Raw genomic sequence first — 115,343 nt, forward strand, 5'->3', positions numbered from 1 at the left:
CAGTGCCAGCGCGACGGAAATTCCTCCTCGCAACCCGCCCCAGGTCAAAACACCCAGAGCACGCCCCCGCTCTCCCGGTTGCAGATGCACCGGCATGGTGGACAGGAACACACTCGCCCCCCGCACCAGAACCGAAAGCGGAATCACCACCAGCATCGTCAGGAACGGCGCCAGATGGGGTTTGATTTCCAGAAGCTCGAACCCGATCAGCAGAAAGAGCAGCGCATTCAGGATTTCATCGATCAGATTCCAGAACACCACCATTTCCTCGCGGGATTTTGGCGTGATGGACCGGTAACCCGCCTTGCCCGCAAGGCTCATCCCGGCCACCACAACCGCGATCGGGCCGGACATGTGCAGTCCGTTTGCAAGGCTGTACGTTCCTGTCGCAAGTGCCAGCGATCCCAGCAGATCAATCTGCGTGTCATCCACACCACGCAGCAGAAGCAGGGTCAGCCAGCCGGTGAACGCACCCAGCAGCCCGCCCCCCACAGCTTCGACCAGAAACCGCAGCACGAAATCCCCGATCGAAACAGAAGCGGTTTCTCCTGTCGCCAGCCCGATCATGGTGCCGAAGATGACGACGCCCACGCCATCATTGAAAAGGCTCTCACCCGCAAACGTCGCCTGAAGGGCGGGAGGCAGTCCAAGCCGCCGCAACATGCCCACGACCGAAACCGGATCGGTGGGCGCGAGCATCGCTCCGAGCAGCACGCACCAGCTAAAGGGCACCGCGAGCCCGAAGACGGGAAAAATGAGCCAGGCCGGAACCGCCAGCAGTCCCACCGCCAGTGAGGTCCCCAGGATCGCCAGCGCCGCAACTGATTTCCCCCGCGACACCAGCAGCCCCAGATCGACCTGCATCGCCCCGGCAAACAGCAGAAAGGACAGCGCCCCGTCCAGCAGCGTCCGGGGCAGGTTGATCGTTCCCAGCAGCGTCTGGGGCACCTGCTGAAGATCATAACCCGGAAAAAGCGGATTCAGGATCATGACGATCAGGGAAATCACCATCGAGATCAGCAGGACCCCGATGGTCAGCGGGAGTTTCAGAGTACGGTAATTGACAATGCCGAGCAGCGTCGCGACGGCCAGCAACAGAGCAAACAGCCCCAGAGAGTTCATTTCCGCATTTCCCTCCCCGGTTCAGTCTCCGACATCCACTTACGCCCGGACGAACCGCCAGCCAGAAGCTCCAGCCTGCTTAACTGCGAACAGTCACATGAAGTTTCTTCTGAAAACCATCATGCCCCATTCCCTGGCATAAGACCCTCAACACAAAGCGGCCCCCTGGGTGTTCAGCATGACGCGGTACAGACTCCCCGCCGCACACATATAAAGCTCATTGCGCTTGAGTCCCCCGAACGTCAGGTTCGACACGCCATGCGGCAGACGGATGCGCCCCAGAAGCTTCCCCTTCGGGCTGTAGCAGAACACGCCGCACAGCCCGTACGGTCCTGACGCGCCGCACCACAGATTGCCGAACACGTCCGCCTTCATGCCATCCGGTACGAGCTGATGCCCTTCCAGCGTCATGTCACAGAACACGCGTCCGTTCTGCGGGCGGCCGTTTACCATATCGAACGCCCGGATCTTGCGGTCACCACCCGGACCGGCCAGACCGGGATCAGGCGCGGTGGAAATAACGTAAAGTGTCTTCAGATCCGGCGAGAGGCACAGCCCGTTCGGACCCGGCACCTGCTCCTCGCTCAACACAGCTTCAAGCCTGCTGCCCTGTGCATCAATGCGGAACGTATGGTCAGCCTGACGTTTTGCACTGCCGAACTGCGTCGTGGCTTCAGTACCGATGTTCCAGCGCAGCCTGCCTTCCCGGTTGGCACGGCCTCCCGGTGCGTCCGGATGACCTTCTGCCAGACAGTCCCCATAGGCGGGATCGGTGAACAGAATACTCCCATCCGCCGGATTGACGATGATGTCGTTCGGCGAGTTCAGACCCTCCCCCTCAAACTTATCCGCCAGCACGGTGCAGGTCCCGTCCTGTTCCCAGCGGATGACCCGGCGCAGACCATGCTCGCAGGTCAGGATACGCCCCTGCAGATCCACGGTATTCCCGTTGCTGTTGAAGCTTTCCTTCCGGTAGGTCGTCATCAGGTTTTCATCCGGCAGGAAGCGGTATTGCGTACTGCGCACCGTATCGGACAGGAGCAGAAAGCGCCCCTCACTGATCCAGGCCGGCCCCTCCAGCCAGCCCCCACCCGTCCACAGACGTTCGATATTGCCATTCTTGAAAACCAGATCGCCGAAAGACGGATCAAGTGAGAGGATGTCCGGGTCCGGAACAAACGCCGGAGGCGCATGAGGGCCGAAATCGCGGACAGGCTGCGTCATGACATCAGCCGGATAGGGGTCACGCGTTGCAGCCCGTGCCATCGTTCCGGTCAGGAAAACAGCAGCGGCCCCACGAAGAACAGAACGGCGATCGGTTAATAACACGTCGGAACTTCCTTTTTGAAAATGACAAGCGGCTTCAGGGCGCCTTGCCGATATCCCGACCCGGTTTGAGATCAGGCAGGCGGCTCGCCAGAAAACCGGTCACTGCCGCTTCCTCCGCCGTCAGACCATAGCCTTCATGATCCAGAACATCCTGTGCCCGGCTCTTGAAAGCCTCGCGCAGACTTCCATCCAGATACCCGTCCAGCACGCAGGGATTGATGTAGCTGCGTTTGCAGACTGCCGGCGTATTGCCAAGCTTGGCCGCCACGGATTTGACGGCAGCAACAAGCTGTTTTTTCGCCCTGGCCTTTGTATCGTACTGGCTGAACGCACAGAGCGTGACGGCGGCAAGCTGCGTTGCAGCCCAGGTCCGGAAATCCTTGGCCGTGATGTCCGCGCCCGTGATCTCCTGAAGATAGGCATTTACGTCCTGTGAATGGATGTCATGGCGGATGCCATCCGCATCGACATACTGAAACAGGCGCTGCCCCGGCAGGTCCTCAAGGCAGGAAACGATACGGGCCAGACGGGGATCATCCAGTTCCAGATGCTGCTCGATCCCGTGTTTGGCCCGAAAATCAAGCGTCAGATGCCTGCCATGCACGGTCGCATGTTTGTGCCGCAGGGTTGTCAGCCCATAGCTGCGGTTCTCTTTCGCGTAGCGATCATTGCCGATGCGGGCCATCGTGCGCTCCATGAGGCGGACGACTGCCGCCAGAACACGTTCCCGCTCCAGCCCGCGCCGACGCAGATCGTGATCCACACGCTCACGCAGAAGCGGCAGTTTCTCGCTGAAAACCAGCATATGTCCGAACTTGCCTTCGTCCCGCACACCCTGCCACAGTGGGTGGTAACGATATTGCAGACGCCCGCGTGCGTCCTCGCCGACGGCCTGAAGATGCCCCCGCGGATCAGGGCAGATCCAGACATTCCGATAGGCCGGGGGAATGGCCAGACGGCGGAGGCGGGCAATGGCATCCGGATCGACGATATGACTGCCATCAGGGCCATAGAACGCAAACCCGCGCCCGGAACGACGGCGCGTGATCCCGGGCATCGACCGGTCCACATAATGCAGTCCCGCCTTGCGCGCCTGCTTCTTCGCATCCGCTTCCCTGCTGTCCGCAGCACCCATTCCGCCAGCCCCATGTCTGTTACGGACATAAAGCGTCACAGAACAGGATCGGTTTCCCGGTCATGACAGGCCGAGGCGTACACAACCCGCTTACGCTTCCTTACGGTTCCTGACATGACAGCTATGCGAACGGGACGCATTCTTTCCGGCGGGGGAACAGAAGGAACCGGACGCCGTGAGAAAGACCAGCGCAATTGCGATTTTCATCCTGCTTTCGGCCTGTGCCTCACGTTCCCCGGCCGACATGGCAGCCACCACAAATGATGACGATTCCGGTTACACTGTCCGGGATCATCAGCGGGGTGGCATGGGCGGCAACAGCAATATCTGGGGCGAAGTCCTCCGCACCGCGTTACAGACCGGCATGAGCTTTGCCCATCACTGAGCGGCCCACTGAGCGTCAGTAAACCAGACGCCACTCTGCCGGTTCGGCGTCCGCCAGTGCGTACCATTCCCGCATCAGCGGATGATCGAGCATCGTCCGCACCCAGGTTTTCACAACCGGATCGACATCCAGTTCGAAAATATGAATCCGGATGGCGATCGGCGCGTACATGCAGTCCGCCACCGTCATCCGATCCCCGAACAGGAACGGTGTCAGTTGGCCCGAGCGCATCAGCGCGCCTTTAAGCGTGCGGCTCAGCAGCGCCACATCGGCAGCCAGTTCCTCGCTGATTTCCAGCAGGGAGGCCGGAACGCGCTCCACGTCCATGGAACAGTTCTGGCGGATGGGACGGAAACCGGCATGCATCTGCGCGCTGATGCTGCGGGCATGGGCCCGCACGATCCGATCTTCCGGCCAGAGCAAGGGTGCGATTTCCGCGCAGTATTCGCAGATGGCCAGACTTTCCCAGACATCCGCACCATCATGTTGCAGATACGGCACCATCCGGTTGGGCGAGCGCGCGTGGATTTCGGTCGTCCTGCCACCGCCCTTGAGTGGGATGACCTCTTCCGTCACGTCCAGCCCGGCCAGACGCACCGCCAGCCAGCCCCGCAGGGACCAGGACGAATACCGGCGCGATCCCAGCAGCAATACACCCGCCATCAGGCGTCCCCCGCAGTAATGAAGCCACCACCCAGCACGCGGCTTCCATCATACAGCACACAGGCCTGACCCGGAGCAGGCATCGCGGCCTCGTTCAGTTCCACCAGCGCGCCACCATTCTCCAGCGGCTTTACGAGCGCCTCGCGCAGCTTTTCCCGCGCCCGGATCTGCACGCCACAGCGCACGCCCTCAGCGGGGGCGTCGATCAGCCAGTTCATGTCCCGCAGGCGCACGGTCCGGCGGCTGTCAGCTTCCGAAAGCTGCACGCGCGGCCCGACCACGATGCGCCGCTTCGGCACATCAATGCGCGTCACCATCTGGCGCTCGCCCGTTGCGGTGTGGATGTCGCCCAGACGCTTGCTCTGCCCAACCGTATAGCGCGCCACGCCCTCGTGACGACCAAGCACGCGGCCGTCTTCGTCCACGATCTCGCCCTCACCCCGCACTTCCGGACGCAGCTTCTCGACCAGTTCGGCATAGGAGCCGGTGGGGACGAAGCAGATGTCCTGACTGTCCGGCTTGGCAGCAATGGACAGCCCCAACTCTTCGGCCAATGCCCGGACATGCGCCTTGTCCGGCATCTCACCCAGCGGAAAGCGCAGATAGTTGAGTTGGTCTTTGGTCGTGGCGAACAGGAACCAGGTCTGGTCCCGCTCGGCATCGACGGGGCGGTGCATTTCCGCCCCTTCCGGCCCTTCGACACGGCGGACGTAATGCCCGGTCGCCATGGCTTCGCAGCCCAGATCCCGCGCCATGCCCAGAAGGTCCGTGAACTTCACACCCTGATTGCAGGCCACGCAGGGCACAGGCGTTTCGCCACGCGCATAGGCATCCGCAAAGCTCTCGACCACACTGTCACGGAAGCGGCTTTCCGCATCAATGACGTAGTGCGGAAAGCCCAGACGGTCCGCCACGGCGCGCGCATCCATGATGTCACGCCCCGCACAGCATGCGCCCGGCTTGGCGGCCTGTCCGTGGTCATAAAGCTGAAGGGTCGCGCCAATCACCTCGTGGCCCTGCCGTTTGAGCAGCGCGGCCACTACGGAACTGTCCACGCCTCCCGACATGGCAACGAGGATCCGCATGGTGTTCAGCCCGCCTTCGGAAGGCGAACGGTCAGGCCATCCAGCGCGTCCGTCATGACGATCTGGCAGCCCAGACGGGACGTCTTTTCCAGACCGAACGCCAGATCGAGCATGTCTTCCTCGTCATCCGTCGGGGAGCTCAGCTTGGCAGCCCATTCCGGATCGACCACCACATGGCACGTCGCGCAGGCCAGCGACCCTTCGCAGGCGCCTTCCAGGTCGATATCGTGCTTGTGGGCGATTTCCAGAACCGACAGTCCGACAGGCGCGTCCACGTCACGACGGGTTCCATCACGCTCGATAAAGGTCATCTTGGGCATAGTTCGTCCGCTTTTTCCGGTTTCAGTTGGGTTGGCACGCCCGGGCGGCTGCGATCAGAAGAGAGGCCGCACGGTCAATATCGGCCTTGCAGGTAAAGCGTCCGACCGACAGGCGCAAGCATTGCGACGCCTTCTGCGCAGAAAGTCCCATCGCCGTCAGGACATAGGACGGCGCAATTTCCGCCGCCGTGCAGGCCGAACCCGTCGAGGCCGCGATATCCGGACAGGCGTCAAGGACATCCAGCGCCCGACATCCGTCCGGAAGACAGACATTCAATGCCCCCGCCAGACGCGGTGCCCCGGCTCCGTTCAGCGCAATTCCCGGCAGGCCTTCGCGAAGCTGCGCCCAAAGATCATCCCGCAGGAAAACCAGCCGTGCGGCCTCATCCCCCATGATCCCAGCCGCCAGATCCGCAGCTACCCCGAACCCAACGACTAGAGGTGTCGGCAGCGTTCCGGACCGAAACCCCCGCTCCTGCCCGCCCCCGGAAAACAGCGGCTCCAGCCGGACACGCGGACGGCGACGGACATAAAGCGCCCCGATCCCTTTCGGCCCGTACATCTTGTGCGCGGACACAGACGCCAGATCGACATTCCGAAGCGACACCGGCATTTTCCCGGCCATCTGCGCCAGATCGACATGCATCAGCGCCCCGGCCTCCTTCACGAGAGCCGCAAGCTGCGGAATATCCTGCACCACACCGGTCTCGTTATTCGCCGCCATGATGCTGACCAGCAGCGTCGGCACCTTCAGTGCCTCCCGCAGAGCCTCGGGATCAAGCCGCCCGTCACCATCCACGCCCAGCACAACCGCCTCAAAGCCCTCATCGGCCAGACTGCGCACCGATTCCAGAACGCATTTATGCTCCGTCGCGACCGTGATGACCCTCCGTCGCGGATCGCCCAGCCGCGCCAGATGTCGCACCGCCCCTTTGATGGCGAGGTTATTGGCTTCCGTCGCGCCCGACGTGAACACGATCTCCCGCGCCTCCACGCCCAGAAGGCGCGCCACACTCTCCCGCGCCCGCTCCACGGCTTCCGCCGCTTTCCGCCCGGGCCCATGCGGACTGTGCGGATTGCCGAAATCATCCCCGAACCAGGGGAGCATGGCCTTCACAACGGCCGGATCACATGGCGTCGTCGAGAAATAATCGAGATAGATCATGCCCGTGCTTCCCGCATCCCCGGTCATTTCCGCAAACGCCGTGCCATTGCTTCATAAGCCTCGCAGAACGCCTCGACCTGCGCCTTCTGTACATTCCACGGCAGCGAAACCCGGATGGCCTGCGAAGCCCCCTCCGTCTCCCCCATCGCCCGCAACACATGCGAGGACGACACTTTCCCCGACGAACAGGCCGACCCCGCGGACACGCAGAACCCCGCCAGATCCAGCGTCATGAGCTGAACCTGCGCGCCCACCCCGTCCAGAATCAGGCAGCTCGTATTCGGCAACCGCGCGACGTTTTCGCCCGCAACCCGTGCACCCACAGTTTTCGCCACGGCTTCGACCCGGTCCCGAAGACGCTGAACCGGCGCCCAGTCCTGCGCACGGGCCGCATCGAACGCCGCCGCCATTCCCAGAATGGCCGGCAGGGCCTGCGTCCCGCCCCTGCGCCCCCGCTCCTGACCGCCACCAGCCACCAGCGCGTCCATGGGCTCGTCTTCCGCCAGCAACAAAGCCCCAGCGCCTTTCGGGCCACCCATCTTGTGCCCGGAGACCGCAACACTGCATCCATCCAGCGCAAACGGCACCCGTCCCGCACTCTGCACGGCATCGACATGCAGATGCGCACCCGAGTCGCGACAGACCGCCATCACATCCTCCAGGGGTGAAAACACCCCCGTCTCGTTATTGGCGGACATCACGCAGACCAGCGCCGGACCACCGTCCTGCAACCGCTGCCGGAGGTGTTCCACATCCACGATCCCGTCCCCGTTCACAGGCAGGATTTCAGCATCCGGCGCGGCCTTGAGAATGGCATCATGTTCCGTAGCCCCAACAAAAATCCGGCGCCCCCGGCCAAAGGCATGAACCGCCATTGCATCCGCCTCTGTCGCCCCGGACGTAAACACGCAAGCGCCGGAAATCCGCCCGAAACCGGCCGCCATGCGACTGCGGGCCTCTTCAAGGAAGCGGCGCGCCTCGCGTCCCTGCGCATGCACTGAAGAGGGATTTCCCGACAGCATCATTCCCTCCACCGCCGCATCTCTTGCGCAGGGGCGCAGGGGCTCGGTCGCATTGGCATCAAGATAGGTCGTCCCGGAGGCGGTCATAGGCGCTGTCATCATGTTTTCCAGATTGGACAAACTGGCGGAAATCGCAACGCCGTGTCGATTTTGGTGGAAATCGGGTTTTGCGAATCGATATACACTGCGTCACCGGACGGCAGAGTTCCAATCCTGCCCGACACAGTGCGAGAGTATTCATGCCTGAAGTGATGTTCGCCGGCCCCGACGGCCGGCTTGAGGGTCGTTACCACCACTCCAGCGAACCCAACGCTCCGCTTGCCCTGGTGCTGCATCCCCATCCGCTCCACGGCGGCACCATGAACAACCGTATCACCTACACGATGTATCGCAGCTTCGAGAAGATGGGCTTCTCGGTCATGCGCTACAATTCGCGTGGCGTGGGCCGGTCCCAGGGCCGTTATGATGGTGGTATCGGCGAGATTTCCGATGCGGCAGCCGCCCTCGACTGGATGCAGATGGTCAATCCGAACTCCACCGAACTGTGGATCTCGGGCTATTCCTTCGGCGCCTTCGTGGGCATGCAGCTCCTGATGCGCCGCCCCGAAATCAGCGGCTGGATCAGCGTGGCCCCACCGGCCAACGACTATGATTTCGGCTTTCTGGCGCCCTGTCCCTGCGGTGGCCTGATGATTGCCGGCGGCAAGGACGAACTGGCTCCCGAGCCGGGCATCCGCAAGCTGGTGGACAAGCTGAACACCCAGAAGAACGTGACCGTCGACTATCGCATTTTCGAAGACGCCGACCACATCTTCGCCAAACAGGCCGACCGGGTCGCCGAAGCCCTCGAAGACCACGTGAACACGATGCGTGGCCGCAAGGCGCTGGCACTGGCTGCCGACTGATCCGGCACCTCCGCCCCGTCAGACACTTCAAAAATGGCTCTCCCCTCCGGAGAGCCTTTTTTGATTCGGGGTGCACAATCCCTTGCTCCGTCCAGACAAATATGTAACCGGATATTTCATGCAAGACCGAAACATTCTGCACCCCGCCGCCCCTGCGTCCCTGCCCGTCGAGGTCTCGCACCTCACCAAGAGCTTCGGCAGTTTCAAGGCGCTGGACGACGTGTCCTTCTCCATTGCACAGGGCGAGACCGTCGCCCTTCTGGGACGCAACGGCGCAGGCAAATCCACGCTGATCGGATGCCTCATGGGCTTTCTGCTCGCGGATGGCGGCAGCATCGACATTTTCGGACACAGCATTGCCTCCCTGCCGCGCGAAATCCGCGCCCGGACAGGGTTCGTGCCCCAGACGATGACCGGTTTCGGCAGTTTCCGCGTTGCCCAGCTCATGGACTACATCGCCGCGTTTTACGGCGAACTTCCCCCTGTCGATCCAGCCCTGATCGCCTGGGCCGATCTCGATCCGAAAAAGCAGGTGCGCTCCCTGTCCGGCGGACAGAAGCAGCGTCTGGCCATCGTGCTCGCCATGCGTCACAGCCCCGAGTTTCTGGTTCTGGACGAACCCGTCGCGAGTCTGGATCCCCATGCCCGGCGCGACTTCATGAACCTGCTCGATACCTATACGCAGCGGACCGGCGCCAGCATCCTGATCTCGTCGCATATCCTGTCCGATCTCGAACGCCTGTGCTCGCGCCTGCTCTTCGTCCGGCAGGGACATGTCGTGCTCGATGTCCCGACCGAGACCTTCCGCGCCACCACCCGCTGGCTCGAACACCCCACGCCCGACCGGCTCCTCGCGGCCTTGCCCGGCGATATCCAGATCCTCGGTCAACGCCCCGATGCGTTGCTGGTGCATGGCTGGACCGGAGACCTGATCCTTCCCGAGGGCACCCTGACGGTCATCCCGGATTTTGAAGACGCCTTTCTGGAAATCACGGCCCCCCGCACGACACCGGCACATGCTGAAACCCCGGATACCGCGGCATGAATGGATTCCTGCCCTCGGGCACTCTGGAACGCAGTGACATGATCCGCGCGCTGCGGCTGTACGGAACGCGCGTTTTTCTCGTCGGCAATCCGATGATCTTCACGGCCGGAATTTTCATCGTTCTTGCCGGTATGACAGCGCATGAACTCCACACGGCCCTCCTGACCCAGAGTCTGGAGAAAGCACTCAAACACACCAATGTCTTCAACGCGGCCATTGCCGCGACCTTCGTGCAGAACTGCCTGCAAACGCATTCCGGCAACCAGATCGGCGCCTCGCAGGCCCCCGCCATCCCCGGCCTGCTTCACGCCGAGGCCCGCGCGGCGGCCCTGATGTCCATGGTAGCCATCATAGCCCTTTCCGGCCTGCTCGCCTGGAGCGGCCTGCCGCTGCATGACACGCTCTTCTACACCCTCCTCAACACGGTTCCGGCGGTTGTGCAGTGGTATGCCCCACCACAGCACACGTCACGCCGTCTCAAGGGCATCACAACGATCATTGGTGTCAGCCTCCTGCTCGGTCTGGTGCTCCTGACCTTCACAACCGATTTTCCGCTCTGGGCCCTCACACGCCCGGCCATCCTGACCATCCCGGCCGATCTCGCCATGATGGGACTGCTGACGGCCGCCATCATGACGTTGCCCAACCGCCTGCACTCTCCGGCCATGCTGGCGCCCACGGATGGTGTCACGGCTTCCGCCCCGGATTTTCCGGTGCCTGAAAGCGCACCGCGCATCGCACCGCAGGATCTCAGCTTCTATCAACTCCGGCAGATGCTCCTCGCACCCGCCTCCCCGACCAGCCAGCGCAACGACCTGCTGATCAGCCTGATCATGCCCGCCAGCATCATCCTGATCATGGGCAGCCTGCCGCTCGGACATGGCAGTTTCGGCACCCGTATCGCACATCTGACACCCGGCATGACGATCCTGATCGCCCTTCAGGACGGCTGGATCAGCAACCGCAAGCACTGGCCCCTGCTCCTGACGACGGGCCGCTTCGGCAGCCGCCTCAATTTCGTCCGCTCGGTATTCGCAGCCAAGGCCAGCAGGATTTTCATGACGGCCCCGCTCCGCACCCTGAGCCTCATGCTGCCAGTCACGCTCTTCAAACCGCTTGCCCCCACACATGCCCTGCTGGACGGCGCAGAACTTCTGGTGGCAATGGTCGGCGTGACATTCTGCTGCCCGCTGCCTTTCCTTGTCATGAAGCAGCCTCCGCAGGCCATTATCGTTGCAGCAAGCATCGCCCCCGCCTTCCTGCTACAGATCTGCAACCCGTTTATTCTGGGTGTGCGTATCTTCGGGCCGATCGCACTGGCCCTCGCAGCCCTTGGAGCGCTCTGCTTTTTCGCCGTCCCCTCCCGAATGGCCCGAACCGACTGGCCTTACGAGACGGAATGAGCCTGTACCCCGATGCGGAAACCGGGGGGCGGAGTTTCCGCTCCCGTGCCGGTCATGCTAGGGTCCGGGTCCCTTCTTTCCAGCAGTAGCGTAGCAAGACCGACCCATGCCAAAGAGTCCGTTCCTCCTCGAAGCCCAGGCCCGCGGCCTGATCTTCCAGTGCACCGACCTCGACGCCCTCGACGAGGCCATGCTGGCCGGACCGATCACCGCCTATGTGGGTTTCGATCCGACAGCGGACTCCCTGCATGTCGGCAATGCGCTCTCCATCATGGCGCTGCGCCTGCTCCAGAAGCACGGCCATCGCCCGATCGCTCTCATGGGCGGCGGCACGGCCAAGATCGGCGACCCGTCTTTCCGCGACGAAGCCCGCTCCCTCATCACGGACGAGACGATCGCACACAACATCGCCGGGATCGAAAAGTCCCTGCGCCAGTTCATCACCTTCAGCGATGAAGACCCGTCCAGCGGCGCTGTCCTCGCCAACAACGCGGACTGGCTGGACAAGCTGTCCTACATCAACCTGCTGCAGGATGTGGGCGCCCATTTCTCCATCAGCCGCATGCTCTCCTTTGACAGCGTGAAGCAGCGCCTTGATCGTGAGCAGGGCCTGACCTTCCTGGAGTTCAACTACTCCATCCTCCAGTCCTACGATTTCCGCGAACTGAACCGCCGCTACGGCGCAGTCCTCCAGATGGGCGGCTCGGACCAGTGGGGCAACATCGTTTCCGGCATCGACCTGGCCCGCCGCACCGACGGCAAGCAGATCTTCGGCCTGACCACGCCGCTCGTCACCACATCATCGGGTGCGAAGATGGGCAAGTCCGCCAACGGCGCCACCTGGGTCCGGGCGGAGCGTCTGCCGACCTTCGAATACTGGCAGTTCTGGCGCAATACCGAAGACGCCGATGTCGGCCGCTTCCTCAAGCTCTTCACGGACCTGCCCGTCGAGGAATGCGAGCGTCTGGGCGCGCTTCAGGGCGCGGACATCAACGAAGCCAAGAAGATCCTCGCAACCGAGGCAACCGCCATCTGCCACGGCCGCGCTGCTGCCGGGGAAGCCGCCGAGACCGCACGCCGCGTCTTTGAACAGGGCTCCGCTCAGGCCGCCCTGCCGGAAATCGACCTGCCTGCCAATCTGATCGCCGAAGGCCTGCCCGCTTTCCGCGTCTTTCAGGAAGCTGGCCTCGCGGCCAGTGGGGGCGAGGCACGACGCCTCATCCGTGGCGGCGGCGGCCGCGTCAATGATGTGGTGATCTCGGACGAGAACCAGACCTTTACCCTCGACGACCTGCGCGAGGGCGTCCTGAAGGTCTCGTCCGGCAAGAAGAAGCACGTCCTGCTCCGTCCGGTCTGAGACCCGGCATGACCGATGTCATCCGCCGCTACTGACACGAGGCTCTGTTCTTCCCGGCAGAAACAGGCATCCTCAACGCGGGATGCCCCAGCGGAGAGGCGGCACGGATGATAATAGAGCAGAAAAACCGGCGCGGCCTGCTGCCTAACGGCACGGGAATGACGCCTCCGGCCTTCCGAGCGGACAGCACGGCAAGACCGGGGCGCTCCGGCCCGGTCTTGCCCCCGCACGACCCAGCCGTCACCCTCCCCTGATGGCCGCAGATTCTCTCTCCCGCCATCTGGCAGACCGCAAGACACCCTGGCCGCATTTCAACCAGTATCTCGTGGCCTATCTGGGCTACCTGCTGTTCTATCCGGTGCCCTGGCTGCTGGGATACCACAAGCCGACGCTGGATGGCGTGCTCTTCTCAGCCGCGGCAATGTGCGTCTTCCTGCTGGTCTATTTCGCCCCTTACCGGAAAGACCGTTATTACGGTTACGGCGAGATCATCCTTACCGATCTGATCGGCTATGCCTGCGCCTGGACGCATGGAGACTGGGAAGTCTACTGCATCTTCGCAGCAGGAATGTGCGCCCGGCTTCCGGAAAAGCGACAGTCCATCACGATGGTCATCCTGCTTCAGGTCGCACTGATCATTTCCGGCCATTTCCGCCACAAAACCACACTGGAAGTCATACCCAGCGCCTTTTTCAGCATCATCACCTATATGGGAATCTGGGTGCAGTGGCAGCTCGGGATCCGTAATTTCGAACTGAGGGAAGCCCAGAACGAAATCCGTACCCTCGCCACCACCGCAGAGCGCGAACGGATCGCACGCGACCTGCATGATCTGCTGGGCCATTCCCTGACGGTCATTTCCGTCAAGGCCGAACTGTCAGACCGCCTGTTCCCGGCCGACCCTTCCCGCGCCCGGCAGGAAGTCCGTGAAATCAGCCAGATTGCCCGCACCTCCCTGCGCGAGGTGCGCGACGCTGTTTCGGGCATGAACGGCGCATCTCTCCAGCGCGAACTGGAACGCGCACGCCGCGCGCTTCAGACTGCGGGGATCGCGCTTGAAATCCAGGGGGCCGAAAACCTCGACACACATTCGGACGAGAGTGTGCTGGCCCTGGCCCTGCGCGAGGCCGTCACGAACGTGATCCGCCATTCCGACGCCCGGAACTGTACCCTGACATTCCTGTACGACACAGCCGGAGAGGTCCGTTCCTTTACACTGGAAGATGACGGCCCCCTTCATGCGCCCTCCGTACCCCCTCTCATGGAGGGCAACGGGCTGCGGGGCATGCGCGCGAGGCTTGCCGCCTCCGGCGGCTCCCTGACAGTATCCTCCCTTCCCACCAGCTTCCGGCTGACTGCCATGACTGCATCATGATCCGCCTCATCCTTGCCGAAGACCAGACCATGCTCCTCGATGCCTTCGAGGCCCTGCTGCGACTCGAAGACGACATCCGGATCGTCGGCAGGGCGACCGATGGCCGGGAGGCGCTGGCCCTGATCCGCGAACACCGCCCCGACGTCGTCCTGACCGACATCGAAATGCCGCACATCACCGGCATCGAACTGGCGGAAAAGATCCTTCAGGAAGGTCTGCGCAGCCGCGTCATGATCGTGACGACCTTTGGCCGCTCCGGTTATCTGCGCCGCGCCCTTCAGGCCGGCGTACGCGGCTACATGCTCAAGGACGCGCCCATCACGCAGCTTGCCGCCGCCATTCGCAAGGTCGCAGCGGGCGGACGCGCCATCGCGCCCGATCTGGCCGAAGCCGTCTGGGACGCCCTGCCCGACCCGCTGTCCGAACGCGAGCGTGCCATGCTCCGCCTCGCCGAAGCCGGACGCACCAACCGCGAAATCGCCGAGGAACTCTCCCTCTCCTCGGGCACGGTCCGCAACTATTTCTCGGAAATCGTGCAGAAACTGGACGCCCGGAACCGCATCGAGGCCGGCCGGATCGCCCGGGCAAACGGGTGGCTGTAACCGAGGGCGGAAAGAGCAGTCCCGCAGACGGAGACCCTCCCGAAAATCTGTCTGGCCGTGCTAGGATGACCTGCAACTACTGGCGGAAGACGTTTGCATGCAGCTTCTCGCGCTCATCGGAGCAGCGTTTCTTGTCTACTGGGTACTGACCCATCTGGGACTTGTGTTCGGGCTCATCTTTGCGTTTGCCAAGTTCATCGTCCTTGGACTGGGAGCCCTGCTTATCCTCGGATTCATTATGCAGATGATCTCCGGAAAGAAGGGAGCAGAAAGCACCGGCTCCAGCCAGAAGACAGCCGACGATCCACCTGCCGACCGAACGTGGTTCGAAGTCCTCGGTGTCAGTGAGTTTGCATCACCCGACGAGATCAAGCAGGCCTATCGAGACCTGATCCGGCAGTACCATCCGGACAAAGTCGGCGCGATGGGCGAGAAAATCCGCGAACTGGCCATGCGGGAGACGCAGATCATCAACGCCGCGTTTCAGGAAGCACGCGCCAGCCGCGGCTTCTGACAGAGGCGTTTTGTATACTCTGATGTCTGACGGGTTTACACTTGCCCGGACATCATCAGGAGTGCCCCATGTCCCAGACGCCCTCGCCCCATGAGATGATCCGCGTCAGAGGGGCGCGGGAACACAATCTGGAAAACGTGGATGTAGACCTGCCGCGTGACCGGCTCGTCGTCGTCACGGGCGTTTCGGGTTCCGGTAAATCCTCGCTGGCCTTCGGGACGATCTATGCCGAGGCGCAAAGACGCTATCTGGACTCCGTCTCCCCCTATGCCAGACGCCTGTTCGACCAGATGCCGGTTCCGGTCGTGGCCTCCATTGACGGACTACCACCCGCCGTCGCCCTTCAGCAGCAGCGCGGCGGAAGCAGTAGCCGATCCAGCGTCGGCAGCCTGACGACACTCTCAAACCTGCTGCGGATGCTCTACTCCCGCGCAGGCACCTATCCGCCCGGCCTGTCACGACTGGAAGCGGAATCCTTTTCACCCAACACCCCCATGGGCGCCTGCCCGAAATGTCACGGGCTCGGGCGCATCTATGATGTCACGGAACAGACCCTCGTTCCCAATGACAGCCTGAGCATCCGCGACCGCGCCGTCGCGGCCTGGCCCACGGCGTGGCAGGGACAGAACCTGCGGGACATTCTCATCACCCGCGGCGTGGACGTGGACTGTCCCTGGCGTAATCTGCCGAAAAAGACCCGGGACTGGATCCTCTACACTGAGGAAACACCAACCGAGCCCGTCTATCCGGGCCGCACCCACGCACAGGTCGTGGACGCCATAAAACGCGGCATCCCGGCTGATTACAACGGCACGTTCAGCGGCGCGCGGCGCTATGTTCTGCACACCTTCACGCAGTCGCAGAGCGAGAAAATGCGCAAGCGGGCGGCGTCCTTTATGGTCTCCGCCCCCTGCCCGGTCTGCCACGGACAGCGCCTGAACCCTGATGCCCTGCGCGTGACATTCGACGGGCTGAACATCGCCGATTTTTCAAACCGCACCCTCGAAGACATCGCCGCCTCGCTCCGCACATCCGCCCAAACCCTTGCGGCCGGAAAGGACGCCACGGCGGTAGCAGCGCGTGGCATGGTAGATGCCATGATCGAGCGCATCGACGTCCTGCTGGATCTGGGGCTGGGCTATCTCCAGCTCGACCGAAGCGTGCAGACCCTTTCGCCCGGCGAATACCAGCGTCTGCGACTTGGAACCCAGATCCGCTCTAACCTGTTCGGCGTGGTCTATGTGCTGGACGAACCCAGCTCCGGCCTGCATCCCGCCGACACGCAGGCGCTTCTGCGGGCGCTGGACGGTCTGCGCGACGCGGGCAACTCGCTGATTGTGGTCGAGCATAATCCGGACGTGATCCGCCGCGCGGAATGGCTGGTGGATGTCGGCCCGGATGCCGGCGAACGGGGCGGCCGCGTCCTCTATAGCGGCCTGCCCGACGGCCTGCGGGACGTAAAGGACTCCCGCACCCGCCCCTATCTGTTCGGCACGGTCCAGCCCCGCACGACACCGGTCCGCAAACCGACCGGCACGCTGGAACTGACCGATATCTGCTGGAACAATCTGGACCATCTAGCCCTGACGCTCCCGCTCGGGGTGCTAGTTTCGGTCACGGGCGTGTCAGGCTCCGGAAAATCCAGCCTCGTCGGGCAGGCCCTCGTCTCCATCATGGCCCGCGCTCTGGGCCAGAAAGTGGACATCGACCCCGACGACGACAGCACAGACGAGGCCCCGGCCCCCGAACATCGCGAGCCCAAGGGGAATGTTGCGGGCGGAACCGGCCCGATCAAACGCATGGTCATGATCGACCAGAAACCGATCGGAAGGACCCCACGCTCCAATCCCGCCACGTATACCGGCCTGTTCGACACGATCCGCCGCCTGTTTGCCGAAACGCCGGACGCGAAGAAACGCCGTTTCGATGCCGGCTGGTTTTCCTTCAACGTCGCCAAAGGGCGGTGCCCACGCTGTGTGGGCGTGGGGACAGTCGATGTGGAGCTTCTGTTCCTGCCGACCGTACAGACGCCCTGCCCCGTCTGCCACGGCAGCCGCTACAAACCAGAAGTTCTGGAAGTTCTGTGGAACGGGCACAGCATCGCGGATGTGTTGGGCCTGAGCATTGACGATGCCTGTGATGTCTTCGCGGATGTGCCCGCTCTGGCACGCGGCTTCGACACCCTGCGACGCGGAGGACTTGGCTATCTCCGGCTTGGACAGCCCGCCACCGAACTGTCAGGCGGCGAGGCGCAGCGGATCAAGCTTGCGACCGAACTTCAGAAACAGCGCAGCGGACATGTGCTCTATGTTCTGGACGAACCCACAACCGGCCTGCATCCCGCCGATGTGGACCGGCTGATGCTTCAGCTTCAGGCGCTGGTCGATCAGGGCAATACGGTCGTTCTGGCCGAGCACGACATGCGCGTGGCAGCGGCCAGTGACTGGATCATCGATCTCGGCCCCGGTGCAGGGCGCAAGGGGGGCCGGATCGTGGCCTCCGGAACACCGGAGACCGTCGCGGCTTCGGAACACAGCGTCACCGCCCCGTTCCTCCGCCGCTACGTTCATCCCGGCACTCAGGACGCGGGGTGAAACAGCAGACTCAGCGAGCGTACACCCTGGGCCCCATGCACGAGAACACCCTCGATATCCGCCGTCGCTGACGGACCGCTCTGGAACACGGCATAGTTCGCCTGCCGCCATTCCGGGCGCTGATAGGCGTTGTGCAGGTTATAGACGATCTGTGCCGGGTCCAGCAGGACAATCAGATGCTGGGGCAGAAAGCCGGTCGTGTTCACGAGAAGCTGCTTTTCCGTAAAACACAGCGACCCCGTCTCCGCCACACCGAATGCCGGGCGCAGCACGGCATACTCGACCGGCGCAATGTCCGTGGGCTTTGTCTGAGGGGTGATTTTCATATCCCCCTCGAATTCCGGCACGCAGGAGAGCACCGGACCCGGCTTGACGATGGCCTGCCGGACAGGCGCCATCGGATCCGCCGCATCGGGAGTTAAAATCTTGCCCCCCATGCGTTCCAGGGATTTCTGGAACATTTCCCTCAGATCGGACGGTGCAGCCTGATCGAACAGGGGCACGATCGGGCGCGGACGATCACCCTGAATATGATTGTTCCGGATTGCTCCCAGAATGGCTTCGCGCGAACCACTCATGACTTCTTCCCTTCGACCTGCTGTTTCCGGTTCCTGCGATACCATTCATTGAACGTCTGCTTGGGCGTCTCGGGAATGTCGCGCTTGCGACCCCAGGTATTGAGCTTGTTGTACAGCATGAAATGCGGAAGATGCCGCAGCGCGCTGCGTCCCAGCGGCAGACTGGCCCGATAGACTACCGGCGATGCCAGAACCTCACCCGCAGCCTTCATCATGACCTTCTTGACCGGTGAGATTTCCCCTTCGCCTGCCAGCGTCTTGCGCCAGTCGGCAATCTGTTCGTGAATATTGATCTTCACCGGACAGACATTGGTGCAGCTGCCATTCATCGTCGAAGAGTAAGGCAGGTTGCGATATTTATGGACGTTGAACGTCGGATCGATAATCAGCCCGATCGGACCGGCATAGGTCGCCCCGTAACTCAGGCCGCCGCTGCGCCGGAAAACCGGACAGGTGTTCATGCACGCGCCGCAGCGGATGCACTTCAGCCCCGGCCAGAATTTTTCCATTCCCAGCCGTTTGGAGCGTCCATTGTCCACGAGCACGACATGCATCTCGCTCCCCTTCCGCGGACCGCGGAAATGCGACGTATACTGCGTAATCGGGGAGCCCAGCGCACTGCGTGACAGCAGCCGGATAAACACCGGCAGTTCGGCCAGACCGGGAATCAGTTTTTCGATGCCGATGGATGCGATATGCAGGGGCGGCGTATTGGCGGAAAGATCCGCATTGCCTTCATTGGTGCAGACAACGAACGTTCCTGTCTCCGCAACCACGAAGTTGCCACCCGTCATACCCGCCTGCGCCGACAGGATCAGCGGACGCGTGGCCTCACGCTGACATTCCGTCAGGTAATGAGCATCCGCATTGTCCGGATCAGACCCGATCGTCTTCGCAAAAACACCCGCCACATCGGTCCGCAGCTTGTGAACGGCAGGCACGACGACATGGCTCGGCGCTTCATCGTCAAGCTGCTGGATCCGTTCGCCAAGGTCCGTCTCGATGACCTCGACGTTGTTCTGGGCCATGAATTCACGGAAGCCACATTCCTCCGTCAGCATCGACTTGCTCTTGATCAGCCGTTCCACGCCCTTGCTGCGCAGAATGTCCAGGACGATGGCGTTATGCTCGGCTCCGTCCTTCGCCCAATGGACCTTGATCCCGTTGGCCGTCGCGTTTTTCTCAAACAGTTCGAGATAGTAATCGAGTTTGGAAAGGGTGTGCTCCTTGATGCCCGAGGCAAGGTTTCTCAGCTCTTCCCATTCCTCGATTCCATGCATTTCCTTGTCGCGCTTCTGGCGCAGGTCCCACAGACGCGCATCATGCATGGCCTCGTGTTCGGTCGCCGCCATGAAACGGTTTGCCGCTTCGGCCTGATCGACCGGCCGGTTCCCATGGATCTTCGCACCACGGGGCTGGGGTTCCGAAATCCGCGATTTCAGCGGTCGGGAAGATGCTGCCCCGTGATCCAGCTGATCGGCATGGGGATCGGTCAGTTCTTCATGCAGTTCGGCGGTCATGCGCGTGCTCCATTCAGGATCTGGGCGATATGGATGTATTTGAGATTGGCTCCCATCCGGCGGGCACAGCCTTCCTGATGCATCATGCAGGAACTGTCGGAAGACGTGACATATTCCGCGCCCGACTTCAGCTGATCCGTAACCTTGTCCTGGCCCATCTTGGCCGAGACACCTTCCTCGAACACCGAGAACGTTCCTCCGAACCCGCAGCATTCATCAGGCCGTGTCAGATCGGCGAATTCGATACCCTTGACCATCTTCAGCAGGGCCTTCGGCTTGGAAAACGGCTCTTCACGGCGCTCGGTCATGCTGGCGATCCGCAGGTTCCGCAGCGTGTTGCAGTTGTTATGAAGCGCAACACGATGCGGAAACTCGGCCCAGGGAAAGGCATCGACTTTCAGGACGTCATGCAGAAACTCGACCAGTTCATAAGTCCGGCTGCGAACGTGTTTGACTGCATCACTCTGCTCGATGGCCGTCATGTTGTTGCGGACCTGATTCGTGCAGCTTCCGGACGGCGTGACAATATAATCATATTTCTCGAAATTACGGACGAACAGCTCTTCCGTCTTGGCCGCTTCACGCTCGCAGCCCGTATTGGTCATGGGCTGGCCACAGCATGTCTGATCAACGGGATATTCAACAGACAGTCCAAAGCGCTCCAGCAATTCCAGAGTCGCAATTCCTGTCTCGGGGTGAAACATGTCCACGTAACATGGGACGAACAGACCGACCTTCATGGGGAATACCTTTGTCTTCAATCATCTCGTACGACGACACTCTCGTAAAAATAGCGCAGAAACAAAAGACAAGTTTACGGGAGAATCGAAGTCATAATAAGGAGAGTATTTTAGTCCTGATAATAATACCAAAAATCGATAGTGAATTAAGAGATTTTTTCCCTGAACTCTGAAATGAAATTATTCCAAGAACTAAAGTATATATTTTGGTTATTAATAAAAATCTGAATAAACAGGAATTACATTCTCAAAAAATTCTCCAGTTCCGACATTTTTGATGCAGATATTCTACGAAAACATTTTCAGGATCAGCATGACATATTTCTTTCCATTAACGAAAAATTATAACGTGCCTGACAGTGTCACAGCACCCCATGCTCGCTGAGAGATGCCCATCCGTGCTTAGTGTGAACAATGCCTCCGTCCTCTCCGGGCTCCAGGTTCTTTCCCAGGCCACTACGACGCTGAACAAGACCGAAATGGCGGTCTCGACGGGCAAAACCATATCCACCGCTTCAGACAACCCGGCAATCTACTCAATCGCCAACACCATGCAGGCCCAGTCTTCTGCGCTGGCAGGCATCTCGCAGGGATTGAATGTTCTCGGGCAGGTCGTTCAGACCGCCAGCGCACAGGGCACACTCATCAACAATGTCCTGACGTCCATCGCAGCAAATATCAGCGAAGGGCAGAATACCGGCATCGACAGCAGCACCGTCAACACCCGGATTTCCATGGCGCTGAACGAGATTGACTCGATGGCCTCATCCGCCACATTCAATGGCGTCAATCTTCTGGCGGGCAGTCTTGGGGAGGGTGTAGCCTCCAGCACCGCGTCGACCTCTCTGGATATCTATGGCGATTCTCTCAAGATTTCCGGCAACAATGCCACCTCGGCAGGGCTTGGCCTCTCGGGGCTCAACGTCGATCAGGCCGGGGTTACGCTGCCCTTCAATCCGGAGTCCCTGGTCATCACAGGGCCTGCCACCACCACCCTGACACTGCACAACATCGCGCAGGCCACAGAAACGGGAACAGCCCAGAACCCGGCCATCCAGTACCAGTTCGTTGCGGAAGAGACCAATACCGGAACCAGTAATCCCGGCAGTTCCACGCTGGCCACCATCAACGCCGCCATCGGGACGGACTCAGACCTGAAATGGGATCCCGGTACCGGCGATCTGACATCTGGCACCAATACCATCATCACGTCCCAGTACACTGATCCGAACGGTGTAAAACTTTATACGCTGAACTCCGGCAAGGCCCTTCAGGTCTCGCAGGGCAGCAATGGCAATCCTGTCTATACCCTGAGTTCGACATTCGATGCGCTGGGCAATCCCACCACCCAGTCCATCATTACGCCTGTGCCTGTTAATGCCACCGGCTCGGGAAAAATGGACGACAAGGTCATTTCCGATACGTTCATGGCCGCCATTTCTGGGCAGGGTTTTCATGTCGAACGCAACAGTACTGACGGCGCGCTGACCATTAGCGGCGGGAATATCTACGCTCCGGCCTCGTCATCAAGCCCGAATGTTTCCGCCCTGACGAACGCCATCAATACCACGCCGCTTTCAGGTTCGATCGTTCCGGTTGCGACCGATACCAAAAGCGTTCTGAGAGGCCAGACCAACGAGGACGGCAGTCTGGTTTACGACAGCGACGGAAACCTCGAGACCACCTCTGTCCCACAGAGTTTTGTCTCAACCTACGGGCAGCAGGTCAGCCTGACGACGGCCCAGGCAAGTCTTGCCGATCCCGTGGCAACCCGGATGGACTTCAACACGAACGGTGCCTCTGCCGGACTGGATGGCTACCAGCTTATCCTGAACCAGACGACCACTGACGGAACGCTCTCCAGTTCGAAAACAATCGCCCGTAGCGTCGAGGCTCTGAGCAACAGCACGTCTGACATAACGGTCGATCCCACCAGCGGGTATATCGCGCCCTCAACGATCGTTTCGCAAAATGATGGAAGAACCGTCTTTCAGATCTCCGCGACTGCCTCCGGTAACCCGATGTATGTCAGTCTCGAGAAAGACGGAACGACCGGAAACCTGACCTATGCCGTTTCAACGTCCTCCGCATTCCCGCAGGGCGCGACAGAAAATATCGTGGCCGTGAACGTCACACCCGACATGACCTCGCAGACCACGTATCAGAACAGCCTGTTCACGCCGATCGTTGACGCGCTGAAGTCACTGGACATCACGACGGACCGCAGCAGCATCGGCACCGATACGATCTCCATCGTCGCCAGTGGTTCCAAAATCGCCGGTTCCATTCCCTCCGGCACGATCACTGCGGATGACGGAACACCGGTCTGGGGCGCGCCCGGAGCGCCTTATGTCGTCCCCAATTCCAAACATCCGTATGACAGCAACCTGTATACCTACCTTCCCGTCTATGGCTCTGTTCCACCGGATTCCTTTCTGCTCACAGCAAACAGCCGGAATTTTTCCGGCAGTACGATCTCCGGTCAGAAGACCAGCGGATACGACGTCGCGATCGGAGCCGTAACGGCCGCCATTTCAAAAATGACCTCCATCAATGCGTCACTGGGAAGCAGCGCGAACCTCATTTCGCAACTGACAAAGAATACCGCCGCCCAGCAGGACGCCATCACAACAGGCATATCCGCCCTGACGGATGCCGATCTGGCGAAGGAAAGCGTTCTGCTTCTCTCGGCTCAGACCAAACAGCAGCTCGCCATACAGTCCCTTTCCATCATGGGCGGCCAGTCATCCATGATCCTCAAACTTTTCCAAGGCTGAGAGACTTCCGGACAGCGGCCTTTTCCATAAGCGCCACGACATGTTTGAGGATATGGCGTTCGTCATAGGCCTCAAGCGCGAGCTGCCGTCCGGCATCGCCCATCTTGTTTGCCGCGGCCGTATCCTGCGTCAGAAAACGCAGAGCCTGCGCAAGAGGCGCGGAAAGGCCTGGCGGGACGAGAAAACCCGTTTCCCCGTTCACCACCTGCTCTCTCGGTCCCCGGACATCCGTCGCCACCACAGGCAAGCCCGTCAGCATCGCTTCGATGACCGACATCGGCAGCCCCTCAAAATGACTGGGCAGCACAAACACATCCGCCGCCCTCAGAAGCTCCGGCACATCTTCACGATAGCCAAGCATCCGCAGGCGCGGCCCCAGACGCTCCCGCGCACGTCCGAACGCTGCCGTCAGATCCGCACCATGATCCGAAGGCAGGCGCTCCCCGACCACCCAGAGCTCCGCGCCCGGAACATCTTCCATAGCCCGCAGCAGTTCAGGATGGCCCTTGTGCCGCACCAGACGCGAGACCACGATGACCACCGGACGGTCCTCGGGCACGCCAAGGTCCCGGCGCAGACGCACCCGTGTCGCGGGATCGGGATGATAACGAGCCGGTTCACGACCGTTACCAATGGCAATCGGATTGCGGTTCAGATGCAGCCGCTTCGCATCCCGCGCTTCCTCGCGGGAGACCGTCATGTACAGATCCGTTATCCGCCCGGCCGCCCATTCCAGAAGCAGTGAGAGCATCCGGCGGCGCCAGGATCCCGGCTGGTTGAACAGGAAGCCGTGGCAGGTATAGGCTACAATTTTCACCCCGCAGAGCCGGGCAGCAAAGCGCGCCAGAATGCCGCTGATGGGCATATGACCATGCACCAGATCGGGCTTTTCCCGCCGGATCAGCTGCACCAGCGCCACGAACGCCCGATACTGTGCCCGTGGCGACAGCGAGCGCGCCATCGGAACACCATGGACGATAAAACCCTCAGCCCGCACGGGCTCCAGATGGGAACCCTCCGCGCAGGCTCCCTGAACCTCGTGTCCGGCCTCGCGCAATTCGCGCATCAGGGGCAGGAGAAACTGCCTGAGCGCGAAGTCCACGTTGGTGATTTCAAGTATCTTCACGACAGCGCCTTCGGCACGAAACAGTCTATTCCGGAATACGTTCGAGAAGCCACGTCACACTCTGATGGGTCCGTCTGACCGCCTTGCGGGCATCGGGTTTTTCTTCATCGGGCCCCTTCTCGCCTTCCGGCAGAACCGCATCCGGAACCGGCAGGGGTGTAATGATGATCTGACGGCAGACTTCGCGTTTCCCGCGCCCCAGATAGACATCATTTTCCAGCCGTACGGCACCATCACGCTGCCTGAAACGCCAGATCGTCCCGCCCACCTGAAGGATGATGTCCTCATCATCCTGCGTCACCTTCACATCCGGGTGGATATGGAAGCGGATGGCAAAGTCGATGTTGCGTTCACCGTCAATGAGTTCCTGCCCGCGCAGGTCCTCGCCCTCCGAACCGAAATACAGGCGCCGGGTCCATCTGGCCCCCAGCGGCGCATGATAGCCATCATGCGCCAGTTCCAGCCAGTGCGCGGCCCCATCCGTCTGATGATCGCACGACACGGTGACCGGCCGGCGCGTCATGCCGCCATCCGGACCGAAATCCGCGGATGACAGACCATCCGCCACGAGAACCGTATGCGCGGCGCTGCTGCGCATGGCATCCCGCCAGGCCCCGATCACGGCACTCCCGCAATTGACGAACAGGCGGTGACGCTGATGCGAAAACTCGAAGGACAGCGTTCCGGCATGGGCCATGCTGTCAAAGCCGGCTGGCGCGGGTGGCCCGCTGTCCACGATCAACAGCGATTTGCCGAGTGCCAGCCGCGTGAACTTCCCCTGTGGCATGGCGGGGGCAATCAGCTTCTGCCGTGATCCCTGTGCCAGAACGTCTTCCACCGCGGCGCTATGCCGCTCGTTCGCCCCGTTGAAGACCGCAAGCCCGCCATCCCCGTGACGCATCGCCCGCAGGACGGGACAGACCCTGTCCAGGGCCCGGTCAATAAAAGGCGGAACGCTGGCATGGGCCGTGCGGAACATGACGGACATCTCCGCCAGTTCGCGGGCCACGAGAAACTGTGCCTCGGGGCTGCGTTCGATGACGGTTCCATCCGCCAGAACCAGCCGTTCCAGCTCACCGGGCAGATAACGCAGGAACCGGGACATGAAACCCGTATGCTCGGGCATTGCCATCGCCGCCGCCAGCAGACCCCGGAACGCCATCAGCCCGCGCGCGCCCTGTGGCGGCAGAGGCAGAAGGGCTGCGATGGTGCGGCCTTCCACCAGCATCCGTTCCATCAGACGCTGCTGAAGACGGGGATCGGCAGAGGCGAGGCAGAACTCATGGTTCGACAGCCAGGACGCCAGACGCGAACCCGTAACGCACGCATCCCGCACCAGCGGATCCGTTGGCGGGTGCGCCAGCCAGTCACTGACGAGTGCCCGGGCCGTCAGACGGGCCCTGTCGCTTCCCAGCGTCCGCAGATCCCGCAGCCAGCTGAAGCCATGCAGCCATTCGCGCACCGGTTCCGGCCAGGGGCCACGCTCCCAGTTACCTTTGGGCAGCGGATAGTCCTGCCGGTCGAAACGGAAATGCCCGCCAATCAGGCGCGCGCCCTGCTCCGGATCGCCTTTCCAGGGATCACGGAATGCATGCTCAGGCCCCTCGGAAGCAGTTCCTCCAAAAGGCAGACGGGCAAGGGAGAGACGAAGACTACGAAGCCAGCCACTGCCTGCCATCAGGTGATCTGTTCCACGAACGGGCCTTCAAGGGCCCTGATCGCAGCATCACGGTCCTCTTTTCCGAATACCGCCGATCCCGCAACCAGCATGGTCGCCCCGGCCTCCACAACCCGCGGGGCGGTGTGCGGATCAATACCGCCATCCACTGCGAGGATGATCTCACGACCACTCTCACGAATCATTTCAGCCAGCGTCCGGATCTTGGAAAGCTGGCTGTCGAGGAAGCTCTGGCCACCAAATCCCGGATTGACGGTCATCACAAGGATGATGTCCACCAGATCCATAACTTCCGACAGGGCCACGGCCGGGGTCGCCGGGCAGATCGCCACACCGGGACGGCAGCCCAGCACACGAATGGTCTGGAGCGAGCGGTGGAGGTGGGGGGCATTCTCGACATGCACGGTGATGTGGTCGGCGCCCGCCTTGGCAGTCGCTTCCAGATACGGATCCACCGGATCGATCATCAGATGCACGTCGAACTTCGCATCCGTATGTTTGCGAAGCGCCGCAATCACCGGAGGCCCGAACGAGATGTTCGGCACGAAATGCCCGTCCATCACATCCAGATGAAGCCAGGGCGCGCGCGCAATGGAGGCGATCTCTTCCCCGAGACGGGAAAAGTCAGCAGCCAGAAGGCTGGGAGCGACAATGATCGAAGGCCGGTCAGTCATACTGTCATGTATCGGCAAACCCATCGCGCGACGCAAGCCACATCCGCATCCGTGCGCATCTTCGTGAGGTTGATGTCTTCGCAGACACCATTCCGGAACCCCCGCGCCCCTGAAACGTCCTGATGCCCAAGACCTGCCCGGAGTGCCTCATGACCGATCGTCTCTCACCCACCCTGCTCAGCCGCGACAGCTGGATCCGCCGCCCCTCCCACCGGGCCTGGCTGGAAATGCAGGGGCGTCGCCTTCTGGATTTCAGCAAGGGGGGATGCATTGACGGCGGTTTTACCGGTCTGGATCTGGAAGGCACCCTTCCCGAAAACGCGAAACCCGAAGCCACGCTGACCGCGCGCTGCGTCCATGCCTATGCCGTGGCCGAACTTCAGGGGCTGCCTGGAAGCGCGCCGCTCGTCGCCCACGGAATCCATGCCCTGCGCACGAATTTCCGCGACGAGACCCATGGAGGCTGGCAGCATTTTGCGGACAAGGACAACGACCGCAAACAGGCATACTTACATGCGTTCGTGGCTCTGGCGGCTTCCTCGGCCGTCCTGATCGGGGCGGAAGGCGCGGGCGATCTGCTCAAGGACGCGATCGAACAGATCGAAACCCATTTCTGGAGCGAAGAAGAGGGCGTCATGCGCGAGAGCTTCGCCCCTGACTGGTCGGATGAGGAAGACTATCGCGGCGCGAACAGCAATATGCATTCCACCGAAGCCTTCATGGCGCTCGCGGACGTCACCGGGGACGTGACATGGCTGCATCGTGCCCGGCGTATCGTCACCCGCTTCGTGCATGAACTGGCTGCGGCGGAAGGATTCGCCATGCCAGAGCATTTCAACCGCAACTGGACCCTCATGCGGGACTATCACAGCGACAGACCCAATGATGACCTGCGTCCTTATGGCATGACGCCGGGGCACTTCGTGGAGTGGTCACACCTGACCCTGAAACTTGAGGCCGCTCTTCTGCGGCACGGTCTCCCCACCCCGGAATGGATGCTGCACGACGCCCAGGCCCTGTTCGAAACCGGCATGAACACCGGCTGGAATGCCGATGGCCGGCCGGGCATGCTCTACACCATCAACTGGGAGCATGGTCCGCACAATCGCAGCCGCATTCACTGGGCACAGGCCGAGGCGCTGACGGCCGCCATCAATCTGTACAAGCGGACAGGCAATCCCCATTACGAACACTGGTACCGCATGATCTGGGACTATATCGACACAACCCTGATCGACCGTGATTTCGGAAGCTGGTTCAATGAAGTCAGCCCCGAGGGCGAGCCGACCGAGACGATCTACAAGGGCAAGGGCGACCTGTATCACGCCTATCAGGCCACGCTCGCCCCAATGATGCCACTTGCGCCGTCCCTCGCCACCGCGATCGAACAGATCGGCGTCCCTTACTGATCTCTAGCCCGGGGGTGCTTTCGTCAGGACATAGACCGGAAGCGCCACGGAATCCCGGAACAGATACCAGAGTTCCGCCAGCCGGAAGCGGGAAGGAGCTGTTCCCGAGACCGGGTTCACACCCACCCGTTGCAATGCCCATTCCGCCCGCAGGATATGAAACCACTGCGAGACCACAACCGCCCGCCGAGGATGCAGCCGGGCGACATGCAAAGCCGTCAGCCAGGTAGTGTTCCCGTGTGAATCCACGATGATTGCAGAGGCCGGAACCCCCCGGGCCATCAGCCAGTCCGCCATGATCCTGGCCTCATCCCGATGATTTCCGCTCTCGATCGCGCCACTGACCATGACAGTCCGCACAAGACCGGTACGCCACAGTCGCAGTCCTTCCTCAAGCCGTTCCCGCAGCGCCGGGCGGGGGTTGCCCTGGTCCGTGACCGCCGTGCCGAAAATGACCTCCATTTCGGAGGGAAGCGGCACGGCCAACAGGCCCCTGACCGCCACAAATCCCATCCAGACCAGAAATACGCCGGCCAGAAACATGGCCATGCGCGTGCTCTTCACAACCCTCCGTCGCCAGCGGCTGCCAGACGTCAGGAACATGTCTCTTGTCCAGCCCGTACCCGGCGCAGATACAGCAGTGCTACGCCCGCCGCCAGAATCCCGGACAATGATCCCACCCCCAGAGCCCAGCGCGGCCCCAGGCAATTCGCGACCATGCCCACCAAAGGCGCGCCCAGCGGCGAGGACCCGGCGAAGACCGCAAACCGGATCGACACCACACGCCCGCGCATGCCCGGATCCGTCGTCAGCTGCATGTAGCTGTTACTCACCGCCGTAAAGGTCAGGGACGCCATGCCCGCCATGACCAGCGCGACTGCAAATGCCCAGTATCCCGGCGAAAGAGCTCCCAGCAGACAGGCGATACTAAAGACTACAGCTCCCTGGGGCAGAGCTGAAAATTTCATGGTCCTGCAACTGGCGGCAAACAGCGCACCGGCAATCGTCCCGACAGCCATGGCGGAATTGAGAACGCCATAGCCATGCGCCCCGACGTGAAAGACGCTGACCGCCATGGTTGAAATATAGATCGGGAAATTGAGCCCGAAGGCCCCCAGCAGAAACAGCATGAACAGGATGGTCCGCAGGTCATCGCGCTTCCAGACGTACCGTACGCCCGTAAGAAGATCCTGTTTTTCCTGATGGGTGTTTTCCGGTTTTACTGGCGCGAGGCGGTGCAGATCCTGTGTCCGCAGGGACAGAAGCGACATCAGCACCCCATAGAAGGAAAAACCGTTCAGGACGAAGGACCAGCCCGAACCCAGCTCCGCGATACAGAACCCCGCCACCGCCGGACCGATCATGCGCCCGGCATTGTAGGATACGGAATTGAGCGCCACGGCATTGGCAAGGTCTTCTTCCCCGACAAGTTCTCCCACGAAGATCTGCCGTACGGGACTGTCGAATGCTGCTACGCATCCACTCAGAAACGCAAACAGGTCCACTTCCCACAGCCGGACCATACCCGTCACCACCAGCATCCCCAGCGCGATGGCCAGTGTTCCAAGGGCGGCCTGGGTCAGAAGCAGGAAACGATGCTTCTCCACCCTGTCCGCAATTCTCCCGGTCCAGAGAATCAGCAGGAGCGGAGGCGCCAGCTGAAGCGCCATGACGATCCCGACAGCCGTCGCGTCATGGCGGGTCAGTTCTGTCAGGACCAGCCAGTCCTGCGTCGTCATCTGCATCCAGGTTCCGATATTCGAAACCAGAGCGCCCATGGCCCAGACGCGGTAATTACGCCTCCCCAGAGACCGGAAGGCCTGCCCCATCATTGGCAATCCCTGTCATTCAGGACGAAGTGGCATAAAGAACCGACAGACATGACAGCAGTGTCGGGAATATCCGGACCGATGTCGAGGCGTGTCGCGAAAATGTTCCACGTCCCGTTGCAGGAACAGGGCCTTCAGAACGCAGCCGTGGCCATGTTCCCCGCCTCAGGCACAGGGAGCATCCATTTCGCAGGGGATTGCGCAGGGCCAAAACGGAATCGGGACAGTTCGGCGAACAGATCCTTCGCCTCGTTACTCAGGTTCCGACAGGCTACGGTGACCTCTTCCACCATCGCCGCATTCCGCTGGGTCATCTGATCCATTTCGTTGATGGCCTTGTTGATCGTCTCAAGGCTCTCGGCTTCACCGGTCGTGGACTGGGAAATATCCTCGAGCAGCGACGTGATCCCGTCCACATGCCGGCTGATGATCTTCATCGACCCGTCCGCCTCACCCACAAGCTGAACGCCTTCTTCCACCTGACGCCCCGAGGACGTGATGATGTTGCGGATGTCCTGGGCGGACTTGGCCGAACGCTGGGCCAGAGCCCGGATCTCCTTTGCGACCACGTCAAAGCCCTGACCGGCCTCACCGGCACGCGCGGCTTCGATCCCCGCATTCAGCGACAGGAGGTTGGTCTGGAATGCGATTTCCTCGATCAGGCCCAGAATACTCTCCACCTGCCGGGAGGACGTGCGGATTTCACCCATGGCCGCATTGGCGGAATGCATAATTCTGGAAATCACAAGCGTCTGCCCGCGCGCTTCCAGTGCCGTCTCACGCGCCTCCACCGCAGAGAGGGCGGTTTTCCCGACCGTCTGCGTGATGCTGTTGATGGATGCGGCAGACTCGGCGAGATTGACGGCCTGCCGTTCCGTCCGCTCGCTGAGTTCCGCAGAGGCCGAAGCGATCTCAGACGTGCCATTGGCGATAACCGACGTCGCATCGGAAATCTTGGCAATTGCCGTTCCATAGATCTGGATGAGTGTGTTGAAATCCTGCCGGAACTCTTCAAACCTGTCCTGAAAATGCTCCTGAAACGTAAAGGTCAGATCACCTTTCTTGACGATTTCCATCCCGGCGCAGATCGTGCCAATCGTTTCACCCTGCACACGCCGGATGCTCTCGCTTTTTTCAGAGAGGTCCTTCTGGATGCGCGCGGCCTCGCGGGCCTCGGTCGCTGAAATCTCCTGAAGCCTGAGCTGCTTCTGGCTGTTCTCCCGGAATGACTGCAACGAGCGCGCCAGACGTCCCGCACAGTCCTGATGGTGCAGACACGGAATGGTGATATTGAGCGCACCACCAGCCACCTTTTCCGTGGCGGCCGTAATCTGTTCGAACGGAACGGCAATGATCCGGACGGCAAATCCGGCACTCAGAAGCGTCAGAGTGACCTGAGACAGCAGACCGGCGTACTGGGACAGGAGCTGTTCGTGCGGGTAATGCCCCCACAGGTGCTGGCAGATCTGTTGGACAGCAAACTGAAAGACGGCGGTCAACACAAGGAAAGAAAAGAGAATCTTGATTTTCTGACGGACATAGGCGGTTTTTTCAATCCAATGTAACATTCTCGCCTTCTTCCACCTTGGAAATCCGTTCCCTGTTCAAGCTTCGTCATGAGCCTATTCAAAGCTAGTCATGTCGTTCTTAATAAAGAATGAAGAAAGCTCACGGATTTGTTGACCCTGTTACAGGAGCCCCCTTCAGGGCCTTTGTGCAGAGGGCCCCGGTTCATATTGACAATTTTTCGTCGCCGGAGGATTTGTGACGCTTCACCGTGGGGGGCCTCTGGCACGGGGCTGAGATTCTGCTGGCATGGCCCTCAAACGCCATGCACCGCAGTGACCCATTGAACCTGATCCAGTTCATACTGGCGGAGGGATGGTGGTCGCTGTTTGCCAGACGCGTTTTCCTGCCTCACGCAACCAGCAGCTTGAACCTTTCCTGTCAGAGCTGAGATCTCATTGCGTGCAGGCAGGAGTCTCTCATCATGGCACACAGACAAGCCCCGGGCCGTCCAGTCCCGTCGTCTGTCAGACCATATTGCGCCATCCGGCAAGAGATCCTTCCGTCTCCTGTCATGCGCCCGCGCTCCCGCAGTCTCCTGCCCCTTCTTCTAGGAACAACGGTCTGCTTTTCCGTGGCACGAGCCGCGGATACACCGGCGGCACCGTCCGTTCCGGGCCATCCGGCCGCCCATCAGGCAGAGAACCGCCCCTCCACGGCGCAGCCTCCCGCCGCACGCTCTTCAGAGGCCGAACACATCATCGTCCACCGGATTTCGGACAGTGCTCCGGGCAACCAGCCCGGCGGTGGGCTGATCCATCTTCAGGACGGCGTGAAATCCGTCAGTACGGTCAGTCAGGATTTCATCTCAAAACAGGCCCCGATGGCAACCGCCTTCCAGCTTGCCGCCATGCTGCCCGGTGCCAATGTGTCCTCATCCGATCCGCTGGGATTTTCCCCCAACACGAACATCACCGTCCGCGGGCTCGACAACAGCGCCATCGGCTATGTCCTTGAAGGCATGCCGCTGAATGACGTGGCCTATTATTCCGGCACGCCCAGCCAGTTCGCGGACAGCGAGAACTATCAGGAAATCGCCCTGTCACAGGGCTCGGCCGATCTGGACAGCCCGGTCCTGAACGCGGCCGGTGGCCTGATGAACCTGACATTCCGCGACCCTGCCAAAAAAGCGGGCGGCGATGCCAGCGTGTCCTATGGATCCTACAACACCAACCGCGAGTTCATCCGCCTCGATACCGGCGACATCGCCCATACCGGCATCCGTGGCTTCGTGTCCTATTCCCATGGCGCAACGGACAACTGGCGCGGCCCCGGGCGGGACGAGAAGCATCACGTGGATTTCAAGTTCCTCAAGGAATGGGGACAGGACAACCGCGCAAGCCTCGTCGGTTCGTTCAACACGACCGTTACGAGCTGGTATCCCGAACCCACCATGGACACATGGAAATCGGACGGCATCCACGGACAGAACAACCTGCTGGCCCGGTATGACAGCAGCAATTCCGACAACGGCGCCAATTACTGGCGCCTGTGGCGGGACGCGGAGCGCACGCTTTATGGCGGCGCCCCCGTCCATCTGACGCTGACGGACCATCTGTCCCTTGACGTCACGCCCTATGCGCAGTTCGCCTATGGCAACTGGCCCGGTGGCAGCCCCATGTCCACAAGCGGTCTCTATCAGGGCACGCAGGCCCTGTCGGACACGCTGAACCTGCCCGGCGCGCAGGATGGCGTCGGCGTGGTCCGCGCGGACTATACCCAGCGCAGCTATCGCTCAGGCTTCAACAGTGCGCTGCATTACAAAACCGGCTGGAACGATTTCGTCCTCGGTTACTGGTACGATTACGGCGACGACAACGAGCAGCAGCCTTTCACGGCCGTCCAGACCAACGGATATGCACCGGATATCTGGGCGGAAAACGGCCACGACGTGATCCGCCTGTCGAATGGCGAGCGGCTTCTGGGCGGCAGTTTCCATACCATTTCCCAGACCAACGCGCTGTTCGTCGGCGATCACATGTCCCTGCTGCACGACCATCTGGCCATCGACCTCGGCTTCAAGGCCGTCATGATGAGCCGCGATGGCACGAACAGCCTGCCGGGGCCGCAATATCATGTCGGTTCCAACAGCATGGAGCCGCTGCCCCGCCTTGGCGTACGCTGGCGTATTGATGGAGAGAACCAGCTCTTTTTCAATGCTACGACCAATTTCCGGGCCCCGGACCAGACTGCGCTGTACAACACCTATGATCCCTCTTCGGGTGAGATGTACGGCACGGGTTCCGCCGACGTGCGCAACGAATATTCCATTTCCGAAGAACTGGGATATCGCCGTACGGGACGCTGGATCATCGGCAGCCTGACGCTGTTCAACTACAACTTCACCAATCGCCAGATCTCCACACAGGCCGTGCAGAACGGCTCCATCGTCAGCACAACCATGAATGCCGGTGGCCAGACCTCACGCGGCGTGGACGTGGAAATCGGCCTGCGCCCCTGGCACCATTTCAGCCCCTATGTCTCGGGTGAATACCTGCACGCCACCATCGACAACGATCTGATGTCGGGCGGTGACCTTCTGCGCACCCGGGGCAGGATCGCCGTCCGCAGCCCGACGCTTCAGGCCTCGGCCGGGCTGAGCTACGATGACGGGCACATTTTCGGCGTCGCAACCGTGCATTACACTGGGCACCAGTACGCCACGTTTACGAACGACGAGCGGGTTTCGGATCATACGACGGGTGATCTCGCCATTGGCTACCGCTTTTCGGATCATGTTCATCTGCATCAGCCGACCCTGCGGATGAACTTCATCAACATCACGAATGAGCATTATCTTTCAGGCGTCGCAAGTCCGACCATGAATGCAAAGGACACAACCGGCGTCTATGGCACCACCATCGCCGGAAGTGCCCCGAGCTATTTCATCGGTGGCGGGTTCGCAGCCCTGTTCACCGCGTCCACGGGGTTCTGAGCATGGCAGAGGCATCCGGACAGTTCGGCGTCAGTGGTCCCGAAGCCAGACGGGACTGGCCAGCACTGTCCGATGCCGAAGCCCGCGAAGTCCTGTCCCATTTTCCGCTCCGCTCCCCGGCCCAACGGGTCGTCTGGCATGGACGAAGGCCGTTTTCCTCAACGGGCGCCGTCTCGCTGGAGGACGGGAGCCGGATTTTCCTCAAACGACATGACCATTGCCTGCGCGACGCCACGGCGCTAACAGAAGAACACCGCTTCATCGCGCATCTGGCCGGACGCGGCCTTCCGGTTGGCCAGACATGGCGTACCAAAAGCGGGGAGGCCGCACTTGATCTCAACGGATCGGCCTACGAAGTCTTTTCCATCATGCCCGGCCATGACCTTTACGAGACCGTGCAGTCCTGGGAGCCGTTCCACAACGCGCATCATGCCTTTTCCGGCGGCATGCGTCTGGGGCAGCTTCACGAGGCCGCCCGGGATTTCGAGGCCCCTGCCCGGCCATCCTGCCGCCCGCTGCTCTCCACGTTCGAAGTCATCACCTCCCCTGACCTGATGGCCGGGCTGGAACGCTGGATCCCGCAGCAGAGCGGACTGACCGAGGCGCTGACCCATCATTTCTGGCGCAAGGACATCCCCGCAGCCCTTCTGCCATTTCATGCACGGCTGAAACCGTATCTCGGCACGATCCACCCCCGATGGGGACACGGGGACTGGCACCCCTCAAACCTGTTCTGGAACGACACGGGAGCCGATGCGCAGGTCTGCGGCATCCTTGATTTCGGCATGTCGGACCGGACCTGTGCCGCCTATGATCTGGCGGTCGCGATCGAACGCACCGCCATCGCATGGCTCGAACCCGAAAACGACTGTCCTGTCATTCATGAGCGGCTGAAAGCTTTCCTTTCAGGCTATCTGTCACACTATGCTCTCTCGGCTGAAGAACGGCGTCTGGTGCCCCTCTTTCTTCCGCTGGTGCATGTCGAATATGCCCTCTCCGAAGTGGCCTATTACGAAACACTCGTCCACGACAGAGTCGGCGTAAAAGCCGCCTATACGGATTACCTGCTGGGCCATGCGCACTGGTTCGCCTCCTCCGCAGGACAGCAGTTCCTGAACTGGCTGACACAGACCCTTCAGGCGCTCCCATGTCCCTGACCGAAATCCTGGGTGCCGTCCTGAGCGCGCTGGCCGTCTGGCTGACGTCCCGGCGCAGCATGATCTGCTGGCCTGTCTCACTGGCTGCGGCGGGGCTCTATTGCTGGGTTTTCGTGAAGGCGCGGCTTTATGCCGATGCGGGACTTCAGATCGCGTTCTGTCTGTACGTCGTCTACGGATGGCGACACTGGAAGCAGATGGAAAAACCGGATGGCCGGATCCATGTCCGTCGTCCCGCCCTCCGCACCCTTCTGAAGGGAATGCTCTGGGGGGCCGCGGGCAGCGCGGTCTGGGCCTTCGTCCTTGCCCGCTTCACCAATGATCCCACGCCCGTCACGGATGCCACACTCACCGCCTACAGCATCGTTGCCCAGTGCTGGGACACAATGCGCTACCGCGAGACCTGGCTCCTGTGGATCGTGGTGGACAGTGCCTATGTGGCCCTTTTCATCAGCCGCGGCCTGTATCCGACAGCAGTCCTGTATGCCGGTTTCGTCCTGCTGGCCGCCAATGGATACCGGCTCTGGAAACCCGATACGACCGCCACGCCTTCAGTACCCCTGCCATCCTGAACTTCCATTAAAAAAAACCCGCCCTGATGACTCAGGGCAGGTTTTCATCGAAGCGGAAAATCAGTCGACGCTCGCGTCTTCCGGCAGAGGCTGGATCTGCCGCAGCTTGCCGAAACGATCATAGTAGAACACCGAGGTGCCACGGCGTTCGGCGTAACCGTCCGGCTGACCGTCTTTCGTCTGGAACAGCAGCCGGAAGGCATCCGGCTGCTCGATCACCTTGTCCCCGGGAGGACGATACCGGTACCGGCTGAAATCGGCATGGCTCTTGGGCAGGGATGAATTGTGGTACAGGTCATGCATGCTCGGCTTCTTGGGACCGTCATCGCCCGCATCCTGCGCCATAGCCGTGCCGAAGGTCGCGCCTGAAACGGCAAGGACGGCCAGTACTGGGACAATCAACCTGCGCATGATGCTCTCCGGTCAGTGCGTTTGTGCGGGCACCTTAGGCGAAACCGTCTTCTGGCTCCACCCACCCCCGAGCGCGCGATACAATGTCACAATGTTCTGAAACCGTGCGGCCCGGATCATGATGGCGTTCTGCTGCGCCTGATAGAGCGCTCGCTGCTGGGTCAGGGTCGTCAGGTAGCTGTCGATCCCGGCCCGGTAGCGCATCATCGCCAGGTCGAAAGCTTTCTGCGACTGCTCCACGAGGGACGTCATGTGACGGTCCTGCGTCGTATAGGTCTCACGGGCCGTCAGGGCATCGGATACCTCGCGGAATGCCGTCTGCACGGCCTTTTCGTACTGCGCGGCATATTGCAGCTTCTGCCCCTTCGCCATCATGAGGTTGCCCTCGCTCTGGCCCCAGGTGAAGATCGGCAGACTGATCGACGGCGAAACCGTCCATGTTTCCGCACCCGGCGTGAAGAGCTTGCGGAACTGAAGCGAGCTCGTACCTTCGGACGCCGTTAGCGTCACGCGCGGGAAGAAAGCCGCGCGCGCCGCACCCACATTGGCATTCGCGCCGATCAGCGTGTGCTCGGCCGCCCGGATATCCGGGCGCTGCGCCAGCAGGTCCGATGGCAGACCTTCGGGCAGGTCACTGATCATCGTCTGCGCCCCGAATGGCGCAGGCTCGGGCAGCGTGGCCGGCAGCGGCGTCCCCACCAGAAGCTGGAGGGCATGTTCGTCATCCGCAACAGCCCGCATGTACTGCGACTCATAAGCCGAAGCCTGCTCGACCTGTGTCTTGACCTGCGCAAGCGTCAGGGCATCCGCTTCCCCGTTGTCATAGGCAAGCTGCGTCAGGCGCAGCGTGTCGTTTTCCGATTTCAGGGTGTCGCGCGTCACCCGGAGTTCTTCACGATCCGCAAGCCACTGGATGTAGGTCGTGCCGATCTGCGAAACGGTCGTGAGCAGGACGTTGCGGGTATTTTCCACATTGTTCAGCACCGTCTCCGCCTGCTGGCGGGTCAGGTTGCGGATGCGGCCCCACAGATCGACCTCATAGGACGAAAAGCCGATGGACGTCTGATACAGGCGCAAAGTGGAAACATTCGTGCCCAGACCCGGCGCGAAGGAGAAACCCGCCGTATCGGACGGTCCAAGAAACAGGCCCTGCCCCCCGCTCGAGATGATCGGGAAAAGCGAGGCATTCTGGATTTCGTACTGTCCGCGTGCGACCTTCACGGCCGCAGCCTGCGCGGCAATGTCCCGGTTGTTTCTGAGTGCCAGCTCAACCAGTACCTTCAGGCGTGGGTCGGTATAGAAATCCTCCCACCCCAGATCGGCCACCTTGCGAACGGCCGCAGCGTTCTTCGAACCCGTATCCGCAGGATAGCTGTTCTGTATGGCCTGGGTCGGCTGATGGTAGGTGGGGGCCATGTTGCAGCCCGACACCAGCAGCAGACCGGGAAAGCCGAGAGTAAGTCCGAGACGGGCCTTCATGCGCCGTGCTCCCCTTCGGCGACAGGCGCCGCCTTGTTGTCCAGATGGGCGTACGGGTCCTTGCGGTCACGGGCCCGCGTGACCCGGAAGAGACGCAGCACCACCACGAAGAAGACCGGCACGAAGTAGATCGCCAGCAGTGTCGCGGACACCATGCCGCCCACCACGCAGGTTCCGATCGCCACACGCGCCGCCGATCCCGCACCCGTCGCAATCGCCAGCGGAAACACACCACAGACGAACGCGATCGAGGTCATGAGGATCGGACGCAGACGCTCGCGCCCGGCCTCCAGAACCGAGTCCTCCAGACTTTCTCCACTTTCGAAGAAGGCCTTGGCGAATTCCACGATCAGGATCGCATTCTTCACCGAGAGGCCAACCGTCGTCAGCAGCCCCACCTGGAAATAGACGTCGTTGGAAAGCCCACGCCCGAGCGTCGCCGCGATGGCACCGAGCACACCCAGCGGCAGCACGAGCAGCACCGCGAACGGAATGGCCCAGCTTTCATAAAGCGCTGCCAGACAGAACATGATGACCACGACAGCCAGAGCATAAAGTGGCGCCGTCGATCCACCCGAAGCAAGCTGCTCGAAAGACAGGCCCGTCCATTCATAGCCGATGCCACGCGGCAGCTTGGCCAGCAGCTTCTGCATCTCCGCCATGGCCTGCCCCGAGCTTGCGCCTACGGCCGGCTGCCCCTGGATTTCATAGGAGTTCAGGCCGTTATAGTCCTCGACCTTCTGCGGCCCATTGACCCAATGCCCCGATGCGAAGGCGTTGAACGGCACCATCGTCCCCATCGCATTGCGGACATACCAGCGGTTCAGATCCTCCGGCGTCATGCGGGCCCAGGGCTCGCCCTGGATATAGACCTGCTTGACGCGGTCATTACGCATGAACTGGTTGACGTAGATGGAGCCCAGAGCCCCTTCGAGCGTCGTGTTGATGTCCGCATTGGTCAGACCAAGCGCATTGGCCCGTTCACGGTTGATATCCAGACTGAACTGCGGCGCATCCTCCATGCCCAGCGGACGCACCGCCTGAAGCAGCGGGTTCTGTGCCGCTTCCCGCAGGATCTGGTTTCGCGCTGCCAGCAGGGCGTCATGACCCAGATGTCCGGTATCTTCCAGCTCGAGATCGAAGCCGGTCGCATTGCCCAGTTCCATCACCGCCGGCGGATTGACGGCGAAGATCTGCGCTTCCGGATCCATCCAGAAATGCATCATGATCTCGCGCGACACCGTCATGGTCGTATGTTTCGACCCGGGCCGCTGATCCCAGGGCTTCATCCGGATGAAGAATGCACCCGCACTCTGTCCCTGCCCGGCGAAGCTGAAGCCCGACATGGTAAAGACGGATTCCACATACTGCCCATAGGTCTTGAGCACGTAATCGGTGATCTTCTGGTTGACGGCCGCCGTCTGCTCCTGGGTCGCCCCGTTGCGCATCGTGACCTGCCCGAAAATGATCCCCTGATCCTCATCCGGCAGGAAGCCACCCGGCACCCGCATGAACAGGAACCCGACCAGCGCCGTCAGCAGCGCGAACCCGATCATGCTCACGACCGGCACGCGGATCATCCATTTCACACCACCGATATACCCGTTCGTCAGGCGATCGAACGTCCGGTTGAACCAGGCCGCAGGACCACGCTCATGGCCCTTATGTGTCGGCTTGAGCATGGAGGCGCAAAGCGCAGGCGTCATGACCATCGCCACCAGAACCGACAGCCACATGGCCGCAACGATCGTGATGGAAAACTGCCGATAGATCACACCCGTCGAACCACCAAAGGCCGCCATCGGCAGGAACACTGCCGTCAGCACCAGCACGATGCCGACAAGCGCGCCCGAGATCTCGTCCATGGAAACGCGGGCCGCTTCCTTGGGAGACAGCCCCTTGTCCGTCATGACACGTTCGACGTTCTCGACCACCACGATCGCATCATCGACCAGCAGACCAACGGCCAGAACCATGGCCAGCATGGTCAGGGTGTTGATGCTGTAGCCCAGAATGGACATCAGCCCGAACGTCCCCAGCAGCACCACCGGCACCGCGATCGTCGGGATCAGCGTCGCGCGGAAGTTCTGCAGGAAGATCAGCATGACGATGAACACGAGGACAATGGCCTCAATCAGCGTCTCGACCACCTCATGGATGGAGAGCGTAATGAACGGCTCGGTATCCAGCGGATAGACAAGCTTCAGTCCCGGCGGGAAATACCGGCTCAGCTCACCCAGACGCGCCCGCACAGCGGCCTCGGTCTTGAGCTGGTTCGCACCCGGTGCCAGCTTGAGCGCCATCGCGGACGCGGGATGACCGTTATAAACCGAGCCCAGCGCATAGCTCTGCGCGCCGAGTTCGACCCGCGCCACGTCCTTCAGACGCACCTGGCTGCCATCCTGCTGCACCTTGAGCAGGATCTCCTTGAACTGATCCGGCGTACTCAGACGTGTCGGACCGATGATCGTGGCATCGAAACCAATGCCCTTCTTGGCCGGAAGACCGCCAAGTTCACCAGACGAGACCTGAATGTTCTGTGCCGAGATCGCCGACTGCACATCCCCGACCGTCAGGCCGAAATTGTACAGCTTGGACGGGTCCAGCCAGACGCGCATCGCATATTCGGAACCGAACAGCGTATGATCACCCACACCCGACACACGCGACAGCGGGTCGGAAATGTTGGACGCCACATAATCCGCGATGTCCTGTCCGGACATGCTGCCGTCTTCAGAAATGAAGGCCAGAACCATCATGAAGTTCTTGGTGGCCTTCGTGATGCTCAGGCCCTGGGCCGTCACTTCCGTCGGCAGGCGCGGCTGGGCAAGCTGGAGTTTGTTCTGGACCTGAACCTGCGCGATGTCAGGGTTCGTTCCCTGCTCGAACGTCAGGTCGATCTCCATCTGCCCGCTCGCATAGGACGAGGCCGACAGATATTCGAGATGATCCAGACCATACATCTGCTGCAGGATCGGGCGTACGACCGTGTTGTTCACCGTCTCGGCCGATGCACCCGGATACATGACCGAAATGGCAATCTGCGGCGGCGCGATGCTTGGATACTGGGCAATCGGCATGCGCGTGATTGCCACGGCGCCGACGAGCATGATGATCAGACCGATGACCCATGCAAAGATGGGCCGGTCAATGAAGAAGCGGGACAATGACATGCGGGGTTACTCCGCCTTTCCCGCAGAACTTGCGGACGGGGCTTCGGCAGGCACGTCGTGAGGTGCCACCTTCGCGCCCGGCTGGACCTTCTGCAGACCGTTCACGATCACCTTCTCGCCCACCTTCAGACCACCCGAAACCAGCCAGGATTCCCCGACCGTCCGCGAGACCTGAATGGAACGCTGGCTGACCTTGTTCTCACCGTCCACGATCATGACGTAAGGATTGCCCTTGGCATCCCGCGCCACGGCAACCTGCGGCACCAGCAAACCGTTCGGATCAATACCTTCCTGAATATGCGCATGCACGAACATGCCCGGCAGCAGCAGATGATCGGGATTCGGAAAAACTGCCCGCATGACGAGCGTACCAGTTGAAGGATCCACCGTAACTTCCGAAAGCTGAAGCTTGCCACGTGCCGGATAATCGGAACTGTCTTCCAGCTTCAAGCTGACCGCTGCTGCATCCGCGCCACTCCGCTCGACCTGCCCGTTCGCCAGTTCACGCTTCAGACGCAGCATGTCGGACGCTGCCAGGTTGACGTCCACGTAAATCGGATCAAGCCGCGTCACGACTGCGATCGGCTGGGTCTGTCCCGCCGTCAGCAACGCGCCCGGCGTATACAGTGTACGGCCGATCCGACCGCTGATGGGCGCACGGACATGCGTATAGTTCAGATTGACGGCGGCAGCTTCCACGGAAGCCTTCGCCTGTGCCACCTGTGCCTCGGCCTCACGCGCCGTGGCCAGTGTATTGTCGAAATCCTGCGAACTCACCGCGTGCGCCGCCACCAGCGGACGATAGCGCTTCAACTGACCGTTTGCCCGCGCGGCTGCGGCCTGGGCATTCAGAAGCTGGGCTTTCGCCTGATCGTATGCGGCCTGATACGGCGCGATATAGATCTGGAAAAGCTGCTGTCCGGCCTTGACGTCAGCACCCTGCTCGAAATCGCGCGAGACGATGACGCCATTCACCTGCGGCCGGATCTGCGCCTGCTCATAGGCATCTGTCCGCCCCGGCAGGGACGTTTCAAGCGTGACCGGCTGCGTTTTCAGCGTCACGACATCAACAGGCTGCGGCGGCATCTGCGGAGGAGGCGTTTTTTTCTGACACCCCGCCACCAGCAGCGGAAACGCCAGAAACGGCACCAGGAAGGTTCTCTTCCCACCCCACGGACCGACCGGAGACAGGGCAGCAGAAGAATTCAAAGACATTTTCTGAAAAGAAGGCATGATACGGCCGCTATCCTGTGATACAGAAACCCGCTAGTTTCCTGCGAGGGTGGAAACTAGCGGGTTTCTTTGACAGACGTCAATTCAGTCTGTGAAATAATATCGGAGTTGATCTTGCGCAGTTCGTCGACCAGCCAGTCCGAAGAGCGGAAACAGCCCTGCTGTGGTCGTCCTGCACAACTCGACGAAGCGGAAAGACGCACCCGGATTCTGGACGCAGCCAGCGCGGTTCTGACCACACACGGCTATCATGCCGCGTCGATGGACAGTATCGCGGCCTGCTCCGGCATGTCCAAGAAAACCCTCTATCAATTCTTCGACTCCAAACAGATCCTTTTCGAGACCCTGATCCTGGAGCGGCTTTTCGCCCCCATACACTACACACCGCTGCCCACGGATCCTCTGGAAAAACAGCTTCTGGGCCTGATGACCAGTATCGCAGCGTGCATGTTCTGTGACGAACGCCTGAGCCTGCTTCGTTCCGTCATTACGGAAACCAGCCGTAATCCCGCAGTCCGACAGCTTGTCGCAGATCTTTTCCAGCTTTCGGGCCGCGTCCTGCCGATCCAGAACTGGCTGACCACCCAGTCCGAAGCGGGCAGACTGGATATTCCCGACATTCCCGAAGCTTCGGACCTGCTCTTTGGCATGACACTGGGTGGCCCCATGCTGGGACAGCTCACACATTGCAAACCCAGTCGTTCAAAAGAAAACCTTGAACAGTTCATGGCATACGGCATCAGGGTTTTCCTCGAAGGCCATCGCCCCGCCGTTCAGCCCTAAACGGAAACTACCCACCTGCGGAAACAGGCGAAGATGCGCTTTCATGGCCTCCCGTCAGCAAATGGAAAACACCTTCAGACGGTGTTCCTTTCATCAGGGCTCCAAATCGCGTCTGCAGATTTGTGAGCACCTGCTGATCCTGCGCCCGGGACGCATCCCCACCAAGGCGCAGGACAAGGGCCTGCTGCTCCGGTGACAGCGAGGCCTTCGTAGCATCACCAGCCGTCGGCAGACCATCCAGCATGGGTAAAAGCGCCTCCACGGCCCGGGACCACTCCCCGGCTTTCTCAGCCATCTGGGCCCGCAGCACCCAAGCGCGGGGGTCCCGAATGGTCGCAAGCTCTCCTGCCGCTTCATCAGAGCGATGATCCGCAAGCGCGATGCGCGCCTTCAGAAGCGCCACTTCCACGGTCTGGCTGCTGCTCCCTCCGGGAAGCGCCAGAGCAGCATCAGGAGACCCTTCGGCAAAAACCGCGAGATCCTGTCGGGCAGCCTTGAGATCTCCCATATCGAGCTCAAGTCCGGCCAGCCGAATCCGGACATTCATTGCCTGCGAGCCGCTTTCGGAAGCCAGAAGGCTGCGTAGCGTCTCCCGCTCCTGATCCGGCAACCCCAGTGCTTCGTAACGACGCGCCAGACCATCGAGAATATCCCGTCGGGAAGCATTGTCAGATGCTGTAGCCAACGCATCCTTCAGAAAGGCAACCTCATTCATGTTCTGCCTCCCTCCCGGAGACGCAGACTGTGCCATCCGTCGAATAATCTCCGTCTTCTGCGACTGAACCCCGGAGGCATCATCCGGATACAGATGACACCATTCCTGCACGGCAGCCGCAGCGCCTCCAAGGTTCCCACCTTCCATCAGGGCCTCGATCTGCAGAAAACGACCAGCCTTTTCCCGTCCTGAAATCCGAAGGGCCGGCAGGATGCCATCCATCTGATCGGCAACACCCTGCGGAGTGAGAGTCTTTTTCTCAAGTGCCAGCCGGAGGGACGCTTCCCGCGCAACGGGCCAGACCAGAGGCGATGGATCATGCGAAAGGACGGACAGTTTTGCCTCCGCATCTGGCGCATGCCGACGAACCGCCAGAAGAGCTTTCGCAAGAGGCACCTGCGGGGCATCCGGCAACTGATCCAGAACTTTCGTGGCCCCGTCACTTCCATACCGTGCGACCCACTCCGTGGCCGCTGGTAACAGACGGTCCCGCAAAGGCGCTGCATAAGCCTGAAGAACGGGAAGGCCCGTCGCAAGAAGATCAGCCGTATGAAGGCGGTCATTTTCGGCAGACCCTGATGCCACCTGTCCCGAGCGACTGGCAGATGGCAGAAGCATCCGCATCATTCCGCGCCAGAGCTGGTCTTCGGGTGTGCTTCCTCCATCTTCCGCCAGAGGAGAGGAGCCTGACCGGGCATTCAGCACGGCCGATATCTGTTGCAGGCGGCGGGCCTCGGGTTTTTCCACACCTTCAGGCCAGTCCTGCAAGGCAACCTGCATAACTTCCCCCAGGAGAGGCCCATTACCAGCCCGGGCCGCCGCCTGCGCAACCCGCATGCGCGCGTCAAAACGCTCCCCCGAAGACGCCAGGGCTGCGGAGATTACACTCCGCCTGAGAGCCTCCCGTAATTCTTCTGGAGTCCCTGCGCTCAGACTGACACCACTCAGAGAGGAGCCATAGGGTTGAAGCCGGTTGGACGCCATCAACGGAAAACTGTCCGGTCCCGTCGTATCCAGAACCAGTTTCCCGCTTGTCTGCCGCAGTTCTATGGTGTCGGAATCAGCCGCAACCACCACACCGATCAGGCTGCTCCGAACTGCAAAGCCGGTTCCCAGACGACGCATGGTCTGCTGAATGCGTCCCGAGCGCGTCATTCCCAACAGAAGCCTGCGCCCCGAATCAGGATCATCCAGCGCAACAACCTGTGGTAGCCCCTCTTCAACGGGCGGCATGAACGTCAGCGCATTTCCGTCCTGTCCCAGAAGCATGTCGGCCTGAGGCTTTACATCTGCGGCAACCGATACGGTCCAGCCAGCCCCAACCGGCCGAAGAACAGGATTGCGTTCATCCGACAATCCAATGGTAATGACCGTCACATCCGGCAGGATCCGGCTGGAAACCGACGTAAAAGGCCCGATCCCCGCCAGACCTGCCGTATCAAGGACGTGGCGCCCTGCCGCTACGAGTACGATATTCTGCCCGTTCCGGAAGGCTGCCACCGGTGTCAGTTCACCCAGAGGCAACCACAATCCAGTCGCTGCGGGAATCTGTACGGAGCGGTCCACAGACGGGACTGTCATCCCCGTGACCGGAACTCCAGAAGGTGAACTGGTTCCAGCAGAAGCCCGCTTCTCCTGTATGGCTTTTTCGGGGTGTGGGAAAAGAGGAGACGGATCGTTTAGAAAAGACCATCCAGCAGGTAACAGCCCTCCATCCACGGCTTTTGGAGGATGTGTTTCCCCCGGTCCGGACTTTGGTCCGGGGACTTTCGCAGCCGGCTCAGCCAGCGCCGTTCCGAGAAACGACAGTCCCAGAACCGTGACCAGAAAGGGCCGCCTCATCCGTTGCCACCAATCCGGGTAGCAGGCCGCGCATGGGAATTCACAAGGAGCTGCGTAGCCAGAATGGCCCGCTGTGGAGACATGGCCTCCATGATGGCGGAAGCCTTGCGCGGGTTCATTTTGTTGAGCAGCGCCACCCCGACGCGCAGATCCAGAATATTGAAGATCGCCGCCGCATCCTCCGGTTTCATCGCCTGATAGATTTTGACCAGCCGATCCGCATCTTCATTCCGCAGCTGATCCGTATGCTGCTCGCTTGTTTCAAGTGCAGTCCGGGAGTTCTCCAGAGCCGTCATACGACGCTGCAATTCTTCCTCGGCCGCATCAACGAGACGCTGGCGATCATTCAGGGCCGCATCCCTGCGATCCAGCTCCTTTTCGCGGGAAGCAAGCTGTTCCGCCAGTGCGGGATCTGCCGGCGGTGCGGTAGATGTCTGAACCGCCGGTGCGGATCCTTTACAGCCACCATGGACACAGAGATCATCTGTTTTCGGAACAGCCACAGGCGGAGAAGCCGGAGGTTCAGCCGTTCTGGAAGACTGAACCGGGGGGGCAACGGATGCAGGGGCATCAGGCTGGGGCTGGGGCTGGGGCTGCGCCATGGCCACGGCTGTCAGGGACGACGAGGCAGAATCCGTGTCATCCATCAGATCGCCCGCGATCGCGTAGATCTTGACCCCCAGAAGAACAATCATCAGACCGCAGGCGAGATGCAGGATACGGAAGAACATGACGGATTATCCCTGCTTCTGACGAAGGGCACGCAGAAGTTCACGCTCCGCAGCACTCTTGCTGCCACTGGGCTTCATCGTCCGTATTTCGTCCGGTTTCAGGCGAAGTGCGGAGCGGAACGAAGTATCCTCAGGGCGTTCTTCGACACGGGGCGCGGCTTTTACGCTGGCTGCCGCAACGCGGCCGGCCGGCAGAAGGGATTCCAGCTGCTGGGCAAGGGTCTCGGACCGGTCACACAGCATCGCCAGATCCCGTTTCAGACTCCTGCCGGATTCGACAGTCTTGCCCAGAGCGCGCCCGACGAGTTCCGTCGTCTGACGCAGGTGGTCAATACCGGACTGGGCCTGTGCACTGCTGGACTGGAGACTGGCGATCAGGGCATCGAGCTGGCCGCGATCACGTCGGAGAACGGACAGAGCCCGTCCCAGATAAAGACTATAGAAAATCGTCACCAGCAGCAGCACTGACAGGGCAATCTCGATCCCGAGCTGAAATCTGTCCATGAAATATGCTCCGCTCAGCTATAGGATACGGCACGATCCGTGCCGGGTTTCTGGTTGAGAACTTCTTCGATCTTGACGGCGACCTGCCCCTGCCTGCGACCCACACGCCCGGTGAAAAGCACATGTTCTCCACAGCGCAGACTGACGAGGGCATCCGGCTTGCGACGCAGGACCAGTTGGTCTCCAGGAGCGAGCTTCATGATGTCTTTCAGATTCACCGTCTGCTCTTCCAGAACGGCATCAAGGGTCAGATCCGTCTGCCAGAGTTCCTGGGCAAGGTGATTCTCCCACATGCCGTCATGGCCGAATTTCTCACCCATGAACTGCTGCAGCAGGATGTCCCGGACAGGTTCGAGTGTGGCGTGCGGCAAGACCACGTCCACATCACCACCCCGACCTTCCATATCAATTCCGAAACGGGCGGTGACCACACCGTTTCCGGCGCGGCAGATCATCGCAAAGCGTGAATTCATTTCCAGCCGCTCAAAATGAAAATTGACTGCGCAGAGCGGACTGAAACTTGTTTCCAGATCGTCCAGGATAATCCTGACCATCGGTTCGATCAGAGCGCGTTCAATGGCGGTATGATGCCGCCCCGTCTGTCGGCCGGCCGGACCGGTGGCCGGACTGTCACTGCGGACATGCCCTCCGAGCAGCGCATCCACGATACTGTAGATCAGAGGGGAACTCAGCACGACGATGCCGTAATTGTCCCATTCCTCCGCCTTGAAGACCGCGAACATGGCCTGTCCGGGCACATTTTCAAGATAGTCCCCAAAACGCTGGGACCCCAGGCGATCCATGGAGACCTCGACGTTGTCACTGGTGAAATTGCGCAGGCTCGTCGTCAGGATTCTGGTGAAACGGTCGAAAACGACCTCAAGCATGGGCAGTCGCTCAGAGGACACACCCGATGTGCTGACCACCCGCTCGATGCCACTGCTGTCCAAAGGTCCACTGACTGTAGAGTCCTTGCCGAAAAGACTGTCGATCTCGGCCTGGCTGAGGACGTGTTCCTGACCATTATCGTGCCCGAATCCTCCCATATCCTGTCCGGACAGCGGAAAGGCAGCGGCAGGCATGTCAGCGTCATAGTCCGCAAAAGCGGTATCGGCCTGTCGGTCGTCGCTCACTGCACCAGCACCTCTACGAAAAAGAGATCCCTCACCCGAAGGGGCGCCACGATGTTGGTGATCTGCGCCAGCATCGTTTCCCGCAGCCGGTAAATGCCGCTGCCGGAAAGCTCCGATGGCTGCATTCCATGCAGACAGGTCTGGAAAGCGTCCTGAATCTGCGGCATCAGAGCGGCCACGTTTGCAGCGTTCTTGCCGTCCTCGATCTCAAGCCGGGCACCGATCCGGACATATCGCGTGCGATCCGTCCCGGAGTCGAGATTGGAGAGAATGGTCGGAATGGTGATGATCGTCCATTTCACCGGCTGGGCGGCCGTCTTCACCGCCGGGGTTGCCGCGTGATGAAAATGCTTCCATGCAAAGGCTCCACCACCCGCCAGAAGCAGGCATGCCAGCACTGCAAGGATGATGATCTTGCGCTTACCCCCCTTCTTGACCGGGGTTTCGTTTTCCGGAGTCTCCGTGGTCACCGTTCGTCTGCCTTCTCTTTCGGACAGCGCTCATCATCGGCATAAAAGATTAACAGTGGGTTTATGATGCGCAGGAAAAGGCGAGTCTTCCTTCAGACGGGAACCATCATCCTGAGCCTCGCAACCCTTGCAGGCTGCGCGTCCCAGCGCTCTCCCTACAACCGTTACTATGCCTCCAGCGGCGCCTATCGCGCCCCGGGTCCGGCGAGTGATCCATGGCGGCCCTATATCGTGCAGGCTGCCAGCCGGTTCTCGATTCCCCAGGACTGGATCCGTGCTGTCATCCATCAGGAGTCGGGCGGACACCAGTTCCTGAATGGACGACCCATCACCTCCCATTCCGGCGCGATGGGTCTGATGCAGCTCATGCCCCAGACCTATGCGGACATGCGCTCGCGCTACGGTCTGCGGGCGGATCCCTATGAGCCGCATGACAACATCATGGCGGGTACGGGCTATATCAGCATCCTCGCCCGGAAATACGGTGCTCCGGCTTTTCTCGCTGCTTACAATGCTGGTCCGCAGCGGCTTGAGGATTATCTTTACGAAGGGCGTCAGCTTCCCAGCGAAACCGTCAATTACGTCGCAAGCATCACCCCCCATCTCGGCACGCAGGTCGCCATGACCGGTCCGCTGGCCGCCTATGCCAGCGCCGATCAGCTGAACGCCTCCCAGTCCGGCACCGCCCTCGCCGGCCTGGCTCCTGCGCAGACCGTGCAGGCCCCGGTCATGACGGCATCACGAAGTGTCGGACAGGTCTGGGCCAGCCGCCATGTCACATCCGCCGCCGCCCAGTCGCCGATCGCAGCCCCCAGCGCGGTTCCGTGCAACCCGGACGATGCTTACGACCCCGATGTGCCCTGTGCCGTGCAGCCCGTCAGCACCCCACAACTCGCCCCACCTGCTGCGACAGTCGTCTCCAGACCTGCGGGCGATACGCTCACCCTTCAGGAGCCGGTATCTTCCCGGCCGCTCCCGCCTGCCCCCACCATTCCGACGCCTCATACGCTGCCGGTACAGCCCACGGAATCAACCACCCTGGTGGTTGGATACCGCCGCCCCGGAAGCTATGGCCCCTGGGCCGTGCAGGTGGGCGCTTTTGCCAGTATCGGACAGGCAAAATTCGCGGCCACCATGGCACGGCAGGCCGCATTTACGCCGCTTCAGTCTGCCCGAATCGAAGTTCATCCTACGCCAAGCCACGGCACCACGGTCTGGCGTGCCCGTCTGACGGGAATCAGTCGTGTCGGGGCGGCACAGGCCTGCTCAACTCTTTCCGGACAGGGAATGGCCTGCATGGCCGTCCCGCCGGGACACTGAAGGCACAGTCCGGCAGACAGTTTCATCTGTGCAAGCAATCCGCGTTGGCAATGCGGCAACTTTCCCCTATGTTCCCATGCATGCAACACATAGCTGCCGCGCATGAAGCGTAGACCCTCCCGGCGCCGCCTCCCGTCATGCCCCTTTCAGCTTCACCGACACCTTTTCCGATGACTTCCCAGGACGTGCAGATGACGACAAGCCCGGCTCCAGCTCACCCCCCGACCCATCACGAAGGGGCCATCAGCGAGGAAGGCTATCACAAGGACCTGGGACGCCGTCATGTGCAGATGATCGCCATCGGTGGCGCCATCGGCACGGGACTGTTCCTGGGCGCGGGTTCACGCCTTCAGGTGGCTGGCCCGTCCCTTGCGATCATCTATGCGATCTGCGGCGTCTTTTCGTTCCTGATCCTGCGTGCGCTGGGCGAACTCGTCATGTACCGCCCGACCAGCGGCAGCTTCGTAACCTATGCGCGTGAGTTCCTCGGCGAACGTGCCGCCTACATGGCAGGATGGCTGTCCTTCCTGAACTGGGCCATGACAGGCATCGTCGATATCACGGCCGTGGCGCTCTACATGCATTATTGGGCGGTGTTCCTGCCGGTTCCGCAATGGGTTTTCGCACTTGTGGCGCTGGCGATCGTCGGCACCATGAACATGATCGGCGTGCGCTATTTCGGCGAGATGGAGTTCTGGTTCTCCCTCATCAAGGTCGTGGCGCTGGCACTCTTTCTCATCGCTGGCGCCCTCATTCTCGGCACACGCATGCCGGTCGCGGGCCATACGACCGGGTTTCACCTGATTACCGAAAACGGCGGTATCTTTCCGCATGGGCTCTTCTCGGCTCTCATGCTGCTTCAGGGCGTGGTGTTCGCCTATTCAGGCATCGAACTGCTGGGGACGGCCGCGGGTGAGTGCGAGGACGCCCGAGAAATCCTCCCCCGCGCCATCAACAGCGTGATCTGGCGGATTGCCCTGTTCTATGTGGGTTCCGTCATCCTGCTGGTCTGCCTGCTGCCTTGGACGGAATACCATGCCGGTACCAGCCCGTTCGTGACGTTCTTTCAGGCTCTGGGCATCCCGGGGATCGGCACCATCATGAATGTCGTGGTCCTGACCGCCGCCCTCTCCAGCCTCAATTCCGGCCTTTATTCCACGGGACGCGTCCTGCGCGCACTGGCGCTTGGCGGGTCTGGCCCCAAGGCCCTGGGCAAACTGAACCGAAGCTCCGTGCCCTATGTCGGCATCCTCACCACACTGGCCGTGTACCTCGTGGGCGTGATGCTGAACTATCTCATCCCGTCCCGCGTGTTCGAAATCGTCCTGAACTTCTCGGCACTCGGCATCGTCAGCACGTGGGGCTTCATCCTGCTGTGTCAGCTCCGCCTGCGGGCAGCGATCAACCGCGGCGATATCGCGCCAACAGGCTTCAACATGCCCGGCGCGCCTTATACGACATGGGCCACCCTCGGATTTCTGGGCTTCGTTCTGGTCATGATGGCCTTCGACTACCCGGACGGCACGATCACGATCGGCGCCATTCCCCTGATCGGCGCCGTGCTGATCGGAGGCTGGTGCCTGCTGGACCGAAGCCGCCGCCCCGGCTGATCCTCACCCTTACCGGCACAAAAAAGGGCGCTCGTGAGAGCGCCCTTTTTCATATCCGCATGACGCGAAGCCTCAGTGCGTCCGGCCCAGTTCGGACCACAGATAGGCATAGCTGAGCGCCTGCGTCTGGGCGATTTCCTTCTGGCTGGCACCAAAGCCATGCCCACCCGCCACCTGCTCCCAGTAATAATAGGGCAGCTTCAGTTCGCTCATCCGCCATGCAAAACGACGGGCATGAACCGGGCCGACGCGATCATCCTTGGTGGTCGTCTCGATAAACGGTACAGGATATTTCACATCCGGCTTGAGGTTCTGAAGCGGGGAAATCCCGCGCAGGAACGCCTTCTGCTCCGGAATGGAGACCGTCCCGTACTCGCCCACCCAGGACGCACCAGCCGACATGTGTTCGTAATTCATCATGTCCAGCAGCGGCACTTCGATATCGACGGCCTTCCAGAAATCCGGGTGTTGCGTGAACTCGACACCCATCAGCAGACCACCGTTGGAGCCGCCCTGGATTGCCAGATGCTGCGGGGACGTCACCTTCCGATCCATCAGATCCTTCGCCACGGCAGCGAAGTCATCATAGATCCGCTGACGATGCGTCTTCAGCCCCGCATCATGCCAGGCCGGTCCGAACTCACCGCCGCCGCGGATATTCGCCAGCACATAGACCCCGCCGCGCGACAGCCAGTTATTGCCGATCCCGGCCGAATAGAACGGGAAAAGCGGCACTTCAAATCCACCATACGCATAGAGCAGCGTCGGATTGGTGCCATCCAGCTTCATGTCCCGGCGGTGTATGATGAAATACGGAACGCTGGTTCCGTCCGTCGAGCGGACTTCCTGCTGGTCCACCGTCAGGTCCGAGACATCGAACTGCGCTGGCAGTGTATGAAGCTTCTGCACCGAAGCCGTATCGCTGTTGATTTCCCACAGCGTGGTCGGGCTCAGGAATCCGGTCGACACGGCATAAGCCACCGGGCTTTCCTCATCAACGCTGGCCAGATCGACGGACATGTTCTGCGGCAGCGGCAGATCCCTGTACGTGAAGCCTGCGCCAGACGGCGTATAGATCGAAATCCGGCCCCGCACGTTGTCATAGAGCGTAACGATCAGATGGCCGTGGCTCGTGGACACTTCCTCGATCATCTGCCGTCCGGTCGGCGCAACCAGAAGCTGGGGTGCGACCGTCGCGGCGGCCGGATCAACCAGTACCACGCTGCCCTGCGGGAAAGTCTGCGTCCCGACTTTCCAGTCTTCCTTCAACTGGACCACCAGACGGCCATTGAACAGGGCGGCAACATCCGCCTTCCGGGGAATGGCGACCTGCGTCACCTGACCATCACGATACAGGAACAGCTTGGACGAAAACGCATCCAGTCCCTCACGGATCAGCGTCACCTGATGTCCGGCCCCGTCATGCAGGACTTCCGGGCCAACCTCAACGTCCTTCCGGCTTCCGGTAAAGACCGTCTGCGCGTCCGCCAGCGACTGCCCGCGCTTGAGAAGCTTCACGATATACGGGTAGGACGATTCCGTAACATCGGCATCCGTCCAGGGATAACTGACCAGAAGCGTGTCGCGGTCCAGCCAGCTTGAATCCTGCTTGGCATGGGGCAGGCTGAAGCCGCCTTCGACGAACTTTCCGGTCCGCAGATCGAACTCCCGGACGGTCTTGGCGTCCTCGCCACCGTCGGAAAGATGGAGCAGGCAGAGGTTCTGCTGGCTGTGCAGACAGTCCACACCCCCGTAGACCCAGTTGCGCTTTTCCTTCGCTGCCAGCGCATCAAGATCCAGCGCTACCGTCCATTCCGGATGCTCGCTCGCGTAGGAATCCGGCGTTGTCCGGCGCAGGATGCCCCGCAGATGCCGGTCGTCACGCCAGAAATTGTAGATCATCCCGTCAATCTGGATCGGCGATGCCAGACGGTCATGGGTCTGAAGCAACTTCAGGGATGTGTCATACAGACCCTGATACAGCGGGCCATGACCCAGCAGACGCAGGGTCCGGTCGTTCTGTGCCTTCACCCAGGACATGGCCTGCGCGCCGTTGATGTCGCTCAGCCAAGCGGGGATCGTGTCGGGGACATCCGCTGCATGCAGCGGGGTAAACATGCTCCCCGTCAGCAGCGCCGCAAGGCCGACACGACGGAAACTCCGGAAAACTGTCACGGTCACAACACCTCTGATTGTTTCAGAAAGAAACTGTCATTCCACAGGCGAAACCGCAAGGGCGGCGCCTGCCGGCGGCAGCCAGACCAGACAGGTCGTTCCCTTGCCCGGCGCACTCGCAATCCGCAGACGCCCGCCATGCCGGTCCAGGATATGGCGGACGATGGAGAGGCCCAGCCCGGTCCCCTGACCAGCTCCATCGGCTGGAAGGCCGACGCGATAGAAACGTTCGGTGAGGCGCGGCAGATGATGGGCTTCCATGCCACGGCCACTGTCCCGGACACCCAAAATGACGCCTCCATCAGCGGGCCAGCGGTCATCCGGACTGACGGCGCGCCGGGCTGACAGGGTGAGGGTCAGGGGATCGCCCTCTTCCGCACCATAGCGCAGGGCATTTTCGATCAGGTTGAGCAGGACCTGGACCATCTCGTCCTCGTCGGCCCGGATCAGCAGATCGTCCTCGATCTCCACCGTCAGGGTGCGGCCCTTTTGTTCGAAACGGGGCGCCACTTCCCCAAGGACGATGGCCATGAGATCCGCCACCTCCACCACGTCCCGGGGACGCTGATGCTCATGGGCCTGCACGCGCGACAGATACAGCAGCCGGTCGATCAGCCGTTTCAGCCGTTCGGACTGCTGGCGCATGATGTCGAGGAACTGCTGACGCATGACCGGATTCTCCCCGGCTGCCCCCTGTAAGGCATCAATGAACCCACTCAGGGACGCGAGTGGCGTGCGAAGCTCGTGGCTGGCATGGGCGACGAAATCCATGCGCATCCGGTCCGCAGCCTGCGCCTCGCTGCGATCGGTGAGGACGACCAGAACGCGCCTGTCCTGTCCCTTACCACCCGGAAGACGACGCAGCATCAGATGGAGCGTACGCGGAACCGGCACATCGAGCGTGAAGGTCGTGGAGCAGACCGGTGGCAGTTCCGCCCGGCCGCTGCCAGCCGTGCTCCCGATGGGCACCGGAGCCCGCAGCGCCGCCGAGAGCGCGGAGCGCGCTGCGGGATGACGCAGGATCGCGCCCACCGTTTCCCCGAACTGGGACGCGGCCTCCTCGTTGACCTGAATGATCGCCCCAAGCCCGTCCAGCACCACGGCGCAGGCGGGAAGAGGATCGACCGGCAGATCGGCTGGGGAAACAGGTTGCAGAGACCCATCGGGAGGAGAGGCTGGCCCCGGTGACCGGCGCAGCAGCAGCCAGACCGCCAGCCCCCACCCTGCCAGCGCCACACAGACGAGGAGCATGTCCACCGGTAGCGGCAACGCGTCCGCTGCGGGCGCGAGCCCTCCTCCGGGAGGCATGTGTCAGCCGCCGTCCGTCGCCGGACCGTCATCCAGCGCATAGCCGGCGGCCCGCACGGTCCGCACCAGATCCGCCTCGCCCGGCCCGTTAATGGCCTTGCGCAGACGCCGGATATGGACGTCGATCGTCCGGATCTCGACATGGATGTTCTGACCCCAGATCCGCCGCAGCAGATCCTCGCGGGAAAACACCTTGCGCGGGTTACGGATCAGCAGATCCAGCAGCCGGTATTCGGTCGGCCCCAGCGACAGCATCCGCCCGGCCCGCTCCACGCGATGCGTTTCAGGGTCCAGCGTAATGTCCGCGAAGGACAGCCGGTCATAGGACGACTGGTGCCGCCGCAGCAGAGCCCGCAGACGCGCATCGAGCGTATCGATGCTGCACGGCTTCATCAGATAGTCGTCCGCACCCGTATCCAGTCCGCGGATCGCGTCCTGCTCGGCCGAACGCGCCGTCAGGAGAAGCACCGGGACATCCTGCAACGCAGGATTGGCGCGGATGCGGCGGCAGACATCCAGCCCGGACAGGCCCGGCAACATCCAGTCCAGTACCACCGCATCCGGGCGGGAGACTTCCAGCGCGGCCAGAGCCGTTTCCCCATCTCCCGCCGTCTCGACGCGATAGCCACGCTGTTCGAGATTGTAGCAGGTCATCAGCAAGAGGGCCGGATCATCCTCGACCAGAAGAACCAGCCCCTTGGCCCGAACCGCCGCTGCGCCACTCACCGGGCGTCAGGCTCAGGGCTGGCATCCGGGACTGTCATCGCAGAGGCCGGACCACCACGCGGGCGCAGGGACGGCAGGTTGTCGCCTGTCACCGCATAGAAGACGCGCTCGGCGATATTGGTCGCATGATCACCGATCCGCTCGAGGTTCTTGGCGATGAAGAGCAGTTCCGTGCAGGCCCGGATATTGCGGGCATCTTCCATCATGTACGTCACGAGTTCGCGGAACAGCGCCGTGTAATACTCATCCACGGCGCGGTCCGAATGCCAGACTTCCATGGCGCGATTGGAGTCCTGCTGGGTGATGGCGTCGATCGAGCGGCGCAGGTTCTCCTGCACCAGCCGTCCCATGCTGCGCAGACCCGAGAGCGAGATCTGGTTTTCCGGCATCCGGATGCGCAGGGAACGACGCGCGATGGAGGACGCGTAATCGCCAATACGTTCCAGATCGCCCGTGATTTTCAGGGCCGCCACGATTTCGCGCAGATCTCCTGCCATCGGGCTGCGCAGGGCCAGCAGGCGGATCGCAAGGCTTTCGACCTCGCGCTCAAGCTGGTCCACTTCCGGGTCCTGCCGCGCAGCCGCATCGGCGGCTTCCTCGTTGCGGTCCGCAATGGCGGAGAGCGCGAGCGCCACCTGATTTTCCACAATGCCGCCCATCTGCGCCATCATGGAGCGGAGCTGCCCCAGCTCCTGTTCGTAGCTTTTGACGATGTGGGATCTGTCAGCCATGACGCGTTATCCAAACCTGCCGGTGATGTAATCCTGGGTCTGCTGCTGTCTCGGATTGGTGAAAATCCGGTCCGCGCTGTCCACTTCGATCAGCCGCCCCATGTAGAAGAAGGCGACCTGATCGGCGCAACGCGCAGCCTGCTGCATGTTGTGGGTCACGATCGCGATCGTGAACTCTTCCTTGAGTTCGTCGAGAAGCTCCTCGATGCGTGCGGTGGAAATCGGGTCCAGCGCCGAGGTGGGTTCATCGAGCAGCAGCACCTCCGGACGCGTCGCAATCGAGCGGGCGATGCACAGACGCTGCTGCTGACCGCCCGACAGACCCGCCGCCGGAGCATTCAGACGGTCCCGCACCTCGTTCCACAGCGCCACACGCGTCAGAACGTCCTGCACGCGGACATCCATATCCGCCTTGCTCAGCTTCTCATGCAAACGCACACCGAAGGCGATGTTGTCATAGATGGACATCGGGAACGGCGTCGGCTTCTGGAACACCATGCCCACACGCGCGCGCAGGATGTTCAGGTCCAGATCGCGCTCAAGAATGTTCCGCCCGTCGAAGATCACCTCCCCCGTCGCGCGCTGGCCGGGATAAAGATCGTACATGCGGTTGAAGATCCGCAGCAGCGTCGATTTGCCACAGCCGCTCGGCCCGATCATGGCCGTTACCCGACGGGCAGGGAAATCGATCGAAATGTCGTGCAGGGCGTGATTTTCGCCGTAATAGAAGTTCAGGTTGCGGACAGCCAGCGCCACTTCAGGGCTTTTCGCCACCTGCGGATCAGTCTCGGTCATCATGAAATCCTGTGTCATCCCCTGCAGTGTTCCCGGGGTCATCCGCGTCGCGCCGAGACGCGGACGGCAATGTTGATGGCCAGCACACCCATCGTCACCAGAAGCGCACCGGTCCAGGCCAGTTGCACCCAGTCTTCATAGGACGCACCGGCATACTGGTAGATCGTCACCGGCAGACTCGCCATCGGCCTGTTGAGGCTGAAGGACCAGTTCTGGTTGCCCAGCGACGTGAACAGCAGTGGTGCCGTCTCGCCGCTCACCCGGGCGAGGGCCAGAAGAATACCGGTCAGCACACCCGTCCTGGCGGAGCGCAGGCACAGCGACAGCGTCACGCGCCAGCGCGTGGCACCCAGAGCGGCACCGGCTTCGCGCATGGAGGTCGGCACAAGGCGCAGCATGTCCTCGGTCGTCCGCACGATGATCGGCACCGCAAGGATCGCCAGCGCAACGGAACCGGCGAGTGCGGAAAAATGCCCGAACGGCGCCACCATGACCTGATAGACGAACAGACCGACCAGAATGGACGGCACCGACATCAGCACATCGGAGACGAAGCGGACACAGGATGCGAACCGGTTGGTTTTGACCCCGTATTCCGAAAGATAGATCCCGCATCCCAGACCCAGCGGCGTCGCCATCAGCAGCGCCAGAAAGGTCTGGATCAGACTGCCCATGATCGCGTTCGCCAGACCCGAAGAGGATCCCGGAGGCCCCATCGGCTTCAGGAGTGCGGTGGCTGACAGACCGGCGAGCCCCCGCGAGAGCAGGACCCCCAGAATCGAAGCCAGCACCAGAACGAGAATACCCGCCATCACCATGCCGAAAGCGGTGGCCACATGATCGGCGCGGCGGCGTCGGGCAGCGCGGGGGTCGGGCTTCCAGCCGCTCGTAGGGGTAACGGCCTCGCTCATTTCGTCTCTCCCCGCAGCATCCGCGCGAGCGCCAGACTGGCGAAGGACAGCAGCATCAGGATGAAGCCCAGCGCCAGCAGCGAGGACAGGCGCAGCGACCCGGCCGGGCTTTCCGGGAACTGGAGGGCGATCAGGGACGCGACGGTGCTCCGGGGTGCAAACAGCGACCAGCCGACGGCCGTCACGTTGCCGATCACGAAGGTCACGGCCATGGTCTCCCCCAGGGCACGCCCCATGCCCAGCACGATCGCACCGATCATGCCCGAGCGGGACCAGGGGACCACGACCTTCCACATCACCTCCCAGCGGGTGGCTCCAAGGCCATAGGCGCTTTCACGCAGCATGTTGGGCATCGCCGCGAAAACATCCCGCATCACGGCCGTCATGAAAGGCGCGATCATGACCGCCAGCACCAGACCGGCCGTCATGAGGCCCGTTCCGAACGGTGCGCCATGAATGATGAAGCTGATCCCGGGAACATGGCGGAAATGATGGGTCAGGAAGGGCTGGACCGTCCGCGCCATGAAAGGGACGATCGTGAAGAAGCCCCACATGCCGAAAATAATGGACGGGACGGCCGCCAGAAGCTGCACGGCTGTTCCGACGATCGCCGCAAGGCGCGGAGGGGCAATGGCCGTCAGCCAGAACGCCGTTCCGAAAGCCAGAGGCAGAGCAATCAGAACCCCGATCAGGGTGCTGACGATGGTGCCGAACAGAGGTGCGAGGGCCCCGTACTCATCGGCGACCGGGTTCCAGACGTCATGGAAGGCAAATCCGGGACCGAATGTCCGGAAAGCCTGACTGCCACCCACGCCCATGAGGAGCACAAGACCACCCAGCACCACCAGAACCAGCAGAGCCGAAGCTGCCACCAGAATATGGAACGCGGTATCGGGTCCGCTGCGGCGGCTTCCGCCGTGGGAAACACCGGCCCTGTCGCGGGCCTCGGGGGGCTGCGTAGCTGTGGCAAGGGTCATGCGTGAGAGGCTCTGACTTGAAAAACGGGCGTTATCCGGCAGCCGCAGCCGCCACACCAGTGCATTAGCCGTCCTGTCAGGGAAGAACAACCGGAACAGGAACGGCGCAGGATGAAAGATTTATGTCAGCGTTGCAGGAAACGGCAAATGCCGCTCGCCCGTACCCTGTCCGAACCTGCCAACGCAATTGTCAGACCGGAACCGGGCTTTTGGATGCAACCGTGGCACAGGTGACACGTTTCAGAGACTGACAGACCTGCCTGAAGGCGGCCGCCACGACATTTCAACGGTCCGGATCCATTTTCGGGCCTGATTCAGATATTGCAAGGAGTTCTCCCATGGTTTCCAGAACAGATCGCCATGTCACGCAGAACAACACTGCGGATAACACCAAGAATGTTTCCATTGAAACGCTGAACGCCCGCCTGTCGGACCTGATCGACCTGGCCCTCATCACCAAGCAGGCCCATTGGAACCTCAAGGGCCCACAGTTCATCGGCGTTCACGAAATGCTTGATGGCTTCCGTTCCAGCATTGACGGTTTCTCGGATACGGTTGCCGAACGAGCCGTCCAACTTGGTGGAACAGCACTGGGAACGGTGCAGGACGTCTCCAAGAACAGCGCCTGCACACCTTACCCGACCAATATCTACCGCGTCGCCGATCATCTCGCGGCCCTGATCGACCGCTATGGGACGGTTGCCAACAATATGCGTGAGTCCATCAAGGTGACGGACGAAGCCGGTGATGACGATACGGCCGACGTGTTCACGGAAGTGTCCCGGGGCCTCGACAAGCATCTGTGGTTTCTTGAAGCGCATGTTCAGGAGCCGACCGGCCAGATGCGTGATGGCGACCACAAGGGCGCCCGCGGCTGATCACTGCCGTCCCGTCTGCGTCAGACAGCGCCCCGCAGGTTTCCTGCGGGGCGTTTCGTTTTTCAGAGACAGCGCTCGAGATGCTCCCGGGCAAAAGACAGTTCGGCCGCCTCATGCGTCCAGAGTTCCACGTCCGACTGGCAGGATAGCCCGCTTTCTGACGGCTCCGGGGGGCTGACAGGATCGGGAACCACAGGAGATGGCGTCGAAACGGGATGCTCTGGTGAAATCAGGGTCGCCAGATGTTCAAAATCATGAACCTGCAACGGCCCCGGCTCAACACCCAGCTTCTGCTGAACGAGCCAGTTCTTCGTCAACTCCCTCAGATCACCCCATTCCCGCCGTCCCTCCGGGGAAGCCGGTTCGGACATCCCGGCTCTCGTGGCCACAGCAAGGTCATGAAGATCCGCATTTGTCAGCAGGCCCGGATGGGAAGACGCATCTTTCCTGCACACCCACCGCCCCAGAGCAGCTTTCAGAACTGATACTGTTTCATTCACCATTCCGGCCTCTCCCTGTCTGTTATCCCGACCGATTCCCTGCCCGGAAACAAATGTACACCCTCCGTCAGGATACTGAAAAATCCTGAAAAATACTGGAGTTCTTTCAAAGAACGTTTATCCCATTGATAAATAGTCAGGCACTAAATTAAGGTTATACATAGCAAATTACCAAATTCGACTGTCGAAATGGTTAACTAATGAATAACATAGAAGCTGACGCCTCCCCTTCATCTACATATGTCGATATACTTCATTCCTGCCACGACCCTCAGGCCGTTGCTTATTACGATAAACATGGTGCCTCGACAGTAGAGCATGCCTTTGCCATCGCCAATATCCTGCATATTCACAGCAAGGTTCTTGAAGCGTCCTTCTTCTACAGACTGGCATTCGACCTGCACAGCAAGGAACAGACGGAATTTCCACTTCCACAGTCCCTGCTGCAGGTCAGACTGCTCTGCCTTCTGAAATCTTCCAATCTTCCACCAACGGAAGAACTGGAAGAGCTGGAGAAGTATTCTCCGCGATTGGCCAACTACATCCGGGGCATTCAGATCTCATGGCAGAGCGGGAGGACGGGAGAAGGGCTGGAGCTTATCGGGAATGCTTTCGAAATATTCCATTCCGGAGAAGAAATAGACCGGCTTTATCTGGAACTTGCCCTGCGTTACCCTCCTACCGGCCTTGTCACCGGGGAAAGTGCGCTGGGCTCGACCTCCATCCCATGTCGCCTTTACATGTACTGGGACAGTAACCCACCCGAAGAAATCCGGAACAATCTCCGCTATCATCAGGAGCTTCTGGGCTCTGATTTCGTGTTCTTTGATCGTGATTCCGCCAGCATATGGCTGTACGATCATTATGGAAAAGAGATCTGCGAAATCTTTCGGAAAGTCCGTCATCCTGCCGAAGGTGCCGACCTGCTACGCCTCTATGTTATCCAGGCCAATGGTGGCTGGTGGCTTGATGCCGATCTGCGGATCCGCTCCAGGGACGCCTGGGAGAGCCTTACGGCGACCACTCACAAATCCTGCCGTCTTTTCACGACGCATAATTACGTCCTGCATAACGATTTCTTCGGTGCGGCTCCGGGCAATCCCTATATCGCCAATGCGGCGATGACCGCGCTGGTCAACACATTCGAACATGCCGGACTTTATATTGCCTTCAAGACCGGCCCCGGTGTCCTGAACCGGGCCGTCAGTCGTGCGATTTACAATGCGCTGCAAAGCCGGAATCCGATCTGCGATCTGCAGATTGATAACCAGCACGCGTTCCACGAATTCGTCGAAGAATACGATGTCACCTACAAGAACATCGCTTCGTCCTGGCACAGTTCCTGACAGGGCAGGGCGAAACACGTCTCCCTGCGCCCCACGCTTCTTCAGGAGCGATGCGTGTTCAGGATCCGGGCGACAAGATCGTCATAACGCTTCAGGTAATCCTTCAGGCAGAGTTCAGCCTCGGCGTAACGGCGGGCCTCCTGCCCCAGACGACGCGCAGTCTTTCGGTCCTCCAGAATCGCAAGTGTTGCTTCAGCGATTTTCTCCGGTTCCAAAAACGGCACCAGACGGCCAGTCACGTCATTCGTGATGAACTCCCTGACCGGCGCGGTATCGCTGCCGATGATCGGACAGCCTGTCGCCATGGCCTCCCGCAGGGACCAGGACGCGACGAACGGATAGGTCAGATACAGATGAGCATCCGAGCGCCGCAGAAGCGCCCGGAAATCATCGTATTCGACCTTGCCGACAAAATGCACACGCTCGAGGTCCAGCCGGTCTCCCACTTCACGCAACATGACTTCGCGCCAGCTTTTCCCACCCGGAGGAAGTGTGCCGTAGCTCACCTTGTCTCCCCCGACGAGAATGACATGCGCGTCCTTGCGTTCGGAGAGAATACGCGGGAGGGCGCGCATGACGACGTGGAAGCCGCGATAGGGTTCGAGATCACGCGCGACATAGGTCACAAGCGGCGTCCTGGGCGTGATCCGGACGTCCTTGATGACAAGGTTGCGCCGTCTGGCCTGTGGGTCAGGGCAGCAGAGTTCCAGATTCACTCCCTCGCGCAGCAGGGAGATTTTCTCCTGCGCCCAGGCGGGGTAGGTGCCGAGCTGGAACTGTGTGGGGCTCTGACCATATCCGTTCGCCAGACAGAGCGCCTGCAGATTGATGGAATTCTTGACCCTTACGGCGGCGGCGAGTTCCGGAGAGGGCGGAAACTCCGGGTCGAAACCGACGTCATTGCGATCGGCATGGTAGAAAAACTCGAAATATCCGAGAATCGGACAGTTCGGAAACACGTCGCCCAGATTGAGCAGTTCGCCCCAGCCATGATGGCCGATGATGATGTCGGGCTCGTAGCCAAGCCCCTTGAGCGTCCGGGCTGCCGTTGCGACAGCTTCGGCGCGGAGCAGGCCGTATTCGAACTCTCTCAGATGCGGATGGGTTTCCATCGATGGCAGGCGCGGCACGCGGTAGATGGCGCGCCGGACACCAGGGATGTGACCATTATTGGCTTCGGAAATGAAGACGATCTCATGATCCTGCGCCTGAAGATGGCGGACGAAATGCAGGAACTGTCCTGGAAAGTTCTGGTGGACGAATAGATAACGCACATCTTCTCCGGAGCGCCTGGAAGCCTCTGCGGTTTCCTGTTCGCGCACGGAGAGGAGGGCAGATGGCAACAGTTTCAGGAAGACCGGAGAAGGAAAGTTCCTCCTCCGGTTATTCAGTCAGACATCACCGATAAATCAGGACGCCGAAGCAGGCTTGCGCTTTTTCGGAGTAGCAGGCTTGGCCTTGTCTTCAGCAGTCTTCGGCGCGCGGGACTTGGCAGGAGCCTTTGCGGCCGTTTTGCCCGCTGCGGCTTTTGAAGCAGCCTTGGGAGCCGAAACCGGGGGTACGGCAGCAGCCTCTTCGCCCTCAGGCACGATTTCCAGCAGGAAAGCCTCCAGCGGGGCGAGGCTTTCTGCCTCGAGCGCCTCGGAACCGTCCACGGGACCAAGGCGCGTGCCGTCCGTGAAGGTCGCGGTCAGACGGACTTTGAGAGTTTCGGCAGACTTGCCCTTCAGGCGCACCCGCAGTCCCAGAATCGGGAGGGCCATGCCACGCGAGCCGCAATACTGTCCGCCTTCAGCCCAGGGAGACAGCCATCCCTTGCCGAGAACCGCCTGATATTCGATGTCCGAAGCGGGAACGCCATCTTCGGGAGCGATGCTGAAACCCTCGATCCAGCTCTGGCTTCCGGGAACACCCATCCAGTGCCCGATACCGGTCGTGACGTCGCCACGACGCTGGATGTGAGCGGCGATGTCCTTCGAAATCTTCTCCGCCGCCGTTTCCGTAGCCGCTTCAGTCGCCTCGGCCACGGCCGCCGATACCGGAGCAGGCGCCGGAACAGCCGGCTGGGCCGGGGTCACCGGACCTGCAAGCTGGGCAACCTGCAGACGGGGCGCTGCATGGGGGCTGTCAGGCTCCTGATAGGTTGTCACCAGAACCGCAGCCGGGCCACGCATGACGCGGACAAGGGCTGCGCCATTCGATCCACCGATCCAGCCATCCTCCTCGAAGGTGCTGACCGTCACGATCCCCGGCGGCGTGCCCGGTGCGCGCGAAATCCGGACACCCGGCAGTCCCGCCGGCCCGGCAGGAGTCTGACCGGCAGCATGAAAGATGCAGAAGATTCCTGCATCCAGCACCATCATGTGCGCCCCGGCCTTGAGGTCGATAATCCGGTTCTGTCGCGGTGCTTCGGCGGCGTTAGACATTCCCTACTCCCAATTGCGTCCGTTCTTGCGGGCAATAATACCGGCATGTTTCATGAACTGTCACGAGTGGTCATCACAGTTATGAGCAGCATCCCGACGATGTGTTGCAACGGCCTTCTACAAATACCGGCTTCTGTTTCAGCATTATAGTGGCCTGTTTCGATAAAAAAGGTAAATCACCCCTCATCGGGCCGCCCCCCATCGCCGCAGCAGAAGCATGGCAAGCTGGACAGGCGGAAGCCCCAGCGGCACGGCCAGACCGGTCATGCTTCTCCTGACCCGTTCACCCTGTGCGCCCAGATCAAAACAGACGGCCTCCAGACCGCTGCGCCAGATCTGGCCCAGGGCGTAACACCAGGTCTCGGGAGCGACGGAAGGAATCAGCCCCACATCCGGCTGCTGTTGCCGGATCAGGTCCTGCACTTCTTCTTCGCGGTATTCACCCGTGACCCGGACACCCAGTGAGATCAGGGCATCGTCGTCATGCGTATGCCCGACCAGTGACAGCTCGACCGGCAGGCGATGAGCCTGGATTTCGGTCGCCAGCGCCAGCAGGACGTCATAACCCTTCCACTGGCTGATCCCGCCCACGACGCAGACCCGGAGCGGCTGGCCCGGCGCGGCACGACGATCCCGCCGGATCGCGCGCCACAGGGCGGCATCATCTTCCAGCGGAACGGCTTCGATCGCCAGGCCCGGAAAATGTCGCCGGATCCGCCGTACCGTATCATCGGAAGGGGCCATGAGCCTGCGCGCACCGGACAGTTCCCGAACAGAGCGGACCAGAAGTCCGGGCACCGAAAGGTCTTCCCCGAGATAGCCGCCCCAGCGCGCGACACAGAGTTCACACCCCGCCGGGTCGGGCTCCCCACAGTAACGCCCCTCCCCGTCACAGAGCGAGATCCGGGGGCAGAACCAGACATGATCGTGGATGAACACGTCATAGGGCACGCCGAGCGCGTCATGCAGGGTGCGGATGCAGGGCGCATGTCCGATCAGATGGTGCCATTCAACCGTTTCGACACGCAAAGCCCTGAGCAGTTCCAGAAGGGACGGCAGTTCATCAGGGAGGCGGAACTTCAGGTTGGGAAAACGTTTTCCATTCAGGACATGTTCGAGCAGACATCCGCTCTCATGCGGGCGGAGCGCGAGAGCGAGAACCCCGTCAGACTCGAAGGCTTCCGATCGTTCACGCACGACCCGTCCAACCCCGCCACCGGCATCATGCTGCACCATCAGGATGGCAGGTCTGCCTGCAGCCAGACGGAGCAGGCCTGCGGCATCCAGCCTGCGCCGTGTTTCCTGCAGAGGATCGGCCGCGATGAAACGCTGCACCAGGGTGTCGTAGCCGGGGTGCAGGGCATTGAGGATTTCCAGATTCCGCACGCCCAAGGATTTGCGGGCCGTCCCGAACGACGCGGACCCGACATGGGCGACAAAAAGCTCCGGCGCGGCCAGATGACGGAAGCCTCTGGCCGACGCCCGGAGACAGAAATCATTTTCCTCGCCATAGCCCTGGGCGAACAGGTCTTCGCGAAACAGCCCGACCTCTGCCAGACAGTCGGCGGAAATCGCCATGCAGAACCCATGGGCGGTCGGCAGATCGATCTCTTCGCAGACACCTGCATCCCGTGATCTGAAACTGTCATGACACAGCCGGTCCAGCGCGCGCATGTCCGCAAGCGAGGGGACCGGATTGGGACGCTCTGTGGACGGATAGGACAGGATCGTCGCATCGTTGGAAAACGGCGTAACCGTGCCGGTATCCGTATGGGCCAGTCTTGCCCGCAACCGCTCCACCCAGCCTGCGGGGACAAGCGTGTCACTGTTGAGCAGCAGGATATCCCGCCCTTCCGCCGCGCGCATGCCGTCATTGGCGGAGACGGGAAACCCGCGGTTCCGGTCATGGCGGATCAGGGTGATCCGCCCGTCCTCCGCCAGTTGATCGAGCGCGCGGGCGAGAAGAGGTTCGGGGGTCGCGTCATCTACCACGATCACCGGCACATCGACCGGGCACGTCCCGAGTACGGTCCGCAGACAGGCCATTGTCCGGGCGCGATCGGCATAAACCGGAATGACAACGGCACAGCCGGGGCTTCTGCGGGACTGGCGCGGGCGCATCTTCCCGACCCTGACCCTCACGGGCCGCAACCGTGGCGGCAGGCTCCGTAAGCGTCCGGACACCAGCTTGCCGACCAGAGGGTCAACCGGAGCACCCGTCAGAAGCCGTCCGTTCGCGTCCCGCAGTTCGACCGGCCCCGTGTCGCCCTCCGGGGACCGGGTGAGCGGAACGTGAAACACACGGTTACGGGCCAGGGGGATGTCGCTGTCCACATTCTGGGCGAAGGCTTCGACACGCAGCGTGGAACCGTCCCACAGGGTGATCAGGGGAATATGTTCGGGCTCGGCAGGCGTCCAGATCCAGCCTCTCAGACCGTCGGCCGCTGCTTCAACAAAGGACTCGCACCGGGTCAGGGCGGCGATATCCAACGGACTTCCCAGAAGGTGCCTCCGCCCCGCACGGACCTCCAGCCGTCTGGCCAAGCGCCAGCCTTCCGGCAGGTCATGCACCCCGCCCGTTATGCCCTGCGCAATCTCTTCCCCATCCAGAAACAGACGGACCGGCCGGGAGGTCCCGATGAGGACCGTGCCCGCATTGGACGCCGTCAGCCAGCCCGGAAGCCCGGCGGAAACGGCGACCTGCTCCGCCAGAGGATGGGTCTCCGGCGTTGCATGGAATCGCGAGAGAGCCGCCTGCATCCGGCTGGTGGCCTCTTCCATGCGCTGCAGCCGCACAAGACAGATGACCTCCAGAAAAGCAGCTTCCCGCAGTCCGAAATCCTGTCGCAGATCCTCCATGCGAACCAGACAGTCCATGAGCCGGCCGGCAGACAGACAGGCCAGTCCGACTGACCATTTCAGGTTGGGATTGTGCCGCGACATCCTCTCGGCGCGCTCCAGCCAGAACAGGCCAAGCGGTGTATTGCCATTCTGAATGGCGGCCTGCCCTCGGGCAAACGCCTCCTGGGCCCTGCGGCTCATTGCGTCCCGCCAGCGGGCACGATCGTCTTCGCTGACGATCCGGCCAAAACCCGCGAAAGCCGCACGGGATGTGGTCCGGTCCGGAGAAGGGCGATCAGCAGACACGGTGATCAGTCATCATCGTCCGGCTGCGCCTCGTCCAGCATGGCGAGCTCGACTTCAGCGTCCTTGATATTCTGGGCCTTCGCCCGCTCCAGCCAGATACGGCCTTCCACCGGGTCCGTCACGCCCGCCAGTCCGCGTACGAGATAGCGGCCCAGCATCATCTGGGCGAGGCCGTTCCCGCGCTGGGCGGCCTTGCGAAACCACAACTGGGCCTGCGGACGGTTCTCGGGCACGTCATGCCCGCCGCCATACATTGCCGCCAGCGAGAACATGGCATCCACGTTTCCACTTTCCGCGGCATTCCGATACAGGGCCAGGGCTTTTTCATGATCCCGGCGTCCGTTGATGCTCCCGTCCACCAGCAGACCTGCCACAGTAACCTGTGCCTCGGCCATGCCCGCATCCGCAGCCTTTTCCATCCAGTAAAGGGCCTGTGTGGGATCGGGCTGCACGCCACGCCCCTCAAGCAGCATCCTGCCATACCAGTACTGGGCGTTGACGACCCCATCAGCGGCCTTCTGCATCCAGCGGGCGGCTTCACGGCCGTCCTGGACGCCGGTCACACCTTCGGCAAAACAGACACCAAGATTATAGGCCCCGACCAGATCACCCTTTTCGGCGGCTTTTTCGAAACGGGCATGAAGCGCCTGTTTTTCATCGGGGGTCGCCGCAGCCCCTGCGAGAATCAGGTTCCCGAAGTCTGCATCCGCATGAGCATCACCCGCTTCGGAAGCAACCCTGAACCAGTGCGCCGCAACATCGGGATCCTGATGAACGCCATTGCCCGTCAGATAGAGCAGACCCAGAGCCCGTGCGGCACCGGCATGCTTCTGTTCTGCCGCGAGCCGATACCATTTGGCGGCTTCCATGAGATTGGGGGGCAGTTCCCCGCCATTGGCACACAGATCTCCCAGCAGGGCAGCGGACTGGGTCTCCCCATTCATCGCGGCCCGCTTCAGCCAGGTTTCCGCACGGCCGTAATGTCGGGTCGTCCCGATCCCTTCCAGAAGCATCAACCCGTATTTGGCCTGAGCCGTGACAATGTTGCGCTCCGCCGCCTCATGGAAATAACTGGCGGCCTTGCCGAGATCCCGCGGCACGCCCGAGCCCGACTCATACATGCGGCCAAGAATGTCGAAAGCGGTCCCGAGACCACCTTTCGTCGCTTCCTGCAGATGCCGGGCCGCGGAAGACAGTTCCTCACCCGTGGTTGCATTCTCAAGGATGGAAAGCGCCACCCCGAGATGACCCTGCGAACATCCGGCTGCAGCGGAACGGTCGTACCAGGACCGGGCCTGTGGCAGATCCCGCAGGTCTTCAGGTCCGTTTGTCAGGATATATCCCAGAAGAGCCTGCGCATCCGGAGAACCGGCCTCCGCCGCTATCCTGGCCCAGCGAAGCCCCAGATGGAAATCCGGATGTCTTGGCCCTGACTGAGGGGTATGTGAAAGATCCAGCCCCTCACTGGACGTCTGGATCTCAAACCCTTCCGGCAGTCCTACCGTGTAAAGCGTTGCCAGAACGAAAGCGGCTTCGATATGTCCCTTCTGGGCCGCCAGGTAGATCCACCGGGCGCCATCCTCAAGGCTGGGTGGAACGCCCAGTCCATCCAGATAGGCGCGCCCCACCCGGAACGATGCTTCTGCGTCTCCTGCGGCGGCAAGACGACTGAGAAGGGCAAATCCCTGAACAGCCTGGCCGGTTTCCGTAAGGTGGATCGCATATTCAAGCTTTCCCCTCGAAGAAAAAAGGGCACCAATACGACGTTTGAGCGACATGAGCGGCACAGGTCCTGAATAACTGTCATATGGAAACGCCCGGACTTTGCCGGGCGTTCCTTTGAGCGCTTCGATGGACGCTCCGTATTTTTATTATGGCTCCCTCATACCATTCGTGAGCGCCGGCGTAATCTTGTTGAACAGATACTGCAGCACCGTCCGTTTCCCCACATCGATATCAGCCGTCAGGGACATGCCGGGCATCGGATGGAAGAAGGAAGGCTGACCGTGAAGCGTGTAGCGGTCGATCCGCAGGCGGACACGATAGACACCTGAAGCGCTGGCATCCTCAGACGGAGTGTTCCCATTGGCACCACCCCCCGCATTCTGTGAGGAAGGTGTGAAAGCGTCCGCACTGATGACACGAACCGTCGCTTCCGCGCCGCCATACTGATCGTAGGGGAAGGTGGCAAATTTCAGGAGCGCATGGTCGCCGACCTGAACGAAACCCACATCCTGCGAACGCAGGACGGCTTCCATTTCAAGACCATAACCTGTGGGAACAAGTGTGATGAACTGCCCCGCGGACTGCAGGACAGAGCCGACAGAGCCCTGTGCGATGGTCAGGACGATGCCGTCTTCCGGTGCCCGCAGCAGGACAAGATCCTGACGGAGACGCGCCTTTTCAAAAGAGCTGCGATATTCCGCCAGATGATGCCCGGCTTCCGTCAGGTCCGAATAGATCTTGGCCTGCCAGTTGCCGATATAGCCGTCGCGTTCGGCCTTCATGGCAGCCAGTTTCTTCTCTGCGGAATTGGCGCTCTGCTGGGCGGAGATCTCGGCCCGTTCGGCTTCCATCAGTTCGGTCTGGGCGCCAAGGGTGGAAAGACGGGAACCGACCTGATCGGCCTGTTCCCGCTGACGCATCTGGAGAACCTCGGACGCCACGCGCATCTTGCTGCCATACATGGCGGCATTGGCCCTGTAGCCCTGGATATCGCTCTCAAGGCTGGCGATCTGCTGGGCATAGTTCTCGACATGCGCCTGATATTCGTTTTTGCGGCGCAGGAATGCAGCCCCCTGTTCCACTGACGCCGGCTCGTTCAGGTTGACATGATAGTCCTGCCCCGCGGCCTCGGCCTTCAGACGGTCGTATTCCGCCTGATAGGCATCACGCTGCAGGCGCATGTTCGTGATGTCGGCTTCGGTAATGGTCGGGTCGAGATGGGCGAGAACATCACCCTTCTTGACGAAATCACCCACATGGACGTCGATGGAGCGGATAATGGACGTTTCAAGCGGCTGGACGACGATGGTCGGCTGCGTTGAAATCAGTCTGCCCGGGGTCGAGACAACGCGGTTGATCGGGAACAGCGCCATGGCCGCCAGACAGGCCAGAAACAGGCCCCCGATCAGCAGGATGATATAGCGGGCCGCCGGTGTGGCCGGAAGATTGACCAGCCCTGCCGTTGGCGAGTGGAACTCAAGCAGCGCCAAAGGCATGTCATTGGGCGCGAAAGGATCCGTGGCCGTACGGGGAACGTGCTGGTTGAAATCCTCATCGGACTGATTGGGTGCCCGATCATCCTTTGGGATCATGTCGGAAGAGCTCATGATTATTCTCCTTCCGTCAGTTGCCCGGCGGAACCGGGAGCATCGTTGTCTGTCATATGCCGGTTCTGCTGCAGCCAGAGCATGCGATAGATTTCACACCGCTCCAGCAGGACTTTGTGGGGAGCGATATCAACAAGCTTGCCCTGATCCATGACCGCGATCTGATGACAGTTCACAAGAGACGACAGACGGTGAGATACGATCACCATCGTCCTGCCCTTGCCGATCCGCTGCAGATTGGCATTCACGAGTGCTTCGGATTCCGGATCCAGAGCCGATGTCGCCTCGTCCAGGATCATCAGCTTCGGGTCACTGATGACGGCACGTGCGATCGCGAGCCGCTGCCGCTGTCCGCCCGAAATGTTGGTCGAACCTTCTTCAATCCAGGTATCGTAACCGGCGGGCATGCGTTCAATGAACTCTTCCGCGCCGGCCAGTCGTGCGGCCCGGATGGCATCGTCGATCGTCAGCCCGGGACGACCGGCCGTGATGTTCTCCCGGATCGTTCCGCGAAACAGGAAGTTGTCCTGCAGAACCACGCCAAAGGAACGGCGCAGATGAGTCAGATTGATTTCGCGCAGATCCACCCCATCAAGACGCAGATACCCCGTATAATTACGGCTCACACCCTGCAGAAGGCGGGTGATCGTCGATTTGCCGGACCCCGAGCGTCCCACGAGACCCAGCATCGTTCCCGCCGGAATATCGAACGTGACGTCATTGAGGGCCTTGGTCGTCGAGCCGGGATAACAGAAGTCAACATGGTTGAACGAAAGCGCTCCCTTGACGACAGGACGCATCCCGGTTGTCAGGGCCTTGGTTTCGGTCGGCTGATTGAGGACCGCACCTGCCTCGCTCAGGGAGACACTGACCTCGTTAAAGGCTTCCATCAGCTTGGCGAGGTTGACAAGCGGACTGGCCACACGTCCACCCAGCATCATGAAGCCCATGAGAGCACCGGACTGCATGGAACTGGCGTTGGTCAGGATCAGATAGGCACCAACCAGGATAATGCCCCGGTTGATGAAGATTTCGAAAGGCATGACCAGGGTCTGTGGCCAGCTGGCCATGCGCCCGGCAGCCAGTTTCCAGCGCACCACCTCCGCCGTCCGGTCATCCCATATTTCCCGCCGCGTGGATTCAAGAGCCAGCGTCTTGACCGTCCGGATACCGGCGACCGTCTCGTAAAGAATGGACCCGCGCTTCATTTCCGCGAGCACCTGCTTGCCGATGACACGCGTGACCGGGGGCAGGAACAGCACCACGATCAGTCCGATACATCCGGCGGCAGCCAGCGTCATCCATGCAAGCGTTGCGCTCATGATGAACAGTACGGGAAGAATCACGACAAGCGTGAAAAGATCCAGCAAGGTGCTCATCAACTGCCCGGTCAGGAAGTCGCGGACCTTGAAGACAGCCATGAACCGCCCCAGGATCTCACCCGTCTGCTCACGCTCATAGAACTCGAGCGGAAGGGCCAGCAGCCTGTTGAAGGCATGCAGCGAAATCCGGGCATCCAGCCGGGTGGACAGGATCAGGGAGAGTTCCCGCCGGGCATAGGTCAGCAGGATTTCATAGAAAGCCAGGATGATGACAAAGCCGCTCAGCGAGATCAGCGTTGCCATGGAGTGGTAATTCACCACCCGATCAACAACCTGCATGACGATCAGCGCGGGGAAGATCTGCAGAATACTGAGAATCAGTGATGCAAAGGCGATGTCACGCATCACCTTCTTTTCGCGGAGCACCATCTTCGCGAACCAGAGCAGGTCGAACTTCGCATCTGCTTCGGATTCGTCGCGACGGCGTTTGACCAGCAGGACATCCCCGGTCCAGACCTGCATGAGACGCAGTTCATCCACCGGGACAGGGGCATCACCCTCACCGCCCATCGGGTCACGCAGCCACACCACGCCCTTTTCGGCATCGGCGCGCACCATCAGACCGGCGGAGCCGTCCTTGAACATCAGCACAACAGGCGGGGCATTGCGGATCTTGACCAGATAACGCCACCGAAGGCGCATCCCCTTGGCAACAGCGCCCTGCTCGTTCAGCCATCTTGCAAGAGTGGCGGGAGACGGTGAGTCTTCACCTGGTTCCGCCGCAAAATCGCGGATATCCAGTTCCAGTCCGTGATAACGGGCTGCGGCCAGGACAGCATAAAGGCGGATGACGGTCGGACTGACTCTTCCGTCCGGGCCTGACAAGCTCTGGGTATGCTCCACGAAATGTCCTCTATGCTGTTGTCGCGCCAAGGCGGACCAAAGGGCGGCACCAAAGGCAGGAACGCCAGTTCATTTTCTCATGAATAGAGAAGACTCTCTTTTCCGTCACCACCCCTGCAGGCTGGAACTGAAAAATACCTGACGTCAGCATAGTCCAGGGAGATCAAAAACTCATTAACAGCCTCAAGCATAAAGAGCCGGCCAGAAGCGCGTTTTATTGAAAACATGGGATATGATCAGAAAAATCCTCTCCCGTGTCCTGTTATTCCTCAGCCGGAGTTTTCGTATTTGCCGTTTTCAACACCCCGGATCCCGGCTTTTTCGAACCGCTGACGTTCCGCCGGAGCCCCGGGGAACCATTACTTTGTCGTATAGCCACCGTTGACGAGGATGGTCTGACCGGTCATCCACCAGCCATCCGAGACCAGGCAGCGGACGATCGGCACGATGTCTTCAATATCGGTTAGCCCCGTGCGGCTCAGGGAGGACAGGGCTGCTGCGGTCTTGTGATAGGCCACGGCTTCCGGTGCTTCCTGACCATAGAAGAACGGCGTGTCCATCGGACCCGGCCCGATCGCGTTGACGGAGATCCCGCGCGCGCCAAACTCCTTGGACGCTGCGCGCGTCACATGTTCGACAGCAGCTTTCGAGCCGGCATAGGTTGAATAGAACGGCGTGTAGGCGCCGAGCAGGGACGTCACGATGGTCAGGAGCTTGCCGTTATCATTCAGATGACGACCGGCTTCCTTGATGAAGAAATAGGCAGCCTTCGCGTTGATGGCGAACATCTCGTCGTACTCTTCCTCGGACGTTTCGAGGATCGGCTTCTTGAGCACCTTGCCCGCCGTATTGATGGCGATGTCCGGCTTTCCGATGGCCGCGACGACATCCTCAAACAGCTTGGCGTTGGCCGCGGCCGTTGTCAGATCGGCCTGAAACGCCTGGGCTTTGACGCCCTGTGTGTTCAGCGCGGCGACCGTCGCCTCGGCATCGGCCTTCGTGGCAGCACTGTTGTAATGGATGGCGATGGCGGCCGCGCCCTGTGCGGCAAGATCGCGGGCGATCAGCCCGCCGAGATTCTTGGCGCCCCCCGTGATGAGAGCGGTTTTTCCCTTGATGCTGTGATCGGCCATGATACGGCCTCCTTGCGCGGATGGATGATGATCAGGATTATGATTTGTCAGAAAATCTGCAAAAAGACCGAAGTTCTGACATCATCTGTCAGGGAACCCGAACAGACAGGCAGGGTTTCCCGGTTCCGGAGGACCAATGGATCGGATTGACCTGCTCCGCATCTTCATACGGGTGGCGGAGAGCGGAAGTTTCACCCATGCCGCCGATACGCTCCAGATGCCGCGCTCCACGGTCTCCACCGCCGTGCAGGAACTGGAAAACCGGCTTGGAACCCGACTGCTGAGCCGGACGACACGATCCGTGCGGCCCACGGAAGATGGTCGCCGGTTCCATCAGAACGCCCTTCGCCTGCTGGCCGATTTCGAGGAGGCCGAAAACCAGTTCCGACTCCACAGCACCGAGACGCGCGGTCATGTGAAGGTCAATCTTCCGGGGCGGATCGGCCGGCTGATCGTGGCCCCCGCGCTTCCGGCGTTTCTGGACCGCTATCCAGGACTGGATATCGAACTCGGGATGACGGATCGCAGCGTCAATCTGGCCGAAGACGGGACAGACTGCGTCCTGCGGGTGGGGCCGTTGCGGGATTCCAGCCTGATCGGGCGAAAGCTCGGCATGCTACCGGTCTTCAATGTCGCAAGTCCTGCCTATCTGGCGCGATATGGAACGCCCCGCACGCCTGAGGATCTGCCGGACCATCAGGCCGTTCTGTACGCGTCTCCATCCACCGGGCGGATCGAGGAGTGGGAATGGGAGAAAGACGGACGGGAGGAAAGCATGCCCCTGCGCGGACGGGTGACCGTCAACAGCGCGGAAGGCGCCGTCGCCTGCTGTCTGGCGGGACTGGGGCTGGCACAGCTTCCGGCTTATGATGTGCTTCCCCACATTCACCGCGGCGAACTCGTGGACGTCCTGCCGCAATGGCGGCCCGGACCTCTGCCGATGACATTGCTGTATCCTCACAGGAAGCATCTCTCCCGCAGGCTGGAAGTGTTTACGGAGTGGCTTGCAGGGCTTCTGAACACCCACTGCTTTCCCGACGAGGCCGCAGCCTGAACCCCGGAAGGGTCCGGTCCCCTTCCCTTTTTCCGGTCTCTGGCCCATTTAAAGACAGACTCTGTCAGTCCTGATTGGATCCCTGATGCCGTTCTCCCGCATCTACGCGGCCCTGCCCGAGCGTTTTTCCGCCCCCCTCGCTCCCGCCCCGCTCCGCAACCCGCAGATTGTGGCGCTGAATGAGCCCCTGGCGCACGAACTGGGTCTGGATCCGGACTGGCTGCGCAGTCCGGCCGGGATCGCGCTTCTGAGCCGGGGTACCCGACCCGACGGAGCCCCCCCCGTGGCGATGGCCTATGCGGGACATCAGTTCGGGCATTTCGTCCCCAGTCTGGGGGACGGACGGGCCATGCTGGCCGGAGAAGTAACGGATCGGACCGGTCGGCTGCGGGACATTCATCTCAAGGGGTCCGGACCGACGCCGTTTTCCCGGCGCGGCGACGGACGGGCGGCTCTGGGCCCGGTCCTGCGGGAATATGTGGTCAGCGAGGCCATGAACGCTCTCGGGATTCCGACCACGCGCGCCCTTGCCGCCCTGACGACGGGCGAAAGCGTTGTTCGCGAGACGCTCCAGCCCGGCGGGATCATCGTCCGGGTCGCGGCCAGCCATGTGCGGGTCGGGACGTTCCAGTATTTTGCGGCGCAGGATGATGTCGAAGGCGTCCGTATTCTCGCGGATCACATCATCGGGCGTCTGTATCCGGAACTGACGGAAGCTGAAAACCCGTATCTGGCCCTGCTGGAAGCCGTGACGGCCCGGCAGGCCGATCTGGTGGCGCGCTGGATGCTGGTCGGGTTCATTCATGGAGTGATGAACACGGACAACATGTCCATCGCGGGCGAAACCATTGATTTCGGGCCCTGCGCCTTTCTGGACGCCTACGACCCGGCGAAGGTCTTCAGCTTCATCGACCAGAACGGTCGCTATGCCTATGGAAACCAGCCGGACATGGCGCTGTGGAACCTCGGGCGGCTGGCCGAGACGCTTCTGCCCCTGCTCGACAGTGACCGCGAGCGGGCCATCGAACAGGCCCGGGGGGCGCTGATGCGGTTTGATGGCGTGTTCAACGAAACCTATCTTGGCGGCTGGCGACGCAAGATGGGGCTGGCGCTGGAAGAGAACGGGGATGCCAGGCTGGCAGGGCGTCTGCTGGCAGCGATGCATCGGGGGGAGGCAGATTTTACGCTGACATTCCGGCGTCTGGGGGAAGGCGTCCGCACCGGGGAAACAGAAGATCTGGTGTCGCTGTTCGGGGCCGGTTCCGGCATTGAAGACTGGCTCGGGGACTGGCGGGCGCGGCTGGATCGGGAAGAACGGTCGGTCCAAGCCTGTCACGCCGAGATGCAGGCGACCAATCCGCGCCTCATCCCCCGCAATCACCGGATCGAGGAAATGATCCAGTCAGCCCTAGCAGGCGATTACGCGCCGTTCCACCGTCTGGTCGAGGCGCTGTCGCACCCGTTTGCGGATGCACAGGACGGGCTGGACGCTCCGCCCGCTCCGGATGAAAGGGTCATGAACACGTTCTGCGGCACCTGATGGACCACGGACCGGAAAATTCAGGCGAGCCGTGGCGTCAGAAGGCGGCTGCGGTTGAACAGGCTTCTGACCTGGGCATAAAGCGCCCCGAAATCGGTCATGCAGGCATTGTGCAGCGTGCGCACACTTTCATGTGTGGCATAGAAACGCAGGGTGTTCAGGCTTTCACTCATGATGGCCGCGCCCAGAAAGACGCCATCGACATGAATGACCTTGGAACTCAGCATTGGTCTTCAACCCCGTCAGGACTCCCGCGTCGGGAGCACAGATGTTTTACACGCTCCGTACTGCGCCCTTCATCAGGACATCCATGTCGCGGAACGCTCCACTAACGAGGGTGATGCCACATCGTTGCCTGACAAAACGTGACCTTTTCATGATACGGCGTGACGTCTGCGGAACGATCCTGTCCCTTCCCTGCGGCGCCATGGGCGGCCGGGGGATGGACTCCCTCCGAACCATGCGGGAAAACGCAAGCCATGTCTCGCAACGCTCCTTCTGCCTCTCATCTGACCGCCGCTGATCTGCCGAATCTGTGGCTGCCCTATACCCAGATGCAGACCGCCCCCTTCCCCGTGGAAGCCGTAAGCACATCCGGCAGCCGGATCACGCTTGCGGACGGCCGCGAGCTTGTGGACGGGGTGGCCGCCTGGTGGACGGCCTGTCATGGCTACAGCCATCCGCATATTCATGAAGCCTTGATCCGGCAGGCGGAGCGGATGCCGCATGTGATGTTCGGCGGCATGGTGCATGAACCCGCCATCCGTCTGGCCGCGCGGCTGGCGGCGATGCTGCCGGGAGATCTGGAACGCGTGTTCTTCACCGATTCCGGATCGGTCGCGATGGAAGTCGCGATCAAGATGGCCGTGCAGTACCACATCAACCGGGGCACAGAAGGCCGGACGAAGATCCTGTCTTTCCGCGGCGGCTATCACGGGGACACACTGGGCATGATGTCCATCTGCGACCCCGAGGAAGGCATGCACAGCCTGTTCGCCGGCGTGCTGCCCGAGCAGGTCCTCGCCGATCTGCCTGTGGACGCGGACAGCATGGCACGGCTTGAGGCTCTGCTGGCGGAACGCGGCGACAGCATCGCGGCCATGGTCACGGAGCCTCTGGTTCAGGGCGCGGGCGGCATGCTGTTCCATGCCCCGGACGTCCTGCGGCGCCTGCGCGAATTGTGCGACCGTCATGGAATCCTGCTGATCCTCGACGAGATCTTTACCGGTTTCGGACGCACCGGGACGATGTTTGCCTGTGAACAGGCCGGGATCGTCCCGGATATCGTGGCGCTGTCGAAAGCCCTGACCGGCGGGACCATGGCGCTGGCGGCCACGGTGGCTCGGCGAGGCGTCTTCGAGGCATTTCTGTCCGACAGCGCCGGACAGGCCCTGATGCACGGGCCGACCTTCATGGCCAATCCACTGGCCTGCGCGGTCGCCAACGCCTCGCTGGACCTGTTCGAATCCGAGCCGAGACTGGAGCAGGTCGCGGCGATCTCTGCCCAGCTTGCGCAGGAACTGGAGCCCTGCCGCACGCTGCCCGGCGTAAAGGATGTGCGCGTCCTCGGCGCGATCGGCGTGGTGGAGCTTGAAACGCTGGACAATCCGGATGCACTGCGCCGCGCCTTCGTGGAGCGCGGGGTCTGGATCCGGCCCTTCCGCAACATCGTCTATCTGACGCCTGCCTTCACGATCACGCCCGAAGACCTCAGGCGCCTGACGACGACCATCGTAGACGTTCTGCGGGAGGGCGCATGAGTCTGTTCGATCCCCATTTCACGGCCATCCTGACCGAACGCGAAGCTTCCGGAACGCGCCGGAGCCTGCGCTCCGTCGTCCGGGAAGGTGGCATGATCGTCCGCGACGGGCGGCGGATGCTGGATGTGTCGTCCAACGACTATCTGGGGCTGGCGGATCATCCGCTACTGCGTGAACGCGCGGCAGACTGGGCGCTGCGCTTCGGGACAGGCGCGCGCGCCTCCCGGCTGGTCAGCGGAACGCTGGATCTGCACCGGCAGGTCGAGACGAAAATGGCGGCCTTCAAAGGCTGTGAGGACGCGATCCTGTTCGCCTCGGGCTGGCAGGCCAATGCGTCTGTCATGCCCGCTTTGTGTGCACTGTCAGTCGCGCGGACGGGCGCGCCGATGCTGGTATTCTCGGACCGTCTGAACCATGCCAGCCTGCATCATGGCTGCGCGGCGGCAGGCGTGCGGCAGATCCGCTTCCGGCATAATGACCTGTCCCATCTGGAAACCCTGCTGGCCCGCGAGGCCGAAAAACCGGGCCTGCGGATGATCGTGACGGAGAGCGTGTTCTCCATGGACGGCGACCGGGCGGACGTTCCAGCGCTGCGGGCCTTGGCCGACCGGGCAGGCGCGTTCCTGTATGTGGACGAGGCCCATGCGACCGGCGTTCTGGGGCCGAAAGGTCGCGGACTGTCCTGCGGGATGGCCGATCTGACGATGGGAACATGCAGCAAGGCGCTGGGCGGGATGGGCGCCTATGTCGCGGGCTCGAAACCGCTCTGCGACTATCTGGTGAACCATGCGTCGGGCTTCATCTACAGCACGGCCCTGCCCCCTGCGGTTCTGGGCGCAATCGACGCAGCACTGGATGTCGTGCCGGATCTGAATGAGGAGCGCGCCCTGCTCCTCGAACAGGCGGAACGGCTTCGGACCATGCTGCATGGGGCCGGGCTGTCCACGGCAGACTCCACGACACAGATCGTCCCTGTCCTGATCGGGGAATCCGAACGCGCCATGGCCGTGGCCTCCGGGCTGGAAGACGCCGGGTTCCTGACCGTAGCCATCCGGCCGCCCACCGTCCCCACCGGAACCGCGCGCCTGCGTCTGGCGCTGCATGCCGGGCTGAGCGATGCGGAAATCGACCGTCTGGGGCAGGCCGTCATCGCTCTGGCGGGAGACGTCGCATGACACGGGCGCTTTATTTTGTGCATGGCTGGGGGTTTGACGCGTCCTTTTGGGCGCCGATGCTGGCGCATCTTCCGGATGTGACCGCACAGGTCGTAGACTGCGGGTATTTCGGCGCGGAACATCGTCCTGCCCTGCCTGACGCGCCCTATCTGGCTGTCGGACATTCGGCAGGATCGCTGGCGCTGCTGGGACAGGATCTGCCGGGATGTGAGGGGCTGGTGTTCTTCAACGGCTTCCCGCGCTTCACCGCGACGCCTGACTTCCCGGACGGCACCCCCGAGCGGGTTCTGATGCGGATGCGCGCGCGCCTGAAACGTGATCCGGACGCCGTTCTAAAGGATTTCCGTGCCCTCTGCGGGACAGACGACGCACTACCCGGCGTTCCTGACATAGAGAATTTGGACAGGGGGCTGGAGGCGCTTCAGCATCTGGACCATCGGCCACAGGCTGCGACCTGGGGAAACAGGCTGCACTGGATGACGGGCGCGGACGATCCGTTCGGCTCGGCAAAGGCGGGGTTCGCAACGCCGGGCGAGCGGGTTGCGGGGGGCCATCTGCTGCCGCTTACCCATCCTGAACTTTGCGCAGATTTTGTCCGAAGGAGGCTCAATGACCCGAGCTAACGCCTCCGAAGACATCCAGCGCCGGAACAGGATTGCCGCGCGGTTTGATGCCGCAGAAGGCTATGACGCCGCTGCCCATATCCAGCGCCGCTGCGCCACGGCCCTGATGGCGCGTATCGCCACAGCCACGGCGGGACAGCCCCCCGGCTCCATTCTGGAATTCGGCTGCGGGACCGGGTTCCTGACACAGGCGCTCGCCGTACAGTTTCCGCAGGCGCATCTTCTGGCGACCGATCTGGCTCCCGGCATGATCGAACGGGCACGGCACCGTCTTTCGGAACAATCCGTGCAGTTTCAGGTCATGGACGGAGAACACCCGGACGTTGCACAACCCTTCGACCTCATTGCCTCCAGCCTGTGTCTTCAGTGGTTTTCCGACCGCCGGTCCGGGCTGCGACGCCTGTGCGATCTGCTGGCACCGGGCGGACGGCTGATGGTGACAACGCTTCTGCAGGGCAGTCTGGAGGAATGGAGACAGGCCTGCACAGTCGAGAAGGCCCCTTGCGGTGTGCCGGATTACCCTTCGGTCACTGCGGTCGAGGCAGACTGGCCAGAGGGTGGCGTGGGCACATGGGAGGTTCTGTCGCTGCCTGATCCGGTGGATGGAGCGAGAGCATTTCTGCGCGGGCTGCGGGAGATCGGGGCCTCGCTTCCCCGCAGGGACAGCACACCTGCCAGCGCGGCGGCGATGCGGCGGGCGATGCGGCATTTTGACCGCACAGCTTGCAGCGTGACCTATCAGGTGGGGATCGGAATTTTTGTGAAATCCGGAAAAGGAACTGCGCCATGACGTCTCAGCGCGGAGTGTTTGTCACGGGAACGGATACGGGGATCGGCAAGACACTGGTCAGCGCCATCCTGTGCCGCGCCTGGAACGCCACTTACTGGAAACCGCTTCAGACGGGCCTGGCCGATGAGGATGGCGATACCCCGACAGTACGGGATCTCGCTGGTCTTGCCCCTTTGCGGGTCATCCCCCCCGCCTATGCGTTCCAGGCGCCCCTCGCACCTCTGGCGGCGGGGGATCTGGAGAACGTGACCGTCAATCCAGGGCGCCTCGTTCTGCCGCAGGTTCAGCAGTCGCTCGTGGTCGAAGGCGCGGGCGGCCTCATGGTGCCGGTGCGTGAGGACATGATGATCGTGGACCTGATAGAAGGCCTCGGCCTGCCGGTCGTACTGGTGACGCGAAGCGGGCTGGGCACCATCAACCATACGCTGCTCAGCCTGGAAGCCCTGCGTCGGCGCGGCATTCCGGTTCTGGGTGTCGTCCCCGTCGGCCCTCCCAATCCGGGCAATGAACAGGACATTGCGCGCTTTGGCAGAACGCGCATCCTGTTCAGGATTCCGCCGCTTGAAGTCGTAACGGAAACGGTTGTATCCGAATTTGCAGGAAACATTCCGTTACTTGATGTCTTGCAGCAACAGATTTCACAATAATGTGTCATTCAGAGCGCATGCCATAAAAAGGCCGCGTCGGCCCTTGTGAAATGGCATCCTCATCATAGAAGGGCTCTTCGCAACGAAAGGCTTCCGGCGTATCGCTGGAAGATCGGACTTCGTTTCGAAGATACCCACAGAAACTGGGATATTGGGAAGAGTATGAGTATCCTGCGCCGTGATCTGGTCAAGCTTGGGGCCGGACTGACCCTTCTAGGAACAGCCTCCCGTATGGCCCATGCCCAGTCCACAGCCGCCTCCACACCCCCTGCGGCCTCCCCACCCCAGTCAACGCCCTTTGATGACGGGACGGTCCGGATCCTGGCGCAGCGCCTGTCGAAGAAGCCCTATTCTCCGCCATCGCCGTCGCTGCCCAATGCTATTGCGAACATGGATTTCGACCAGTTCCGCAGCATTACCTTCAATCCCGACAAGGCTCTGTGGCATGGCCAGAACCTGGCCTTCGACGTGGAGTTCTTCCCGCGCGGCTTCCTGTACAAGCCCCGGATCGGCATGAACGAGGTCACGGGCGGGCAGTCCACGCCCATTCCCTATGACCCGGATGTCTTCACCTATTCCAACCCTGTCCTGCGCGTTACGGACGATCTCGGCTTTTCCGGCCTGCGCCTGCTCTATGCCATCAACACGCCCGGCGTGATGGAGGAATGCGCAGTCTTTCTCGGGGCCTCCTACTTCCGGGCGGTGGCCAAGGGACAGAACTATGGTCTGTCCGCCCGGGCGTTCGCGAATGGTACCGGCAATCCCAAGGGCGAGGAATTCGCGCTTTTCCGCGAGTTCTGGCTGGAAAAACCGGAACCCGGGGTGGAATCCATCGTCATTCACGCGCTGCTCGACAGCCCGTCCCTGACCGGCGCTTTCCGCTTCACCATCCGCCCCGGCGATACGACCGTCTTTGACGTGCAGTCCTCGCTTTTCCCGCGTCAGGACATCACGGAATCCGGGATCGCACCGCTGACCGGCATGTTCTACTTCGATGCCAACGAACACAATCACGTCGATGACTGGCGACCGGCCGCCCATGACAGCGAGGCGCTTCAGGTCTGGACGGGCGCGGGACAGCAGCTCTATCGCCCGCTCATCAATCCGACCGACCTCCAGTTCTCGGCCTTCGCGGACAGCAGCCCCCACGGTTTCGGGCTGATGCAGCGCAAGAGGTCTTTCCACGATTACGAAGATCTGGCGCTCAACTACCAGAAGCGTCCTTCGCTGTGGATCGAACCCATCGGCAACTGGGGCGACGGCGCCGTTGACCTTGTGGAAATCCCGACGCCCAACGAAGTGAACGACAACATCGTCTCCTTCTGGCGACCGAAGCAGCCCATGAAGGGCGGCCAGGAATACAGTTACATCTACCGGATGTACTGGGGCTGGGACACGCCCTGGCCCACGCAGCTCGCCCGTGTCGCTGCAACACGGATCGGGGGTGTGACGGACCATCCCGAGGCACGGTTCTTCGTGATCGACTTTACGGGTGCCCCTTTCCAGAACGTACCGCAGGGCGCGAACTTCCACCTGATCTCGCAGGCCTCGCCCGGCACGATCCGCAATGTGGTGGTCGAGCCGAACCCCGAAATCCAGGGCTGGCGCACGACCTTCGAATTCGTGCCCGGCGATGCGAAAATGTGTGAACTTCAGGCCCAGCTTGCCGGCGATCAGGGGCCGGTTTCAGAAAAATGGATGTATCGTTGGACGCCGTGACCGAGTTTTCCCCATCCGCTGATCCGGCCGCCGCTCCGTTCCTGCCTCCCGAGGCGCCGCTGACGATGAAGCCACAGAACCTTCATCAGCAGCCCGACCGTCATGGCAGACCGTTTCGTACCCTGCCGACCACGCCTCCTTTCCTGTGGCTGCGTCGCCTGTTCGTCTTTGGCGGCGCGGTGCTCCTGACGGGATATGGCATCTACAGGATCAATCAGGTCTTCAACTCGATGGGCGTTTCGGCGCTCGGGGTCATCATCCTGATCCTGTTCGCCATCCTCGCCTTCTGGATCGCGCTTTCTTTCACATCCTGTCTTGGCGGCTTCGTGTCGCTGATCCGGCGGGGCGGGCTGGGACTTGGCATTCACCGCACCGGACCGCTCCCCGAGCTGAAAAGCCGGACAGCCGTCCTGATGCCGACCTATAACGAGGACCCGACCCGGGTTCTCGCCGGTCTGCGCGCCATTCACGACAGCATCCTCGCGACAGGCCAGATCGACGCCTTCGATTTCTTCATCCTGTCCGACACCACCAATCCGGATGTCTGGGTGCAGGAGGAGCGGGCTTTTCTGGCGTTCCGGAAGGCCACGAACGGCGAAAAGCGGGTTTTTTACCGTCGCCGTCACAAGAACGTCGACCGCAAGGCAGGCAATCTCGGCGACTGGGTGACGCGGTTCGGCTCATCCTATCAGCAGATGCTCACACTCGATGCCGACAGTGTCATGGACGGCAGCCTGATCGTCCGCATCACGGCCGCCATGGAGCAGCATGACGGCGTGGGCCTGATCCAAACACTGCCGGTCATCGTGGGCGGCCGTACGCTCTTTGCCCGGATGCAGCAGTTCGCAGGCCGCGTCTATGGACCACTGATCGCACATGGCATCGCCTGGTGGCACGGTTCGGAAGGCAATTACTGGGGCCATAACGCCGTCATCCGCACGCAGGCTTTCGCCGAACAGGCCGGTCTGCCGCATCTGAAGGGGCGCGCGCCGTTCGGTGGTCACATCCTGAGCCATGACTTCGTGGAAGCCGCGCTCATGCGCCGTGGTGGCTGGGCCATTCACATGGTACCGGGCCTGTTCGGCTCCTACGAGGAAAGCCCCCCATCCCTGACGGATGTCGCCATCCGCGACCGTCGCTGGTGTCAGGGCAATCTGCAACACAGCAAGATCCTCGGCACGAAGGGCCTGCACTGGGTCAGCCGTGTGCACATGCTGACGGGCATCGGCTCTTATGTGATGTCACCGCTCTGGCTGCTGTTCCTGCTGTTCGGCATCCTGATTTCGCTTCAGTCGCATTTCTATCATCCCGAATATTTCGGCTCGAAGCCCACGCTTTACCCCCACTGGCCGCGGGTCGATCCGGTCCAGGCAAAGCTCGTTTTCATCGGGACGATGGGAATCCTGCTGGCGCCGAAGGCCCTCGCATTCATTGCCATGCTGTTCGACCGCGCAGCCCTGCGGGGATCGGGTGGAATCTTCCGGCTGGCGGTCTCCATCGTTCTGGAAACGCTGATCGGGGGGCTGATCGCCCCGATCGCCATGCTGATCCAGACCTCAGGCGTCATTTCGATCCTGATGGGACGGGATTCCGGATGGAATGCCCAGAACCGCGAGGACGGGCGCGTTTCGCTGAAGGAAGTGGCGCACGGCTACTGGATCTACACGGTGTTCGGCCTGCTTCTGGCCGTTGCGGCCTGGTCGGTCTCACAGGCGCTGTTCCTGTGGATGACGCCCGTGCTGCTGGGACTGGTTCTCGCCATCCCCCTTGCCGCCCTGACGGCGAGCCGGGATGTCGGGCTGGGCCTGCGTCGGGCCGGGCTGCTGCTGATCGAGGAAGAGACCGCACCGCCGCCCATCCTGCAACTCGCTGAAGCCAATGATGCCGCCCGCGAACGCGCAGCCCATGCTCCGAATGCCCCGCCGGAGGAAGCGTTTGCTGCGCTGCGTCAGGACCAGACGTTACTTGCCGCCCATGAAGGCGCGCTGCCCGCGCCCCGCAAGCCCGGCAGTCCGATTGATGCCAATCTTCTGGTCGGGCTGGTCAAGCTGCGGGAAGCGCCATCCCTCCAGGTGGCGCTGGAGCGTCTTTCCCGTCAGGAAAAGGCCGCTGTGCTCGGCAATCCCGAAGGCATCCAGCTCATGGAGCAACTGAAAGCCTGAAACCCGCAGGCCCTCAGAGCATAAAAAAACGCCCCGGCCGTAAAAGCCGGGGCGTTTTCCGTTTTCAGGAGACGAGAACGCCTCAGTGGCCGACGACGGCAGAATCCCCAAGTGACTGGGCCTTCTTGACGAGGTCGTTACACGTCATGACGCGCTTGTCCTTGGGAAGGGTGCTGATGTCAAAGACGTTCCCGCCAGCCGTCTGGAGCAGGCCCTTGCCGCCCAGCGAATAGAACTGGTCGTTCTGGATATCCGGACGCTTGGCAAGGGTCCGGGCCGCCACGATCGGGGACGTGCCAAGAACCAGCTTGTGATGCGTACAGTAATAGGTCAGCCCGGCGACATTGCCAGCCTGAGCATTTTCGATGGACGGAACGCCATCCGCACCCAGCGTGCCCGGCGACGAAGCGCTCAGGATGTTCTTGCCACCGGAGACGGCCTGGAGGTTGGCCGACGGCAGGGTTGCCTGGGTTCCGGGCACGACCGTTGCGGCGGGGCTGCTCTGCGGGATCGGCGGCACACCCTGCGCGAAGGCGGAACCGGAAATGGTCAGGCCGGCAGCAGCAAGAACAGCAAAATATTTATTCGAAATCATGGCACTCTTCTTTCCATACACTGGGAAAGCCGTTCCACTCCCTGAAAGGAGAAACACAGCTCACCCGGTCTGGAACATCTCGAAGGATGCTCCGTTGCTTCCAGTAACACGTGAAGCCGGATCTGGTTTCTTGAGAGGGTCTCTTTCTGCTCATGGCCGTCATGCGGGAACTTTTGGGTATTTGCGTTTTACAGGCCCGTCATATGCCCCCGTTCCCCACCATCTATGGATTGAACGGCGGCAGTTTCTGGGTCACAGTTCGCCCATGTCACAGACCACCGATGCCCTCTCCGCCGCCCCCGTTCCTCCCGTCGCCCGCCGTGAACCGCTGACGATCACGCAGCTTGAGCGCACGCGGACGGATTCCTATGCCTGGATGAAGGATGAGAACTGGCAGCAGGTCCTGCGCGATCCGTCCGTCCTGCGCGAAGATATTGCCACGCATCTGAAGGCCGAGAACGCCTATGCAGAAGCCATGCTGGCAGGCATGGAGCCCCTGCGGGAGACGCTGCTTCAGGAAATGATCGGGCGTATCCCGCCCTCAGAATCCTCGGTGCCGGTGCCGGACGGCCCGTGGGATTATTATGTCCGCTTCGAGGACGGCGCCCAGCATCCGCTGCGGGTCCGCCGTCCGCGCGATGGCGGCTCGGAGCAGGTCCTGCTCGATGCCGATGCGCTGGCGAAGCAGCATGACTATTACGCACTCTCACAGACCGACCACTCCCCCGATCACCGTTATTTCGTCTATGCGGAGGACATTCAGGGCTCCGAAGTCTACCGCATTCAGGTCGAGGATCTGGAGACGGGCGAACTCTGCGCCGCACCGGTCCCCAGCACGACGGGCAGTTTCGCAATTTCACCCGACAGCCAGTGGCTGTTCTGGATCTATCGGGACGACAATGGCCGTCCATCGAAGATCTATCGCCGTCCGCTGACGGGGGGCGAGGATGTTCTGGTCTTTGACGAGACCGATCCGGGGTTCTTCCTGAGCATTGGCGTCAGCGCCTCCCGCAAATGGATCGTCATCGAACGCGGCGACCATGATACCAACGAGACGCTGCTCATCCCGGCCTCCGATCCGACGGCTCTCCCCGTCGTGGCAGCCCCGCTGGTGCGGGGCGAGCGCTATTCCCTGACGCACTGGAACGACCACTTCATCATCCTGACCAATGCGGGGGGCGCCGTGGACTTCCAGTTCATGCAGACGCCCGACACGGCCACGGGCCGCGAGAACTGGACGCCGTTCGTGCCGTACCGTGAAGGGCATTATCTTCTGGGGGCCAGCGCCTCGCGCGGGCATCTGGCTTGGGCCGAGCGTCGGGACGGAAATATCCATATCCTCGTCGTGCCCGAAGGCACGCAAGGCGATATCCGCGCGCAGGCCAAAGCCATCGGCATGGACGAACCTGCCTATGACCTGACCATGCTGGGCACGCTGGAATATGACGCCCCGATCTTGCGCTACATCTACCAGTCGCCGACCAGTCCGGCGCACTGGTACGATTACGACATGGCAAGCGGCGAGCGCGTTCTGCGCAAGATCCGCGAGGTCCCGTCGGGCCATGATGCGAGCCGCTACGAAACACGGCGCCTGTTTGCGACCTCCCCCTATGGCGTGCAGGTGCCCATTACGGTCCTGATGCAAAAAGGTCAGGTTCTGGACGGATCCGCCCCCCTGCTTCTGTATGGATATGGCTCCTACGGCATTGCCATGGACGCCGATTTCTCCACAACCGTGTTCAGTCTGGTGGACCGGGGCTGGATCCATGCCGTCGCCCATGTCCGCGGCGGGTCCGAAAAGGGCTGGAACTGGTTTCTGGACGGGCGCGGGACGAAGAAGCCCAATACCTTCATCGATTTCATCGCCTGCGCCCGACACCTCGTCTCGGAAGGCTATGGCTCGGCGGGGCGCATCGTCGCCCAAGGCGGTTCGGCCGGCGGTCTGCTGATGGGGGCGATCACGAACATAGCGCCGGAGCTTTTCGCGGGCATTGCCGCACAGGTGCCGTTTGTGGACATGCTCAACACCATGTCCGACGTCTCCCTGCCCCTGACCCCGCCGGAATGGCCGGAATGGGGTAATCCGCTGGAAGACCCCGCCGCCTATGACCTGATCGCCAGCTATTCGCCCTACGACAACATCGCGCCCAAAGCGTACCCGCCAGTTCTGGCGATGGGCGGCCTGTCCGATCCGCGCGTGACGTACTGGGAGCCCGCAAAATGGATCGCGAAGCTGCGGGAAGTCACGTCCGGCGGCCCATTCCTGTGTCGCATCAACATGGAAGCCGGCCACGGCGGCTCGTCCGGCCGCTTCAAAAGACTGGAAGAAGTCGCCCTCGTTCAGGCCTTCGCCATCTGGGCAATCGACCAAGTCTGAAAAGAACCAACGGTTAAAAGTTTTTGGTGAAGCTTTTTCCAAAAAGCTTCACAGCTCTCCGCCTTTTTGAAAAAAGGCAGAACCCAAAAACTTTTATTCCAAAATCCTTAGCGATGCCCGAACAGGTGGCGGACGTCATCGCCAAAATGCTGGAAGGCGGCGTGGGTGGAGCGGTGACGGCGGTTGCCCTCTTCTGACACGACCGTCACGGTGGCCGTCATGCCGGCGGCAAGCGTCAGGTCTTCGGGGACCTTGTCGATCTTGACACGGACCGGAATACGCTGCGCCAGACGCACCCAGGTATAGACGGGATCCACTGTCGGCAGGCCCTGCTTGTTCACCAGGGCATTGTTGCTGGCGATACCGCGGGTGATGCTCTCGACGTGACCGAAAAGCGGGTCGTGATAGCCCATCAGGTCCATTCGGACGAGATCGCCTTCATCAAGGTCATGGACCTTGGTTTCCTCAAAATAGCCGTCCACCCAGTATGAATTCGTGTCGATGATGTGGATGTTGACCACCCCGGCCGTTGCGAAGTCACCGGGCCGCATGATGAGGTTGGTGACGATGCCGTCGATGGAACTGCGGACTTCCGTTCGTTCAAGATTGATCGCTGCCTGACGTTCGGCGGCCTGGGCCGCGGCGTACTGGGCCTGCATCTCCTGGGAGAGAGCTTCGTACTGACGCTTTTCCTCGACAGAGACAGCCGTTCCAGGGATGGCCCGACGCCACTGGGCCTGAACGACGCGGAACTCCAGATCGGCCTTGCGTTCGGCAACGCGGGCCTTGGCGGTATCGAGCGCCACCCTGAAGTCGAACGGATCAATGACATAAAGCACGTCCCCCTTATGGACGAACTGGTTGTCCTGCACCCGCACCTCGAGGATCTGTCCCGATACGCGCGGGGCGATATTGGCCACCTGCGCACGGACCTGTCCGTTCCGGGTCCAGGGGGAGGCTGTGTAGTAATCCCACAGAATGACGACCACGAGAGCCGCCACCACGAGAATGCAGAGCGTGATGGTCAAGCGGATCAGGCGATGGGCACTGGCAAGCACGGGACGGTCACCTTGGTTTCAGAAGGGGCAGAGTGAGGTTGCGGACGGAAAAATCAGAGGATCAGGGTGTAGATGCCGATCAGGCAGATCAGGATGCCGAACTGGGCCAGTGGCGGATCCCAGACGAAGCGCCACAGATCGAACCAGCCCATGATCCAGCGCAGGCCCCCCAGCGTCACCAGGGCGAGCGCCAGATTGATGACGAAGGCCGACACCAGCACGCCATCAAGGTCAACGACCTGTGTCATTACCATCGCTTGCGTCCTATCCCGTAGTGATGCACGGCCGAGCGGTTCAGACGGACCATGGTCCGGACCGCTTCCAGACCGCCGATACAGTTGATGATCATGGACTGCTCTTCGCGGATGCCTTCGGACAGCCGCTCAAAGAACATGGCCTGAAGTTCGGGAATTTCGGCTTCCAGAAGGCCGAGCCTGTCATGGGCCAGAAGACGGCGCACATGCCGGACCATGGGTTTCAGGCCGTGCAGATGCCCCGCATCATCCAGATAGTGACGCACACGGGCGATCGTACTGGAAAAATCCTCCAGCGCCACGAACCGGTTGAAGACCCGCCGGGAGCGCAGACCGGGATCGTGCATCCGGTCCGTCCACATCAGGAACTGGCTGAGCCGTTCGTATTTCCGGCTGAGAAGCGGCGGCCCCATCCGCTCGCCGTGCCCGGCGAGCTGCGTTTCCAGATCATAGGCAATGGAAACCGCCAGCCGGAAGCGGTGTCGTCGCGCCGTGGGTGGCCAGAGCAGGACCAGCAGCACGAAGGAGAGCACGGCCGCCATGGCATAGAAGGTGTTGCGCGTGATGAAGGCCAAGGGATCGTAGTTGTGATGATTACCGAGGCCGATGAAGACCAGGAAGAACACACCGTAATTGAAGCCGATGGCGCTTGTTTTCGGGTTCATCAGCAGCAGACAGGACACGATGGTCTGCGGCAGAAGGACCAGCGCCAGACCCAGCATGCTTTCCACATGCGGCAGAATCATGAAGTCCAGCCAGGCTGCCACGAGAATACCGGTCGGCATGCCGATGATGGCGCCCTTGCCGAACTGCGCGGTATCGATGGCCGTGGAGGCCAGCGTCAGAACAAGCGCCGTCTGGGACAGCGCGGTGACGGACGCCGGGATACTGGACCCTACGCAGAGCGCGGCCGCGACGCTGAAGCCCAGCAGGACGCGCATCGCGTTGATGAAGGCGGTGACATAATCCGGATTACTCTCCAGATGAGCCAGTTTGAGCGCATCGCCCGCCGGCGTGGCGCGCAGGAGCGTGTTCATGCCGGTGCGGATATGCAGACGGTTACTGAGAAGCGTCGCACAGCGTTCGAAAAACCACGCTTCGCGGGCCGAGGGCACGAAATCCGGGTCTTCCTTGCGAATGCCATCCAGAATCGTATCCATCGTCTCGAGACGGGTCGTGCCATCCTCGGAGCGCTCATGCCAGGCCCGGACGTGACGGATCAGGAGGTCGGAAATGCCGCCTGTTTCCAGAAGCCACGCAATGGCACGGCTCGTGGTCAGGACCGTCAGCATGCCGATGATGCCCAATCGCGCGCCTGCCATCCGCAGACGCCCGCGCTCGACTTCGGTCCGGGCGTAGGAAATCTGCGTCATGAGGGCGAGGATTTCCCCGCTCAACCCGATCATTTCCTCAGGCGTGGCGATGGGTTCGCCCATGATGGCGGATTTACCGGTCTGCCGGACCCGGTGGGACAGCGTTTCCATGGCCTGGGAGAGCCGGCGCCAGGCTTCGGGAGAGCCGGAGAGAATATTGACGACCGCGATGGACGCAACGCCGATGGCGATGTCGGAGGCTCGGGCGATGCTGACAGGATAGATGTTCTGCGGATCGTCCATCGTGGGGATGGCCACCAGCGCAACCGTGTACCCCGCCAGCAGGGCGCCGTAAGACCGGAAATCGCGCTCGAGCGAGCCCACGAAGGCACAGGCCGCAATCCACAGGGCCGCCCCGCCCAGAGACAGGGCACGCTCCTCATTGAACATCGCCACGAGAATAATGGAAACGCTGACCCCGAGAACCGTTCCCGCAAGACGGTAAAACGCCTTGGAAAGCGCCTGACCGCGCAGGGGCTGGGCCAGGATCATGACGGTCACGCCTGCACTGGCCGGCGAATCAAGCTGGGACCAGAAAGCAGTTCCGAGCGCCAGGACAAGTGCAAACCAGGTTCTGAGACTGAACTGGAGCCACCCCGGGCGAAGAACTGATTGTAGTGCCGCGGTCAAGAGCGCTGCTCCTCACCCGGCACAGACTTCATCAGAAACAGTCCCACGGCCCTCATTACCAGAATCAGACTTCCAACCTTAGGAGCGCTTGTCCGGAAAAGTTAGTCCTCGAATCCTCTGGACATGTTTTGACAGACAGATCGTTCCCTAGATGTGCCTGCCTGAAAGCTAGTCTTCCTCGGCCGGGAGGGCATTGCAGGCCGCGGTCAGCTTGGGATCGGGATGCTCCGTGGCTTTGCGGCAATAAGTTCTGGCGTCGGCACCACACATATTCGTGACATCCTCCATTTCGGAAGACAGAACGTCACGCGCGACACCGATATCCTGATTGTGCTCGGGATCAATGCCTTCCTCCTTGCTCAGCGCCGTCTGGGCCTGACGCATCTCCTTGAGCGCATTGATGCAGGAGTCGCTCGCTTCATCCGGATTGGTCTGGAGGACCCGGAGAATCTTGTTGATGCCGAAACCCTGCTGATTGATCGTGGGATCGTCGTCATTGGTCTTGGCGTCACCGTCATCGGCCCGGGCCGCAACGGGAGCAGCCAGAGCGGCGGCGAGAGGAAGAAGAGCCAGCAGCAGGCCGGGACGGGAATGGCGCTTGATCATGAAACTTACGTTAGGAGAAAACATCGCCTGCACAAAGACCCTGAGCGAAGCTGTCACAGCATGTTGCAAAAGGGCGACAGCGAGCAATTCCGCCGTCCGGGCGGCTTGTCAGCTTGACTCTGCATGGCGGGATCGGTAAGCGGGGCCATTCTTTCGCGGGCGTTCCGGCCCGCTGTCCGGTCCGCAAGGGCCTTACCCGTCGAGAGCCTGATCACCATGAAGATCCGCAACAGCCTGAAGTCCGCCAAGGTCCGCGACAAGGACTGCCGCGTTGTCCGCCGCCGCGGCCGCGTTTACATCATCAACAAGAAGAACCCGCGCATGAAGGCTCGCCAGGGCTGAACCCCTTGGTTTGCCGGATGACAATCGGGCGGCGCTGGCTGATGGCTGGCGCCGTTCTGCTTTGTACTCCGGCCCTGACCTTTCTGCCAGCCCGGGCTGAACCCGCCGGAAAACCCCCGGTTCCCAGCCCCGCAGCCCCTTCGGCTGCCACGCCTGCCCAGCCCCCTCTTCCTGCGGGGACTGCAAAGGCCAAGACTCCTGCTCCTGCCTCCCGTCCACCGCACCGGACGCTCCATGATCGTCTCATGGACGCGGAAAAAGCGCTCGCCATGGCAGGCAATGAGAAGCAGGCCAACGAGATTTCCGAACGTGCGGAAGCGCTCCGCAGCCGCGCCCTGACCGGCAGCGTGCAGATGCTCATCAGCGATTCGCATGATGCGCTGGAGAAACATGATTTCCAGCGCGCGCAGGACGATCTCACCTCCGCCATCACTATCCAACCCGACCAGTTCATTCTGTATCGCCAGCGCGCCGCCATCCGGCTGGCCGCAGGAGACAGCAACGGGGCCATCGCCGATCTGGGTGTCGCGCTTCAGGCCGATCCCGGCGACCCGACCGCGTGGGGCATGCTCGCGGAGGCCGAACACGACCGGCATGAGCCGGATGCCGCCCTGCGGGCGTTCCGCCAGATGCTGCTGTTGAATCCGAAATCCCCCGATTCCGACAAACAGCTCAAGACACTCGAAAAGGCGCGGGACGGCCAGCAGGACTGAGTTTCCGGAAGGCATCCTTCCACCGCCCCCGTGGCAACCCCTTGTATTGCCGGGTGTTCATCCCCTGATTCCTTTTTTCAGGAGATTTTATATGACAAAGCAGTCCCCCGCCCATGCAACCGCCATCCCCCAGGCCGAAGCCAAGAAGAGCTGCTGTTCCAAGGTGAAAACCTGCTGCCAGAAGGCCACGCGGGCTCGTGAAATCGGTCTGGCCGGTATGACGGCCATGGCAACCTTCGGCCCCAAGCGTTTCCGCCCATATTTCCAGCAGATTCTGGCTGTCATTGCGGTTGTCACCGCCACGGTCGAGTTCTTCCGCAAACGCAAGGGCTGATTTTCCCGCCTTAAAGGAAGGAAATGGGGTCGATATCGATATCGACCTTTGCTCCGCCAGTGGGTTTGATATCCCCAAGCCACTGACGCAGGATCGGCTGCACGGCGATGCCCCGCATCGTCCGCAGCAGCAGCCGCCTGCGATGCCGTCCCCGCAGGACGGCGAGCGGCGCCGGAGCCGGTCCCAGAACCTGCACCCCTTCCCGCTCCGGCGCGGAAAGCGCGATCTCCCGCGCCAATGCGTCCGCGGCTTCCGCACTCGGGGCACTGACGATCAGGGCGGCCAGCCGTCCATACGGCGGCCAGAAAGACGGCCGTCTCTGCTCGGCTTCCTGTTCCATGAAGGTCTGGAAATCATTGGAAACCAGCGCCGTCATGACGGGATGCTCCCCGACATAGCTCTGAAGCAGCACGCGCCCGCGATGCTCGGCACGGCCAGCACGCCCCGCGACCTGATGCAGAAGCTGCACGGTCCGTTCCGCCGCCCGTAAATCTCCACCGCCCAGACCCAGATCGGCATCGACGACACCCACGAGCGTCAGCTTGGGGAAATGCCAGCCCTTGGCGACAATCTGCGTGCCGATGATGAGGTTGACCTCCCCGTCCGAAATCTTCCGGACCGCTTCCGCCGTTGCGGCCGGAGAGCCGAGCGTGTCAGACGACATCACCAGTAGTTTCGCGTCCGGGAACCGCAGCTTCGCCTCTTCCGTAATGCGCTCGATTCCCGGTCCAATGGGCACGAGCGAGTTCTCGGCGTGACATTCCGGACAGTCCTTCGGAATGCGCTCGGTATGGCCACAGTGATGGCAGGTCAGGATGCCGCGGGCCCGGTGTTCCACCAGCCAGGCCGAACAGTTCGGACACTGCATCCGGTGCCCGCACGCACGGCAGAGCGTCAGCGGCGCATAACCGCGCCGATTGAGGAACAGCATGGCCTGCTCCCCCTTCTCCAGCGTCTCGTCGATGGCCGTACAGAGCTTCGGAGACAGGAACAGGCCCCGCTCCGGCGGATCGGCCCGCATATCCACGAGTGAGACATCCGGCAGAGTGGCGCCCCCGTGTCGCGCAGTCAGGAGTTCATGCCGGTAGCGGCCGGTTTCCACATTCGCGAGTGTTTCGAGCGATGGCGTAGCGGAGACGAGAATGGCTGGCGCATCCGCCAGACGGGCGCGCACGACCGCCATGTCCCGGCCATGATACATGACGCCCTCTTCCTGCTTGAAGGCGCTTTCATGCTCCTCGTCCACCACAACGAGGCCCAGATCGGCAAACGGCAGGAACAGTGCCGAACGCGCGCCGACCACAACACGGGCACTGCCTTCCGCCACGGCGCGCCATGTCTCGCGCCGCCGCTTGGCCCCAAGATCGGAATGCCAGACAGCAGGTTCGGCTCCGAAGCGCCTGATGAAACGATCCGTCCACTGGGCGGAAAGCGCGATTTCCGGCAGCAGGACCAGAACCTGCCTTCCCTTGGCCAGACAGGTCGCCACGGCCTCGAAATAGACCTCCGTCTTGCCCGATCCGGTGACGCCTTCCAGTAGCGTGACCTGAAACCGCCCGGCCTCGACGGGTCCGCAGAGTTCCTGCGCGACTTCGGCCTGTTCCTCGGAAAGCTTCGGCGCGCCATGGCCCGGGTCCGGCGTCGCGAACGGGGCGGCCACGGCGATGACGGCCTCACGCAGCAGACCGGCCGTGGCGAGACCGCGAATGACGGCAGCACTTGCCCCGCTTCGGGAGCCCAGTTCGGCGGTCGTCATAGGTGTGGACGAGGCAAAATTGAGGACCGAACGACGGGCGGGCGTGATGCGCAGATCGCCTTCGCGCATCTCCGTCCGCACCCAGCCCAGAGCGGGTTTGGGCGCCTCCTTGAGGTGGATGCGCGTCGCCATGGCCAGCACCAGACCGGGCGGGGTGAGCGTATAGGCCGCAACCCAGTCGATGAAGCGACGCAGGCTCTGCGGGAGAGGCCGGACATCCAGCTTGCCAACCACGGGCCGCAACCGCGCAAGCGGGACTTCACGCCCGACCGGAAGGGCGAAATCGGCAGGGAGTGTGCGGTCCGTCTCCCAGACGCACCCCACGGTTTCGCGCCGGCCCAGCGGGACCGTAACGAGGTCTCCGGGCTCAAGGGACATGGGCGCGAGATAGTCGAGCGGCCCCGGAAACGGCAGCGGCACGAGCACCGAAACGCGCGTTCCGGTGGAAGGTGGCTTTCGCCGGGGATCAGGCTTGGATAGGCTGCTGGATGCCATGACCGTATCTAACCTCCCACGCTTCGAAATGCCATGACCGCATCCCTGATGGCGCTGGACGCCCTGCGGGACTGGACCGAATGGCTCACGCATGAAAAGCGCTCCAGCCCCCGCACGGTCGAGGCCTACCGGCACGACATCCTGCTGGCGCTGACGTTTTTCCAGCAGCATCTGGGCGGCGAAGTCACGCTTGCGCACTTAGGAAAACTCTCGCTCGCGGACCTGCGTGCCTGGCTGGCACATGAAACGGCCCGCAGCGAAAAACCGACACGCCGCGCCACCAGCGCCGACTCGCGGGCACGCTCGCGGGCGCGGCATGTTTCGGCATTGCGGTCGTTCTTCCGGTATCTGGCGCTGCGGCATGATCTCTCCAACCCGGCCCCGTCCCTGCTCGCCACGCCACGCATGAAAAAGCGCCTGCCGCGTCCCCTGGGACAGGAGGCCGCGCTGACAGCGGCAGAGGGTATTTCCGACGAAGCCGAGACCAGTCAGGCAGCTTTGCGGGACCGGGCACTGTTCACGCTGCTCTATGGCACCGGACTGCGGATCGGTGAGGCGCTTTCGCTCGATATCCGGGACCTGACGAATGCGGGGCAGAACATGCTTCGCGTGGTCGGCAAGGGCGGCAAGGAGCGGCTCGTCCCCCTGCTTCCGGCCGTGATCGAAGCACTGGAAAGCTGGAAAGCGGCCCATCCTTCTCCCGCACCTGACGCGCCGCTGTTCTGCGGGGTGCGAGGCGGCCGGCTCAATCCCGGCGTAGCCCAGCGCGCCATGCGGAACTGGCGCAAGGGCGAGGGCCTGCCCGATTCCGCGACACCTCATGCCCTGCGCCATTCCTTTGCGACACACCTGATGGAAGGCGGGGCCGACCTGCGGACCATTCAGGAACTCATGGGCCATGCCAGCCTGTCCACAACGCAGGCCTATACGCTGGCGGACGAGAAACATCTGCTGGATGTGTGGCGCAAGGCCCATCCGCGTTCGGGTCAGGGGTCATGAAACGCGCTTTGGCCGCCTTCCTGCTGCTGGGCCTGGCGCTCCATGCCACGCTGGCCCATGCGGCCCCGGTCTGCGAGATGACCCGCGCCGTGGTGCTGCCGCTTCGGGACGATGGCGGCTATCTGAGTGTTCCGGTCACGGTGAACGGGCAGGACGCCTCGATGATCGTGGATACAGGCTCCGAAGGCAGCCTCATGACACCGCAAGGGGTGGCCGCCCTGCATCTGCCCGCCGATCCCGAGCACCGCACGATGATGCAAGGTCCCAACGGCAGCCCGCGCCTCGTACCGAACATCCGGATCCAGGATCTCCGGCTGGGAACGCATCCGACGGACAGCCTCCCCCTCGGCGCGGGGACGATGGCAGTGGGAATACTGCCTGGCTCTCCGATGATCACGCCACCCGTTCGTGGCCTGCTGGGAGCGGACGTACTGGCGGATTACGATCTGGAGTTCGACGTTCCGCATCAGCGCCTGACGCTGTGGAAACTCCGTCTGGGTTCCCGCCTCTGCCATCAGCCGCCCGCCTGGAACGGACACTGGACGACCACCCCCGTCCAGCGTCAGTCCGGACGCCTGATGGTGGCCTTTACACTGGATGGCGTGAAGGGCACGGCCCTGCTGGACAGCGGCGCGCGCTCCCATATCGTCAGCACGGATTTCGCCCATCGCATCGGCCTGACCGACGAGCAACTCTCTCTGGACCCGGGTGGCCTGACGGCAGGCGTGGATCTGGGCGAGCGGCAGTATCACTGGCACCGTTTCGGACGGCTGGAACTGGGCGGCACTGTCTGGACACACCCGGTCCTGACCGTCGCCCCCGTCCATGATCAGGCGGACATGCTTCTGGGCTCGGACTGGTTCGCCCATCACGAAATCTGGCTGTCCTACGCTACGGAACAACTCTTCTTCCGGTAAATGCCGGGCATGAAAAAGGGAGCATGACCGTTTTTCGGGTGTTTCCGGCCAACCCGGCAGTGAAGCGGTGGCCGTGCAGAACCCTATCACATTCGAGCGATAATCCTGCCTGTATTCCGATGTCACGGTTCCCGGGAGCACCACCAACGTTGAGTGCACTGTACGACAACATTTCGTCGTGCCGGGCGACCCCGGTCACAAGGGATGGCCGCTGCCCGAACCTGGAGAAAAGCCATGTCTGACGAAAACAGAGGGGTCGTTTACCTCGGCCCCAATCATGTTGAAGTCCAGCGGATCGATGACCCCAGAATGGAAACACCCGACGGCCGGAAGATTGACCATGGCGTCATTCTCAAAGTCGTCTCCACCAATATCTGCGGCTCCGACCAGCATATGGTCCGTGGCCGCACGACCGCCCCATCGGGGTTGGTACTCGGCCATGAAATCACCGGCGAAGTCATCGAAACCGGATCGGATGTCGAGATGGTCCGCAAGGGCGATCTGGTCTCCGTTCCCTTCAACGTCGCCTGTGGACGATGCCGATGCTGCCGCGAGCAGCACACCGGTGTGTGTCTGACGGTCAATGCGAGCCGTGCGGGTGGCGCGTATGGCTATGTGGATATGGGCGGATGGATCGGCGGACAGGCCCGCTATGTCATGGTCCCTTATGCAGATTTCAACCTGCTGCGCTTCCCTGACAAAGCCCAGGCTCTTGAGCGCATCAGAGACCTCACGATGCTGACCGATATTCTCCCCACCGGCTTCCATGGTGCCATCAACGCCAAGGTAGGTGTGGGGTCGACGGTCTATATTGCGGGTGCTGGTCCTGTCGGCATGGCAGCAGCAGCATCGGCACGCATTCTCGGAGCCGCTGTCGTCATGATCGGCGATTTCAATCCTGAACGCCTCGCCCATGCCAAGGCAGTCGGGTTTGAACCCATCAACCTCCAGAACCACGACAGGCTCGGAGACCTCATCGAACAGGTCATCGGGACCCCGGAAGTTGACAGCTTCATTGATGCAGTCGGCTTTGAGGCCAAGGGGTATGACGGAAAGGAACAGCCAGCCGTCATTCTCAACCAGGCCATGGAAGTCACACGCCCGGCCGGAGCCATCGGTATTCCGGGCCTGTATGTAACGGAAGATCCGGGCGCTCATGAAGCTGCGGCGCAGAAAGGAAACCTGACACTTCGGCTGGGTCAGGGCTGGGCCAAAAGCCAGTCGTTCCACACCGGTCAGACCCCCGTCCTGCGTTATAACCGGCAACTGATGCAGGCCATCCTGCACGGACGTCTTCCCATCGCCGATATCGTCAACGCCACCGTCATTTCACTCGAAGACGCACCACGCGGCTACCACGATTTCGACAATGGTGCGCCGCGCAAATTCGTTCTCGATCCTCATGGGATGCTGAAAACCGCAGCCTGACTCACTCCGGTGTCATGTCATGGCGGCCTCATTCGCCAGACCATGACATGCCCGGCTCTTCGACGGAGACCAGTCCATGCCCACCGACACGTCCCTGCATTTCGTCACCCTGCTCGGAAGCCTGCGCAAAGCGTCCTTCAACGCGGCTGTTGCCCGTGCCTTGCCCGAACTTGCACCCGAAGGGATTTCCGTTACCCCGCTCGGATCGATCGGGGATTTTCCCCATTATAATGCCGATGTTCAGGATTCAGGTTTTCCGGCCCCCGTTCTGGCCATGGCGGAACAGATCCGGGCCGCAGACGGCGTCATTATCGTGACTCCAGAATATAATTATTCCATTCCCGGTTCACTGAAGAACGCAATTGACTGGCTCTCCCGCGTTTCACCCCAGCCATTGGCGAGAAAACCCGTCGCCATTCAGACGGCCTCCCCCGGCATGATCGGAGGCGCACGAGCCCAATATCATCTGCGGCAAAGTCTGGTCTTTCTGGACGCATACGTCCTGAACAGACCGGAAGTCATGATCGGACAGGTGGCAGGTAAAATTGATGCACAAGCTCTGACGCTTACAGATACATCGACCCGAACATTCATCACAAGTCAGATCGCAGCACTGGCCGCTCTGGCAAAAGAACTTGGAACCTGACGGAGAATTTTCGACAAGGCTGCCTGCAACTATGAAAACAATCCGCTCACCGCGCAAAGCAGACATGCCAGCAGGAAGCATAATTCCTCTAAAAAAGGCTCCTTCCCGAAGGAAGGAGCCTTTTTTGAAAAGCGAAGATCATTCGCCCTTGAGGCGTGAATTGCACTGCGACCAGTAGCCGCCGCCCTTCTGGATCCACTTCAGGGACCCGTTGCCGCCATTGGCCTTGTTGGCATTGTACTGGGCGACGCAGGTCTTCTGACGGGCGCGACCAGCCGAGAGCTTGCTGAACTCGGGAGAAATGGCAGTCGGGAAAACCACATTACCGGAAGAGGCAACAGCCGCCTTTGGCGCGATCGGGGCCTTTGTGCCGGCCGGAGAGGAGTCCGGCGCTGCGGCGCTGGCCGGAGCCGTTGCTGTGGTTGTCGGCGCGGCCGCGGCAGGGGTCGTGCTGGACGCAGCAGCCGGAGCGGCGGCCTTGGACGTATCACCACAACTTGCGGCCTTGAACGCCTTGTAGGACTGGCCGTTCAGGGAGCCGTTCTGCTTGGCTGTCTTGAACGCGGCATGGCATTCCTTGGCGGTCAGCGCATGGGCGGGGGCAACGCTCAGGCCGGCAGCCAGAAGCGCCGCGAGGGAGAGACCCGAAAAGGCTTTTGTAAACATCATGCAGAAAGAACCTTCATTCTGAAATCGGCGGGAGATAACAGCCCCCGCAGCTTGACCGCCGGATAAGCGCACTCAGTTGATGCGCTCACCGTGCAGAACCATATCGAGACCTTCAAGTTCTTCCTCCGGCGAGACCCGCAGGCCCATCACCAGATCCAGAACCTTCAGGATCACGGTTGTCATGATAACACACCAGACCACGGTCACACCCACGGCCTCGATCTGCGCAATGACCTGATGGACGCTGGCAACCGTCCCTTCGGGATTGGACGCCGAGGCGGACAGCGGGCCATAGGCAAACGCACCGGTGAGGATCGCGCCGATAATGCCGCCGGTTCCGTGAACGCCGAACGCATCAAGGCTGTCATCATAACCGAAGCGGTGCTTGAGCCAGGTCGCACTCCAGAAGCACACGGCCCCGGCAATGAAACCGATCACGACAGCCCCGCCCGGCAGCACGAAGCCGGCCGCAGGCGTGATGGCAACCAGACCGGCTACGGCACCCGAAATGATGCCCAGAGCCGTCGGCTTGCCCGTACGGGCCCATTCGACCACCATCCAGGCCACGCCACCCGCCGCCGCCGCAACCTGTGTCGTCAGCATGGCCATGCCCGCGCGGCCATTGGCGCCCAGCGCGGAACCCGCATTAAAGCCAAACCAGCCCACCCAGAGCAGCGATGCGCCAATAATGGCGTAGGTCAGATTGAACGGAGACAGGTCTTCAGTGCCAACCCCCTTACGGCGCCCCAGAATGATCGCGCAGACCAGACCGGCCACACCGGAATTGATGTGCACGACCGTCCCGCCTGCGAAATCCACTGCACCAAGCCCCGCGACCCAGCCGGTCGGGCTCCAGACCCAGTGGGCGACCGGGGCATAGACCAGCAGCAGCCACGCCACCGTGAAGAGGCACATGGAGGAGAACTTCATGCGCTCGGCATAGGCGCCCGTGATGAGGGCCGGAGTGATGACGGCGAACGTCATCTGGAACATCATGAAGACGCTCTCGGGGATCGTCATCCTGACAGCAGCGGACGTACCCGCACCGAGCGTGAAGGCGGAATCGACGCCGTCATGAAAGTTATCCGCAACACCCCGTAGCATCGCGCGCGACAGATCCCCGATCCAGGACGAACCGGTCGAGAACGCCAGGCTGTAACCCGCAACCATCCAGACCAGACTGCCGATGCAGCAGATCATGAAGGACTGGATCAGCGTCGCCAGCACGTTCTTCTTGCGGACCATGCCGCCATAGAACAGCGCCAGACCGGGAATGGTCATCATCAGCACGAAGGCCGTGCTGACGAGCATCCAGGCCGTATCACCCGTATCGATGGGAGCCGCGGCCGGGGCCGCATAGGCGAAAGCGGGGAGAACGACGGCACCGACTGCGATGGAAAGTGCGGAGCGCCTCAGCGCACAGACGGCCATCAGAGAGCGCCCTCGCCGGTTTCTCCCGTGCGGATGCGGATGAGCTGATCGAGGCTGGAGACCATGATCTTGCCATCACCAATCTTGCCGGTGCGGGCAGCGGTCATGATGGCCTCGATCACGTCCTCGGCGATCGTGTCGGAAACGGCGACCTCGATCTTGAGCTTGGGCAGGAAGCTGACGTGGTACTCGGCACCGCGGTAGATTTCGGTCTGGCCTTTCTGGCGGCCGAAACCCTTGACCTCGGTAACAGTCAGGCCCTGCACCCCAAGCGGGGTCAGGGCTTCGCGGACGTCATCAAGCTTGAACGGTTTGATGATGGCAGTAACGAGCTTCACGAACGGCATATCCTCGTTGCGGTCTGGGCATTTGCAGATCTGGCAATCTGCTTCGGAGTATGCCCCAGATCATGCCAGTCTCATAATGATATTGGCAGTCCGTTCATGCCGTTTTTGCTGGGACACCAGCGGAAAACGGGTGCTGTTGCAAAAACGCCTCTCCTTACGGACGTCCCGGCATCGCTCCGGGAGACGTCGGGACCGGCATGTCCGGGCCGCGATAGGGACCATCCTGCGGACGGTTGACCGGCGGTGAGACCAGATCGTCTGGCCAGGGGCTCTGGTCCGGCGCGCCGGAAACGATGGCAGTCCGACCACGCGGCAGACATTCCGGCATTTCCCGCCGCAGACGTCCGAGCAGACGTTCGCGGATATCGCAGCCCAGATTCCACATCCCGTTCGCATCGGCCGCCCCCGCGATCAGACGAATGGAAATGACCTGTGCGTTGCTGTCCGCGATCTGACAGCCGATGGAGGTCTTGTCCTGATCCCAGTCCGGACATTTGGCCAGTTCCTCGAAATACATCTCCCGCAGGCGCTCGACCGGCGTCTGGTAGTCCAGCCACAGGAACAGCGAGCAGATCAGCGACGGCGAACTGTGCGTCCAGTTCTGGAACGGATTTTCAAGGAAGTACGAAATCGGCACGATGTAACGGCGACGGTCCCAGGTCCGCAGGACGACATAGGTCGCGTTGATTTCCTCAACCCAGGCCCAGTCCCCGTTCAGGATCAGCATGTCCTCCATGCGGATCGGCTGGGTCACGGCGATCTGGATGCCGGCGATCAGGTTCGACAGAGCCGGCCGTGCGGACAGACCAACGATCAGGGAGGCCGCACCGGCGGACGCAAACAGCGAGACACCGAATTTCTGGACCGAATGGAACACCATCAACGAGGACGCGACCGTCAGCACGCCGAACGAAATCTCGATCAGGCGACGCAGGACGCGGATCTGCGTCTGATGGGAGCGCGCCGTGATGTCGTCTGCATTTTCCTTGCTGGTGATGCGGTTGAGGTACTGGTCCGTCAGCAGGCGGAACGTCTTGATGATGCCGAAGCCGAGATTGAGAATGAACAGGCAGAGGAAGGACTGTTCCAGAAAGGTCGTGGTCTGGGCCGTAAAACCGGTCGTGGCCTGAAGGGCGGCACTCGCGGCGATGATCATCAGGAAGTTGCGGATGGTCGTCCGCAGCCGCGCGATGATCGCATGAATGAACTGGATGCGGCGCAGGCCCGGCAGGCGCGGCAGGGCATCGGTGATGACCCGGCTGAACAGCAGCGCGATCCCTGCCGCGAGCAGCAGCAGCAGGATCGAGCCCAGCGGCGCGGGCAGCCAGTCCAGCAGATGTCCGACCCTGCTCATGGAAGCGACGTAGGAATGTTCAATCATATGGCCTGCGGTTCCCTTTCCCCTGCATATTCAGAGTCTGTCCCTTCCCCGCACGCTGTCAGGAGAGGAAAATGTGCGGCAGAGGCTCAGGCCTTTCTTCCGCGGACGGTCACGATGACGCAGGACAGAACATCACCGGGAATGAATTGTTCCCTTCTGCGCGCCCGTCATACGAAATTACCGGAAGAAAACTCTCTTCCTCAGGGTGACAGTAAAGCACAGCGATGACAGCCTGAGTGAAATTTTCCCGTCGGAGACGATTTCGAGACCATGATTGACTTCGAAAAACAGTCATCCCGCCATCTTTCTTTAACGCTATAGTTTTCAGCCTTCAGGAGCATTCATGGGCTATGACCTCAGTATTACCCGAGACCCCATCTGGACAGGGCGTCCGGGACGCAGCCTGACGCTGGAGGAGTGGTTTGACGTCATCCGGCGCGATGAAGAACTCTGTTTCGCCCCCTCGGGAGATCCCCGGAAGTACCCGTCCTGTGATGCCGAATGGCTTGCCCATCCCAAACCTGAAGAAGCACCGCATGGGACGTTTTTCTCGTGGAGCGGAGGCGACATTACCTGCAAGTATCCGGACGAATACCAGATGCTCAAAATGGTCCAGATCAGCCGCAAGCTGAACGCGATCGTCATAGGCGACAATGGCGAGCGCTATGAACTGGATGAAAACGGAAAGCTGGTCGTCCGCGATGACGGCGAGCCCCCACCGTCGCCAGGTCCGACAACCTACGGGATCGGCTTCAATCCCGGCGAGCGTTTCATTCAGGCCATCCAGACACCCAAAGCACCCGAAGGCCCCATGTTCTACCAGTGGTATCTGGGGCTGCTGACATCCGTGAATTCGATGCGATTCCGGGACGGGAAAACGGTCATGACCTTTCCTCTGACACCTGAACTCGTCCGGGAAGATCATACCTATCTGTTCCAGTACTGCCAGGAACATCCCAAGCGGACATTTCATCAGGCGGCACTGTCACTGATCGAACTGCGGCTGGCGCGCTGCGGTCCGTAGCACGCACCACCCCCTTCCGCTCAAACCGTCGCAGGAGTAGGACAGGGGCAGGAGATGAGCATGATGAAAAAAACCCATTACGACCTCTGCATCAACGGTGCCGGCCCTGTGGGCGCCACGCTGGCGTGTCGTCTGGCGGCAGAGGGCGTGCGCGTCCTGCTCATCGACCGCAGCCCCCTGCCCGGCATGGAAGATCCCGCCCTGGACGGCCGGGCCTACGCCATTGCGGAAGGCTCCCGCCGGATGCTGGCGGAAGCCGGAATCTGGGACAACCTGCCCAACGTGGCCCAGCCGATCCATGAGATCCTGGTGGCGGACGGGCGCCCCCATGAGGCCCCCTCCCCGCTCACGCTGCATTTTGGCCCCGAAGACGCACCGGAAGGCCAGAGTTTCGGCTGGATGGTCGAGGCGCGGGATCTGCGGCTGGCGATCAACCAGACGCTCAAACAGTATGACAGCCTCGATGTCCATGCCCCGGATCTGGGGACGTTCACGTTCCATCCGGATCATGTTTCCGTCCGTCTGGCATCCGGCAAAACCGTAACGGCCAAGCTGGCCGTGGCGGCGGAAGGACGTCGCTCTCCGCTGCGTCGTCAGGCACGGATCGGACTGACGAAGATTCCCTATAATGAATACGGCATCGTCGCGACGATCGCACATGAGAAGCCGCATCATGGCGTGGCTCTCGAACATTTCCTGCCGGAAGGTCCGTTCGCCCGCCTGCCCATGCCCGGCACGCCCGAGCATCCGCACCGCTCCGCCATTGTCTGGGCCGAAGGCGAAGGCCGCGCCCAGCGTTTTCATGCCCTGTCGGACGAAATCTTCGGACGCGAGATCAGGGCCCGCATGGCGGATGAGGATCTGGGCAAGATCACGCCCGTAGGACGCCGCTGGATCTATCCGCTCTCGGCCCAGTATGCCCAGAGCTATATCGGTCCGCGTCTGGCACTCGCCGGTGACGCCGCACACGGCATCCATCCGATCGCGGGTCAGGGCCTGAACATCGGCTTCCGGGACGTAATTTCGCTGGCGGACCTGCTGATCGAGGCCCACCGAACCCGTAAGGATATGGGCAGCCGTGAGCTTCTGGTCCGTTACCAGCGCTGCACGCGGCCGGGAAACATGGCCATGCTCGCCGCAACGGACGGGCTTGAGCGCCTGTTCGGCAACGACAACCCCGTCCTGCGCCGTCTGCGCGATATCGGCATCGCTGGCGTGCAGCGTTTCCCCGCCCTGCGCCGGGCCTTCGTACGAAAGGCCATGGGCATATGACAGCAGCAGCCGAAGAGACCTCCATCATGGACCGGACATCGGATCTCGCTGCCTTCTGGAAGGACATGCAGTCCCAGGCGTGCAGTTGCCACGACCCGCTGATCCAGGATGTCTTCTCCACCAATATCGGCGATCATCCGGACTTCCCGTCCGCACTGGCCTCCCTGCTGGGCACGAAACTCGCGGACCGCTCCATCCCGGCGACGACGATCACCCGTCTCGTCGCCTCAATCCTGAACGCCGATCCCGATATCGCCGAAGCAGCGGCGGCGGACATTCTGGCGACCTATGACCGCGACCCCGCCTGCCCGGACCTCGTCACGCCCTTCCTGTTCTTCAAGGGATGGCAGGCGCTTCAGGCCTACCGGATCTCGCATCATCTCTGGACGCAGGGGCGCCAGCATCTGGCCCATCATTTCCAGAGCCGGATCAACGAACTGTTCGCCATCGACATCCATCCCGCAGCCCGGCTCGGGCGGCGCCTGAGCATCGATCACGGGAGCGGAATCGTCATCGGCGAGACCAGCATCGTCGAGGACGATGTCTCACTGTTCCAGGAAGTCACACTGGGCGGGACCGGCAAGCTGACCGGGAACCGTCACCCCATCGTGCGCCGTGGCGCCATGATCGGCTCGGGGGCAAAGATCTTGGGTCGTCTCATTATCGGGGAATACGCCCGGATCGGGGCAGCCTCGGTGGTGCTGGAAGATATTCCCGCCCATTCCACCGCTGTGGGAAATCCGGCCAGGATCGTCGGTACGACACCCCGCCCGGCCTGACGCCGGAATATTTTCCGGCAAACCCTTATCAACCGGGGATCGGGACATTGCCCGCTCCCCGGCCTGCTCCGGACCTTACTGGTTCGAGAACCTGAACGTCGTCGTGTAGTCAAACGTCTGTCCCGGCTTGAGTTCCGTCGTCGGGAAGGACGGATGGTTCGGGCTGTCGGGATAGTGCTCGGCCTCGAACGCGATCGCATCTCCCTGACGGTAGGCATGACCGGACACCCCGGCATAACCACCATCCAGCGAGTTGGACGTATAGACCTGCAGCCCCGGCTGGTTCGTCAGGATCTCCATGCTGCGGCCCGAACGCGGATCATAGACCTTGCCCGCCAGACGCGGTGCCTGCCCGTAAGGCCCGTTGACGACCCAGTTCATGTCATAGCCGCGCGCATACATCATCTGCGGGTCGTTGCTGCGCAGACGGTCCCCGATGACAGTCGGCTTGCTGAAATCGAGCGGGGTCCCCGCAACAGGCGCGATCTGGCCCGTTGGGATGGACGTGCTGTCCGTCGGCGTGAAGCCATCGGCATTGATTTGGAGGACTTCCGGCTCGATGGAGCCCGAGCCCTCACCGTTCAGGTTCCAGTAGCTGTGGTTCGTCAGGTTCAGAACCGTCGGCGCATCGGTCGTGGCGACATAATGCAGCGACAGGGCGTTGTCGGTGCCGAGCGTGTAGGTCACATGCGTCGTCAGCCTGCCGGGAAAGCCCTGATCGCCGTCCGGGCTGACGAGTTTGAGCGTCAGATAGGCGCCCTTCGCATTGGTGCCGGTCTTTTCGATGGTCCAGACGTTCTTGTCGAAACCTTTTTTGCCCCCGTGCAGCGCGTTCGGCGGAGCCGTCACGTCCGTATGGTAGATCTTGCCTTCAACGGGAAAGCTGCCGCCGGCGAGACGGTTGGCATAACGACCGATGATAGCGCCGAAGAACAGGCCACCCTTCGCACTGTCGACCGTATAACCCTTCAGGTTGTCGAAGCCGAGCACGATGTCCTGCGGATGGCCGGCGCGGTCCGGCGTCTCGACCGACTGGATGATGCCGCCATAGGTGATGACGCGGGCCGTCGTGCCAAGGCCGTTTTTGAGGGTTACGATCCGGACGGACTTGCCATCGGGCGTGCTGCCCCAGGGCTGACTTGCAACGGTGGGATGCGCCTGCGCCACACCGGCGCTTGCGGAGAGTACCGCGACAGTCGCGAGAAGGGCACTTCTGGAACCGAAGAATCTGGTCATTGAAAACCTCCCGGGTGTTGAGTTGAGGTCACAGTGGTCTCAAAAACCCTGAGGGGTCAAAGCCCGAAAAGTGGCGGAAGAGCATCTGGATCGTTAAAGCAGATCTCCTCTTCAAACGGCCAGCATTTGCAGACATACAGGGATGCAGGCTAACGGAGGATACGTTATGACTACGCCCCTCCGCAGTTTTCCGCGACGGATGGCGTGTGGCCCATGGGGGTTCATGGAGTCCTGCAGGGAACGGATTATGAAAATTTCCGTTTTCCTGTGACTTCTTCGTGAGCACGGGGCCGGGATGGGCATTTTGGGGATGGTTATGGACTTTCGGCAGGACGCAAACGATATCCGCAAGACGCGCTCGCGTCGTGTGTCACGGCACAGCAGGGCTCTCGCAGGTGCCCTTGCCCTGCTGACGCTCGGCGCCTGCGGCTCACTGCGGAACCCGCCTCCGAAGGATCCGGACGACCTCGCGGACTACAAGGCCGCCAACGATCCCTACGAGCCCGCCAACCGCAAGATGTACAACCTTCAGATGTGGGCCTATCACAAGGTCCTGCGCCCGGTTGGCAAGGCCTGGATCTGGGCCGTCCCGAAGCCTGTGCGTCATTCCATTGCAAACGTGAATGAAACCTGGCGCGAGCCTTCGGTGTTCTTCTCCGATGTCGGCGCGGGCAAGCCGCGCCGCGCCGGAGACGCCTTCATGCGCTTTGCAATCAACATGAGTGCCGGCGTGGCCGGTTTCTTCGATGTGGCGAGCCTTGTCGGCTACAAGCAGCATGAAACCGATCCGGGCCTGACGCTGGGAACCTGGGGCGTGGCAGGCGGCCCGTACCTGTTCGTGCCGTTCGTCGGACCGACCAACATCCGTGACGGCATCGGCTACGGCATCAGTCAGGGCCTGACGCCGATCAACTATGTGCCCCGCGGCTATGATCTGCTAACGTTCAACTGGGCTTACAACGTGGCCGGGACCATGGAAGGCTATGCCAGCTCCATCGACCAGATCGACCATCTCGAACAGGACAGTCTGGACCCGTACTCCTACATCCGGAGCGCGTGGCAGCAGAACCGTCAGAGCCAGATCGACACCATCAAGGGCGATGATCGCGCAACCACTCCTGACTGGTACAACTGAGGAGAACGACATGTTCAACGTATTTTCGCGCCGCACTGTTCTGGGTGCCGTCGTCTCCCTCGCCGTTGCAACGGGGGCAGCTCACGCCAGCACGGCGACGGATTTCGTGAACTCCTTCGGAGGCCGTCTGGCCGCCGTCGTCAACTCGGGCAAGTCGCTGGACGAAAAGAAGAAAGAGGTTCTCCCGCTGCTGAAGGAGAACGTCGATATCACCGGCATCGGCCGCTACTGCCTCGGCAAGTACTGGCGGACCGCAACCCCGACCCAGCGTGACAAGTACATCTCCCTGTTCGATCAGGTTCTGGTCAACACCATCACGGACCAGATCGGCAACTATCAGGGCGTGAGCTTCCGCGTCACGACGACCACCACGACGCCTGAAGGCGAGCGGGTCAACGCGCTGATCGACCGCCCGGGCCAGCCGGAAGTCAACATGCAGCTCATCATCGGCGGCAATCCGCCCAAAGTCGTGGACATGTATGGCGAAGGTGCCAGCCTCCGCATGAACCAGCGCGGCGATTACAGCTCCTACCTTGCCCGTCATAACGGCGACGTCGATGCGCTGAACGCTGCCCTCGAGCGCCAGCTCAGCCACCACCAGTAAAGCTCTGCCCCCGCGGCTGTGATGTCTGCAACGGACGGCTTTCTCCCCCGAAGGCCGTCCGTTCTGGTATCCAGTGGTCATGGATAAGACCGGATGACAGGCCTGAGCTTTCCAGAAGTCATCAAGACCTTCCGGACACGGTTTTTCCCCGATCCCATCCTTCAGAACATCGTTCTGGCCACCTTCAGCCTTGCCTGCCTGATATTTTTTGGATGGGCCTGCTGGAAAGGCCTGTGGTTTCTCTCCTTCTGCGACGAGGCCGACCATCTGCTGGGCGGCCGGATACTGAACGAGGGCGGCAGGCTGTACGTGTCCTATGTGGACTCGCACGGGCCGCTCATCTTCATGCTGGCGCAGCTCTATGGCGCCCTTTTCGGGTGGCACTTCCCGCAGGGCGCACGGCTGCTTCTGCCCGTGCTGGCCCTCATGGCGGCCGCTTCCATCACCGTCACACCCGCCCTGTCCGACCGCCGTCACCGCCTTCTCGCCAGCACCATCTTTATCGGAGGGCTGGCGTCCTACTGGCTGATGGACGCTTTTTACATGGTCAGCTTCTATGCGGTCGCCGGTTTTCTGACTGTCGGATTACTGGCCCTGTTCGTGGTCCCGGCATGGTCTGGCAGCACACCTGCACTTCTGCCTTCAGCGCTTGCAGGCGTCTGTCTGGTCCTGATTCTGGCCTGTGCCTATGCCTATGGTCCCGGCGTGCTCCTGATCGTGATGTCCGCTGTCTGGCTTCTGGTCCGACAGGGCGCCTACAGCGCACTCCGCGCCTTTGCAGGAGGCGCACTGTTCGCCGTGCTGCTGCTTGGACTGTGGTTCCTGCGGTTCGCGGATCTTGGAAGTTTCGTCGTCTTCCATATCCTCTTCAACCAGATCGCCTATGCCCCGTTCATCCATTTCGGTCCAAGAACCTTTCTGCACTCCCTCCTGCCCTCGTTCCGGGGAGAAGCGTTCTACCCCACGCTAGCACATCTCCTGCTCGCGGGATCACTCACCCTGATGCTCTACCGGAGGCCGACCAAGAATCAGATCGCCATTCTGGCCGGGTTTGCGGGCATCATCCTCCTCAACGCCCGTGCCGCGGTGGGCTTCAAGGACGGGCAGACCCTGATCATGGCCCTTGCCCTCTCAGGTCTGGCCCTCACCGGGTTTGCGGAACAGTGCCGGAAGAGTGGGGCGCCTGTCTTCGGGATCACCCTATCCTGCTCCGTCCTTCTGGTCCTGGCTTTCTGGGGAAGCAGTCACCTGCCCACCAATACGCCTTTCGGCTGGACCTATCGCGACACTACCCACAGACCGCCCTATACGCTCTATCAGCCCATCAATGACGCTGTCAGCCGCAAGGTCAGAGCCCTTGTCCCCCCAGGACAGCCCATTCTGATGCTGCCTTACATGCCGGAGTTCTACTGGATGGCCGACCGTCAGCCCCCTTACGGCTATTACGAGTATCTTCCTTGGGACTGGGTCTATGCCCGGCATTCCATCCCCGGCTATCCGCACGACCTGTGCCAGAGCCTGCTGACAGATCCACCACCGCTGATCGTCTATACACCGGAGACTGATCCCGCATCCCTGACCGTCCGGCCATTTTTTGCGTGTATCAGGGAAAAACTTGCGACCCTTTACATACCGGTCGAGGGATTTCCCTCCCTGCATGTCCTGCGGCCCCGATAGGCCGCGCCCGCGTCAGTCAGACGTGATTTCGTACAGAAACATCGTGTCGCCATCACGATCAAAGGTCGCGGTCTGGCGCAGTCCCAGACTGCCCAGAACCGTGCGGGAGGCGAGATTGTCTTCCCGCGTGACGGCGACGATCCGTTTCTCGCCACAGTCCAGCACATAGCGCAGCGCGGCCGCGGCGGCTTCCCGGGCGATGCCGCGACCGGCTGCCCAGGGAAAAATGGAAAAGCGCAACCCGAGGCCGCGCCCGTCGGGGCGCTCGTGAACGCCGGTAATGCCGACGAAACGGCCGTTCTCGCGGATCGAAAAGATGCCGACGCCCCGTCTAGCCCAGAAACTGACGTCCTCCGCCATTTCCTGCTCGGTTACGGTGCGGTTGCGGACACCGCCCAGCATCCGCGCGAACGCACCCGCATCCCCCTTGAGCGCCACCATGTCTTCAAGATCCGGCCAGTTGACCGGAGTCAGGACAAGCCGGGCGGTACGGATTTCACGCCCCAGCACGCAGCTCCCCCCAGCTTTCAGCACAGACCTTCAACGAACGGGAATCCCCCGTCCGCTGAAGGGAAAACGCCGGATCAGCGGGCCAGCGGACGATACTTGATGCGGCCGGGCTCGGTCGCATCCGGGCCCAGACGGCGGCGTTTGTCGGCTTCGTAGTCCTGGAAGTTGCCCTCGAACCACTCGACATGGCTGTCACCCTCGAAAGCAAGGATATGCGTAGCCAGACGGTCAAGGAACCAGCGGTCATGGGTGATGATTACGGCGCAGCCCGCGAACTCCGCCAGGGCATCTTCGAGCGCACGCAGCGTATCAACGTCAAGATCGTTGGTCGGCTCATCGAGCAGAATGACGTTGCTGTCCTGCTTGAGCATCTTGGCCAGATGGACGCGGTTACGCTCACCACCGGACAGGACGCCCACGCGCTTCTGCTGGTCGGAACCCTTGAAGTTGAACGCACCCACATAGGCGCGGGACGGAACCGTGCGCTTGCCGAGCTGGATGACGTCCGTACCGCCGGAAATCTCTTCCCAGACCGTCTTGTTGTCATCGAGCGTGTTGCGGGACTGGTCCACGTAACCCAGCTTCACCGTCTCGCCGATCTTGAGCGATCCGCTGTCGGGCTTGTCGTCGCCGGTGATCATCTTGAACAGCGTGGACTTGCCCGCGCCATTCGGCCCGATCACACCCACGATGCCGCCCGGCGGCAGCTTGAAGCTCAGATTGTCGATCAGCAGACGGTCGCCAAAGCCCTTGGTGAGATTCTCGGCCTCGATGACCGTGCCACCCAGACGCGGGCCCGGCGTGATGACGATATCCGCCGTACCACCCGCACGCTCGGCATTGGCAGCCAGCATTTCCTCGTACTTCGTGATACGGGCCTTGCTCTTGGCCTGACGCGCCTTGGGCGAGCTGGAAATCCACTCCTGCTCGGCCGCGAGGGCACGCTGGCGGGAGCTTTCTTCCTTCTCTTCCTGAGCCAGACGCTTGCGCTTCTGGGTCAGCCAGGACGAGTAGTTGCCTTCGAACGGATAACCGCGGCCACGCTCGATTTCGAGGATCCAGTTGGTGACGTTGTCGAGGAAGTAACGGTCATGGGTGATGACCATGACGGTACCCTGATAGTCACGCAGCGTCTTTTCGAGCCAGCTTACGCTCTCGGCGTCGAGATGGTTGGTCGGCTCATCAAGCAGCAGGATGTCGGGCTTTTCGAGCAGCAGGCGGCACAGGGCCACGCGGCGCTTCTCACCACCGGACAGGTTCGTCACCGGGCTGTCGGCGGACGGGCAGCGCAGGGCGTCGAGCGCGATCTCGAGCTTGCGATCCAGCTCCCAGCCGTCACCGGCGTCGATCTTTTCCTGAAGATCGGCCTGCTCGGCCAGAAGGGCCGTCATCTCGTCATCGGACATCGGCTCCGCGAACTTCATCGAGATCTCGTTGAAGCGGTCCACGGCCTTCTTCAGCTCACCGAAACCCTGGGCGACGTTCTCGCCAACCGTCAGGCTCTCATCGAGCTTCGGCTCCTGTTCGAGATAGCCGATGCGCGCGCCTTCAGCGGCCCAGGCTTCACCGCCATATTCCTTCTCGATGCCCGCCATGATCTTGAGCAGCGTGGATTTACCCGCGCCGTTCACACCAAGGACACCGATCTTCACACCGGGCAGGAAGGACAGGGTGATGCCCTTGAAGACTTCACGCCCACCCGGATAGGACTTGGTGAGGTCCTTCATGACATAGACGTACTGGTAGGCGGCCATGGGAGGTCTCCTCAATCGGCGGGTGGGCGGGGAAGAAGCGGAACCTCTGTCCCGCATGAATCAGGTCGGCACACCGTGCGCCCGGAGGGACTCGAACCCCCAACCAAGCCGTTATGAGCGGCCGGCTCTAACCAATTGAGCTACAGGCGCGCGGGTGCAGTCCGAAATCGCCCAACTCGGGTCTTTTTGCAAGGGCCGACATGGTGGAACATGTCTTTTTAAGTTAGTGTGTCACGCCTTCCCGTTCCTGAAAGGCCGTTCAGGCGACCTTTGCTGCCGTTGCGAGATGGCGCCAGTGGTCCGTATTGCCCGAAGGAATGTCTGATGCCTGCACATACCGCAAAACTGAACAGCGGTACCCATCTGACATGATACAGGCCGGGCCGGTCGCGCTCATCCGCAAACTGCGATGGCTCTATGCCCCCGATCCGGTCATGGCCGGATATGCCCTCCGTACGACCTGCACCTCCCTCCTCGCCCTCGGCATCGCCCTGTGGATGGAACTCGGCAGTCCGCAATGGGCCGCGCTGACCGTCTGGATGGTCGCGCAGGGCACGCGCGGACGCAGTCTTGCGAAAGCCAAGTGGCATCTGTTCGGCATGGTGGTCGGCGTCATCAGCGGCATTACGCTGGTCGCGGCCTTCCCGCAGGCGCCACTGATGTTCATCCTCCTGCTGGCGGTCGGGATCGGCACGTTCTGCATGATCGGCACGTTCATGCCCGGCCCCGCGTCCATGACGAACTACCGCATCCACGGCATGCGGGCCTCAGGCTTCACCTACGCCATCGTGTCGCTCGACGGCATTGCCGACCCGCACCACATCTTCGCCATCGCGATGTCGCGCGCCACCTACATCCTGCTCGGCATCGTGCTCGAAGCCTCGATTTCCGGACTGTTCCAGCTCGGCCTGACAAAACGGACGCGCCATCAGCTC

At 61.6% G+C, this 115,343-nt stretch carries 98 protein-coding genes, 1 tRNA gene and 1 riboswitch (1 of these 100 running past the window's edge); of the genes, 43 read left to right on the plus strand and 56 right to left on the minus strand.

Annotated features, from left to right (window positions below):
* From ABF859_RS07160 to ABF859_RS07170, 3 genes are all read right to left on the minus strand, one after another.
* The coding region (locus ABF859_RS07160; protein WP_415527096.1) for a cation:proton antiporter at nucleotides 1-1,122 on the minus strand (1,122 nt) is incomplete at its 3' end.
* A 147-nt stretch (nucleotides 1,123-1,269) separates the two neighbouring features.
* A complete protein-coding gene (locus tag ABF859_RS07165; protein ID WP_415527275.1) occupies nucleotides 1,270-2,388 on the minus strand; it encodes an SMP-30/gluconolactonase/LRE family protein in 1,119 nt (372 codons plus the stop codon).
* 97 nt (nucleotides 2,389-2,485) lie between these two features.
* Nucleotides 2,486-3,625 (minus strand): DNA topoisomerase IB, encoded by a 1,140-nt coding sequence (locus tag ABF859_RS07170; RefSeq protein ID WP_415527097.1) that lies wholly within the window; start codon nucleotides 3,623-3,625, stop codon nucleotides 2,486-2,488.
* Nucleotides 3,626-3,761: 136 nt separating this feature from the next.
* On the opposite strand from ABF859_RS07170, the gene ABF859_RS07175 reads away from it, so the two are divergent.
* On the plus strand, nucleotides 3,762-3,971 hold the full coding sequence (locus ABF859_RS07175; RefSeq protein ID WP_415527098.1) for a hypothetical protein: 210 nt from the start codon (nucleotides 3,762-3,764) through the stop codon (nucleotides 3,969-3,971).
* Nucleotides 3,972-3,986: 15 nt separating this feature from the next.
* Here the strand turns inward: ABF859_RS07175 and ABF859_RS07180 are convergent, their stop codons facing one another.
* Genes ABF859_RS07180 through ABF859_RS07200 form a run of 5 tightly spaced genes read right to left on the minus strand, consistent with a single transcriptional unit; the run spans nucleotide 3,987 to nucleotide 8,325 of the window.
* On the minus strand, nucleotides 3,987-4,634 hold the full coding sequence (locus ABF859_RS07180) for a glutathione S-transferase family protein (RefSeq protein ID WP_415527099.1): 648 nt from the start codon (nucleotides 4,632-4,634) through the stop codon (nucleotides 3,987-3,989).
* Entirely contained in the window at nucleotides 4,634-5,719 is a 1,086-nt protein-coding gene (gene mnmA / locus ABF859_RS07185) for a tRNA 2-thiouridine(34) synthase MnmA (RefSeq protein WP_415527100.1), read from the minus strand. Before mnmA ends, ABF859_RS07180 begins: the two co-directional genes overlap by 1 nt.
* 5 nt (nucleotides 5,720-5,724) lie before the next feature.
* The gene (locus ABF859_RS07190) at nucleotides 5,725-6,039 is read right to left on the minus strand and encodes a ferredoxin family 2Fe-2S iron-sulfur cluster binding protein (RefSeq protein ID WP_415527101.1); all 315 of its coding nucleotides are present in this window, start codon (nucleotides 6,037-6,039) and stop codon (nucleotides 5,725-5,727) included.
* Between the two features lie 22 nt (nucleotides 6,040-6,061).
* The gene (locus ABF859_RS07195; RefSeq protein ID WP_415527102.1) at nucleotides 6,062-7,204 is read right to left on the minus strand and encodes a cysteine desulfurase family protein; all 1,143 of its coding nucleotides are present in this window, start codon (nucleotides 7,202-7,204) and stop codon (nucleotides 6,062-6,064) included.
* A gap of 23 nt (nucleotides 7,205-7,227) precedes the next feature.
* Nucleotides 7,228-8,325 carry a cysteine desulfurase family protein gene (locus ABF859_RS07200; protein WP_415527276.1) on the minus strand — a complete coding sequence of 366 codons (1,098 nt, stop codon included), beginning with the start codon at nucleotides 8,323-8,325 and terminating at the stop codon, nucleotides 7,228-7,230.
* 140 nt (nucleotides 8,326-8,465) lie between these two features.
* Between ABF859_RS07200 and ABF859_RS07205 the strand changes: the two genes are divergently transcribed.
* From ABF859_RS07205 to ABF859_RS07240, 8 genes are all read left to right on the plus strand, one after another.
* Entirely contained in the window at nucleotides 8,466-9,131 is a 666-nt protein-coding gene (locus ABF859_RS07205; protein ID WP_062511341.1) for an alpha/beta hydrolase, read from the plus strand.
* Nucleotides 9,132-9,249: 118 nt separating this feature from the next.
* Nucleotides 9,250-10,176 (plus strand): ABC transporter ATP-binding protein, encoded by a 927-nt coding sequence (locus tag ABF859_RS07210; RefSeq protein ID WP_415527103.1) that lies wholly within the window; start codon nucleotides 9,250-9,252, stop codon nucleotides 10,174-10,176.
* Nucleotides 10,173-11,579, plus strand: coding sequence for an ABC transporter permease (locus ABF859_RS07215; RefSeq protein ID WP_415527104.1), 1,407 nt, complete (start codon nucleotides 10,173-10,175; stop codon nucleotides 11,577-11,579). Before ABF859_RS07210 ends, ABF859_RS07215 begins: the two co-directional genes overlap by 4 nt.
* Nucleotides 11,580-11,685: 106 nt before the next feature.
* Nucleotides 11,686-12,936, plus strand: coding sequence for a tyrosine--tRNA ligase (tyrS, locus tag ABF859_RS07220; RefSeq protein WP_415527105.1), 1,251 nt, complete (start codon nucleotides 11,686-11,688; stop codon nucleotides 12,934-12,936).
* 253 nt (nucleotides 12,937-13,189) lie between these two features.
* Nucleotides 13,190-14,311, plus strand: coding sequence for a sensor histidine kinase (locus tag ABF859_RS07225; protein ID WP_415527106.1), 1,122 nt, complete (start codon nucleotides 13,190-13,192; stop codon nucleotides 14,309-14,311).
* A complete protein-coding gene (locus ABF859_RS07230; protein ID WP_415527107.1) occupies nucleotides 14,308-14,913 on the plus strand; it encodes a response regulator transcription factor in 606 nt (201 codons plus the stop codon). The genes ABF859_RS07225 and ABF859_RS07230 overlap by 4 nt, the downstream gene beginning before the upstream one ends.
* Before the next feature lie 97 nt (nucleotides 14,914-15,010).
* Nucleotides 15,011-15,427, plus strand: coding sequence for a J domain-containing protein (locus ABF859_RS07235; RefSeq protein ID WP_415527108.1), 417 nt, complete (start codon nucleotides 15,011-15,013; stop codon nucleotides 15,425-15,427).
* A gap of 68 nt (nucleotides 15,428-15,495) precedes the next feature.
* The gene (locus tag ABF859_RS07240; RefSeq protein WP_415527109.1) at nucleotides 15,496-18,021 is read left to right on the plus strand and encodes an excinuclease ABC subunit A; all 2,526 of its coding nucleotides are present in this window, start codon (nucleotides 15,496-15,498) and stop codon (nucleotides 18,019-18,021) included.
* On the opposite strand, the gene ABF859_RS07245 is transcribed toward ABF859_RS07240, so the two are convergent.
* From ABF859_RS07245 to ABF859_RS07255, 3 genes are read right to left on the minus strand one after another with little or no spacing between them, the layout of a single operon-like run.
* A complete protein-coding gene (locus ABF859_RS07245; protein ID WP_415527110.1) occupies nucleotides 18,006-18,599 on the minus strand; it encodes a LutC/YkgG family protein in 594 nt (197 codons plus the stop codon). The two genes, ABF859_RS07240 and ABF859_RS07245, sit on opposite strands and share 16 nt — an antisense overlap.
* Nucleotides 18,596-20,119, minus strand: coding sequence for a lactate utilization protein B (locus ABF859_RS07250; RefSeq protein WP_415527111.1), 1,524 nt, complete (start codon nucleotides 20,117-20,119; stop codon nucleotides 18,596-18,598). The genes ABF859_RS07245 and ABF859_RS07250 overlap by 4 nt, the downstream gene beginning before the upstream one ends.
* Nucleotides 20,116-20,859 (minus strand): (Fe-S)-binding protein, encoded by a 744-nt coding sequence (locus ABF859_RS07255; protein WP_011252898.1) that lies wholly within the window; start codon nucleotides 20,857-20,859, stop codon nucleotides 20,116-20,118. Before ABF859_RS07255 ends, ABF859_RS07250 begins: the two co-directional genes overlap by 4 nt.
* Nucleotides 20,860-21,257: 398 nt before the next feature.
* Between ABF859_RS07255 and ABF859_RS07260 the strand changes: the two genes are divergently transcribed.
* Complete coding sequence (locus ABF859_RS07260) at nucleotides 21,258-23,636, plus strand: flagellin (RefSeq protein WP_415527112.1); 2,379 nt, start codon at nucleotides 21,258-21,260, stop codon at nucleotides 23,634-23,636.
* On the opposite strand, the gene ABF859_RS07265 is transcribed toward ABF859_RS07260, so the two are convergent.
* From ABF859_RS07265 to rpe, 3 genes are read right to left on the minus strand one after another with little or no spacing between them, the layout of a single operon-like run.
* Nucleotides 23,617-24,762, minus strand: a complete 1,146-nt coding sequence (locus ABF859_RS07265; protein ID WP_415527113.1) for a glycosyltransferase family 4 protein — start codon at nucleotides 24,760-24,762, stop codon at nucleotides 23,617-23,619. The two genes, ABF859_RS07260 and ABF859_RS07265, sit on opposite strands and share 20 nt — an antisense overlap.
* Nucleotides 24,763-24,787: 25 nt before the next feature.
* Entirely contained in the window at nucleotides 24,788-26,440 is a 1,653-nt protein-coding gene (locus tag ABF859_RS07270; RefSeq protein WP_415527114.1) for a heparinase II/III family protein, read from the minus strand.
* A complete protein-coding gene (gene rpe, locus ABF859_RS07275) occupies nucleotides 26,440-27,114 on the minus strand; it encodes a ribulose-phosphate 3-epimerase (protein ID WP_415527115.1) in 675 nt (224 codons plus the stop codon). Before rpe ends, ABF859_RS07270 begins: the two co-directional genes overlap by 1 nt.
* A gap of 149 nt (nucleotides 27,115-27,263) precedes the next feature.
* On the opposite strand from rpe, the gene ABF859_RS07280 reads away from it, so the two are divergent.
* Complete coding sequence (locus tag ABF859_RS07280) at nucleotides 27,264-28,523, plus strand: AGE family epimerase/isomerase (RefSeq protein ID WP_415527116.1); 1,260 nt, start codon at nucleotides 27,264-27,266, stop codon at nucleotides 28,521-28,523.
* Between the two features lie 3 nt (nucleotides 28,524-28,526).
* On the opposite strand, the gene ABF859_RS07285 is transcribed toward ABF859_RS07280, so the two are convergent.
* The 3 genes from ABF859_RS07285 to ABF859_RS07295 all read right to left on the minus strand — a co-directional run bounded on the left by ABF859_RS07285 (nucleotide 28,527) and on the right by ABF859_RS07295 (nucleotide 31,920).
* Nucleotides 28,527-29,126 (minus strand): YdcF family protein, encoded by a 600-nt coding sequence (locus ABF859_RS07285; RefSeq protein ID WP_415527117.1) that lies wholly within the window; start codon nucleotides 29,124-29,126, stop codon nucleotides 28,527-28,529.
* Nucleotides 29,117-30,355, minus strand: coding sequence for an MFS transporter (locus ABF859_RS07290; RefSeq protein WP_415527118.1), 1,239 nt, complete (start codon nucleotides 30,353-30,355; stop codon nucleotides 29,117-29,119). Before ABF859_RS07290 ends, ABF859_RS07285 begins: the two co-directional genes overlap by 10 nt.
* A 131-nt stretch (nucleotides 30,356-30,486) precedes the next feature.
* Nucleotides 30,487-31,920 carry a methyl-accepting chemotaxis protein gene (locus tag ABF859_RS07295; RefSeq protein WP_415527119.1) on the minus strand — a complete coding sequence of 478 codons (1,434 nt, stop codon included), beginning with the start codon at nucleotides 31,918-31,920 and terminating at the stop codon, nucleotides 30,487-30,489.
* 200 nt (nucleotides 31,921-32,120) lie between these two features.
* Nucleotides 32,121-32,251: riboswitch (TPP riboswitch) on the plus strand.
* A 181-nt stretch (nucleotides 32,252-32,432) separates the two neighbouring features.
* Between ABF859_RS07295 and ABF859_RS07300 the strand changes: the two genes are divergently transcribed.
* The 3 genes from ABF859_RS07300 to pnuC are packed head-to-tail and all read left to right on the plus strand — an operon-like array spanning nucleotide 32,433 to nucleotide 36,582.
* Nucleotides 32,433-34,853, plus strand: coding sequence for a TonB-dependent receptor (locus ABF859_RS07300; protein WP_415527277.1), 2,421 nt, complete (start codon nucleotides 32,433-32,435; stop codon nucleotides 34,851-34,853).
* A 2-nt stretch (nucleotides 34,854-34,855) separates the two neighbouring features.
* Entirely contained in the window at nucleotides 34,856-36,010 is a 1,155-nt protein-coding gene (locus ABF859_RS07305; protein ID WP_415527120.1) for a phosphotransferase enzyme family protein, read from the plus strand.
* Nucleotides 36,001-36,582: a nicotinamide riboside transporter PnuC gene (gene pnuC, locus ABF859_RS07310; RefSeq protein WP_415527121.1), complete on the plus strand. Its 582-nt coding sequence runs from the start codon at nucleotides 36,001-36,003 to the stop codon at nucleotides 36,580-36,582. The genes ABF859_RS07305 and pnuC overlap by 10 nt, the downstream gene beginning before the upstream one ends.
* A 60-nt stretch (nucleotides 36,583-36,642) precedes the next feature.
* Here the strand turns inward: pnuC and ABF859_RS07315 are convergent, their stop codons facing one another.
* Genes ABF859_RS07315 through ABF859_RS07330 form a run of 4 tightly spaced genes read right to left on the minus strand, consistent with a single transcriptional unit; the run spans nucleotide 36,643 to nucleotide 42,860 of the window.
* Nucleotides 36,643-36,993, minus strand: coding sequence for a hypothetical protein (locus tag ABF859_RS07315; protein ID WP_415527122.1), 351 nt, complete (start codon nucleotides 36,991-36,993; stop codon nucleotides 36,643-36,645).
* A 12-nt stretch (nucleotides 36,994-37,005) separates the two neighbouring features.
* Nucleotides 37,006-38,472 carry an efflux transporter outer membrane subunit gene (locus ABF859_RS07320; protein WP_415527123.1) on the minus strand — a complete coding sequence of 489 codons (1,467 nt, stop codon included), beginning with the start codon at nucleotides 38,470-38,472 and terminating at the stop codon, nucleotides 37,006-37,008.
* The gene (locus tag ABF859_RS07325; protein WP_415527124.1) at nucleotides 38,469-41,645 is read right to left on the minus strand and encodes an efflux RND transporter permease subunit; all 3,177 of its coding nucleotides are present in this window, start codon (nucleotides 41,643-41,645) and stop codon (nucleotides 38,469-38,471) included. The genes ABF859_RS07320 and ABF859_RS07325 overlap by 4 nt, the downstream gene beginning before the upstream one ends.
* Before the next feature lie 6 nt (nucleotides 41,646-41,651).
* Complete coding sequence (locus ABF859_RS07330) at nucleotides 41,652-42,860, minus strand: efflux RND transporter periplasmic adaptor subunit (RefSeq protein ID WP_415527278.1); 1,209 nt, start codon at nucleotides 42,858-42,860, stop codon at nucleotides 41,652-41,654.
* Nucleotides 42,861-42,992: 132 nt separating this feature from the next.
* Between ABF859_RS07330 and ABF859_RS07335 the strand changes: the two genes are divergently transcribed.
* A complete protein-coding gene (locus tag ABF859_RS07335; protein ID WP_415527125.1) occupies nucleotides 42,993-43,661 on the plus strand; it encodes a TetR/AcrR family transcriptional regulator in 669 nt (222 codons plus the stop codon).
* Between the two features lie 7 nt (nucleotides 43,662-43,668).
* Here the strand turns inward: ABF859_RS07335 and ABF859_RS07340 are convergent, their stop codons facing one another.
* The 5 genes from ABF859_RS07340 to ABF859_RS07360 form a co-directional block, all read right to left on the minus strand.
* On the minus strand, nucleotides 43,669-45,957 hold the full coding sequence (locus tag ABF859_RS07340) for a tetratricopeptide repeat protein (RefSeq protein WP_415527126.1): 2,289 nt from the start codon (nucleotides 45,955-45,957) through the stop codon (nucleotides 43,669-43,671).
* Nucleotides 45,958-46,214: 257 nt separating this feature from the next.
* Nucleotides 46,215-46,949 (minus strand): MotE family protein, encoded by a 735-nt coding sequence (locus ABF859_RS07345; RefSeq protein ID WP_415527127.1) that lies wholly within the window; start codon nucleotides 46,947-46,949, stop codon nucleotides 46,215-46,217.
* Nucleotides 46,950-46,955: 6 nt separating this feature from the next.
* Nucleotides 46,956-47,453, minus strand: coding sequence for a DUF6468 domain-containing protein (locus ABF859_RS07350; RefSeq protein ID WP_415479958.1), 498 nt, complete (start codon nucleotides 47,451-47,453; stop codon nucleotides 46,956-46,958).
* Nucleotides 47,454-47,467: 14 nt separating this feature from the next.
* Nucleotides 47,468-48,586: a flagellar motor switch protein FliM gene (fliM, locus tag ABF859_RS07355; protein ID WP_415527128.1), complete on the minus strand. Its 1,119-nt coding sequence runs from the start codon at nucleotides 48,584-48,586 to the stop codon at nucleotides 47,468-47,470.
* Complete coding sequence (locus ABF859_RS07360; RefSeq protein ID WP_415527129.1) at nucleotides 48,583-49,056, minus strand: flagellar basal body-associated FliL family protein; 474 nt, start codon at nucleotides 49,054-49,056, stop codon at nucleotides 48,583-48,585. Before ABF859_RS07360 ends, fliM begins: the two co-directional genes overlap by 4 nt.
* Nucleotides 49,057-49,119: 63 nt before the next feature.
* Here ABF859_RS07360 and ABF859_RS07365 point away from each other — a divergent pair, with 63 nt between their 5' ends.
* Nucleotides 49,120-50,376, plus strand: a complete 1,257-nt coding sequence (locus ABF859_RS07365; protein ID WP_415527130.1) for a transglycosylase SLT domain-containing protein — start codon at nucleotides 49,120-49,122, stop codon at nucleotides 50,374-50,376.
* 191 nt (nucleotides 50,377-50,567) lie between these two features.
* Entirely contained in the window at nucleotides 50,568-51,986 is a 1,419-nt protein-coding gene (locus tag ABF859_RS07370; RefSeq protein WP_415527131.1) for an amino acid permease, read from the plus strand.
* A 72-nt stretch (nucleotides 51,987-52,058) separates the two neighbouring features.
* Here ABF859_RS07370 and ABF859_RS07375 read toward each other — a convergent pair whose 3' ends face one another.
* Genes ABF859_RS07375 through pstC form a run of 7 tightly spaced genes read right to left on the minus strand, consistent with a single transcriptional unit; the run spans nucleotide 52,059 to nucleotide 59,609 of the window.
* Nucleotides 52,059-54,161: a prolyl oligopeptidase family serine peptidase gene (locus ABF859_RS07375; protein ID WP_415527132.1), complete on the minus strand. Its 2,103-nt coding sequence runs from the start codon at nucleotides 54,159-54,161 to the stop codon at nucleotides 52,059-52,061.
* 36 nt (nucleotides 54,162-54,197) lie between these two features.
* Entirely contained in the window at nucleotides 54,198-55,469 is a 1,272-nt protein-coding gene (locus ABF859_RS07380; protein WP_415527133.1) for a sensor histidine kinase, read from the minus strand.
* Between the two features lie 3 nt (nucleotides 55,470-55,472).
* A complete protein-coding gene (locus ABF859_RS07385) occupies nucleotides 55,473-56,195 on the minus strand; it encodes a response regulator (RefSeq protein WP_415527134.1) in 723 nt (240 codons plus the stop codon).
* A complete protein-coding gene (phoU, locus tag ABF859_RS07390; protein WP_415527135.1) occupies nucleotides 56,192-56,926 on the minus strand; it encodes a phosphate signaling complex protein PhoU in 735 nt (244 codons plus the stop codon). The genes ABF859_RS07385 and phoU overlap by 4 nt, the downstream gene beginning before the upstream one ends.
* A 6-nt stretch (nucleotides 56,927-56,932) precedes the next feature.
* Nucleotides 56,933-57,721: a phosphate ABC transporter ATP-binding protein PstB gene (gene pstB / locus ABF859_RS07395; RefSeq protein ID WP_415527279.1), complete on the minus strand. Its 789-nt coding sequence runs from the start codon at nucleotides 57,719-57,721 to the stop codon at nucleotides 56,933-56,935.
* A 38-nt stretch (nucleotides 57,722-57,759) separates the two neighbouring features.
* Nucleotides 57,760-58,632 (minus strand): phosphate ABC transporter permease PstA, encoded by an 873-nt coding sequence (pstA, locus tag ABF859_RS07400; RefSeq protein ID WP_415527136.1) that lies wholly within the window; start codon nucleotides 58,630-58,632, stop codon nucleotides 57,760-57,762.
* Nucleotides 58,629-59,609: a phosphate ABC transporter permease subunit PstC gene (pstC, locus tag ABF859_RS07405; protein WP_415527137.1), complete on the minus strand. Its 981-nt coding sequence runs from the start codon at nucleotides 59,607-59,609 to the stop codon at nucleotides 58,629-58,631. The genes pstA and pstC overlap by 4 nt, the downstream gene beginning before the upstream one ends.
* 338 nt (nucleotides 59,610-59,947) lie before the next feature.
* On the opposite strand from pstC, the gene dps reads away from it, so the two are divergent.
* Nucleotides 59,948-60,487, plus strand: coding sequence for a DNA starvation/stationary phase protection protein Dps (dps, locus tag ABF859_RS07410; RefSeq protein WP_415527138.1), 540 nt, complete (start codon nucleotides 59,948-59,950; stop codon nucleotides 60,485-60,487).
* 62 nt (nucleotides 60,488-60,549) lie between these two features.
* Here the strand turns inward: dps and ABF859_RS07415 are convergent, their stop codons facing one another.
* A complete protein-coding gene (locus ABF859_RS07415; RefSeq protein WP_415527139.1) occupies nucleotides 60,550-60,990 on the minus strand; it encodes a hypothetical protein in 441 nt (146 codons plus the stop codon).
* A 197-nt stretch (nucleotides 60,991-61,187) separates the two neighbouring features.
* Here ABF859_RS07415 and ABF859_RS07420 point away from each other — a divergent pair, with 197 nt between their 5' ends.
* The gene (locus ABF859_RS07420) at nucleotides 61,188-62,333 is read left to right on the plus strand and encodes a hypothetical protein (RefSeq protein ID WP_415527140.1); all 1,146 of its coding nucleotides are present in this window, start codon (nucleotides 61,188-61,190) and stop codon (nucleotides 62,331-62,333) included.
* A gap of 41 nt (nucleotides 62,334-62,374) precedes the next feature.
* Here ABF859_RS07420 and ABF859_RS07425 read toward each other — a convergent pair whose 3' ends face one another.
* From ABF859_RS07425 to ABF859_RS07455, 7 genes are all read right to left on the minus strand, one after another.
* Nucleotides 62,375-63,607, minus strand: a complete 1,233-nt coding sequence (locus tag ABF859_RS07425) for a glycosyltransferase family 4 protein (protein ID WP_415527141.1) — start codon at nucleotides 63,605-63,607, stop codon at nucleotides 62,375-62,377.
* Between the two features lie 135 nt (nucleotides 63,608-63,742).
* Complete coding sequence (locus ABF859_RS07430) at nucleotides 63,743-64,759, minus strand: hypothetical protein (RefSeq protein ID WP_415527142.1); 1,017 nt, start codon at nucleotides 64,757-64,759, stop codon at nucleotides 63,743-63,745.
* A 183-nt stretch (nucleotides 64,760-64,942) separates the two neighbouring features.
* Nucleotides 64,943-67,906 carry a glycosyltransferase gene (locus tag ABF859_RS07435; protein ID WP_415527143.1) on the minus strand — a complete coding sequence of 988 codons (2,964 nt, stop codon included), beginning with the start codon at nucleotides 67,904-67,906 and terminating at the stop codon, nucleotides 64,943-64,945.
* Nucleotides 67,907-67,911: 5 nt separating this feature from the next.
* Nucleotides 67,912-69,684, minus strand: a complete 1,773-nt coding sequence (locus ABF859_RS07440) for a tetratricopeptide repeat protein (protein WP_415527144.1) — start codon at nucleotides 69,682-69,684, stop codon at nucleotides 67,912-67,914.
* Nucleotides 69,685-69,777: 93 nt separating this feature from the next.
* Nucleotides 69,778-71,238 carry an HlyD family type I secretion periplasmic adaptor subunit gene (locus ABF859_RS07445; RefSeq protein ID WP_415527145.1) on the minus strand — a complete coding sequence of 487 codons (1,461 nt, stop codon included), beginning with the start codon at nucleotides 71,236-71,238 and terminating at the stop codon, nucleotides 69,778-69,780.
* Between the two features lie 2 nt (nucleotides 71,239-71,240).
* Entirely contained in the window at nucleotides 71,241-73,391 is a 2,151-nt protein-coding gene (locus ABF859_RS07450; protein ID WP_415527280.1) for a peptidase domain-containing ABC transporter, read from the minus strand.
* Nucleotides 73,392-73,822: 431 nt separating this feature from the next.
* Nucleotides 73,823-74,596 carry an SDR family oxidoreductase gene (locus ABF859_RS07455; protein WP_415527146.1) on the minus strand — a complete coding sequence of 258 codons (774 nt, stop codon included), beginning with the start codon at nucleotides 74,594-74,596 and terminating at the stop codon, nucleotides 73,823-73,825.
* A gap of 136 nt (nucleotides 74,597-74,732) precedes the next feature.
* Here ABF859_RS07455 and ABF859_RS07460 point away from each other — a divergent pair, with 136 nt between their 5' ends.
* On the plus strand, nucleotides 74,733-75,650 hold the full coding sequence (locus ABF859_RS07460) for a LysR substrate-binding domain-containing protein (protein ID WP_415527147.1): 918 nt from the start codon (nucleotides 74,733-74,735) through the stop codon (nucleotides 75,648-75,650).
* An 85-nt stretch (nucleotides 75,651-75,735) separates the two neighbouring features.
* Nucleotides 75,736-77,190, plus strand: coding sequence for a protein adenylyltransferase SelO (locus tag ABF859_RS07465; protein WP_415527148.1), 1,455 nt, complete (start codon nucleotides 75,736-75,738; stop codon nucleotides 77,188-77,190).
* A 20-nt stretch (nucleotides 77,191-77,210) separates the two neighbouring features.
* Here ABF859_RS07465 and ABF859_RS07470 read toward each other — a convergent pair whose 3' ends face one another.
* On the minus strand, nucleotides 77,211-77,417 hold the full coding sequence (locus tag ABF859_RS07470) for a hypothetical protein (protein WP_415527149.1): 207 nt from the start codon (nucleotides 77,415-77,417) through the stop codon (nucleotides 77,211-77,213).
* A 252-nt stretch (nucleotides 77,418-77,669) separates the two neighbouring features.
* Between ABF859_RS07470 and ABF859_RS07475 the strand changes: the two genes are divergently transcribed.
* From ABF859_RS07475 to mdoH, 7 genes are all read left to right on the plus strand, one after another.
* Nucleotides 77,670-78,950, plus strand: a complete 1,281-nt coding sequence (locus ABF859_RS07475; RefSeq protein ID WP_415527150.1) for an adenosylmethionine--8-amino-7-oxononanoate transaminase — start codon at nucleotides 77,670-77,672, stop codon at nucleotides 78,948-78,950.
* Nucleotides 78,947-80,125 carry an aminotransferase class I/II-fold pyridoxal phosphate-dependent enzyme gene (locus tag ABF859_RS07480; RefSeq protein ID WP_415527151.1) on the plus strand — a complete coding sequence of 393 codons (1,179 nt, stop codon included), beginning with the start codon at nucleotides 78,947-78,949 and terminating at the stop codon, nucleotides 80,123-80,125. Before ABF859_RS07475 ends, ABF859_RS07480 begins: the two co-directional genes overlap by 4 nt.
* Nucleotides 80,122-80,748, plus strand: a complete 627-nt coding sequence (locus ABF859_RS07485; RefSeq protein ID WP_415527152.1) for an alpha/beta fold hydrolase — start codon at nucleotides 80,122-80,124, stop codon at nucleotides 80,746-80,748. The genes ABF859_RS07480 and ABF859_RS07485 overlap by 4 nt, the downstream gene beginning before the upstream one ends.
* Nucleotides 80,735-81,538, plus strand: a complete 804-nt coding sequence (locus ABF859_RS07490; protein WP_415527153.1) for a methyltransferase — start codon at nucleotides 80,735-80,737, stop codon at nucleotides 81,536-81,538. Before ABF859_RS07485 ends, ABF859_RS07490 begins: the two co-directional genes overlap by 14 nt.
* Nucleotides 81,535-82,185, plus strand: coding sequence for a dethiobiotin synthase (gene bioD, locus ABF859_RS07495; RefSeq protein WP_415527154.1), 651 nt, complete (start codon nucleotides 81,535-81,537; stop codon nucleotides 82,183-82,185). The genes ABF859_RS07490 and bioD overlap by 4 nt, the downstream gene beginning before the upstream one ends.
* A gap of 162 nt (nucleotides 82,186-82,347) precedes the next feature.
* Entirely contained in the window at nucleotides 82,348-83,904 is a 1,557-nt protein-coding gene (locus ABF859_RS07500) for a glucan biosynthesis protein (RefSeq protein ID WP_415527155.1), read from the plus strand.
* Nucleotides 83,880-86,066 carry a glucans biosynthesis glucosyltransferase MdoH gene (gene mdoH / locus ABF859_RS07505; RefSeq protein ID WP_415527156.1) on the plus strand — a complete coding sequence of 729 codons (2,187 nt, stop codon included), beginning with the start codon at nucleotides 83,880-83,882 and terminating at the stop codon, nucleotides 86,064-86,066. Before ABF859_RS07500 ends, mdoH begins: the two co-directional genes overlap by 25 nt.
* An 82-nt stretch (nucleotides 86,067-86,148) precedes the next feature.
* Here mdoH and ABF859_RS07510 read toward each other — a convergent pair whose 3' ends face one another.
* Nucleotides 86,149-86,661: a DUF2501 domain-containing protein gene (locus ABF859_RS07510; protein WP_415527157.1), complete on the minus strand. Its 513-nt coding sequence runs from the start codon at nucleotides 86,659-86,661 to the stop codon at nucleotides 86,149-86,151.
* Between the two features lie 265 nt (nucleotides 86,662-86,926).
* Here ABF859_RS07510 and ABF859_RS07515 point away from each other — a divergent pair, with 265 nt between their 5' ends.
* Nucleotides 86,927-89,038 carry a S9 family peptidase gene (locus ABF859_RS07515; RefSeq protein WP_415527158.1) on the plus strand — a complete coding sequence of 704 codons (2,112 nt, stop codon included), beginning with the start codon at nucleotides 86,927-86,929 and terminating at the stop codon, nucleotides 89,036-89,038.
* Between the two features lie 107 nt (nucleotides 89,039-89,145).
* Here the strand turns inward: ABF859_RS07515 and ABF859_RS07520 are convergent, their stop codons facing one another.
* The 4 genes from ABF859_RS07520 to ABF859_RS07535 form a co-directional block, all read right to left on the minus strand.
* A complete protein-coding gene (locus ABF859_RS07520; protein ID WP_415527159.1) occupies nucleotides 89,146-90,096 on the minus strand; it encodes an efflux RND transporter periplasmic adaptor subunit in 951 nt (316 codons plus the stop codon).
* 53 nt (nucleotides 90,097-90,149) lie between these two features.
* Nucleotides 90,150-90,344 carry a DUF1656 domain-containing protein gene (locus ABF859_RS07525; RefSeq protein ID WP_415527160.1) on the minus strand — a complete coding sequence of 65 codons (195 nt, stop codon included), beginning with the start codon at nucleotides 90,342-90,344 and terminating at the stop codon, nucleotides 90,150-90,152.
* Nucleotides 90,344-92,353 (minus strand): FUSC family protein, encoded by a 2,010-nt coding sequence (locus ABF859_RS07530; RefSeq protein WP_415527161.1) that lies wholly within the window; start codon nucleotides 92,351-92,353, stop codon nucleotides 90,344-90,346. The genes ABF859_RS07525 and ABF859_RS07530 overlap by 1 nt, the downstream gene beginning before the upstream one ends.
* Nucleotides 92,354-92,521: 168 nt before the next feature.
* Complete coding sequence (locus ABF859_RS07535) at nucleotides 92,522-92,959, minus strand: hypothetical protein (RefSeq protein ID WP_415527162.1); 438 nt, start codon at nucleotides 92,957-92,959, stop codon at nucleotides 92,522-92,524.
* Between the two features lie 216 nt (nucleotides 92,960-93,175).
* On the opposite strand from ABF859_RS07535, the gene ykgO reads away from it, so the two are divergent.
* The 3 genes from ykgO (at nucleotide 93,176) to ABF859_RS07550 (ending at nucleotide 94,348) form a co-directional block, all read left to right on the plus strand.
* Entirely contained in the window at nucleotides 93,176-93,301 is a 126-nt protein-coding gene (ykgO, locus tag ABF859_RS07540) for a type B 50S ribosomal protein L36 (RefSeq protein WP_007281615.1), read from the plus strand.
* Nucleotides 93,302-93,342: 41 nt separating this feature from the next.
* Nucleotides 93,343-94,014, plus strand: coding sequence for a tetratricopeptide repeat protein (locus ABF859_RS07545; RefSeq protein ID WP_415527163.1), 672 nt, complete (start codon nucleotides 93,343-93,345; stop codon nucleotides 94,012-94,014).
* Between the two features lie 91 nt (nucleotides 94,015-94,105).
* Entirely contained in the window at nucleotides 94,106-94,348 is a 243-nt protein-coding gene (locus tag ABF859_RS07550; RefSeq protein WP_415527164.1) for a hypothetical protein, read from the plus strand.
* Between the two features lie 10 nt (nucleotides 94,349-94,358).
* Here the strand turns inward: ABF859_RS07550 and ABF859_RS07555 are convergent, their stop codons facing one another.
* Entirely contained in the window at nucleotides 94,359-96,599 is a 2,241-nt protein-coding gene (locus ABF859_RS07555) for a primosomal protein N' (RefSeq protein WP_415527165.1), read from the minus strand.
* A gap of 45 nt (nucleotides 96,600-96,644) precedes the next feature.
* On the opposite strand from ABF859_RS07555, the gene ABF859_RS07560 reads away from it, so the two are divergent.
* The 4 genes from ABF859_RS07560 to ABF859_RS07575 all read left to right on the plus strand — a co-directional run bounded on the left by ABF859_RS07560 (nucleotide 96,645) and on the right by ABF859_RS07575 (nucleotide 100,589).
* Entirely contained in the window at nucleotides 96,645-97,598 is a 954-nt protein-coding gene (locus ABF859_RS07560; RefSeq protein WP_415527281.1) for a tyrosine recombinase XerC, read from the plus strand.
* Complete coding sequence (locus ABF859_RS07565; protein WP_415527166.1) at nucleotides 97,595-98,515, plus strand: retroviral-like aspartic protease family protein; 921 nt, start codon at nucleotides 97,595-97,597, stop codon at nucleotides 98,513-98,515. Before ABF859_RS07560 ends, ABF859_RS07565 begins: the two co-directional genes overlap by 4 nt.
* A gap of 234 nt (nucleotides 98,516-98,749) precedes the next feature.
* Nucleotides 98,750-99,943 carry a formaldehyde dehydrogenase, glutathione-independent gene (fdhA, locus tag ABF859_RS07570; RefSeq protein WP_415527167.1) on the plus strand — a complete coding sequence of 398 codons (1,194 nt, stop codon included), beginning with the start codon at nucleotides 98,750-98,752 and terminating at the stop codon, nucleotides 99,941-99,943.
* Between the two features lie 76 nt (nucleotides 99,944-100,019).
* Nucleotides 100,020-100,589: an NADPH-dependent FMN reductase gene (locus ABF859_RS07575; protein ID WP_415527168.1), complete on the plus strand. Its 570-nt coding sequence runs from the start codon at nucleotides 100,020-100,022 to the stop codon at nucleotides 100,587-100,589.
* Nucleotides 100,590-100,727: 138 nt separating this feature from the next.
* On the opposite strand, the gene ABF859_RS07580 is transcribed toward ABF859_RS07575, so the two are convergent.
* From ABF859_RS07580 to ABF859_RS07595, 4 genes are all read right to left on the minus strand, one after another.
* Entirely contained in the window at nucleotides 100,728-101,258 is a 531-nt protein-coding gene (locus tag ABF859_RS07580; RefSeq protein ID WP_415527169.1) for a hypothetical protein, read from the minus strand.
* Between the two features lie 72 nt (nucleotides 101,259-101,330).
* Complete coding sequence (locus ABF859_RS07585) at nucleotides 101,331-102,689, minus strand: ammonium transporter (protein WP_415527170.1); 1,359 nt, start codon at nucleotides 102,687-102,689, stop codon at nucleotides 101,331-101,333.
* A complete protein-coding gene (locus ABF859_RS07590) occupies nucleotides 102,689-103,027 on the minus strand; it encodes a P-II family nitrogen regulator (protein ID WP_024716650.1) in 339 nt (112 codons plus the stop codon). The genes ABF859_RS07585 and ABF859_RS07590 overlap by 1 nt, the downstream gene beginning before the upstream one ends.
* Nucleotides 103,028-103,190: 163 nt before the next feature.
* The gene (locus ABF859_RS07595) at nucleotides 103,191-104,417 is read right to left on the minus strand and encodes a mechanosensitive ion channel family protein (RefSeq protein WP_415527171.1); all 1,227 of its coding nucleotides are present in this window, start codon (nucleotides 104,415-104,417) and stop codon (nucleotides 103,191-103,193) included.
* Between the two features lie 343 nt (nucleotides 104,418-104,760).
* Here ABF859_RS07595 and ABF859_RS07600 point away from each other — a divergent pair, with 343 nt between their 5' ends.
* The 3 genes from ABF859_RS07600 to cysE are packed head-to-tail and all read left to right on the plus strand — an operon-like array spanning nucleotide 104,761 to nucleotide 107,492.
* Nucleotides 104,761-105,441 carry a hypothetical protein gene (locus tag ABF859_RS07600; protein WP_415527172.1) on the plus strand — a complete coding sequence of 227 codons (681 nt, stop codon included), beginning with the start codon at nucleotides 104,761-104,763 and terminating at the stop codon, nucleotides 105,439-105,441.
* 54 nt (nucleotides 105,442-105,495) lie between these two features.
* Nucleotides 105,496-106,713 (plus strand): UbiH/UbiF/VisC/COQ6 family ubiquinone biosynthesis hydroxylase, encoded by a 1,218-nt coding sequence (locus ABF859_RS07605; protein WP_415527173.1) that lies wholly within the window; start codon nucleotides 105,496-105,498, stop codon nucleotides 106,711-106,713.
* Nucleotides 106,710-107,492, plus strand: a complete 783-nt coding sequence (gene cysE, locus ABF859_RS07610; protein WP_415527174.1) for a serine O-acetyltransferase — start codon at nucleotides 106,710-106,712, stop codon at nucleotides 107,490-107,492. The genes ABF859_RS07605 and cysE overlap by 4 nt, the downstream gene beginning before the upstream one ends.
* A gap of 75 nt (nucleotides 107,493-107,567) precedes the next feature.
* Here cysE and ABF859_RS07615 read toward each other — a convergent pair whose 3' ends face one another.
* Complete coding sequence (locus ABF859_RS07615; RefSeq protein WP_415527175.1) at nucleotides 107,568-108,728, minus strand: aldose epimerase family protein; 1,161 nt, start codon at nucleotides 108,726-108,728, stop codon at nucleotides 107,568-107,570.
* A 316-nt stretch (nucleotides 108,729-109,044) separates the two neighbouring features.
* On the opposite strand from ABF859_RS07615, the gene ABF859_RS07620 reads away from it, so the two are divergent.
* From ABF859_RS07620 to ABF859_RS07630, 3 genes are all read left to right on the plus strand, one after another.
* Nucleotides 109,045-109,863: a VacJ family lipoprotein gene (locus ABF859_RS07620; RefSeq protein WP_415527176.1), complete on the plus strand. Its 819-nt coding sequence runs from the start codon at nucleotides 109,045-109,047 to the stop codon at nucleotides 109,861-109,863.
* A gap of 10 nt (nucleotides 109,864-109,873) precedes the next feature.
* Nucleotides 109,874-110,467, plus strand: a complete 594-nt coding sequence (locus tag ABF859_RS07625; protein WP_415527177.1) for an MlaC/ttg2D family ABC transporter substrate-binding protein — start codon at nucleotides 109,874-109,876, stop codon at nucleotides 110,465-110,467.
* A 93-nt stretch (nucleotides 110,468-110,560) separates the two neighbouring features.
* Entirely contained in the window at nucleotides 110,561-112,144 is a 1,584-nt protein-coding gene (locus ABF859_RS07630) for a hypothetical protein (RefSeq protein ID WP_415527178.1), read from the plus strand.
* A gap of 12 nt (nucleotides 112,145-112,156) precedes the next feature.
* Here ABF859_RS07630 and ABF859_RS07635 read toward each other — a convergent pair whose 3' ends face one another.
* From ABF859_RS07635 to ABF859_RS07645, 3 genes are all read right to left on the minus strand, one after another.
* Nucleotides 112,157-112,654, minus strand: coding sequence for a GNAT family N-acetyltransferase (locus ABF859_RS07635; RefSeq protein WP_415527179.1), 498 nt, complete (start codon nucleotides 112,652-112,654; stop codon nucleotides 112,157-112,159).
* Between the two features lie 74 nt (nucleotides 112,655-112,728).
* Nucleotides 112,729-114,408 (minus strand): energy-dependent translational throttle protein EttA, encoded by a 1,680-nt coding sequence (gene ettA, locus ABF859_RS07640; RefSeq protein ID WP_415527180.1) that lies wholly within the window; start codon nucleotides 114,406-114,408, stop codon nucleotides 112,729-112,731.
* Between the two features lie 76 nt (nucleotides 114,409-114,484).
* Nucleotides 114,485-114,558, minus strand: a tRNA-Ile gene (locus tag ABF859_RS07645).
* 218 nt (nucleotides 114,559-114,776) lie between these two features.
* On the opposite strand from ABF859_RS07645, the gene ABF859_RS07650 reads away from it, so the two are divergent.
* On the plus strand, nucleotides 114,777-115,343 hold the start of the coding sequence (locus ABF859_RS07650; RefSeq protein WP_415527181.1) for an FUSC family protein. 1,602 nt of this gene lie beyond the right edge of the window; 567 of the gene's 2,169 nt are visible here — the first part of the coding sequence; the start codon lies at nucleotides 114,777-114,779; its stop codon lies beyond the right edge, outside the window.

The organism is Gluconobacter sp., assembly GCF_047722525.1.
Lineage (GTDB): Bacteria > Pseudomonadota > Alphaproteobacteria > Acetobacterales > Acetobacteraceae > Gluconobacter.

Bases quoted from the DNA above. Each gene is read 5' to 3' on its own strand.
- ABF859_RS07420 (WP_415527140.1), top strand. From the start codon at position 61,188: ATGAATAACATAGAAGCTGACGCCTCCCCTTCATCTACATATGTCGAT.
- ABF859_RS07455 (WP_415527146.1), bottom strand. From the start codon at position 74,596: ATGGCCGATCACAGCATCAAGGGAAAAACCGCTCTCATCACGGGGGGC.
- ABF859_RS07430 (WP_415527142.1), bottom strand. From the start codon at position 64,759: ATGTCTAACGCCGCCGAAGCACCGCGACAGAACCGGATTATCGACCTC.
- ABF859_RS07345 (WP_415527127.1), bottom strand. From the start codon at position 46,949: ATGTTCTTCCGTATCCTGCATCTCGCCTGCGGTCTGATGATTGTTCTT.
- ABF859_RS07250 (WP_415527111.1), bottom strand. From the start codon at position 20,119: ATGACCGCCGAACTGCATGAAGAACTGACCGATCCCCATGCCGATCAG.
- ABF859_RS07470 (WP_415527149.1), bottom strand. From the start codon at position 77,417: ATGCTGAGTTCCAAGGTCATTCATGTCGATGGCGTCTTTCTGGGCGCG.
- ABF859_RS07200 (WP_415527276.1), bottom strand. From the start codon at position 8,325: ATGACAGCGCCTATGACCGCCTCCGGGACGACCTATCTTGATGCCAAT.
- ABF859_RS07550 (WP_415527164.1), top strand. From the start codon at position 94,106: ATGACAAAGCAGTCCCCCGCCCATGCAACCGCCATCCCCCAGGCCGAA.
- ABF859_RS07565 (WP_415527166.1), top strand. From the start codon at position 97,595: ATGAAACGCGCTTTGGCCGCCTTCCTGCTGCTGGGCCTGGCGCTCCAT.
- mdoH (WP_415527156.1), top strand. From the start codon at position 83,880: ATGGATGTATCGTTGGACGCCGTGACCGAGTTTTCCCCATCCGCTGAT.
- ABF859_RS07445 (WP_415527145.1), bottom strand. From the start codon at position 71,238: ATGAGCTCTTCCGACATGATCCCAAAGGATGATCGGGCACCCAATCAG.
- pstA (WP_415527136.1), bottom strand. From the start codon at position 58,632: ATGAGCGAGGCCGTTACCCCTACGAGCGGCTGGAAGCCCGACCCCCGC.
- ettA (WP_415527180.1), bottom strand. From the start codon at position 114,408: ATGGCCGCCTACCAGTACGTCTATGTCATGAAGGACCTCACCAAGTCC.
- ABF859_RS07270 (WP_415527114.1), bottom strand. From the start codon at position 26,440: ATGGCAGGCAGTGGCTGGCTTCGTAGTCTTCGTCTCTCCCTTGCCCGT.
- ABF859_RS07190 (WP_415527101.1), bottom strand. From the start codon at position 6,039: ATGCCCAAGATGACCTTTATCGAGCGTGATGGAACCCGTCGTGACGTG.
- ABF859_RS07240 (WP_415527109.1), top strand. From the start codon at position 15,496: ATGTCCCAGACGCCCTCGCCCCATGAGATGATCCGCGTCAGAGGGGCG.
- phoU (WP_415527135.1), bottom strand. From the start codon at position 56,926: ATGGCTGACAGATCCCACATCGTCAAAAGCTACGAACAGGAGCTGGGG.
- rpe (WP_415527115.1), bottom strand. From the start codon at position 27,114: ATGACTGACCGGCCTTCGATCATTGTCGCTCCCAGCCTTCTGGCTGCT.
- ABF859_RS07460 (WP_415527147.1), top strand. From the start codon at position 74,733: ATGGATCGGATTGACCTGCTCCGCATCTTCATACGGGTGGCGGAGAGC.
- ABF859_RS07575 (WP_415527168.1), top strand. From the start codon at position 100,020: ATGCCCACCGACACGTCCCTGCATTTCGTCACCCTGCTCGGAAGCCTG.
- ABF859_RS07255 (WP_011252898.1), bottom strand. From the start codon at position 20,859: ATGAAGGTCGGTCTGTTCGTCCCATGTTACGTGGACATGTTTCACCCC.
- ABF859_RS07180 (WP_415527099.1), bottom strand. From the start codon at position 4,634: ATGGCGGGTGTATTGCTGCTGGGATCGCGCCGGTATTCGTCCTGGTCC.
- dps (WP_415527138.1), top strand. From the start codon at position 59,948: ATGGTTTCCAGAACAGATCGCCATGTCACGCAGAACAACACTGCGGAT.
- ABF859_RS07620 (WP_415527176.1), top strand. From the start codon at position 109,045: ATGGACTTTCGGCAGGACGCAAACGATATCCGCAAGACGCGCTCGCGT.
- ABF859_RS07480 (WP_415527151.1), top strand. From the start codon at position 78,947: ATGAGTCTGTTCGATCCCCATTTCACGGCCATCCTGACCGAACGCGAA.
- ABF859_RS07320 (WP_415527123.1), bottom strand. From the start codon at position 38,472: ATGAAGGCCCGTCTCGGACTTACTCTCGGCTTTCCCGGTCTGCTGCTG.
- mnmA (WP_415527100.1), bottom strand. From the start codon at position 5,719: ATGCGGATCCTCGTTGCCATGTCGGGAGGCGTGGACAGTTCCGTAGTG.
- ABF859_RS07440 (WP_415527144.1), bottom strand. From the start codon at position 69,684: ATGTCGCTCAAACGTCGTATTGGTGCCCTTTTTTCTTCGAGGGGAAAG.
- ABF859_RS07525 (WP_415527160.1), bottom strand. From the start codon at position 90,344: ATGACACAGGTCGTTGACCTTGATGGCGTGCTGGTGTCGGCCTTCGTC.
- ABF859_RS07370 (WP_415527131.1), top strand. From the start codon at position 50,568: ATGACGACAAGCCCGGCTCCAGCTCACCCCCCGACCCATCACGAAGGG.
- bioD (WP_415527154.1), top strand. From the start codon at position 81,535: ATGACGTCTCAGCGCGGAGTGTTTGTCACGGGAACGGATACGGGGATC.
- ABF859_RS07285 (WP_415527117.1), bottom strand. From the start codon at position 29,126: ATGTTCCTGACGTCTGGCAGCCGCTGGCGACGGAGGGTTGTGAAGAGC.
- ABF859_RS07630 (WP_415527178.1), top strand. From the start codon at position 110,561: ATGACAGGCCTGAGCTTTCCAGAAGTCATCAAGACCTTCCGGACACGG.
- ABF859_RS07230 (WP_415527107.1), top strand. From the start codon at position 14,308: ATGATCCGCCTCATCCTTGCCGAAGACCAGACCATGCTCCTCGATGCC.
- ABF859_RS07215 (WP_415527104.1), top strand. From the start codon at position 10,173: ATGAATGGATTCCTGCCCTCGGGCACTCTGGAACGCAGTGACATGATC.
- ABF859_RS07305 (WP_415527120.1), top strand. From the start codon at position 34,856: ATGGCAGAGGCATCCGGACAGTTCGGCGTCAGTGGTCCCGAAGCCAGA.
- ABF859_RS07580 (WP_415527169.1), bottom strand. From the start codon at position 101,258: ATGATGTTTACAAAAGCCTTTTCGGGTCTCTCCCTCGCGGCGCTTCTG.
- ABF859_RS07280 (WP_415527116.1), top strand. From the start codon at position 27,264: ATGACCGATCGTCTCTCACCCACCCTGCTCAGCCGCGACAGCTGGATC.
- ABF859_RS07245 (WP_415527110.1), bottom strand. From the start codon at position 18,599: ATGAGTGGTTCGCGCGAAGCCATTCTGGGAGCAATCCGGAACAATCAT.
- cysE (WP_415527174.1), top strand. From the start codon at position 106,710: ATGACAGCAGCAGCCGAAGAGACCTCCATCATGGACCGGACATCGGAT.
- ABF859_RS07545 (WP_415527163.1), top strand. From the start codon at position 93,343: ATGGCTGGCGCCGTTCTGCTTTGTACTCCGGCCCTGACCTTTCTGCCA.
- ABF859_RS07300 (WP_415527277.1), top strand. From the start codon at position 32,433: ATGCGCCCGCGCTCCCGCAGTCTCCTGCCCCTTCTTCTAGGAACAACG.
- ABF859_RS07535 (WP_415527162.1), bottom strand. From the start codon at position 92,959: ATGATCAAGCGCCATTCCCGTCCCGGCCTGCTGCTGGCTCTTCTTCCT.
- fdhA (WP_415527167.1), top strand. From the start codon at position 98,750: ATGTCTGACGAAAACAGAGGGGTCGTTTACCTCGGCCCCAATCATGTT.
- ABF859_RS07615 (WP_415527175.1), bottom strand. From the start codon at position 108,728: ATGACCAGATTCTTCGGTTCCAGAAGTGCCCTTCTCGCGACTGTCGCG.
- ABF859_RS07465 (WP_415527148.1), top strand. From the start codon at position 75,736: ATGCCGTTCTCCCGCATCTACGCGGCCCTGCCCGAGCGTTTTTCCGCC.
- ABF859_RS07595 (WP_415527171.1), bottom strand. From the start codon at position 104,417: ATGATTGAACATTCCTACGTCGCTTCCATGAGCAGGGTCGGACATCTG.
- ABF859_RS07365 (WP_415527130.1), top strand. From the start codon at position 49,120: ATGATGCGCAGGAAAAGGCGAGTCTTCCTTCAGACGGGAACCATCATC.
- ABF859_RS07205 (WP_062511341.1), top strand. From the start codon at position 8,466: ATGCCTGAAGTGATGTTCGCCGGCCCCGACGGCCGGCTTGAGGGTCGT.
- ABF859_RS07350 (WP_415479958.1), bottom strand. From the start codon at position 47,453: ATGGACAGATTTCAGCTCGGGATCGAGATTGCCCTGTCAGTGCTGCTG.
- ABF859_RS07225 (WP_415527106.1), top strand. From the start codon at position 13,190: ATGGCCGCAGATTCTCTCTCCCGCCATCTGGCAGACCGCAAGACACCC.
- ABF859_RS07295 (WP_415527119.1), bottom strand. From the start codon at position 31,920: ATGTTACATTGGATTGAAAAAACCGCCTATGTCCGTCAGAAAATCAAG.
- ABF859_RS07600 (WP_415527172.1), top strand. From the start codon at position 104,761: ATGGGCTATGACCTCAGTATTACCCGAGACCCCATCTGGACAGGGCGT.
- ABF859_RS07325 (WP_415527124.1), bottom strand. From the start codon at position 41,645: ATGTCATTGTCCCGCTTCTTCATTGACCGGCCCATCTTTGCATGGGTC.
- ABF859_RS07485 (WP_415527152.1), top strand. From the start codon at position 80,122: ATGACACGGGCGCTTTATTTTGTGCATGGCTGGGGGTTTGACGCGTCC.
- ABF859_RS07510 (WP_415527157.1), bottom strand. From the start codon at position 86,661: ATGATTTCGAATAAATATTTTGCTGTTCTTGCTGCTGCCGGCCTGACC.
- ABF859_RS07585 (WP_415527170.1), bottom strand. From the start codon at position 102,689: ATGGCCGTCTGTGCGCTGAGGCGCTCCGCACTTTCCATCGCAGTCGGT.
- ABF859_RS07490 (WP_415527153.1), top strand. From the start codon at position 80,735: ATGACCCGAGCTAACGCCTCCGAAGACATCCAGCGCCGGAACAGGATT.
- ABF859_RS07330 (WP_415527278.1), bottom strand. From the start codon at position 42,860: ATGTCTTTGAATTCTTCTGCTGCCCTGTCTCCGGTCGGTCCGTGGGGT.
- ABF859_RS07605 (WP_415527173.1), top strand. From the start codon at position 105,496: ATGAGCATGATGAAAAAAACCCATTACGACCTCTGCATCAACGGTGCC.
- ABF859_RS07475 (WP_415527150.1), top strand. From the start codon at position 77,670: ATGTCTCGCAACGCTCCTTCTGCCTCTCATCTGACCGCCGCTGATCTG.
- ABF859_RS07625 (WP_415527177.1), top strand. From the start codon at position 109,874: ATGTTCAACGTATTTTCGCGCCGCACTGTTCTGGGTGCCGTCGTCTCC.
- pstB (WP_415527279.1), bottom strand. From the start codon at position 57,721: ATGACCGAGACTGATCCGCAGGTGGCGAAAAGCCCTGAAGTGGCGCTG.
- ABF859_RS07500 (WP_415527155.1), top strand. From the start codon at position 82,348: ATGAGTATCCTGCGCCGTGATCTGGTCAAGCTTGGGGCCGGACTGACC.
- ABF859_RS07235 (WP_415527108.1), top strand. From the start codon at position 15,011: ATGCAGCTTCTCGCGCTCATCGGAGCAGCGTTTCTTGTCTACTGGGTA.
- ABF859_RS07210 (WP_415527103.1), top strand. From the start codon at position 9,250: ATGCAAGACCGAAACATTCTGCACCCCGCCGCCCCTGCGTCCCTGCCC.
- tyrS (WP_415527105.1), top strand. From the start codon at position 11,686: ATGCCAAAGAGTCCGTTCCTCCTCGAAGCCCAGGCCCGCGGCCTGATC.
- ABF859_RS07340 (WP_415527126.1), bottom strand. From the start codon at position 45,957: ATGACAGTCCCGTCTGTGGACCGCTCCGTACAGATTCCCGCAGCGACT.
- ABF859_RS07165 (WP_415527275.1), bottom strand. From the start codon at position 2,388: ATGGCACGGGCTGCAACGCGTGACCCCTATCCGGCTGATGTCATGACG.
- ABF859_RS07195 (WP_415527102.1), bottom strand. From the start codon at position 7,204: ATGATCTATCTCGATTATTTCTCGACGACGCCATGTGATCCGGCCGTT.
- ABF859_RS07415 (WP_415527139.1), bottom strand. From the start codon at position 60,990: ATGGTGAATGAAACAGTATCAGTTCTGAAAGCTGCTCTGGGGCGGTGG.
- pstC (WP_415527137.1), bottom strand. From the start codon at position 59,609: ATGACCCTTGCCACAGCTACGCAGCCCCCCGAGGCCCGCGACAGGGCC.
- ABF859_RS07290 (WP_415527118.1), bottom strand. From the start codon at position 30,355: ATGATGGGGCAGGCCTTCCGGTCTCTGGGGAGGCGTAATTACCGCGTC.
- pnuC (WP_415527121.1), top strand. From the start codon at position 36,001: ATGTCCCTGACCGAAATCCTGGGTGCCGTCCTGAGCGCGCTGGCCGTC.
- ABF859_RS07380 (WP_415527133.1), bottom strand. From the start codon at position 55,469: ATGCCTCCCGGAGGAGGGCTCGCGCCCGCAGCGGACGCGTTGCCGCTA.
- ykgO (WP_007281615.1), top strand. From the start codon at position 93,176: ATGAAGATCCGCAACAGCCTGAAGTCCGCCAAGGTCCGCGACAAGGAC.
- ABF859_RS07555 (WP_415527165.1), bottom strand. From the start codon at position 96,599: ATGGCATCCAGCAGCCTATCCAAGCCTGATCCCCGGCGAAAGCCACCT.
- ABF859_RS07515 (WP_415527158.1), top strand. From the start codon at position 86,927: ATGTCACAGACCACCGATGCCCTCTCCGCCGCCCCCGTTCCTCCCGTC.
- ABF859_RS07315 (WP_415527122.1), bottom strand. From the start codon at position 36,993: ATGCGCAGGTTGATTGTCCCAGTACTGGCCGTCCTTGCCGTTTCAGGC.